Annotated in this window: 101 protein-coding genes, 1 pseudogene and 1 riboswitch (2 of these 103 running past the window's edge); of the genes and pseudogenes, 59 read left to right on the top strand and 43 right to left on the bottom strand. The window is 73.1% G+C overall.

What is annotated here, in order from left to right:
• Positions 1–1,101, bottom strand: the beginning of a protein-coding gene (locus ACVGV0_RS12575) for an ATP-dependent Clp protease ATP-binding subunit (RefSeq protein WP_459155853.1). Its footprint begins 1,284 nt before the window's first position; only the first 1,101 of its 2,385 coding nucleotides appear in the window; the start codon lies at positions 1,099–1,101; its stop codon lies off the left edge, out of view.
• An 880-nt stretch (positions 1,102–1,981) separates the two neighbouring features.
• On the opposite strand from ACVGV0_RS12575, the gene ACVGV0_RS12570 reads away from it, so the two are divergent.
• On the top strand, positions 1,982–2,953 hold the full coding sequence (locus ACVGV0_RS12570; protein WP_459155852.1) for a mechanosensitive ion channel family protein: 972 nt from the start codon (positions 1,982–1,984) through the stop codon (positions 2,951–2,953).
• A 216-nt stretch (positions 2,954–3,169) separates the two neighbouring features.
• Here the strand turns inward: ACVGV0_RS12570 and metE are convergent, their stop codons facing one another.
• Positions 3,170–5,461 (bottom strand): 5-methyltetrahydropteroyltriglutamate--homocysteine S-methyltransferase, encoded by a 2,292-nt coding sequence (gene metE, locus ACVGV0_RS12565; protein WP_459155851.1) that lies wholly within the window; start codon positions 5,459–5,461, stop codon positions 3,170–3,172.
• A gap of 152 nt (positions 5,462–5,613) precedes the next feature.
• A riboswitch (cobalamin riboswitch) is annotated at positions 5,614–5,863 on the bottom strand.
• Between the two features lie 330 nt (positions 5,864–6,193).
• Between metE and ACVGV0_RS12560 the strand changes: the two genes are divergently transcribed.
• On the top strand, positions 6,194–6,610 hold the full coding sequence (locus ACVGV0_RS12560; RefSeq protein WP_459155850.1) for a CBS domain-containing protein: 417 nt from the start codon (positions 6,194–6,196) through the stop codon (positions 6,608–6,610).
• An 86-nt stretch (positions 6,611–6,696) separates the two neighbouring features.
• Here ACVGV0_RS12560 and ACVGV0_RS12555 read toward each other — a convergent pair whose 3' ends face one another.
• Together ACVGV0_RS12555 and ACVGV0_RS12550 are read right to left on the bottom strand one after the other, a co-directional pair.
• Complete coding sequence (locus tag ACVGV0_RS12555; RefSeq protein WP_459155849.1) at positions 6,697–7,509, bottom strand: HAD-IIA family hydrolase; 813 nt, start codon at positions 7,507–7,509, stop codon at positions 6,697–6,699.
• A 43-nt stretch (positions 7,510–7,552) separates the two neighbouring features.
• Complete coding sequence (locus ACVGV0_RS12550) at positions 7,553–8,083, bottom strand: inorganic diphosphatase (protein ID WP_459155848.1); 531 nt, start codon at positions 8,081–8,083, stop codon at positions 7,553–7,555.
• Between the two features lie 251 nt (positions 8,084–8,334).
• Between ACVGV0_RS12550 and ACVGV0_RS12545 the strand changes: the two genes are divergently transcribed.
• Both ACVGV0_RS12545 and ACVGV0_RS12540 read left to right on the top strand, forming a co-directional pair.
• A complete protein-coding gene (locus ACVGV0_RS12545) occupies positions 8,335–9,153 on the top strand; it encodes an SAM-dependent methyltransferase (protein WP_459155847.1) in 819 nt (272 codons plus the stop codon).
• Between the two features lie 248 nt (positions 9,154–9,401).
• A complete protein-coding gene (locus tag ACVGV0_RS12540) occupies positions 9,402–10,232 on the top strand; it encodes an SAM-dependent methyltransferase (RefSeq protein WP_459155846.1) in 831 nt (276 codons plus the stop codon).
• Between the two features lie 13 nt (positions 10,233–10,245).
• Here ACVGV0_RS12540 and ACVGV0_RS12535 read toward each other — a convergent pair whose 3' ends face one another.
• Positions 10,246–10,680, bottom strand: a complete 435-nt coding sequence (locus tag ACVGV0_RS12535) for a universal stress protein (RefSeq protein WP_459155845.1) — start codon at positions 10,678–10,680, stop codon at positions 10,246–10,248.
• A 208-nt stretch (positions 10,681–10,888) separates the two neighbouring features.
• Here ACVGV0_RS12535 and ACVGV0_RS12530 point away from each other — a divergent pair, with 208 nt between their 5' ends.
• Positions 10,889–11,884, top strand: coding sequence for a PHP domain-containing protein (locus tag ACVGV0_RS12530; protein ID WP_459155844.1), 996 nt, complete (start codon positions 10,889–10,891; stop codon positions 11,882–11,884).
• 10 nt (positions 11,885–11,894) lie between these two features.
• On the opposite strand, the gene ACVGV0_RS12525 is transcribed toward ACVGV0_RS12530, so the two are convergent.
• The 5 genes from ACVGV0_RS12525 to ACVGV0_RS12505 form a co-directional block, all read right to left on the bottom strand.
• The gene (locus ACVGV0_RS12525) at positions 11,895–13,772 is read right to left on the bottom strand and encodes an ABC transporter ATP-binding protein (protein WP_459155843.1); all 1,878 of its coding nucleotides are present in this window, start codon (positions 13,770–13,772) and stop codon (positions 11,895–11,897) included.
• Positions 13,773–13,886: 114 nt separating this feature from the next.
• Positions 13,887–14,099, bottom strand: coding sequence for a hypothetical protein (locus ACVGV0_RS12520; RefSeq protein WP_459155842.1), 213 nt, complete (start codon positions 14,097–14,099; stop codon positions 13,887–13,889).
• A 108-nt stretch (positions 14,100–14,207) separates the two neighbouring features.
• Positions 14,208–14,888: a LutC/YkgG family protein gene (locus ACVGV0_RS12515; RefSeq protein WP_459155841.1), complete on the bottom strand. Its 681-nt coding sequence runs from the start codon at positions 14,886–14,888 to the stop codon at positions 14,208–14,210.
• Positions 14,885–16,315: a LutB/LldF family L-lactate oxidation iron-sulfur protein gene (locus ACVGV0_RS12510; RefSeq protein WP_459160002.1), complete on the bottom strand. Its 1,431-nt coding sequence runs from the start codon at positions 16,313–16,315 to the stop codon at positions 14,885–14,887. Before ACVGV0_RS12510 ends, ACVGV0_RS12515 begins: the two co-directional genes overlap by 4 nt.
• A gap of 17 nt (positions 16,316–16,332) precedes the next feature.
• Complete coding sequence (locus ACVGV0_RS12505) at positions 16,333–17,082, bottom strand: (Fe-S)-binding protein (RefSeq protein ID WP_459155840.1); 750 nt, start codon at positions 17,080–17,082, stop codon at positions 16,333–16,335.
• Between the two features lie 195 nt (positions 17,083–17,277).
• On the opposite strand from ACVGV0_RS12505, the gene ACVGV0_RS12500 reads away from it, so the two are divergent.
• A complete protein-coding gene (locus ACVGV0_RS12500) occupies positions 17,278–18,063 on the top strand; it encodes a FadR/GntR family transcriptional regulator (RefSeq protein WP_459155839.1) in 786 nt (261 codons plus the stop codon).
• Positions 18,064–18,082: 19 nt separating this feature from the next.
• Here the strand turns inward: ACVGV0_RS12500 and ACVGV0_RS12495 are convergent, their stop codons facing one another.
• The 9 genes from ACVGV0_RS12495 to ACVGV0_RS12455 are packed head-to-tail and all read right to left on the bottom strand — an operon-like array spanning position 18,083 to position 25,731.
• Entirely contained in the window at positions 18,083–18,922 is an 840-nt protein-coding gene (locus tag ACVGV0_RS12495) for an IclR family transcriptional regulator (RefSeq protein ID WP_459155838.1), read from the bottom strand.
• Between the two features lie 56 nt (positions 18,923–18,978).
• Positions 18,979–19,395, bottom strand: a complete 417-nt coding sequence (gene pcaC / locus ACVGV0_RS12490; protein WP_459155837.1) for a 4-carboxymuconolactone decarboxylase — start codon at positions 19,393–19,395, stop codon at positions 18,979–18,981.
• A 58-nt stretch (positions 19,396–19,453) separates the two neighbouring features.
• The gene (gene pcaD, locus ACVGV0_RS12485) at positions 19,454–20,215 is read right to left on the bottom strand and encodes a 3-oxoadipate enol-lactonase (protein ID WP_459155836.1); all 762 of its coding nucleotides are present in this window, start codon (positions 20,213–20,215) and stop codon (positions 19,454–19,456) included.
• Positions 20,212–21,546 carry a 3-carboxy-cis,cis-muconate cycloisomerase gene (pcaB, locus tag ACVGV0_RS12480; RefSeq protein ID WP_459155835.1) on the bottom strand — a complete coding sequence of 445 codons (1,335 nt, stop codon included), beginning with the start codon at positions 21,544–21,546 and terminating at the stop codon, positions 20,212–20,214. Before pcaB ends, pcaD begins: the two co-directional genes overlap by 4 nt.
• A gap of 43 nt (positions 21,547–21,589) precedes the next feature.
• Entirely contained in the window at positions 21,590–22,156 is a 567-nt protein-coding gene (gene pcaG, locus ACVGV0_RS12475) for a protocatechuate 3,4-dioxygenase subunit alpha (protein ID WP_459155834.1), read from the bottom strand.
• The gene (gene pcaH, locus ACVGV0_RS12470) at positions 22,156–22,905 is read right to left on the bottom strand and encodes a protocatechuate 3,4-dioxygenase subunit beta (RefSeq protein ID WP_459155833.1); all 750 of its coding nucleotides are present in this window, start codon (positions 22,903–22,905) and stop codon (positions 22,156–22,158) included. The genes pcaG and pcaH overlap by 1 nt, the downstream gene beginning before the upstream one ends.
• Positions 22,902–24,110 carry a thiolase family protein gene (locus tag ACVGV0_RS12465; protein ID WP_459155832.1) on the bottom strand — a complete coding sequence of 403 codons (1,209 nt, stop codon included), beginning with the start codon at positions 24,108–24,110 and terminating at the stop codon, positions 22,902–22,904. Before ACVGV0_RS12465 ends, pcaH begins: the two co-directional genes overlap by 4 nt.
• Positions 24,107–24,853 carry a CoA-transferase subunit beta gene (locus tag ACVGV0_RS12460; protein ID WP_459160001.1) on the bottom strand — a complete coding sequence of 249 codons (747 nt, stop codon included), beginning with the start codon at positions 24,851–24,853 and terminating at the stop codon, positions 24,107–24,109. Before ACVGV0_RS12460 ends, ACVGV0_RS12465 begins: the two co-directional genes overlap by 4 nt.
• 50 nt (positions 24,854–24,903) lie before the next feature.
• Positions 24,904–25,731 (bottom strand): CoA transferase subunit A, encoded by an 828-nt coding sequence (locus tag ACVGV0_RS12455; protein ID WP_459155831.1) that lies wholly within the window; start codon positions 25,729–25,731, stop codon positions 24,904–24,906.
• 332 nt (positions 25,732–26,063) lie between these two features.
• On the opposite strand from ACVGV0_RS12455, the gene ACVGV0_RS12450 reads away from it, so the two are divergent.
• The 8 genes from ACVGV0_RS12450 to ACVGV0_RS12415 all read left to right on the top strand — a co-directional run bounded on the left by ACVGV0_RS12450 (position 26,064) and on the right by ACVGV0_RS12415 (position 34,202).
• A complete protein-coding gene (locus ACVGV0_RS12450; RefSeq protein WP_459155830.1) occupies positions 26,064–26,864 on the top strand; it encodes a GntR family transcriptional regulator in 801 nt (266 codons plus the stop codon).
• 249 nt (positions 26,865–27,113) lie between these two features.
• Entirely contained in the window at positions 27,114–28,037 is a 924-nt protein-coding gene (locus ACVGV0_RS12445) for a sugar phosphate isomerase/epimerase family protein (RefSeq protein ID WP_459155829.1), read from the top strand.
• Between the two features lie 159 nt (positions 28,038–28,196).
• A complete protein-coding gene (locus ACVGV0_RS12440; RefSeq protein ID WP_459155828.1) occupies positions 28,197–29,228 on the top strand; it encodes a Gfo/Idh/MocA family protein in 1,032 nt (343 codons plus the stop codon).
• Positions 29,229–29,415: 187 nt separating this feature from the next.
• Positions 29,416–30,345: a U32 family peptidase gene (locus tag ACVGV0_RS12435; protein WP_459155827.1), complete on the top strand. Its 930-nt coding sequence runs from the start codon at positions 29,416–29,418 to the stop codon at positions 30,343–30,345.
• Positions 30,346–30,373: 28 nt separating this feature from the next.
• Entirely contained in the window at positions 30,374–31,387 is a 1,014-nt protein-coding gene (locus tag ACVGV0_RS12430; protein WP_459155826.1) for a zinc-dependent alcohol dehydrogenase, read from the top strand.
• A 20-nt stretch (positions 31,388–31,407) separates the two neighbouring features.
• The gene (locus ACVGV0_RS12425; protein ID WP_459155825.1) at positions 31,408–32,265 is read left to right on the top strand and encodes an SMP-30/gluconolactonase/LRE family protein; all 858 of its coding nucleotides are present in this window, start codon (positions 31,408–31,410) and stop codon (positions 32,263–32,265) included.
• Between the two features lie 97 nt (positions 32,266–32,362).
• Positions 32,363–33,775, top strand: a complete 1,413-nt coding sequence (gene xylB, locus ACVGV0_RS12420; RefSeq protein WP_459155824.1) for a xylulokinase — start codon at positions 32,363–32,365, stop codon at positions 33,773–33,775.
• Between the two features lie 76 nt (positions 33,776–33,851).
• Complete coding sequence (locus tag ACVGV0_RS12415) at positions 33,852–34,202, top strand: LapA family protein (RefSeq protein ID WP_459155823.1); 351 nt, start codon at positions 33,852–33,854, stop codon at positions 34,200–34,202.
• Between the two features lie 193 nt (positions 34,203–34,395).
• On the opposite strand, the gene ACVGV0_RS12410 is transcribed toward ACVGV0_RS12415, so the two are convergent.
• Together ACVGV0_RS12410 and ACVGV0_RS12405 are read right to left on the bottom strand one after the other, a co-directional pair.
• On the bottom strand, positions 34,396–35,316 hold the full coding sequence (locus tag ACVGV0_RS12410) for a ribonuclease Z (RefSeq protein ID WP_459155822.1): 921 nt from the start codon (positions 35,314–35,316) through the stop codon (positions 34,396–34,398).
• Between the two features lie 9 nt (positions 35,317–35,325).
• The gene (locus ACVGV0_RS12405) at positions 35,326–36,282 is read right to left on the bottom strand and encodes a sugar-binding transcriptional regulator (protein WP_459155821.1); all 957 of its coding nucleotides are present in this window, start codon (positions 36,280–36,282) and stop codon (positions 35,326–35,328) included.
• Positions 36,283–36,405: 123 nt separating this feature from the next.
• Between ACVGV0_RS12405 and ACVGV0_RS12400 the strand changes: the two genes are divergently transcribed.
• The 13 genes from ACVGV0_RS12400 (at position 36,406) to ACVGV0_RS12340 (ending at position 50,901) form a co-directional block, all read left to right on the top strand.
• A complete protein-coding gene (locus tag ACVGV0_RS12400) occupies positions 36,406–37,410 on the top strand; it encodes a zinc-dependent alcohol dehydrogenase family protein (RefSeq protein WP_459160000.1) in 1,005 nt (334 codons plus the stop codon).
• Positions 37,400–38,806, top strand: a complete 1,407-nt coding sequence (locus ACVGV0_RS12395; RefSeq protein ID WP_459155820.1) for an ABC transporter substrate-binding protein — start codon at positions 37,400–37,402, stop codon at positions 38,804–38,806. Before ACVGV0_RS12400 ends, ACVGV0_RS12395 begins: the two co-directional genes overlap by 11 nt.
• A gap of 89 nt (positions 38,807–38,895) precedes the next feature.
• Entirely contained in the window at positions 38,896–39,747 is an 852-nt protein-coding gene (locus tag ACVGV0_RS12390; RefSeq protein WP_459159999.1) for a carbohydrate ABC transporter permease, read from the top strand.
• A gap of 17 nt (positions 39,748–39,764) precedes the next feature.
• Positions 39,765–40,580 (top strand): carbohydrate ABC transporter permease, encoded by an 816-nt coding sequence (locus ACVGV0_RS12385; RefSeq protein WP_459155819.1) that lies wholly within the window; start codon positions 39,765–39,767, stop codon positions 40,578–40,580.
• A gap of 80 nt (positions 40,581–40,660) precedes the next feature.
• Positions 40,661–41,872 carry a dipeptidase gene (locus ACVGV0_RS12380; RefSeq protein WP_459155818.1) on the top strand — a complete coding sequence of 404 codons (1,212 nt, stop codon included), beginning with the start codon at positions 40,661–40,663 and terminating at the stop codon, positions 41,870–41,872.
• A gap of 189 nt (positions 41,873–42,061) precedes the next feature.
• Positions 42,062–42,970, top strand: coding sequence for a squalene synthase HpnC (hpnC, locus tag ACVGV0_RS12375; protein WP_459155817.1), 909 nt, complete (start codon positions 42,062–42,064; stop codon positions 42,968–42,970).
• Positions 42,967–43,896: a phytoene/squalene synthase family protein gene (locus tag ACVGV0_RS12370; RefSeq protein WP_459155816.1), complete on the top strand. Its 930-nt coding sequence runs from the start codon at positions 42,967–42,969 to the stop codon at positions 43,894–43,896. Before hpnC ends, ACVGV0_RS12370 begins: the two co-directional genes overlap by 4 nt.
• Positions 43,893–45,254: a hydroxysqualene dehydroxylase HpnE gene (gene hpnE, locus ACVGV0_RS12365; protein WP_459155815.1), complete on the top strand. Its 1,362-nt coding sequence runs from the start codon at positions 43,893–43,895 to the stop codon at positions 45,252–45,254. Before ACVGV0_RS12370 ends, hpnE begins: the two co-directional genes overlap by 4 nt.
• The gene (locus ACVGV0_RS12360) at positions 45,251–46,276 is read left to right on the top strand and encodes a polyprenyl synthetase family protein (RefSeq protein WP_459155814.1); all 1,026 of its coding nucleotides are present in this window, start codon (positions 45,251–45,253) and stop codon (positions 46,274–46,276) included. The genes hpnE and ACVGV0_RS12360 overlap by 4 nt, the downstream gene beginning before the upstream one ends.
• Before the next feature lie 8 nt (positions 46,277–46,284).
• Positions 46,285–48,192 carry a squalene--hopene cyclase gene (gene shc, locus ACVGV0_RS12355; protein ID WP_459159998.1) on the top strand — a complete coding sequence of 636 codons (1,908 nt, stop codon included), beginning with the start codon at positions 46,285–46,287 and terminating at the stop codon, positions 48,190–48,192.
• Between the two features lie 5 nt (positions 48,193–48,197).
• A complete protein-coding gene (locus tag ACVGV0_RS12350; protein WP_459155813.1) occupies positions 48,198–49,109 on the top strand; it encodes a phosphorylase family protein in 912 nt (303 codons plus the stop codon).
• The gene (gene hpnH / locus ACVGV0_RS12345; protein ID WP_459155812.1) at positions 49,109–50,110 is read left to right on the top strand and encodes an adenosyl-hopene transferase HpnH; all 1,002 of its coding nucleotides are present in this window, start codon (positions 49,109–49,111) and stop codon (positions 50,108–50,110) included. Before ACVGV0_RS12350 ends, hpnH begins: the two co-directional genes overlap by 1 nt.
• Positions 50,111–50,235: 125 nt before the next feature.
• Positions 50,236–50,901 carry a VC0807 family protein gene (locus ACVGV0_RS12340; protein WP_459155811.1) on the top strand — a complete coding sequence of 222 codons (666 nt, stop codon included), beginning with the start codon at positions 50,236–50,238 and terminating at the stop codon, positions 50,899–50,901.
• A 10-nt stretch (positions 50,902–50,911) separates the two neighbouring features.
• Here ACVGV0_RS12340 and ACVGV0_RS12335 read toward each other — a convergent pair whose 3' ends face one another.
• From ACVGV0_RS12335 to ACVGV0_RS12325, 3 genes are read right to left on the bottom strand one after another with little or no spacing between them, the layout of a single operon-like run.
• Positions 50,912–51,658: an SDR family NAD(P)-dependent oxidoreductase gene (locus tag ACVGV0_RS12335; RefSeq protein ID WP_459155810.1), complete on the bottom strand. Its 747-nt coding sequence runs from the start codon at positions 51,656–51,658 to the stop codon at positions 50,912–50,914.
• 47 nt (positions 51,659–51,705) lie between these two features.
• Complete coding sequence (locus ACVGV0_RS12330; RefSeq protein ID WP_459155809.1) at positions 51,706–52,623, bottom strand: DMT family transporter; 918 nt, start codon at positions 52,621–52,623, stop codon at positions 51,706–51,708.
• Positions 52,620–55,022 (bottom strand): MGDG synthase family glycosyltransferase, encoded by a 2,403-nt coding sequence (locus ACVGV0_RS12325; protein WP_459155808.1) that lies wholly within the window; start codon positions 55,020–55,022, stop codon positions 52,620–52,622. The genes ACVGV0_RS12330 and ACVGV0_RS12325 overlap by 4 nt, the downstream gene beginning before the upstream one ends.
• A gap of 164 nt (positions 55,023–55,186) precedes the next feature.
• On the opposite strand from ACVGV0_RS12325, the gene ACVGV0_RS12320 reads away from it, so the two are divergent.
• A complete protein-coding gene (locus ACVGV0_RS12320) occupies positions 55,187–56,248 on the top strand; it encodes an adenosine deaminase (RefSeq protein WP_459155807.1) in 1,062 nt (353 codons plus the stop codon).
• Between the two features lie 54 nt (positions 56,249–56,302).
• On the opposite strand, the gene ACVGV0_RS12315 is transcribed toward ACVGV0_RS12320, so the two are convergent.
• The 4 genes from ACVGV0_RS12315 to ACVGV0_RS12300 form a co-directional block, all read right to left on the bottom strand.
• Positions 56,303–57,520 carry an LCP family protein gene (locus ACVGV0_RS12315; RefSeq protein WP_459155806.1) on the bottom strand — a complete coding sequence of 406 codons (1,218 nt, stop codon included), beginning with the start codon at positions 57,518–57,520 and terminating at the stop codon, positions 56,303–56,305.
• 111 nt (positions 57,521–57,631) lie between these two features.
• Positions 57,632–58,198 carry a GNAT family N-acetyltransferase gene (locus ACVGV0_RS12310; RefSeq protein WP_459155805.1) on the bottom strand — a complete coding sequence of 189 codons (567 nt, stop codon included), beginning with the start codon at positions 58,196–58,198 and terminating at the stop codon, positions 57,632–57,634.
• A 154-nt stretch (positions 58,199–58,352) separates the two neighbouring features.
• Positions 58,353–59,666 carry a nickel pincer cofactor-dependent isomerase, group 22 gene (locus tag ACVGV0_RS12305; RefSeq protein ID WP_459155804.1) on the bottom strand — a complete coding sequence of 438 codons (1,314 nt, stop codon included), beginning with the start codon at positions 59,664–59,666 and terminating at the stop codon, positions 58,353–58,355.
• Positions 59,667–59,756: 90 nt separating this feature from the next.
• Positions 59,757–60,722, bottom strand: a complete 966-nt coding sequence (locus tag ACVGV0_RS12300) for a siderophore-interacting protein (protein ID WP_459155803.1) — start codon at positions 60,720–60,722, stop codon at positions 59,757–59,759.
• 67 nt (positions 60,723–60,789) lie between these two features.
• Here ACVGV0_RS12300 and ACVGV0_RS12295 point away from each other — a divergent pair, with 67 nt between their 5' ends.
• The 5 genes from ACVGV0_RS12295 (at position 60,790) to ACVGV0_RS12275 (ending at position 66,346) form a co-directional block, all read left to right on the top strand.
• Positions 60,790–61,785, top strand: a complete 996-nt coding sequence (locus tag ACVGV0_RS12295; protein ID WP_459155802.1) for an ABC transporter substrate-binding protein — start codon at positions 60,790–60,792, stop codon at positions 61,783–61,785.
• 151 nt (positions 61,786–61,936) lie between these two features.
• Positions 61,937–62,779, top strand: a complete 843-nt coding sequence (locus ACVGV0_RS12290; protein WP_459155801.1) for a nitrilase-related carbon-nitrogen hydrolase — start codon at positions 61,937–61,939, stop codon at positions 62,777–62,779.
• 67 nt (positions 62,780–62,846) lie between these two features.
• Positions 62,847–64,253 carry a dihydropyrimidinase gene (hydA, locus tag ACVGV0_RS12285; protein ID WP_459155800.1) on the top strand — a complete coding sequence of 469 codons (1,407 nt, stop codon included), beginning with the start codon at positions 62,847–62,849 and terminating at the stop codon, positions 64,251–64,253.
• A 109-nt stretch (positions 64,254–64,362) separates the two neighbouring features.
• Positions 64,363–65,373 carry a TIGR03842 family LLM class F420-dependent oxidoreductase gene (locus tag ACVGV0_RS12280; RefSeq protein ID WP_459155799.1) on the top strand — a complete coding sequence of 337 codons (1,011 nt, stop codon included), beginning with the start codon at positions 64,363–64,365 and terminating at the stop codon, positions 65,371–65,373.
• A gap of 400 nt (positions 65,374–65,773) precedes the next feature.
• Positions 65,774–66,346 carry a class I SAM-dependent methyltransferase gene (locus ACVGV0_RS12275; protein WP_459159997.1) on the top strand — a complete coding sequence of 191 codons (573 nt, stop codon included), beginning with the start codon at positions 65,774–65,776 and terminating at the stop codon, positions 66,344–66,346.
• Positions 66,347–66,434: 88 nt separating this feature from the next.
• On the opposite strand, the gene acnA is transcribed toward ACVGV0_RS12275, so the two are convergent.
• Positions 66,435–69,248, bottom strand: a complete 2,814-nt coding sequence (gene acnA, locus ACVGV0_RS12270; protein ID WP_459155798.1) for an aconitate hydratase AcnA — start codon at positions 69,246–69,248, stop codon at positions 66,435–66,437.
• A 323-nt stretch (positions 69,249–69,571) separates the two neighbouring features.
• Between acnA and ACVGV0_RS12265 the strand changes: the two genes are divergently transcribed.
• Together ACVGV0_RS12265 and ACVGV0_RS12260 are read left to right on the top strand one after the other, a co-directional pair.
• Entirely contained in the window at positions 69,572–70,282 is a 711-nt protein-coding gene (locus ACVGV0_RS12265) for a TetR/AcrR family transcriptional regulator (RefSeq protein ID WP_459155797.1), read from the top strand.
• Positions 70,283–70,378: 96 nt separating this feature from the next.
• Positions 70,379–72,877: a PEP/pyruvate-binding domain-containing protein gene (locus ACVGV0_RS12260; protein WP_459155796.1), complete on the top strand. Its 2,499-nt coding sequence runs from the start codon at positions 70,379–70,381 to the stop codon at positions 72,875–72,877.
• Positions 72,878–73,242: 365 nt separating this feature from the next.
• On the opposite strand, the gene ACVGV0_RS12255 is transcribed toward ACVGV0_RS12260, so the two are convergent.
• A complete protein-coding gene (locus ACVGV0_RS12255) occupies positions 73,243–77,691 on the bottom strand; it encodes a cation-translocating P-type ATPase (RefSeq protein ID WP_459155795.1) in 4,449 nt (1,482 codons plus the stop codon).
• A 131-nt stretch (positions 77,692–77,822) separates the two neighbouring features.
• The gene (locus ACVGV0_RS12250) at positions 77,823–78,338 is read right to left on the bottom strand and encodes a hypothetical protein (protein WP_459155794.1); all 516 of its coding nucleotides are present in this window, start codon (positions 78,336–78,338) and stop codon (positions 77,823–77,825) included.
• Positions 78,339–78,471: 133 nt separating this feature from the next.
• Here ACVGV0_RS12250 and ACVGV0_RS12245 point away from each other — a divergent pair, with 133 nt between their 5' ends.
• Entirely contained in the window at positions 78,472–79,278 is an 807-nt protein-coding gene (locus tag ACVGV0_RS12245; RefSeq protein ID WP_459155793.1) for an SIR2 family NAD-dependent protein deacylase, read from the top strand.
• Positions 79,279–79,328: 50 nt separating this feature from the next.
• On the opposite strand, the gene fmdA is transcribed toward ACVGV0_RS12245, so the two are convergent.
• Positions 79,329–80,579, bottom strand: coding sequence for a formamidase (gene fmdA, locus ACVGV0_RS12240; protein WP_459155792.1), 1,251 nt, complete (start codon positions 80,577–80,579; stop codon positions 79,329–79,331).
• A 183-nt stretch (positions 80,580–80,762) separates the two neighbouring features.
• Here fmdA and mobA point away from each other — a divergent pair, with 183 nt between their 5' ends.
• From mobA to ACVGV0_RS12200, 8 genes are all read left to right on the top strand, one after another.
• Positions 80,763–81,335: a molybdenum cofactor guanylyltransferase gene (mobA, locus tag ACVGV0_RS12235; RefSeq protein WP_459155791.1), complete on the top strand. Its 573-nt coding sequence runs from the start codon at positions 80,763–80,765 to the stop codon at positions 81,333–81,335.
• 212 nt (positions 81,336–81,547) lie between these two features.
• Positions 81,548–82,654: an AAA family ATPase gene (locus ACVGV0_RS12230; protein ID WP_459159996.1), complete on the top strand. Its 1,107-nt coding sequence runs from the start codon at positions 81,548–81,550 to the stop codon at positions 82,652–82,654.
• 21 nt (positions 82,655–82,675) lie between these two features.
• Positions 82,676–83,623 carry a DUF58 domain-containing protein gene (locus ACVGV0_RS12225; protein WP_459155790.1) on the top strand — a complete coding sequence of 316 codons (948 nt, stop codon included), beginning with the start codon at positions 82,676–82,678 and terminating at the stop codon, positions 83,621–83,623.
• Positions 83,620–84,600 (top strand): VWA domain-containing protein, encoded by a 981-nt coding sequence (locus ACVGV0_RS12220; protein ID WP_459155789.1) that lies wholly within the window; start codon positions 83,620–83,622, stop codon positions 84,598–84,600. The genes ACVGV0_RS12225 and ACVGV0_RS12220 overlap by 4 nt, the downstream gene beginning before the upstream one ends.
• Positions 84,601–84,725: 125 nt before the next feature.
• Positions 84,726–85,448, top strand: a complete 723-nt coding sequence (locus ACVGV0_RS12215) for an MgtC/SapB family protein (RefSeq protein WP_459155788.1) — start codon at positions 84,726–84,728, stop codon at positions 85,446–85,448.
• A 430-nt stretch (positions 85,449–85,878) separates the two neighbouring features.
• The gene (gene fabG, locus ACVGV0_RS12210) at positions 85,879–86,583 is read left to right on the top strand and encodes a 3-oxoacyl-ACP reductase FabG (RefSeq protein ID WP_459155787.1); all 705 of its coding nucleotides are present in this window, start codon (positions 85,879–85,881) and stop codon (positions 86,581–86,583) included.
• Positions 86,584–86,650: 67 nt separating this feature from the next.
• The gene (gene fabI, locus ACVGV0_RS12205) at positions 86,651–87,418 is read left to right on the top strand and encodes an enoyl-ACP reductase FabI (protein ID WP_459155786.1); all 768 of its coding nucleotides are present in this window, start codon (positions 86,651–86,653) and stop codon (positions 87,416–87,418) included.
• 118 nt (positions 87,419–87,536) lie between these two features.
• Positions 87,537–88,559 (top strand): ferrochelatase, encoded by a 1,023-nt coding sequence (locus ACVGV0_RS12200; protein ID WP_459155785.1) that lies wholly within the window; start codon positions 87,537–87,539, stop codon positions 88,557–88,559.
• A gap of 114 nt (positions 88,560–88,673) precedes the next feature.
• On the opposite strand, the gene ACVGV0_RS12195 is transcribed toward ACVGV0_RS12200, so the two are convergent.
• A complete protein-coding gene (locus ACVGV0_RS12195; RefSeq protein ID WP_459155784.1) occupies positions 88,674–89,846 on the bottom strand; it encodes a macrolide family glycosyltransferase in 1,173 nt (390 codons plus the stop codon).
• A 79-nt stretch (positions 89,847–89,925) separates the two neighbouring features.
• Positions 89,926–90,720, bottom strand: coding sequence for a hypothetical protein (locus tag ACVGV0_RS12190; RefSeq protein ID WP_459155783.1), 795 nt, complete (start codon positions 90,718–90,720; stop codon positions 89,926–89,928).
• Between the two features lie 84 nt (positions 90,721–90,804).
• On the opposite strand from ACVGV0_RS12190, the gene ACVGV0_RS12185 reads away from it, so the two are divergent.
• Together ACVGV0_RS12185 and ACVGV0_RS12180 are read left to right on the top strand one after the other, a co-directional pair.
• Positions 90,805–91,620 (top strand): DUF3097 domain-containing protein, encoded by an 816-nt coding sequence (locus tag ACVGV0_RS12185; protein WP_459155782.1) that lies wholly within the window; start codon positions 90,805–90,807, stop codon positions 91,618–91,620.
• A gap of 170 nt (positions 91,621–91,790) precedes the next feature.
• Positions 91,791–92,468, top strand: a complete 678-nt coding sequence (locus tag ACVGV0_RS12180) for a trimeric intracellular cation channel family protein (RefSeq protein ID WP_459155781.1) — start codon at positions 91,791–91,793, stop codon at positions 92,466–92,468.
• 212 nt (positions 92,469–92,680) lie between these two features.
• On the opposite strand, the pseudogene ACVGV0_RS12175 reads toward ACVGV0_RS12180, so the two are convergent.
• Positions 92,681–93,106 (bottom strand): annotated as a pseudogene (locus ACVGV0_RS12175) (peptidase dimerization domain-containing protein); the annotation flags it as partial.
• A 165-nt stretch (positions 93,107–93,271) separates the two neighbouring features.
• Between ACVGV0_RS12175 and ACVGV0_RS12170 the strand changes: the two are divergent.
• Positions 93,272–93,703 carry an NfeD family protein gene (locus tag ACVGV0_RS12170; RefSeq protein ID WP_459155780.1) on the top strand — a complete coding sequence of 144 codons (432 nt, stop codon included), beginning with the start codon at positions 93,272–93,274 and terminating at the stop codon, positions 93,701–93,703.
• Between the two features lie 10 nt (positions 93,704–93,713).
• Positions 93,714–94,961, top strand: a complete 1,248-nt coding sequence (locus ACVGV0_RS12165) for an SPFH domain-containing protein (protein ID WP_459155779.1) — start codon at positions 93,714–93,716, stop codon at positions 94,959–94,961.
• A 188-nt stretch (positions 94,962–95,149) separates the two neighbouring features.
• On the opposite strand, the gene ACVGV0_RS12160 is transcribed toward ACVGV0_RS12165, so the two are convergent.
• Positions 95,150–95,887 (bottom strand): GntR family transcriptional regulator, encoded by a 738-nt coding sequence (locus tag ACVGV0_RS12160; protein ID WP_459155778.1) that lies wholly within the window; start codon positions 95,885–95,887, stop codon positions 95,150–95,152.
• A 63-nt stretch (positions 95,888–95,950) separates the two neighbouring features.
• On the opposite strand from ACVGV0_RS12160, the gene ACVGV0_RS12155 reads away from it, so the two are divergent.
• Complete coding sequence (locus ACVGV0_RS12155) at positions 95,951–97,243, top strand: MFS transporter (RefSeq protein WP_459155777.1); 1,293 nt, start codon at positions 95,951–95,953, stop codon at positions 97,241–97,243.
• A 111-nt stretch (positions 97,244–97,354) separates the two neighbouring features.
• Here the strand turns inward: ACVGV0_RS12155 and ACVGV0_RS12150 are convergent, their stop codons facing one another.
• Positions 97,355–97,540, bottom strand: coding sequence for a hypothetical protein (locus ACVGV0_RS12150; RefSeq protein WP_459155776.1), 186 nt, complete (start codon positions 97,538–97,540; stop codon positions 97,355–97,357).
• Positions 97,541–98,171: 631 nt separating this feature from the next.
• On the opposite strand from ACVGV0_RS12150, the gene ACVGV0_RS12145 reads away from it, so the two are divergent.
• A complete protein-coding gene (locus ACVGV0_RS12145) occupies positions 98,172–98,891 on the top strand; it encodes a GntR family transcriptional regulator (protein ID WP_459159995.1) in 720 nt (239 codons plus the stop codon).
• A gap of 51 nt (positions 98,892–98,942) precedes the next feature.
• Here ACVGV0_RS12145 and ACVGV0_RS12140 read toward each other — a convergent pair whose 3' ends face one another.
• Positions 98,943–100,427: an NAD-dependent succinate-semialdehyde dehydrogenase gene (locus ACVGV0_RS12140; protein ID WP_459155775.1), complete on the bottom strand. Its 1,485-nt coding sequence runs from the start codon at positions 100,425–100,427 to the stop codon at positions 98,943–98,945.
• Positions 100,428–100,717: 290 nt separating this feature from the next.
• On the opposite strand from ACVGV0_RS12140, the gene ACVGV0_RS12135 reads away from it, so the two are divergent.
• On the top strand, positions 100,718–101,842 hold the full coding sequence (locus ACVGV0_RS12135; RefSeq protein WP_459155774.1) for an LCP family protein: 1,125 nt from the start codon (positions 100,718–100,720) through the stop codon (positions 101,840–101,842).
• A 54-nt stretch (positions 101,843–101,896) separates the two neighbouring features.
• On the opposite strand, the gene ACVGV0_RS12130 is transcribed toward ACVGV0_RS12135, so the two are convergent.
• Entirely contained in the window at positions 101,897–102,691 is a 795-nt protein-coding gene (locus tag ACVGV0_RS12130; protein WP_459155773.1) for a lysozyme, read from the bottom strand.
• Between the two features lie 199 nt (positions 102,692–102,890).
• Here ACVGV0_RS12130 and ACVGV0_RS12125 point away from each other — a divergent pair, with 199 nt between their 5' ends.
• The 6 genes from ACVGV0_RS12125 (at position 102,891) to ACVGV0_RS12100 (ending at position 109,929) form a co-directional block, all read left to right on the top strand.
• The gene (locus tag ACVGV0_RS12125; protein WP_459155772.1) at positions 102,891–104,678 is read left to right on the top strand and encodes an ABC-ATPase domain-containing protein; all 1,788 of its coding nucleotides are present in this window, start codon (positions 102,891–102,893) and stop codon (positions 104,676–104,678) included.
• Positions 104,679–104,758: 80 nt separating this feature from the next.
• Positions 104,759–105,421: a phosphoribosyltransferase gene (locus ACVGV0_RS12120; protein ID WP_459155771.1), complete on the top strand. Its 663-nt coding sequence runs from the start codon at positions 104,759–104,761 to the stop codon at positions 105,419–105,421.
• A 257-nt stretch (positions 105,422–105,678) separates the two neighbouring features.
• Positions 105,679–106,089 carry a hypothetical protein gene (locus tag ACVGV0_RS12115; protein ID WP_459155770.1) on the top strand — a complete coding sequence of 137 codons (411 nt, stop codon included), beginning with the start codon at positions 105,679–105,681 and terminating at the stop codon, positions 106,087–106,089.
• Positions 106,090–106,280: 191 nt separating this feature from the next.
• Complete coding sequence (locus ACVGV0_RS12110; RefSeq protein WP_459155769.1) at positions 106,281–108,638, top strand: ATP-dependent Clp protease ATP-binding subunit; 2,358 nt, start codon at positions 106,281–106,283, stop codon at positions 108,636–108,638.
• 181 nt (positions 108,639–108,819) lie between these two features.
• Entirely contained in the window at positions 108,820–109,284 is a 465-nt protein-coding gene (locus ACVGV0_RS12105) for an STAS domain-containing protein (RefSeq protein WP_459155768.1), read from the top strand.
• 129 nt (positions 109,285–109,413) lie between these two features.
• Entirely contained in the window at positions 109,414–109,929 is a 516-nt protein-coding gene (locus ACVGV0_RS12100; RefSeq protein ID WP_459155767.1) for a gamma carbonic anhydrase family protein, read from the top strand.
• Between the two features lie 77 nt (positions 109,930–110,006).
• Here the strand turns inward: ACVGV0_RS12100 and ACVGV0_RS12095 are convergent, their stop codons facing one another.
• The 3 genes from ACVGV0_RS12095 to ACVGV0_RS12085 all read right to left on the bottom strand — a co-directional run bounded on the left by ACVGV0_RS12095 (position 110,007) and on the right by ACVGV0_RS12085 (position 111,445).
• Positions 110,007–110,417 (bottom strand): PPOX class F420-dependent oxidoreductase, encoded by a 411-nt coding sequence (locus ACVGV0_RS12095; protein ID WP_459155766.1) that lies wholly within the window; start codon positions 110,415–110,417, stop codon positions 110,007–110,009.
• Positions 110,418–110,899: 482 nt separating this feature from the next.
• Complete coding sequence (locus tag ACVGV0_RS12090; protein WP_459155765.1) at positions 110,900–111,160, bottom strand: Prokaryotic metallothionein; 261 nt, start codon at positions 111,158–111,160, stop codon at positions 110,900–110,902.
• 12 nt (positions 111,161–111,172) lie between these two features.
• Positions 111,173–111,445, bottom strand: a complete 273-nt coding sequence (locus tag ACVGV0_RS12085) for a DUF3040 domain-containing protein (protein WP_459155764.1) — start codon at positions 111,443–111,445, stop codon at positions 111,173–111,175.
• A gap of 444 nt (positions 111,446–111,889) precedes the next feature.
• On the opposite strand from ACVGV0_RS12085, the gene ACVGV0_RS12080 reads away from it, so the two are divergent.
• Both ACVGV0_RS12080 and ACVGV0_RS12075 read left to right on the top strand, forming a co-directional pair.
• Positions 111,890–112,705 carry a YoaK family protein gene (locus tag ACVGV0_RS12080; RefSeq protein WP_459155763.1) on the top strand — a complete coding sequence of 272 codons (816 nt, stop codon included), beginning with the start codon at positions 111,890–111,892 and terminating at the stop codon, positions 112,703–112,705.
• Between the two features lie 81 nt (positions 112,706–112,786).
• Positions 112,787–113,332, top strand: coding sequence for an AAA family ATPase (locus ACVGV0_RS12075; protein WP_459155762.1), 546 nt, complete (start codon positions 112,787–112,789; stop codon positions 113,330–113,332).
• 43 nt (positions 113,333–113,375) lie between these two features.
• Here ACVGV0_RS12075 and ACVGV0_RS12070 read toward each other — a convergent pair whose 3' ends face one another.
• Positions 113,376–114,011, bottom strand: partial view of an alpha-hydroxy-acid oxidizing protein gene (locus ACVGV0_RS12070; protein ID WP_459155761.1) — the 3' portion only. Its footprint extends 522 nt past the window's final position; 636 of the gene's 1,158 nt are visible here — the last part of the coding sequence; its start codon lies off the right edge, out of view; it ends in the stop codon at positions 113,376–113,378.

Genomic DNA, 114,011 nt, shown 5'->3' with positions numbered 1-114,011 from the left:
GCGCAGCCCCTTGACGATCTCGACCGTGTCGGTGACCGAGGGCTCGGCGACCTGGATCGGCTGGAAGCGGCGCTCCAGGGCCGCGTCCTTCTCGATGTGCTTGCGGTACTCCTCGAGCGTGGTGGCGCCGATGACCTGCAGTTCACCGCGCGCGAGCACCGGCTTGAGGATGTTGGCCGCGTCGATCGCGCCCTCGGTGGCACCCGCGCCGACCATGGTGTGGATCTCGTCGATGAACAGGATGATGTCGCCGCGAGTGCGCACCTCCTTGATCACCTTCTTCAGGCGCTCCTCGAAGTCGCCGCGGTAGCGCGACCCGGCCACCAGCGAGCTCAGGTCGAGGGTGTAGAGGTGCTTGTTCCGCAGCGGTTCGGGAACGTCGTCCTTGGCGATCCGGTGGGCCAGGCCCTCCACGACGGCGGTCTTGCCGACGCCGGCCTCGCCGATGAGCACCGGGTTGTTCTTCGTGCGCCGCGAGAGCACCTGCATGATGCGCTCGATCTCGGTCTCCCGGCCGATGACCGGGTCGAGGCGGCCGTCCCGGGCCTGCTGGGTCATGTTCTGGCCGTACTGGTCCAGCGTCAGCGAGGCGGCGCGCTGGCCGCTCTCCCCGCCGGAGCCCACGCCCGCACCGGCCGCGGACTCCCCGGACTGCGACTCCGCGCCGTAGCCGGACACCAGCTGCAGCACCTGCTCGCGCACCCGGTTGAGGTCGGCGCCGAGCTTGACCAGCACCTGCGCGGCCACGCCCTCGCCCTCGCGGATCAGGCCGAGCAGGATGTGCTCGGTGCCGATGTAGTTGTGGCCGAGCTGCAACGCCTCCCGCAGCGACAGCTCGAGGACCTTCTTCGCCCGCGGGGTGAACGGGATGTGCCCGCTCGGTGCCTGCTGGCCCTGGCCGATGATCTCCTCGACCTGCTGGCGCACGCCCTCCTGCGCGATTCCCAGCGACTCCAGCGCCTTGGCGGCGACACCCTCACCCTCGTGGATCAAGCCCAGGAGGATGTGCTCGGTGCCGATGTAGTTGTGGTTGAGCGCCCGGGCCTCCTCCTGGGCCAGGACGACCACCCGCCTCGCGCGGTCGGTGAACCTTTCGAACATTCGCACTCCCTGACTGCTGCGCCGGCAGTCCGTATTGCTGGGGTCTTTCTCGGTCAACAACGGCGGCCGACCTGTCATTCCGGCCGACTCGCGGACGTAGCGGGTTGTTGGCGTTGCCGTCAGCCGATGGCCCACGGCGCTCCTGTCTTCGGCTGCGTACCCCCAGTATTGGCGTCAACACCGGCCGAAAAACACCGTCGCGCCCACTCGAATTCCCCGGGTTTCGTGTAGAGCGAACACAGGCGGCGGTTTTTCCCGCCGAATGTGGTGTGGCCTACACACCGCGGGCGGCTGCCGGCGCCTGCCGGTGCGCCGAGGACCCGGTGCGCCCAGGCCGCGCGCCGGCCGGGGACGACGTTCCGGATCGCCAACACCTCCTGTCCCGCTCGGGGTCGTCTCGGGCTCCAAGCATCTCAAGCTCCGGGGTCGTGGCGATCACCCGTGCGCCCCCGTGTCGGGTGCACCCCGGACGTGTCGAGCTGAACACGCTGCGAATGCAGAAGCCCGAATGGATTTCTCATCTCATCACTCGCACGAATGAAAATGCTCGGCGGGTGAGGGGTCCTCGTTCCCGCGGTGCGCGGCTGCCCGGGTGCTCCCCGCCGGATGCGCGCCCTCCGGCCGGCGCGCAACGCGTGGACCTCCGCTGCGCAGGGGCGACACTCCGGCGGGGATGCTGCGGCGAGGAGAGGTCTGCACTCTGACACAATACCCGAGCGGTGAGTTGCCCCCCTTCCAGCGGACACCGACGTCGTCCGCCTGGTCACTACCCGTGCAGAACTTCGCCGGATCGGTACCGCGGGACGGGCGCGGCGAGGCTTCCCGGCCGACCTGGGGGTGATCACGGATCCAATGTCTGTCATCGACACGGGAGCACACATTGTTCACGCCGAGTGCCCAACCGGATGAGCGCGCCGCGGCGCAAGCCGACGCGGTCACGAACTGGTTCAGCGACAACGCCGGCGCGCTGGTCAGCGGACTGATCAACATCGTCATCATCGTGGTGCTCGCGCTCGTGCTGCGCGCGGTCGCCGGCCGCGTGATCGACCAGGCCACCAAGCGGATGATCAGTTCGCAGGAGCGCCTGTCCGCGGCGAAGGCGAAGCTGAAGAACGGTCCGGTGGTGCAGAACGGGGGCGAGTCCTCCCGCGCGGAGCGGCAGCGCCAGCGGGCCGCCACGATGGCATCGGTGCTGCGCAGCGTCGCCTCGTTCCTCATCTTCGGCATCGCGTTCGTGACGATCCTCGGCCAGCTCGGCATCAGCATCGGACCGATCCTCGCCAGCGCCGGCGTGCTCGGCCTCGCGATCGGTTTCGGTGCGCAGAGCCTGGTGCAGGACTTCCTCGCCGGGATGTTCATGATGGTCGAGGACCAGTACGGCGTCGGCGACGTCATCGACGCCGGCGACGCCGTCGGCACCGTCGAAGCCGTCAGCCTGCGCGTGACCAAGATCCGCGACCTCAACGGCGGCCTCTGGTACGTGCGCAACGGCGAGATCCAGCGCGTGTGCAACATGAACCAGGACTGGGCCAACGCGGTCGTCGAGCTGCCGCTCGACTACTCCGTCGACACCGACTTCGCCAAGCAGGTCATCCAGGGCAGCATCGACACCTTCGCCGCCGACCCGGAAGTGCAGCCGAAGGTCCTGGAGCGCCCCGACATCAGCGGTGTCGTCGGCATCGGCAACGGAGCGGTGACCGTCCGCGTGCTCGTCAAGACCCAGCCGGGCCAGCAGTGGGAACTCGGCCGCCGGCTCCGCGCCCAGCTCAAGACCGACCTCGACCGCCACAACATCTCCATCGCGCAGCCGGTGCTGCCGGTCAGCGGTGCCGGTGCGGCCCAGCAGGGCTGACCCGTCCGAACACGCCCGTCCGAACACGCGCGGCGCCGCCCCGGCAGGACCGGGACGGCGCCGCGTTCGCGTGCGGCGGGCAGCACGGCTGCGGTCGGCCGCGGGCGGACGGCGAGCGGTGGGGGAGGCGCCCGCCCGCGACGCGCGGTCACCGCGACAGGACCGCCACCGCGGGGTCGACCGGAGCCGTCACCGCGGCAGGGCCGATAGGAGCCGTCACCGCGGCAGGGTCGAGCGGACCTTCGCCGCCGCGTCGGCCATGTTCCGCAGCGCGGCCTCGACCTCCTCGTAACCGCGGGTCTTCAGCCCGCAGTCCGGGTTGATCCAGAGGCGGTCGGCGGGAACGGCGCGCAGCGCCTCGTCGGCGAGCGCGGCGATCTCCGCGGTGTCCGGCACCCGCGGGGAGTGGATGTCGTACACGCCGGGACCGATGCCGCGGCCGTAGCCGACCGCGTTGAGATCGGTCAGCACCTCCATCCGCGACCGGGCCGCCTCGATGCTGGTGACGTCGGCGTCCAGGTCGACGATCGCGTTGATGACGTCGCCGAACTCCGAGTAGCACAGGTGCGTGTGGATCTGGGTGCCCGCGGCGACGCCCGACGTGGCCAGCCGGAAGGCGTGCACCGCCCAGTCCAGGTAGGCGGGCTGGTCGGCGGCCCGCAGCGGCAGCAGCTCGCGCAGGGCGGGTTCGTCGACCTGCACCACGCCGATGCCGGCCGCTTCGAGATCGGCGACCTCGTCGCGGATCGCCAGCGCCACCTGCCGTGCCGTGTCCGCCAGCGGCTGGTCGTCGCGGACGAACGACCAGGACAGCATCGTCACCGGCCCGGTGAGCATGCCCTTGACGGGCTTGTCCGTCTGCTGCTGGGCGAAGGTGCTCCACTCGACGGTGATCGGAGCCGGCCGCGAGACGTCGCCGAACAGGATCGGTGGACGCACGCAGCGGGACCCGTAGGACTGCACCCACCCGTGGCGGGTGCTGACGAAGCCCTCCATGTACTCGGAGAAGTACTGGACCATGTCGTTGCGCTCCGGCTCACCGTGCACCACGACGTCCAGCCCGAGCCGCTCCTGCAGCCGGATGACGCCGGTGATCTCGTCGCGCATCCGCTGCCGGTAGCTCTCCCGGTCGATGGTGCCCGCGGTCAGCGCGGCCCGCGCCTTGCGCACGTCACCGGTCTGCGGGAACGAACCGATCGTCGTGGTCGGCAGCGGCGGCAGCCGCAACGCCTCCTGCTGGGCCTGCCGACGCCGCGCGTACTCCTCCCGGCGGGCGTCACCGGGGCGCAGCGCGGCGACCCGGGCGCGCACGCGCTCGTCGTGCACCCGGGCGGCGTGCGCGCGGTCGTCCACGCGGGCCCGCGCAGCTGCCAGTTCCCCGGAGACGCTGTCGCGGCCCTCGTGCAGCGCCCGGTGCAGCGTGACGACCTCCTCGAGCTTCTGCTCGGCGAAGGCCAGCCACGAGCGCACCTGGGGGTCCAGCTCGGTCTCGGCTTCGACGTCGTAGGGCACGTGCAGCAGCGAGCACGAGGTCCCGACCGCCAGTTCGCCCGCGGATCCGCGCAGCCGCTCCGCGGTCGCCAGCGCCCGGTCGAGATCGGTGCGCCAGATGTTGCGCCCGTCGACCAGGCCCGCCACCACCGACTTGTCGCGCAAGCCGGTCAGTTTCGGAATCTCCTCCACTGTGGAGGGGCTGGAGACGAGATCGAGCGCGAGTCCCTCCACCGGGCTGTCGGCCAGGATCGGCAGCGCCTCGCCGAGATCGCCGAAGTACCCGGCCACGAGCAGTTTCGGTCGCTCTTGCAGCTGGCCGAGGCGGGCGTAGGCCGAGCGCAGGGCCTGCAGCTGCTCCGCGGTGCGATCCGCGGCGAAGGCGGGCTCGTCCAGCTGCACCCACGGCACGCCGGCCCGGTGCAGCTCGGCCAGCAGGTCGGCGTAGGCGCTGACGAGGTCATCCACTGTGTCCAGTGGAGCGAAGCCCTCCGGCGCGTCCTCGGCCGGCTTCGACAGCAGCAGGAACGTCACCGGCCCGACGAGCACCGGCCGGGTGCTCACGCCCTCGCCGACCGCCTCGCGGTACTGGTCCACCACGGTCGTGTCGGACAGCGCGAACCGCGTGTCCGGACCGATCTCCGGGACCAGGTAGTGGTAGTTCGTGTCGAACCACTTGGTCATCTCCAGCGGCGGCGTGGACTCCGCACCGCGCGCCATGGCGAAGTACGTGCCGAGCGGGTCCAGGCCCAGCTCGGTGTAGCGGCGCGGTACCGCGCCGAACGTCACCGCCGCATCGAGCACCTGGTCGTAGTACGAGAACGTGTTGCTCGGCACGGAGCGCAGCCCGGCATCGGCCAACGTGCGCCACGTGCCGGCGCGGATGTCCCGCGCGGTGCTGCGCAGGTCGGCCTCGCTGATGCGGGAGTTCCAGTACCGCTCCAGGGCACGTTTGAGTTCTCGGTTCGGACCGATCCGGGGGTAGCCCAGGACGGTCGATCCGATGGTGCTGGTCAACGCTTCTCCTCGGTTCGACGACACGGGGACGCCGAAGTCCGATGGGGGATGTGCCTGACCACCGGCACGTGCGGTGCGCGCAACTGCGGGCCGCACCGGTGCCGATCGCCCGCAGGGTCCTCCCTCGAGACCTCGGACACGCGCACGTCGCGGTGACGCGCGCACCGGTGGCAGGTCTTCGGACTCGCGGGCGTTCTCGGAGCTCGTCCGAGGTTCCTACGCGCCGTCGGCTTCCCAGGCGCTCGGCCCAGTGCCCACCCGACCCGTCGGTCGGGGACGGCGTTCGTTCCCGCACACCGCTGCGGGGCAGTCCCGGAATCGCACCGGGTTCCCTCTTGCCTCGTGCCGCCCTCCGCCGGGAAACCCGGCGCGGCCGCACGAACCACCAGCACGCATGAGACTACCCGCTCGGCGGCGTGTGACAAGACCGCCGCGGCCGCGCAGCGGTTCCCGGGCGGCGGGGGCGCCCCGGTTGCCGTGGAGTTCCGCGGCGGGACCGGCGCGGAGGAGATCCGCGCCACAGCGGTCGCACCCGCACCCGTGCGCGGGTGCTCGCCCCGCCGCGGTGACCACGGTGGACACCGCGGCGGCAATCGGCCGCGCCCCACCCGCGCGGGGCCGGGGAGAACGGGGGCGGGTGTGGCGCTCCGCCCGGCGGGGTAGGGGCAGGGCGTGCGGCGGCATCCCTCGGGCGGTGCCGCCGGGAGGCGGCGAAAGCTGAGAGGAGGAGCGATGACCACGGCTCGCGAGTTGATGACTCCGGGGACGCACTGCGTGCGCAGTGACCAACCGGTGCGCGAAGCGGCCCGGATGATGGCCGATCTCGGGGTGGGGTCGATGCCGATCTGCGGACCCGACGACAGGGTGAAGGGCGTGATCACCGATCGGGACGTGATCGTCAAGGTCGTCGGTCAGGGCCGCGATGCGAGCAGTTTCCCCGCCGGTGACCTCAACCAGGAGGAGGCGGTGACCATCGGCGCGGACGACTCGGCCGAGGAGGCGCTGGAGACGATGCGGCAGCACCGGGTGCGCCGGCTGCCGGTGATCGACGGCGACCGCCTCGTCGGGATGCTGGCGCTGGCCGACCTCGCGCGTTCGCTGCCGGAGCAGCGCAGCGGTGAGCTCATCGCGACGCTCACCGCGGAGTGACCCGGCAGCTCCGGAGCGCCCCGGTCGTCCCGGGGTTCCCGGCCGTCCCGGCGGCAGTCGCCCCGGGACGGGGTGCCCCGCCCCCGTCAACCGCCGAACGGATCGTGCACGTGGTCGACGATGTCGGCCACCGAGGTGATCGTCCTGTCCGGCTGGAAGGGGTACTGGCGCGCGGTGTCCTGGCCGGAGAGGCCGGAGAGCACGAGGATCGTGCGCATGCCCGCCTCCATGCCCGAGCGGATGTCGGTGTCCATGCGGTCGCCGAGCAGCAGGGTGCTGTCAGCGCTGACACCGAGCGTGCGCAGGGCGAAGCGCAGCATGAGCGGGTTGGGCTTGCCGACGTAGTACGGCGGCTGCTCGGTCACGCGTTCGATGAGCGCGGCGACCGCGCCCGTCGCGGGCAGCGAGCCCTCCCGGCCGCGCCCCAGCTCGTCCGGGTTCGTGGCGAGGAACCGCGCCCCGCTCTCGATGAGCCGGATGGCCTTGGTGATCGAGCTGAAGCTGTACGTGCGGGTCTCGCCGAGGATGACGTAGTCCGGGTCGTGCTCGGTGAGCACGTAGCCGGCCTCGGTCAGCGCCGAGGTCAGCCCCGGTTCGCCGACGACGTAGGCCGATCCGCCGGGCCGCTGCCGGGCGACGAAGGAGGCCGTGGCCAGCGCCGAGGTCCAGATGGCGTGCTCGGGGATGTCCAAACCGCAGGTCAGCAAGCGGGCGCGCAGGTCGCGCGGGGTGTAGGCCGAGTCGTTGGTGAACACCAGGTACGGCATCCCGTGCTGCTGCAGCGCGTCGAGGAACTCGCGCGCCCCGGGCGCGACGCGCTGCTCGTCGCGCATGAGCACGCCGTTGAGGTCCATCAGGTAGGTCCAGCGGGCGGTATCGGTCACCACTGCATGATCCATCGCATCCCGGAGCGGGGCGAACCCGGCCCCGCAGCGGGCGCGCTCAGTCGGCACCGACGCCGAACCGGGGTGCCGGCACCCCGGCGATGCGCTCGCCCCGCTCCGCGCGGTGCTGCGCGTCCACGATGACCGCTTCGGCGGCCACGCGTCCCTCCCAGCCGCGGGCCTCGCCGCTCTTGCGGGGTTCGATCGCCTTGTACACGTGGAAGAAGTGGCTCATCGCGCCCAGCTGGTACTGCGGGACGTCCTGCAGGTTCCGCACCGGCTCCATGCGCGGATCGTCCGCCGGGACGCAGAGGACCTTGGCGTCGGGGCCGCCCTCGTCGTGCATCCAGAACACCGCGATCGGGCGCACGCGGACCGCGCACCCCGGGAAGGTCGGGCTGTCGAGCAGGACCATCGCGTCGAGCGGATCCCCGTCCTCGGCCACGGTCCCCGGGAAGTAGCCGTAGTCGGCCGGGTACCGCGTCGCCGTGAACAGGGTCCTGTCCAGGCGGATGCGCCCGAGGGTGTGGTCCATTTCGTACTTGTTCCGCGATCCTTCGGGGATTTCCACGACCATGTCGAGATCCATGGCCTCCTCCGCGCTCCGGTCGTCGCTGCGATGCACCGCTGCCCCGCAGCGTGCCACGCGACCGGCGCGCGGCCGCGGTGCGCGCGACGCGTGTGGCGACCGTGGCCGGTGGTGCCGGAGCGGAGGCGGGGCGCGGTCCGGCAGGTGATCCACTGTAGACGGGAGGGGAGCGCTCGGTCCTGCATCGGTCCAGGGGAGCGGTGCGCGCGAGCGAGTTGCCGGGTGCGCGCGGGGCGGAGAATCCTCTCGGCATGACGAGCGAATCGACGCGGGGGTTGCCGGATCGACCGGACGTCGCCGGGATCGATCTCGATCGGCCGAACGCGGGGCGGATGTACGACTACTTCCTGGGTGGGGGTCATCATTTCGCGGTGGACCGCGTGGCGGCCGAGCACGTGCTCGCGGCAGCCCCCTCGGTGGCCGAGGTCGCCATCGCCAATCGCTCGTTCCTCAACCGCGCGGTGCAGCACTGCTTGCGGTGCGGTGTCGACCAGTTCCTCGACCTGGGGTCGGGGCTGCCGACGGTGGGCAGCACCCACCAGATCGCGCAGCACGCCTCGCCGCGGGCGCGCGTGGTCTACGTGGACAGCGATCCGGTCGCGGTGGCGCACGCGCGGAACCTGCTCGTGGGGCTGGAATCCGTCGACGTGCTGTACGCGGATCTGGGGCAGGTGCGGACCGTCCTGCAGGATCCGCGCGTGCGCGGCCTGCTCGACCTGTCGCGGCCGGTGGCCGTGCTGCTCGTGGCCGTGCTGCACTACCTGCCGCGCGCCGGGGAGGTCGTGGCCGCCTACCGGGATGCGCTGCCGTCGGGGAGCATGCTGGTGCTCGCGCACACCACGGCCGATCACCAGCGGGGGGCCTCGGCGGTGGCGCGGGCCGTGTTCGAGGCGACGACCGTGCGCATCACCCCGCGCAGTCTGGACCAGGTGCGCGATCTCTTCGCCGGCTACGACGTCACCGCCCCGGGGGTGGTGTGGACGCCGCGGTGGCAGCCCGACCGGATGCGGGTGGTCGACGACGCCTCGGAGTGGAGCGAGACCTGGTGCGGGGTGGGCGTGAAGCCCTGACTGCTTCCGGCCCCGCTCGGGGTTCGGCGGAGTTCCGGGCGCTCGGAACCGGTATGTCAATTGCATCGATTGTTTCAGTGTTGAACGAAATCAATCCTCCGAGCGGCACCCCCCGAACAGCCAGGAGGAGGTGATCGGAGCGCAGTGCGCGCTTCCGTGGCCGGCGGGGCTGGCCGGGCAGCGCTCAAGATCGTTACCGTGATCGAGCAGACCGCCCGTGCGTCATCTCGTGCCGGATGGAGGACGCGATGCAGCCCACCGGGAGAGAGCCGCTGATCGGCGACGAGAACACGCCGAACGCCGCGCGGCTGTACGACTACTACCTCGGCGGGGCGCACAACTTCGAGGCCGACCGCAGCAAGGCGCACGAGCTCATGGAGCTGTGGCCGAACGTGGTCCCGGTCGCCCGGTTCAACCGGGACTTCGTCCGCCGCGTCGTGCAGCACGCGTTACGCGCCGGGATCACCCAGTTCCTCGACCTCGGCTCCGGCGTGCCCACGGTCGGCAACGTGCACGAGATCGCGCGGGCGCAGGTTCCGCACGCCCGGGTCGTCTACGACGACCACGAGTCCGTCGCCTTCAACTACAGCACCCTGCTGCTCGACGAGCACGGGTACCCCCGCGACGAGGTCGCCGTGGTCGACCGGGACCTGCGCGATGCCGAGGCGGTGCTCAGCGACCCGCGCACGCTGCGCGCGCTCGACTTCGAGCAGCCGATCTGCGTGCTCATGGTCGCCGTGCTGCACTTCGTCTCCCCGGCCGACGACCCCGCCGGCATCATCGACCGCTACTCGGTCCGCCTGCCGCCCGGTTCGTGGTTGGCCCTCACCCACATCGCCAACGACGAGGCCCCCGACGAGCAGGCCCGCGCCGTCGACCGGTTCGCCGCGGCCTACCAGGACACGAGCAACCCGCTGTTCGTGCGCGACCGCGCCGAGATCCTCCCGTGGTTCGACGGTTTCACCGTTCTCGACCCCGGGGTGACGTTCATCCCCGACTGGCGCCCGGACACCGCCCTGGACGATCCCACCGAGGCGCGCCGCCTCGCCTGGTGCGGAGTCGGGCGCAAGGACGACTGAGCGCTCCGGCCGGTCATTCCGCGTTGCGGGGAGCCCGCACGACGACCACCGGGCAGCGGGCGTGGTGCGTGCAGTACTGCGTCACCGAGCCGAGCAGCGCCGCTGTGAACGCCCCGCGTCCGCGGTTGCCCAGCACGAGCAGTTCCCCTTCCGCGGCCTCGGACAGCAGCGCTTTCGCCGGGTGCCCGTTGACCACTTCGCGTTCGATCTCCACCGGCTGGCGCCCTCCGGTGACCTCCTCGATCACCTCGGCCAGCCCGCGCGCCGCGTCGGTGTTCAGGTTCTGCCGCGTCGGTGCCGCCTCCCAGCCGTAGATCGGCGGGCTGTCCCAGGCGGTCAGCGCGACCAACCGCGAGCGGGTCAAGCACGCCTGGTCGATGGCCCAGGACAGCGCCGCCTTCGACTCCGCGGAACCGTCCACACCGACTACGATCTTGCCCTCGGTCATCGTGCCTCCCCGCAACGCGGCCCTCGTCGCAGCACTGTGCCGCCTCCTCCCCGGGCGCGCAGAGCGGACCGCGCAGCGGGAGGCGGGAGCACCCGACGAGGACCGGGCTCGGGGACGGACGCCGGACTCGCGATCGGTGCTGGTGGCGGTCGGTGCGCGGGCACGAACCGGACGTGCGGACCTCGCCGGCATCGACTACCAAGGAACCGTGGAACCGGAACAGGCGCTGCGCGAGATCGCGTTCTGGCTCGAACGGGCACAGGCCCCCTCGTTCCGCGTGCGCGCGTTCCGGCGCGCCGCCGCGATCGCGGCCGAGCGCGGCGACGTGGCCGACCGCGCCCGGCAGGGGACGTTGACCCGCGTGGACGGGATCGGCACGACCACGGCCCAGGTGCTCGAGCAGGCGGTGCGCGGCGAGGTCCCCGAGTACCTGCAGCGGTTGCGGTCCGAGGTGGACGTTCCCGCCGAGGGGCGGGAGCTGCGGCAGGCGCTGCGCGGGGACTGCCACGCGCACTCCGACTGGTCGGACGGCGGCAGCCCGCTGGAGGAGATGGCCCGGCAGGCCCGCGGGCTCGGCCTGGAGTGGCTGGTGCTGACCGACCACTCGCCGAGCTTGGCCGTGGCCCGCGGCCTGTCCGCGGAGCGGCTGCGCGAGCAGCTGCGCGCGGTGGCCGAGCTCAACGAGCGCCTCGTCCCGTTCCGCGTGCTCACCGGAATCGAGGTGAACATCCACCCCGACGGCGGGCTGGACCAGGACGCCGACCTGCTCGCCGAGCTCGACGTGGTGGTGGCCAGCGTGCACGCGCAGCTGCGGATGCCGTGCCGCGAGATGACCGAGCGGATGTGCGCGGCGGTGGCGAACCCGGTGGTGAACGTGCTGGGGCACTGCACGGGTCGCCGCGTGGGGTCGAGCCCGCGGGAACCGTCCACCTTCGACGCGCACACCGTGTTCACCGCCTGCCGCGACCACGGGGTGGCCGTGGAGATCAACTCGCGCCCCGACCGCGTGGACCCGCCGGACGAACTGCTGCACCTGGCCCGCGACCTGGACTGCGAGTTCACCGTCGACTCCGACGCGCACGCCCCGGGGCAGCTCGACTGGCAGGCCTACGGGTGCGCCCGCGCCGAGCGGTCCGGGATCCCCGTCGAACGCGTCGTCAACGCGCGCACCGCCGAGGACGTCCTCTCCTGGGCCAAGCGGTAGCGGCGGGGACTCACCCGGCCGGCCGCTCGGCCTCGGCAGCGGCGAACTGCGTGCGGTACAGCTCGGCGTAGCGGCCGCCGCGGGCGAGCAGTTCGGTGTGCGTGCCGTGCTCGGCGATGCGGCCCTCGTCGAGCACGAGGATCCGGTCCGCCTCGCGGATGGTGGCCAGCCGGTGGGCGATGACCAGCGCGGTGCGCCCGCTCAGGGCGGTGCGCAGCGCCTGCTGCACCGCGGCTTCGGAGGCGGCGTCCAGGTGCGCTGTCGCCTCGTCGAGCACGACGATCGGCGGGGCCTTCAGCAGCAGCCGCGCGATGGCCAGCCGTTGCTTCTCCCCGCCGGAGAGGCGGTAGCCGCGGTCACCGACGACCGTGTCCAGTCCGTCCGGCAGGGCGGCCACGAGCTCGGCCAACCGCGCGGTGCGCAGCACCTCGTGCAGCTCGGCGTCGGTGGCAGCGGGACGTGCCAGCAGCAGGTTCGCCCGGATCGTGTCGTGGAACAGGTGCGCCTCCTGGGTGACCACGCCGATCGTGGCGTACAGCGAGGACAGCGGTACCTCGCGGACGTCCGCACCGCCGATGCGCACCACCCCCGAGGTCACGTCGTACAGCCGGCCGGCCAGGTGCGTCACCGTGGTCTTGCCCGCACCGGAGTGGCCCACCAGCGCGATGGTCTCACCGGGGCGGGCGTGGAAGCTGATCTCGTGCAGCACCGGGTGCTCCGGGGAGTCGTCCGGGCGGGCCACCGATTCCAGCGAGGCCAGTGAGACCTCGTGCGAGGCGGGGTAGCGGAAGGACACCCGGTCGAACCGCAGATCGGCCGCGCCCTCCGGCAGGGGAGCGGCGTCGGGCCGGTCGGCGATCATCGGTTCCAGGTCGAGCACCTCGAAGACCCGGTCGAAGCTGACCAGCGCGGTCATCACGTCGACGTGCACGTTGGACAGCGCGGTCAGCGGTCCGTACAGCCGGGTCAGCAGCGTCGCCAAGGCCACCAGCGTGCCCAGCTGGAACGCCCCCGCCAGCACGAGCCCCCCGCCGAGTCCGTAGGCCACGGCGGTGGCCAGCGCGGTCAGCAGCGTGAGCACGATGAACAGCACCCGCGAGTACATCGCCGAGACCACGCCGAGGTCGCGGACCCGGGCGGCCCGTTCCGCGAAGCGGGCCGACTCCTGCTCGTGATCGCCGTAGAGCTTCGTCAGCATCGCACCGCCGATGGTGAACCGCTCGGTCATCAGCGAGCTCATCTCGGCATCGACCTGCATCTGCTCGCGGGTGACGCGCTGCAGCCGGCGTCCGACCCACCGCACCGGGGGCAGGAACAGCGGCAGCAGCAACAGCGCGAGCAGCGTGATCTGCCACGACAGCGTGAACATCGTGGCCAGCACGAGCACCACGGTGACCACGTTGGACACCACGGCCGACAGCGTGCTGGTCAACGCCCGCTGCGCGCCGATCACGTCGTTGTTGAGCCGGCTGACCAGCGCGCCCGTCTGCGCCCGCAGGAAGAACGCGATCGGCATCCGCTGCACGTGGCCGAACACCTCGGCGCGCAGGTCGTAGATCAGGCCTTCGCCGAGCCGCGCGGAGAACCAGCGCTGCCCCAGCTGCAGGGCCGCTTCGAGCAGCGCCACGAGCGCGACGGCGACCGCCAGCCAGATCACCACGGCGAGGTCGCCGGGCACGATCCCGTTGTCGATGATCGCCTTGAACAGCAGCGGGTTGACCACGCCCACGATCGCGGAGAGCACCACCAGGACGAGGAACGGTGCGATCTCGCGCACGTACGGGCGCGCGTAGCCGGCGATGCGCCGCACCAGCCCGCTCGACAGCCGCTGCCGCGTCACCGATCGGTCGTTGGCGAACGACCGCATCGCCTCCCAGCTCGTGGACATCCGGTGCTCCTCACCTCATCTGCGGCGCGGTGCGCCGCTGCCGTCGACGAACATCCTCGAACGTGGAGTGCGCTCGAAGTCAACGGGAACGCAGGTGGTCGAGGAGCGGGCCCCTCAGGTCTCGGTGCCGACGTAGTGGAACTCCCAGGTCCCGTCCGGTCGGCAGGTGCGCCGCTCGTAGGCCAGGTGCGGTGCGAACGCGCGGGAGTCGCGCGCCGGTGCGGGCAGGGTGATGCGCGGGACGGGCTTGCCCGCGGAGTCGGTGGCCACGCTCACCTCACGTCCGTCCGCGGGGCCGCCGAGCAATCGGACAGCGGTCGTGTCCAACGCTGGTTCCTTTCGCCGGGTCGGGATGGCGCTCCTGGGACTCGGCGGGTCCCCGCCCCGTTCCACACCTCACTGGATCGGGTAACGGTGCGGTGTCCGCGGACTCCCTCAGGCGAACTCCGGCGCGATGAGCACGTGCAGGGTGCGGGGGCCGTGCACCCCCTCGACCCGGTTCAGCTCGATGTCGCTGGTCGCGGACGGACCGCTGATGAACGTCAGCGGCCCGCTCGGGTCGAGCCGCCGCATCGCCGCGGGCACGTCGTCGACGATCTGCTCGTGCCGCAGCACGCACACGTGCAGGTCGGGCACGAGCGTGGCCGCGCGGCGCCCCTGGCCGGGTCCGTGGTCGAGCACGATCGTGCCGGTGCTGGCGATGCCGACCGCGGCGGTGGTCACCACCGCGTCCACGGCGGTCAGCTCGGTCGCGCCGAGCGCACCGCCCCCGTCCGGCTCGGTCCCCAGCTGCTCGGCTGCGGCGCTGCGCCACGCCGCGGGAGCCCCGTCCGGCACGAGCGCGCGGCGCGCTCCGGACTCGGCGAGGATCCCGCTGATCGCACCGGGCAGGTCGGCGGGACCCACCTGCCGCACCACCGCCCTGTACTCGGCCACGTGCTCGTGGAACAGGGCCACGAGGTCCTCGGCCGGGCGCGCCTGGCGGTAGTCGCGGGGGATCTCCCCGGCGTCGACCCGCGCGGTGCCGCGCAGCGCGGAGCGGACGCGGCCGAGCACCTCCTCGCGGGCGCTGCCGTGCCCGTTCGTGGCGGAGTTGGTCGTGGCGGGGTCGGTCACGTCTGCTCGCCTCCTCGGGTCCGTTGCCACCAGGCGCGGAAGGACTCCGCGGGCGGGGCCGGGGCGTCGCGCGCGTCGGTCCAGCGGGCGAGAGGCCCGGGCAGGCGCCCGATCGTGCCGGACCGGCCCAGCACGTGCCGGCTCAGCGAGGCCAGCCGCTGCGCCGCTGCCAGCCGCCGGTGGTCGCCGAGCACCCAGCTCGCGGCGTGCATCGCCGCGTCCAGCGGGGCGTCCCGCGCGGTGTGCTCCTGCTCGACCACGCGGGTGCGCAGGTGCACCAGCATGTCGGGGATGTTGATGGCCACCGGGCACACGTCGTAGCAGGCCCCGCACAGCGAGGAGGCGTACGGCAGGGCCTTGTCCTGCTCCGTGCTCGTGCCCCGCAGCTGCGGGGTGAGCACCGCGCCGATCGGTCCCGGGTAGACCGAGTCGTAGGCGTGCCCGCCGGTGCGCTCGTACACCGGGCAGACGTTCAGGCAGGCCGAGCAGCGGATGCAGCGCAGCGCTTCGCGGCCGAGCTCGTCGGCGAGCGCGTTCGTGCGGCCGTTGTCCAGCAGCACCACGTGGAACTCGGACGGCCCGTCGCCGTCGGTGACGCCGGTCCACGTGGAGGTGTAGGGGTTCATCCGCTCGCCCGTGCTGGACCGCGGCAGCAGCTGCAGGAACACCTCCAGGTCCTGCCAGGTGGGCACGAGCTTCTCGATGCCGACGACGCTGATGAGCGTCTCCGGCATCGTCAGGCACATGCGGCCGTTGCCCTCGGACTCGACGACGACGAGCGAACCGCTGTCGGCGACGGCGAAGTTCGCACCGGAGATGGCGACCTCGGCCCGGAGGAACTTCTCCCGCAGGTGGTCCCGCGCGGCCGCGGCGAGCTGCTCCGGATCGTCGGTGAGGTCCGCGGGCGCGGGGGCGCCGACCTCGCCCATCTCGCGCAGGAAGATCTCCCGGATCTCCGCGCGGTTGCGGTGGATGGCGGGCACGAGGATGTGGCTCGGCGCGTCGTCGCCGAGCTGGACGATCAGCTCGGCGAGGTCCGTCTCCCACGCGTCGATGCCGGCCTGCGCGAGCGCCTCGTTGAGCTCGATCTCCTGCGTGGCCATGGACTTGACCTTGACCGCTTCGCGCTGGCCGGTGGCCTCGACCAGGCCGGTGATGATGCGGTTGGCCTCCGCGGCGTCGCGCGCCCAGTGGACCGTGCCGCCGGCCGCGGTCACCGCCGACTCGAAGCGCTGCAGGTAGTCGTCCAGGTGCGACAGGGTGTGCGCCTTGATGGCGGCGCCGGACTGCCGCAGCTGCTCCCAGTCGTCGAGTTCGCCGACGACCTCGTCGCGCTTGCGGCGGATCGTGGAGGTGGCCTCGCCGAGGTTGTGCCGCAGCTGGGCGTTGTCCAGCTCGCGGCGCGCCGCCTCGGGGAAGGCCGGCATGCCCAGGTACGCGCTGCTCAACGGCTGTCTCCCTCCGTGCTCGCGAGGACTTCCGCCAGGTGCAGCACCCGCACACCGGAGCGCTGCCGGTTCAGCAGCCCGCCGATGTGCATCAGGCACGAGGCGTCGCCGGCGCAGAGCACCTCGGCGCCGGTGTCCTGCACGTGCCGGGCCTTGTCGGTGCCCATCGCCACCGACACGTCCGGGTTCTTCAACGCGAACGTGCCGCCGAACCCGCAGCACTGGTCCCAGTCCGGCAGCTCCACCAGGTCCAGCGAGCGCACCGCGCGCAGCAGCCGGGCGGGCCGGTCGCCGACGCGCAGCAGCCGCAGCGAGTGGCACGTGGGGTGGTAGGTCACGCGGTGCGGGAAGTACGCGCCGACGTCGGTGACCCCGAGCACCGACACGAGGAACTCGGACAGCTCGTGCACGCGCGGGATCAGCTGCTCGACCTCCTGCGCCAGCGCCGGGTCGTCGGCGGCGACCATGGCGTGCTGGTGCCGCACCGAGGCCACGCACGACCCGGAGGGGGCGACGACGGCCTCGTAACCGGCGAAGGCGTCGACGAACGTGCGCACCGAGGAGCGCGCGCGGGCGCGGTAGCCGGTGTTGGTGTGCATCTGGCCGCAGCACGTCTGGGCCAGCGGGAACTCCACCCGGCAGCCGAGCCGCTCCAGCAGCCGCACCGTCGCCTTCGGCGCCTCCGGGAACATCGTGTCGCCCAGGCATGTCGCGAACAGGGCCACCCGCGGGGGTGTCCCGGCCATGCGCCCACCTCCTCACTGCCGCGCCCCGCCGGGCGGGGCCGCGCGCACGCAACGCCCGCGGCACGCCGCATCCTGCCCGCGGTGCACCGCACGCGCCTGTTTCCGCACATGCTTGCCGCTGCTGACCAGAGTTTGGTCAGACCACAGGCGCACCGTACTCTGAAGGCTGGACCGCGAAGAAGGGGAGGGGAGCCAGTGCCCGGAACGGACCCGGCGGCCGGGACGGACGCGGACGGCGCCGCGGGCGAGGCCGCGTGGCGACCGGTCACGCGCGCGGCCACCTACGAACTCGTCGTCGAGCGCATCGAGGAGCGCATCCTCGCCGGCGAACTGCGCGTCGGCGACCGCCTGCCGCCGGAACGCGAGCTCGCCGGCATGCTCGGCGTCAGCCGCGCGGCCGTGCGCGAGGCCTACCGGGCGCTGCAGGCCCAGGGCGTGCTGCGCATGGCCGTGGGCACCGGCCCCGACTCCGGCACGACCGTCGCCGCCCTGCCCCGGCACGCGCTGCAGCGGTTCCTGCGGCTGCACGTGGCCCTGGCGAACTTCCCCCCGGCCGACGTGGTCGAAGCGCGCGTGATGCTCGAACGGCACAGCGCCCGGCTCGCCGCCGAACACGCCACCGCGTCCCACGCGGACGCGCTCGAGCGGATCGCCGGCGCCATGGACGACCCCGCCGTCGGCCGCGACCGGTTCAACGAGCTCGACACCGAGTTCCACGTCGCGCTCGCCGAGGCCGGCGGCAACCGGCTCGTCGCCGAGATGACCAGCGCCGTCCGGGAATCGCTGCGGCAGCCGCTGCGCGCGGCGTTCCACCGCCTCGGCGACGACTGGGACCGCGTGCGCGTGCAGCTGTGCGCCGACCACCACGGCCTCGTCGACGCGGTGCGCGCCGATGACGGCGAGCTCGCCCAGCAGCGCGTCGAGTCCCACATCCGCTGGTTCTACCGGCAGCTGCCCACCAGCACCGACCTCGTGCGGTGACGCCCGCTCGGCGCGGCGGTCACGACGCGTCGGCACCGCCGGGCGGGGGAGCGTCCGGAGCGGACTGCGCGGCCTGGGCGCTCGGCGCGGCCCGCAGGTCCGCCTCGATCCGGCCCGCGGTCTCCAGCAGCGACGGCAGCAGCCGCTGCTGCGCGTCCTGCCGGCTGGTGCGGCTGGCGTGCGAGGAGATGTTCACCGCCGCCACGACCCGGCCCGCGCGATCGCGGATCGGTGCGGCCACCGAGCGCAGCCCCTGCTCCAGCTCCTGGTCGACCAGCGCCCAGCCCTGCTGCCGCACCTGCCGCAGCTCCTCGCGCAGCTGTTCGGCCGCGGTGATCGTATGCGAGCTCAGCCGGGTGAGCTCGACGCGGTCGAGGTAGGCCTCGAACTCGTGCTCCGGCAGGTGCGCCAGCAGCACCCGCCCCATCGACGTGGCGAACGCGGGGAAGCGGGTGCCGATGTTGATCGACACCGTCATGATCCGGGAGGTGGGCACGCGCGCCACGTAGACGATGTCGGTGTCGTCCAGCACCGACACCGAGGCCGACTCCTGCACGGCCGAGACCAGCCGCTCCAGGTGCGGCTGGGCGATCTCCGGCAGCGAGCGGCTGGACAGGTAGGCGAAGCCCAGCTCCAGCACGCGCGGGGTGAGCGCGAACGCGCGCCCGTCGGTCCAGACGTAGCCCAGCTGGACGAGCGTGTGCAGGAACCGCCGGGCGGCCGCGCGGGACAGCCCGGTCTCCCGGGCCACCTCCGCCAGCGTCATCTCCGGGTGGTTCTCGTCGAACGCCCGGATCACCAGGAGTCCGCGGGCCAGCGACTGCACGTAGCCGCCGCCGGGCTCGGTTTCGGGCTCCATCACGTCTCCTCGGCACGACTCGGGCGGGTGGACGGATCCGGGCGCGCGGCGGAGGCTCACCCGGTCTCGTCGAGAATGGTATTGGCTGTGCCGAAGGCGCTGTTGGCGCGGGGCACGCCCGCGTAGATCGCGACGTGCATGAGCACCTCGCGGATCTCCTCGGCCGTGACGCCGATGCGCCGCGCGGCGCGCACGTGCATGGCGAACTCGTCCTCGTTGCCCAGCCCCGCCAGCAGCGCGAGCGTGAGCATGCTGCGGGTGCGCTGCTCCACCGCGTCGGAGTGCCACACCTCGCCCCAGGCGTAGCGGGTGATGAAGTCCTGGAACGCGGCGGTGAACTCGGTCGTGCGCTCGATCGCGCGGTCCACGTGGGCGTCGCCGAGCACGGAGCGGCGCACCCGCATCCCGTCGGCGCGGCGCGCGGTGTCGCCGCGGTCGGCGGCCGAGTGGTCGGGGGAGTGTTCGTCGGACACGGGAATCCTTCCGGGGAGCTGTCCGGCCGGGAAGCTGCCCGGCCGGGGGACTGCGCGGTCAGGGCTGCGCGGAGAAGTGCTCCAGCAGCAGGCGGTTGACCGCCGCGGGCTGTTCCGCGTTGGCCAGGTGCGCGCCCGAGTCGATGACCTCGAGGCGGGATCCGCCGATCGCCGCGGCGATCTCCGCGGAGCGCGCCGGCGGGGTGGCCGGGTCCTCGGCGCCGGCGATCACCAGGGTCGGCGCGGTGATCGCGCCGAGGTGCTCGCGGATGTCCATCGTCGCGATCGCCTCGCAGCAGCCGGCGTAACCCTCGTCGTCGGCGCCGCGCAGCTGCTCGGCGAACCGTTCGCGCACCTGCGGGTCCGCGGCCGCGGCGGGAGTGAACCACTTGGGCAGCGAGGGCTCGACGAGCGCTTCGGTGGTCTTCTCGCGCACCAGCGCGGCCCGGTCGTGCCAGGACTGCGGAGGCATCTCCGCCGCGGTGCACAGCAGCGCCAACCGGTCGATGCGCTCCGGTGCGCTCTCGGCCAACCACATGCCCGTCATGCCGCCGAGCGAGACACCGGCGAAGTGGGCGCGGTGGACGCCGAGCTCGTCGAGCAGGGACAGCACGTCCCCGCCCAGGTCGGCCAGCGAGTAGGGGCCGGGAGTGCTCGCGGGGGTGCGTCCGTGGCCCCGCTGGTCGTAGCGGACCACGCGGAACCGCTCGGCCAGCGCCGGCACCTGCTCGTCCCACAGGCGCAGGTCCGTGCCGATCGAGTTGGACAGCACGACGACCGGGGCGTCCTCCGGCCCGGCGAGTTCGTAGTGGACAGTCACTGCTCCTCCAGATGCGCGTGCCGGTGCAGCGCGGTGTCGACGAATTCCGGGGCGTGGCCGAGGTGCCCGGCCGGATCGGTGGCCGCGTCGATGGCGGACTCGGACAGCACCGCCCGCACCCGCTCGTCGGCGCGCAGCTGCGCGGCCAGCGTGCCGCCGTGCTCGGCGGCACGCCGGGAGGCCTCGCCGACGAGCTCGTGGGCCTCGGTGCGGTCCAGGTGCTCGGACAGGGCCGCCGCGGCGGCCTCGGCCATGATCGCACCGCCGGTGGCCCCGAGGTTCGCGGCCATCCGCTGCGGGTGCACCCGCAGCTCGGCGAGCACGGCGCGGGTGTGCGCCGCGGCCGCCGCGGTCAGCCGCAGCAGCTGCGTCACCGGCTCCCACTCGGCCTGCCACGCGCCCGCGGCCCGCTCGTACTCCTGCGGCATCGCCCCGAGCACAGTGGACACGAGGTCGGGAACGCGCCGCGCGATCGCGCCGACGAGCACGGACCCGACCGGGTTCTGCTTGTGCGGCATCGCCGAGGAACCGCCGGAGCGCCCCTCGGTGAGCTCGCCGACCTCGGTCTGCGCGTGCAGCGAGACGTCGCGGGCGATCTTGCCGCACACCCCGGTGACCGTGCCCAGCGCGCCGGCGAGCTCGGCGATGCGGGTGCGATCGGTGTGCCAGGGCACGGCCGGAGCGGTGAGGCCGAGGCGCTCGGCGAGCCCGGCCACGACCGCCGGCCCCTGCCCGTCGAGCGAGGCCAGGGTGCCGGCGGCACCGCCGAGCTGCACCGCCAGCCGCTCCCGGCGCACCCGCCGCAGTGCCGCGGCGGCCTCCTCCAGGGAGGTCAGCCACGTGGCGCAGCGGGCGCCGAACGTGGTCGGCAGGGCTTGCTGCAGCAGGGACCGCCCGACCATCGGCGTGTCGCGGTGCCGCTCGGCCAGCTGCGCGCAGGCCGCCGCGGCCCCGCGCAGGTCCGCCAGGACGAGGTCGGTCGTGCGGGCGGCGACGAGCATCGCCGCCGTGTCGACCACGTCCTGGCTCGTCGCGCCCTTGTGCACGTGCCGGGCGGTCGAGGTGTCGACCTGCTCGGTCAGGTCGCGCACCAGCGCGATCACCGGGGTCGCCGAGGAGACCGCGCGTTCGGCGATCGACTCCGGGTCGAACGCGTCGACCCGGCAGCACCGGTCGATCTCGGCGGCGGCATCGGCGGGGACGAGACCGGCGTCGGCCTCCGCGCCCGCCAGGGCGCTCTCGAACTCCAGCATCGCCGCGAGCCACGCCCGCGCCCCGGTCTGCTCGGTGGCCCGCGGTGTGCTGAACATCGCTCCGAACAGGCTGTCCACAGCGGATTCCCCCGTCTCGTGCGGAACTCGGGTGCGGGTGGTGCTACACGCGGAAGAACACGGTCTCGTCACCGCCCTGCAGGCGCACGTCGAACCGGTAGTCCGCGCCGTCGGCCTCGGCGACGAGCGTGCGCCGCCGTTGCCGCGGAACCGCCGCGAGCACCGGGTCGGCGGCGTTGGCCCCCTCCTCGTCGGGGAAGTACACCCGGGTGACCAGGCGGGCGAGCATGCCGCGGGCGAGGACCGTCACCGCCAGGTGCGGCGCCTCGGTGCCCCCCTCCGGGGTGGGCAGCGGGCCCGGTTTGACCGTGCGCACCCAGAACCGCCCCTCGGGGTCGGTGGGGCAGCGGCCGAAGCCCTGCCAGTGCGAGGACTCGCCGCGCGGGTCGTTCTCGTGGTCGAAGCGCCCCAGGGGGTCGGCCTGCCACGTCTCCACCACGGCGTCGGGCACCGGGTCCCCGTTGCCGTCGAGGACGCGTCCGCGCAGCACGAACGCACCGGCCGTGCCCTCGGGGACCACCTCCGGCCCGTCGTCCCACAGGATCCCGCCGGGCAGCGCGTAGAACGGACCGACCGTCTGCGACGGTGTCGTCGCCGGCTGCGAGCGCATCAGTCGTCGTCCTCCTCGTCGTCCTCGAACGGTGTGGCCGCGGAACCGCGCAGGACGATGTCGAACTTGTAGCTCAGCGCCCACTCGGGAACGGTGGTGTCCAGGTCGAAGCGGGAGATCATCCGCTCGCGGGCCGCGGGGTCGCGCACCGAGTTGAAGATCGGGTCCTGGGAGAACAGCGGATCCCCCGGGAAGTACATCTGCGTGATCAACCGCTGCGTGAAGGCGCGGCCGAACAAGGAGAAGTGGATGTGCGCCGGCCGCCAGGCGTTGTCGTGGTTGCGCCACGGGTAGGCGCCCGGCTTGATCGTGACGAACCGGTAGTTGCCCTGCTCGTCGGTCATGCACCGGCCGGTTCCCGAGAAGTTCGGGTCCAGCGGGGCGGGGTGGCGGTCCCCGGCGTGCAGGTACCGCCCCGCCGCGTTGGCCTGCCAGATCTCGACCAGGGTGTTCGGGACGGGTTTGCCGTCCGAGTCCAGCACCCGGCCGCTGACGACGATGCGCTCGCCGAGCGGCTCGGCCTCGTGCTGCGCCGTCAGGTCGTGGTCGAGGTCCCCGACGCGGTCGTGCCCCAGCAGCGGCCCCGTCACCTCGGTGAGGTGCTGCGGCAGCACCTGCAGCGGCTGCTTCGGGTGCCGCAGCGCCGAGGAGCGGTACTCCGGTGTGTCCAGCGCCGGGTGCGAGTCCTCGTCGGAGGCGTAGGACGGCAGGATCAACCCCGCCGCGGAGCGGGTGTCGTCGACGGTCATGAGTCCTCCCTCGGATGGCCCGGTTGCTCCGCGTGCAGCACGACGGCGAGCCCCTGGCCGACACCGATGCAGATCGCGGCCAGCCCCCAGCCGCCGCCGGCACGGCGCAGCTGGTGGGCCAGGGTGCCCAGCACGCGCGCGCCGGAGGCGCCGAGCGGGTGGCCGATCGCGATGGCCCCGCCCTGCTGGTTGACGATCTCCGGGTCCAGCTTCGGCCAGTCGGCCAGGCACGCCAGCGACTGGGAGGCGAACGCCTCGTTGAGCTCCACGGCGGTCAGCTCGTCCCAGCCGATGCCGGCGCGCTCCAGCGCGGTCTCGGCCGCCCGCACCGGCCCGATGCCGAACACGTCGGGGTCGACCGCGGCGGCACCGCGGCTGACCACGCGGGCCAGCGGCCGGGTGCCGAGCTGCTCGGCGGCCCGCTGCCCGCCGAGCAGCAGCGCGGCGGCACCGTCGTTGAGCGGGGAGGAGTTGCCCGCGGTGATCGTGCCGTCGGCGCGGAAGACCGGTTTGAGCCCGCCGAGCTTCTCCGCCGTGCTGTCCGGCCGGACGCCCTCGTCGCGGGTGAGCTCGGTGCCCGGAACCGGTACGACCTCGTCGTCGAACAGGCCCTCGTCCCAGGCGCGGGCGGCCAGCTGGTGGCTGCGCGCGGCGAACTCGTCCTGCCGCTGGCGGCTGATGCCGTAGCGGTCGGCGAGCAGCTCGGCGCTGGAGCCGAGCGAGATCGTCCACTGCTCCGGCATGTCCGGGTTGACCATGCGCCAGCCGAGCGTGGTCGAATGCAAGGTCTCGTGCCCGCGGGGGTAGCCGGACTCCGGTTTGGGCAGCACCCACGGCGCGCGGCTCATCGATTCCACGCCGCCGGCGACGGCGAGCTCGGCGTCGCCGACCTGGACGGTGCGACTGGCGTTGATGGCCGCCTCCATGCCGGAGCCGCACAGGCGGTTGGTGGTCGCCCCGGGCACGCTCGTGGGCAGACCGGCCAGCAGGGCGGCCATGCGCGCGACGTTGCGGTTGTCCTCGCCGGCACCGTTGGCGTCGCCGAACTGGACGTCGTCGATCGCCGCCGGGTCCAGTCCGGGGCTGCGCTGCAGCAGCGCGCGCAGCACGTGCGCGCCCAGGTCGTCCGGGCGGACCCCGGCCAGGCCCTTGCCGTAGCGGCCGAAGGGGGTGCGCAGCGCGTCGAGTACGTAGACCTCGCTCACCGGGATCCTCCACTGCTCAACGTGGCTTTGAGTTCGCGCAGGACACCGAGCTCGGTGTCGGTGGGTTCGTCTTGCACGCCCAGCTCGTCGGCGACGCGGAGGTCCCAGCCGGCGGCTTCGCGGGCCTGCTCGGCGGTGGCTCCAGGGCTGAGCCGGGTCAGCACGAGCTCGGCGGTGTCCGGGTCCGGTTCGAGCACGCCGAGGTCGGTGATGACCTTCGCCGGTCCGCGGCCGCGCATGCCGAACCTCTCCCGATCGCCGGGGCCGGAGCCGTAGCCGACCGAGGTGCGGAAGTCGACCTGCTCGACGAAGGTGCGCGGGCTCATGCGCATGACGATGAGCACCTCCTGGCAGGACGCGGCGATCTCCGGGGCACCGCCGGCGCCGGGCAGGCGGACCTTCGGGTCGTCGTAGTCGCCGCCGATGACGGTGCTGTTGATGTTGCCGTAGCGGTCGACCTGCGCGCCGCCGAGGAAACCGGTGTTCACCCGGCCGGGCTGCAGCCAGTAGTTGAAGATCTCCGGCACGCTGACCACCGAGTCGGCCGTGTCGGCCAGCACGCCGTCGCCGATGGACAGCGGCAGCCGGTCCGGTTTGGTGCCGATCGTGCCGGACTCGTAGATGAGCACCAGGTCGGGCGCGTGGGTGCGCCGGGCGAGGTTGGCCGCGGTGCTGGGCAGGCCGATGCCGACGAAGCAGGCGGTGCCGTCGCGCAGGCTGCGCGACGCCGCGACGGTCATCATCTCGTCGGCGCTGAACCGCTCGGTGGTGGCGGTGCTGGATGCGGTGGCGGTCAACGCGGGCTCCCTTCCGCGCTCGCTGCGAAGATCTCCGTGTCGAGCCAGTGCTGGAACGCTTCCCGGTCCCGGCCGATCGGATCCCAGTGCTGGTAGTAGTCGTTGTCCCGCTCGTAGTACCCCTGAGCGTAGGAGGGGTGGGCACCGCCGGGGACCTCCGCCACGGCCGAGACGACCCACTTGGGCAGCACGAGCGCGTCCGGGCGCGGGGTGAGCTCGTCGACGACCTCCTCGACGGTGACCAGCGAGCGGGCCGAGGCGAGCACGGTCTCCTTCTGCACGCCGGTGATGCCCCACATCTGCACGTTGCCGTGCCGGTCGGCCTGCTGGGCGTGCACGATGCCGACGTCCGGGTTGATCGCCGGGACCGCGGCGAGCCGCTGCCCGGTGAACGGGCACTCCACGGTGCTGATGTTGGAGGTGTGCTCGGGCAGGTCGGTGCCGATGTAGCCGCGCAGCACCGCGAACGGCAGCCCCGAGGCCCCCGCCTGGTAGCGGTTGGCCATCCCGGCGTGGCTGTGCTCCTCGATCTCCAGCGGGCGGGGCCACTGCTGCTGCACCGCCTCGCGGAACCGGTGCAGCGAACCGACGCCCGGGTTGCCGCCCCAGGAGAACACGAGCTTGCGCGCGCAGCCGGCGCCGATCATCTGGTCGTAGACGATGTCCGGCGTCATGCGCGCCAGCGTCAGGTCCGTGCGGCGCTGCCGGATGATCTCGTGCCCGGCTGCGACGGGGATGAGGTGCGTGAACCCTTCCAACGCCACCGCGTCCCCGTCGTGGACGAGTTCGGCGACCGCCTCGTCGAGCCGCAGGATGCGTGCCATCCTGACCAACTCCTGTACGCATAGTGAACGTATGTGCTTTATGCGAACGATAGTGGGGTGCGTTTCTCCGGTCAAGACGTGGATGCGGAACCGCTCGCCTGCGGCGCGTCGAGCGCCTCATTCGAACGAGAGTTCGTGCATTTCGCGAGGAAACTCCCTTTCGCTGGTCAGGCGGCCGCTGAGTCGAGTCCGGCGAGGGCGGGACGAGACGCGGCGAGGGTGGAGCGCGAGGTGCGGGGGCGCGGCGGGAGCGGACGCGGGGTGTGCATGTCAGCTCATTACGTCGTCGAGACATTATGCGCAGCGCGTCGGATTCCTGTTACCGTACGTTCGTGAAGTCCTCCGCGCACAACTCCGAAGCCGTGCGGCCCGAGGGCGCGGCCGCCCCGTGGGACCCCGCGCGCGACATCGAGGTGGACAGCTCCAGCCCCGTGCCGCTGTACCACCAGGTCGCCAGCCAGATCGAGAGCGCGATCGACGCGGGAGCGCTCCCCGTCGGGGCGAAGCTGGACAACGAGGTGGACCTCGCCGCGCGACTGGGGCTATCCCGGCCGACCGTCCGGCAGGCGATCGGTTCGCTCGTGGACAAGGGGCTGGTCGTGCGCAAGCGCGGAGCGGGCACGCAGGTCGCCTTCAGCCGGGTGACGCGCTCGCTGCAGCTGAGCAGCCTGTTCGACGACCTCTCCGACATGGACGCCGAGCCGGAGACGCGCGTGATCGTCAACGAGCTCATCGGAGCGCCCTCGGAGATCGCCTCGGTGCTGGGGGCGGGCAGGCAGGACCAGGTGCTGCACCTGGAGCGGGTGCGCTACTCGCGCGGTGAGCCGATCGCGCGCATGGAGAACTACCTCCCGCGGGGGCTCATCCGGCCCGCCGATGCGGACCTCGAGCGCTACGGCCTCTACCAGCTGCTGCGCTCCGCGGGCGTGCGCATGCACGTGGCGCAGCAGAACATCGGCGCGCGGCTGGCCGGCGCCCAGGACGCCGAACTGCTCGACGAGCCCGAAGGCGCGCCGCTGCTGACGATGAAGCGCACCACCCACGACCAGACCGGGGCGGTGGTGGAGTTCGGTTCGCACGTCTACCGCGCCTCGCGGTACTCGTTCGACCTGACGTTGCGCGGCGACGGCTGAGGCGCGCATCCGCGAGCAGGGGCCCGGCGGTCGATTCACCGCCGGGCCCCTGCTCGTGCGGCCCCCGACCCCTAAAGGTAAATATGTAAAGACTAAGTATTGACAGTGGTGTGCCGCCGCGGCAACACTGACGGACGTTCGCCCGGAGAGCGAGGTCACAACGGCCGGCCTCTGGCGGGCCGGCCCGCCGCAGTGACGACCGCCCGCGTCCGTCCCCGAACCGGGGGATCTTCGAAAAGGAGTGCTGCCATGTCCAGCGACGCACCGCACCAGGACACCCGCCTGCGCGTCGGGTCCGCGCCCGACTCCTGGGGCGTGTGGATGCCGGAGGACGAGCGCCAGACCCCGTGGTGGCGCTTCCTCGACGAGGTCGCCGAGGCCGGGTACCACTGGATCGAGCTCGGTCCCCACGGCTACCTGCCCACCGATCCGCAGCGCCTGTCCGACGAGCTGGACAGCCGCGGCCTGGCGGTCTCGGCGGGCACGTGCTTCACCGCCACCCACCGCGGCGACGCCGTCTGGGCGGAGACGTGGGAGCACGTGCAGCAGGTCGCCGCGCTGACCACCGCGATGGGCGCGCGCAACCTCGTGGTCATTCCCGCGATGTGGCGCGACCAGGACACCGGCCAGCGGGTCGAGGACCGTCACCTCACCGACGAGCAGTGGAAGTCCCTCAGCGCCGGCATCGACCGGCTCGGCCGCGCGCTGCACGAGGAGTACGGCATCCACCTGCGGTTCCACCCGCACGCCGACACCCACGTCGACACGCAGGAGAACGTGGAGCGCTTCCTGGAGGCCACCGATCCCGAGCACGTCAGCCTGTGCCTGGACACCGGCCACATCTCCTACTGCGGCGGCGACAACCTCGCCCTGCTGCAGAAGTACCCCGAGCGCATGGGCTACCTGCACCTCAAGCAGGTGCGGCCGGAGCTGGCCCGCGAGGTCTGGAGCGCGGACACCTCCTTCGCCGAAGCGGTGCGCCAGGGCGTGATGTGCGAGCCGCCGGAGGGCGAACCCGATCTCGGCTCCGTCCTCGACGCGGCCGCGGGAGTCGACGCGGACATGTTCGCCATCGTGGAGCAGGACATGTTCCCCTGCCCGCCGGAGCAGCCGCTGCCGATCGCGCGGCGCACGCGCCAGTACCTGAGCCGCTGCGGCGCCGGCTTCCGCTGAGCCGGGCCCAGCGACGACCCCCGGCCCGCGGGATCGGACGCGCCGGTCCCGCGGGCGCCCCGAGGGGCCGGACGCACGGCCTCGTGCCGCGGGCCGGGGTCGAGGACGAGGCCCGGGCGCCGCGGCCGCCCGCACGAGCCTGAGAGGAAGAGGAGTTCCATGCGCATCGGACTGCTCGGCGCCGGCCGAATCGGACAGATGCACGGACACAACCTGCGCACCGCCTCCCGCGTCGACGAACTGCTCGTGGCCGATGCGGCGCCCGAGCGCGCCCGCGGCCTCGCCGCGGAGCTGGGAGCCAGCACCGCGGACACGCCGGAGGAGGTGTTCTCCGCCGGCGTCGACGGCGTCGTCATCGCCACGGCCACCGATGCGCACCCGGTGATGCTCGAGCTCGCGCTGCGGCACGGGGTCCCGGCGCTGTGCGAGAAACCGATCGCCGCCGACCTGGCCGCCACCCGCGCGCTGGTGGAGCGCATCGAACAGGCCGGGTTGGCGGTGCAGGTCGGCTTGCAGCGACGTTTCGACGCCGGTTACCGGGCGGTGCGCGAGCAGGTCCGCTCCGGCGAGCTCGGCTGGATCCACAGCGTGCGGGCGGTCACCGCCGACGAGCAACCACCGCCGCCGGAGTTCATCCCCGCTTCGGGCGGACTGCTGCGCGACTGCGGCATCCACGACTTCGACATGCTGCGGTGGATCACCGGATCCGAGGTGTCCACAGTGCACGCCCAGGGAGGGAACCGCGGCGCGGACTACATCGCCGAGGGCGGCGACGTCGACACCGCTGCCGTGGTGGCCGCTCTGGACAGCGGAACCCTGGCCACCGTCTCGGCGAGCCGGTACAACGGAGCCGGGCACGACGTGCGCATGGAGGTGTGCGGTTCGCGCGGGGCCGGATTCGTCGGCCACGACGAGCGAGCGCCGCTGCCGTCGGTCGAGCAGGGCGTCGCCTGGCCGTCCGGGCGGCCGTACCGCACGTTCGCCGAGCGCTTCGGCCCCGCCTACCGCGTCGAGCTCGAGGCGTTCACCGCGCTCGTGGCGGGGGAGGCCGTCAATCCGTGCGCGCCGCGCGAGGCGCTGGAGGCGCTCCGCGTCGCCGAGGCCGCGCAGCTGTCCCTGCAGCAGGGGCGTCCCGTGCACGTGGCGGAGGTGCGCGAGGAGCCCGAGCACGTGGCTGCGGCCTCCGGCTGAGCCCCGCCCCGCGCGTGCCCGCAGGCCCGCGGGCGCCGGATCGCACCCCGGCGCCCGCGGGCCTGAGCTGTTTCCGGGACCGCGCCACCGGATCCCGCAGCCGGGGAGCGCGGGCTCGCGTTGACCACACCTCGGGGACAGTCGTACGATTTCCAGGACGTTGTTCGAAATACCGAATGGAGCAAGGGTGCGTGCGACTCGCGAGTTCCTGCGGCAACGGGGGTATCCGGCCGCTGACAGCCCCGAGACCAGCGAGCAGCGCTTCCCGGACGGGGCGCAGTACCGCGTGGAGATCCCCAGCACCGAAGGTCCCGAGGTGCTCGCGGCCGTGCTCGACGAGGCCGACCGGCGCGAGGTCGCGGTCCACCGCATCTCCCAGGGCAGCGGGAGCATGCTGCTCACCGACGGCGAGCTCGACCGGATGAGCACCACCGCCGCCGCCCGGGGGGTCGAGCTCAGCCTGTTCGCACGTCCGCTGGCCGGCTGGGACACCGGCGGGCTCTGCGCCGCCGCCGGCGGCGGGCCGGTCGCGGCCCAGGCGCGCGGCACCGAGCAGCTGGTGCACGTGCTCGAGGACGTCCGGCGCAGCGCCGAGGCCGGTGTGCGCAGCGTGCTCATCACCGACCTCGGTGTGCTCCGCGTCGCCGCGGCCATGCGCGAAGCCGGCGATCTGCCCGCCGACATGCAGTTCAAGGTCAGCGTCCAGATGGGACTGGCCAACCCCGCGTCGGTGCGCCTGGTCGAGGACCTCGGCGCCGACACCTACAACGTGCCCACCGACCTGAGCGTCCCGCAGCTGGCCGCGCTGCGGGCGGCGACGAGCCTGCCGCTCGACGTCTACGTCGAATCCCCCGACGACCTCGGCGGTTTCGTGCGCCACTACGAGATCGCCGAGATCGTCCGCGTCGCCGCGCCCGTCCACGTCAAGTTCGGCCTGCGCAACGCGCCGAACATCTACCCCAGCGGCACGCACCTGGAAGGCACCGCCGTGGCGCTGTCCCGCGAACGCGTGCGCCGCGCCCGCATCGGGCTGGACCTGCTGCACCGCTACGCCCCGGACAGCACGCAATCGCCGCTGCCGGCCGGGGGAGCGGCCGTGCCCAGCACCGGGAAGTGACCCGCCCACCATCCACGGAGGACGCGGCATGGACGCGCGCGCCGTCGTCATCGACGAACCCGAGCACCTGCGCACCGCACCGGCCGAGCCCCGGCGACCGGAGGCGGGGGAAGCGCTCGTCCGCGTGGCGTGGTCGGGCATCTGCGGCTCGGACCTGGAGGTCTACCGCGGAACCCGGCCCGCCGAGCTCGTCCGGTACCCCGTCGTGCCCGGGCACGAGTGGTCGGGCACGGTGCAGGAGGTCGGAAGCGGCGTCGACCCCGACTGGGTCGGCAAGCCGGTCGTCGGGCAGGGGATCCGCAACTGCGGCACGTGCCCGGCATGCCGCAGGGGATCCGACAACCTCTGCGCCACCGACTACGACGAGACCGGCTTCACCCGCCCCGGAGCTTGGGCCGACCACCTCGTCCTGCCCGCCCGGCTGCTGCACGAGTTGCCCGCGCACGCGGACCTGCGCGCCGCCGCGGCCCTCGAACCGACCGCCTGCGCTGCGGCGGCGTGCCTGCGGCTGGCGACCGTCCCCGGCGAGCGGGCCGCCGTCGTGGGCGCGGGCAGCCTCGGGCTGCTGGCCACCCAGCTGCTCGCCGCGGCCGGGCCGCGCGAGCTCGTCGTCGTCGACCCCGACCGCGATCGAACCGCGCTGGCCGAGCACTGCGGTGCCGACCGCCTCGTCGGCACCGCCGAGGCCGAGCAGTGGCACGGTTGCTTCGACGCCGTCCTCGAGGCGGCCGGAGCCCCCGGGACGGCACGGCAGGCGATCCGCCTGGCCCGGCGCGGCGGTCGCGTCGCGCTGACCGGGCTCGCCGCCGCGGACCCGGACCCGCCCACCCCGGCCGAACTGGTCAGCGCCGAGCTCGCGGTGCACAGCGTGTTCGGCGCCTCGGCCGCAGCGTGGACGCACGCGGTGCGGGCCTTCACCGCCGGCGCGGTCGACCCGGGGCGGATCATCACCGCCGAATTCGGCATCGACGAAGCGGGACACGCGTTGCAGACCCTGGGGCAGCGCCGGAGCGATACGGTAAAGATGGTGCTGCACCCCTGAGCGACGTGAACGGAGGGCGCATGAGCCAGCGCGCCGAGCCCATCACCGAAGCCTGCGCCCACCACGGCGAAGGCCCCGTCTGGCACCCCGCGTGGCCGGGGCCGCGGTGGGTCGACATGCACGCCGGCGACGTGCTGACCCTGGACCGCACCACGGGCGAGGTCAGCCGCACCCACGTCGGTGAGGTCGCCGCGATGCTGCGGCCGCGCTCGGCCGGCGGGGTCGTGCTGGCGCTGGAGCGCGGCTTCGCCCTCGCCGACGACGACCTCGGCAACCTGTTCCCGTTCGAACCACTGTGGACCGATCACTCGGTGCGCATGAACGACGGGGGGTGCGCGCCCGACGGGAGCCTGTTCTGCGGATCGATGGCGGTGTCCGAGGCCCCGGAGGAGGGCTCGCTGTTCCGCCTCGACCCGCTGGGGGAGGTGACCATCGCCATCCCCGAGGTGACCGTGTCGAACGGGTTCGCCTTCAGCCCGGACGGCGGGACCGCCTACTACGTGGACACGCCCACCCAGTGCGTCGACGCGTTCGACTACGTCGACTACCAGCTGCAGCGGCGCCGCACCGTGGTGCGCATCGATCCCGCCGACGGCGCGCCGGACGGGCTGGCCGTGGACGCGCAGGGCGACATCTGGGTCGCGCTGTGGGGCGGGGGAGCGGTGCGCCACTACACGCCCGAGGGCAGGCTCGTCGCCACCTACGAGGTCCCCGCGCCGCGCGTGACGGCGTGCGCCTTCGGCGGTGCGGACTACGACGAGCTGTTCATCACCACGTCCCGAGTGGACACCGACCTGGAGCGGTACCCGCGGGCCGGGGCGCTGTTCCGGATCGCCGACGTCGGCCCGGGAGCACCGGTCCTGCCCTACGGCGGCTGACGTGCGCGGACCGGTGCCCACCGGTGCTCCGGTTGACCGCACGCGTGCGCACCGTGGCAGGATCTTGCCGGTTTCCCGGCTGGAAGGAAGATGCCACGTGCACGTGCTCGGTCTCGACTCCTCGACGCAGTCCACCAAGGCGGTGCTGGTCGACGCCGACAACGGCGCGATCACCGCGCAGGGGCAGGCGGCGCACCCCGAGGGGACCGAAGCGCCGCCGCAGGCCTGGTGGGACGCCGCGCAGGACGCGGTGCGCCGAGCGCTGGCCGAGGCGCCCGACCGCCCCGTGGCGGCCGTGTCCGTCGCCGGCCAGCAGCACGGCATGGTCGCCGTGGACGCGGCGGGGCGGCCGGTGCGCGACGCCCTGCTGTGGAACGACACGCGCTCGGCCGAGCAGGCGCGCGGTCTCACCGCCCGCTACGGGGCCGAGACCTGGGCCCGGCGCACCGGTCTGGTGCCGGTGCCCAGCTTCACCGTGACCAAGCTGGCGTGGCTGGCCGAGCAGGAACCGGACAACGCCGACCGCGTCGAGCAGGTGCTGCTCCCGCACGACTGGGTCACCTGGCAGTTCGCCGGGGCGCGCGCCGAGGCGTGCACCGATCGCGGAGACGCCTCCGGCACGGGCTACTTCGACCCGACCACCGGCACGTGGTTGCCCGACCTGCTCGCCGACGCGATGGGCGGGCGGCGGCCGCGGCTGCCGCGCGTGCTCGGGCCCGCCGAGCCCGGCGGGACCGCAGCTCTGTCCGGTGTGTCCGGTGCGCTGCTGGCCCCCGGAACCGGCGACAACATGGCCGGGGCGCTGGGGCTCGGCGCGCAGCCCGGGGATGTCGTCGTCTCCCTGGGCACCTCGGGCACCGCGTTCGCCGTCACCGACGGTCCGACCGCCGATCCGAGCGGCACGGTCGCCGGTTTCTGCGACGCCACGGGGCGCTACCTGCCGCTGGTGTGCACGCTCAACGCCGCGCGCGTGCTCAGCGCGACCGCGGAGGTGCTCGGTACCGACCTGGCAGGGCTGGACGAGCTCGCCCTCGAAGCCGCTCCGGGCGCCGGTGGGCTGACGCTGCTGCCGTACCTCGAGGGGGAGCGCACGCCGGACCTGCCGGAGGCGAGCGGCACGCTCGCCGGGCTGCGGCGCACGAACATGACGCCGCAGAACCTGGCCAGGGCCGCGGTCGAGGGGATGCTCTGCGGTCTGGCCGACGGGGTGGACGCGCTGCGCGGTACCGGAGTCGAGGTGCGCCGCGTGCTGCTCATCGGCGGTGCGGCCAAGTCGGCCGCGGTCGAGGCGGTCGCGGCCGACCTGTTCGGCGTCGGCGTGGAGATCCCGGACCCGGCCGAGTACGTCGCGCTCGGCGCGGCGAAGCAGGCGGCGTGGGTGGCCGGTGGCGGAAGCGGGCCCCCGGAGTGGCCGCTGCGCGGCCGGAGCGCGCAGCCGCGGGACCCGGACGCCGGGGCAGCGGTGCGGGCGGAGTACGCGCAGGCGCGGGCCGCGATCGCCGGGGTGTGACCCACCATCGCTCGTTCGGGTGAGAATCGGCCGTGCGCCGGATCGGGGCCGGCAGGGGGAACGCGAAGATGCCCCCATGAGCAAACGGGACGAGTCCGGGAACTCCGGTGAGACCGCCCCCGCTTCCGGGCAGCACCAGGCCGGGCGCACGCGCACCGGGGGGATCTGGGTGGCCGTCGTCGTCGCGGCGGTCGTGCTCGCCTTCCTGCTGGTGTTCATCCTGCAGAACTCCGAGGCGGTCACGGTCCGGTTCCTGTGGATGCAGGGCCAGCTGCCCACCGGGGTGGCGCTGCTGTTCGGCGCTCTGGCCGGCGCGCTGTTCGTGGCGCTGATCGGCACGGCCCGGATCCTGCAGCTGCGGCACGCCGCCCGGCGCCGCCGGCGCCGGGGTCGCCCGGGGCTCTTCCGCCGCGCTGCTCCTTCGTAGGGGCGACTCGTCGGCGCTGCGGCACGCACCGGCTTTCCGGGACTCCTCCAGAGAGCGCGATTTCCATGAAACCGGGAGCCGTCCCCGCACGTTTGCAGGGCGAACTGTCCCCCCGCGATCGTGGTAGCTCCGACTGCATCGATGAGGACCACCGAGGCGCCTGCTGCACCGGGGGAGCGGCGCCGCCGGGGAGTCAGGGGCGGCGCCGCGGTGGCAGGGGTACGCGGGCGAGGTCCTCGGCCACGTGCACCGGGCCGTCGAACACGGCCGCGGCCTCGGCGGCGAACCGCGCCGGGTCCTCGTAACGCTGGGAGAAGTGCGTCAGCACCAGCGCGCCCACGCGGCACTCGGCGGCGACGCGCGCGGCCTGCGCCGCGGTCAGGTGGCGGTACTCCTCGGCCAGGTGCGCGTCCTGGTCGAGGAACGTGGACTCGACCACGAGCAGGTCCACCCCCTCGGCGAGCGCGAACACCCCGTCGCACAGCCGAGTGTCCATGATGAACGCGGCCTTCTGCCCCGGGCGGTGCGCGCTGACCTCGGCCAGCTCGACCACCCCGCGGGGCAGCTGCAGCCTCCCCGCGCGCTGCAGCTGGCCCACCTGCGGGCCGCTGATGCCGTGCCGCGCCAGCTCCTCGGGCAGGATCCGCCGCCCGTCCGGTTCGACCAGGCGGTAGCCGAAGGTCTCGATCCGGTGGTCCAGCCGCCGCGCGTGCAACGTGCCGAACGGGCCCGAGGCGACCACCCCGTCCTGGCGGATCGGGTGCTGGTGCAGGTCCAGCCCGTCGGAGGACACCGACGCGCGCCGCAGGTGGTGGAAGTGCTCCTCCCCGCGGGCGGGGTAGTGCGCGTGCACCGGCCGGGCCACGCCGTCCAGGGACATCCGCTGCAGCACTCCGGGCACCCCCAGGCAGTGATCACCGTGGAAGTGCGTCAGGCAGAGGTGGTGGATCTCGTGCGCCCGGGCGCCGGCGAGGGTCATCTGCCGCTGGGTCCCCTCGCCCGGGTCGAACAGGAAGCCGGTGCCGTCCCACCGCAGCAGGTAGCCGTTGTGGTTGCGGTGCTTGGTCGGCACCTGGCTGGCGGTGCCGAGCACGACGAGTTCGCGCTGCGACATCACCCCAGGCTAGGACACCTCGGGCAGGAGCCGTTCCGCGGCGTCGGTGTCGATGATCAGGCTGGTGATGATGCCCGAGCGCAGGATCGCGGCGATGGCCGGGGCCTTCGCGGTGCCGTAGCCGAGGCCGACGACCTCGCCGATGCCGCGCAGCTGGTCGCCGCCGATGGCGAGGATGCGGTGGGCCAGCTCGGTGGCCACGGGTGCGCCGGTGCCGTCGAAGACGCGCCCGGCGATCTCGGCGACGGCGCCCGCGCGGGCGAGTCCGTCCCGTTCGGACTCACCGATCGTGTCGTACACCGTGGACTCCCCGTGCTGCCACGCGCCGATGCTCACCACGGCGGTGGTGATGCGGCGGAACTGCTCGAAGGTTTCGGCGATGCCCGGCTGGCTGCGCAGCACGTCGGTGGTGCGCCGGTCGGGCAGCACGAGCGGGCCGTAGATCGGGTAGGGCGGGCCGCCGCTGGAAGCGGCGACGTGGCGCACGGTTTCGACCGTGCGGTCGCGCATGTCCATGCCGGCGTGCACCCCGCACAGCTGCACCACGGGGCAGGGCGGCAGCTCGCCGACCGCGGCGGCCATCGCGTTGACCGTGCGGGCCCAGGCCAGTCCGAGGACGTCGTCGGCGGAGAGCAGGTCGCCGAGCAGGGCGGCGGCGAGCGCGCCGATGCGCTCGCGCAGCACGGGTCGCGCGTCCGGGGTGTGCGCGCGGTCGAGGACGAGCGCGCGGCGCAGCCCGTAGGTGCGCGCGATCGCGTCGCCGAGACCCGGGTCCACGGGCAGCGGCAGGTCGAACTCCACGCGCACGAGCCCGCGTTGCTGGGCCGCGGTGATCAGCCGCGCGACCTTGAAGCGGCTCAGCCCGAGGTCCGCGGCGATGTCGATCTTGGACTCGCCGAGCACGAAGTGGCGGTGCGCCGCGGTCGCGGCCAGCAGTGCGGTATCGGTGTCCCACTCATTGCTCATATGAGCATTCTACTCATCGATCTGCCGGAATGAGTTGACGAATTGACGGCGCACCCTCTTCAATTTCGGATCAAGCGTGAAGCAACGGGACGCGGAAGTGCTCATATGAGCGGAAGGGGAAGCATGCGCGCGGCGATCATCGACAAGCCCGGTCAACTCCGGGTCGGCACCGTCGCCGATCCGGAACCGCAGCCGGACGAGCTCGTGGTCCGGGTGGGGGCCTGCGGCATCTGCGGCACGGACGTGCACATCGCCGACGGCGAGTTCCCGCCCACGCCGTACCCCATCGTTCCCGGGCACGAGTTCGCCGGCGAAGTCGTCGCCGTCGGTGCGGCCGTGCGCGGGGAGTGGCGCACCGGCGACCGCGTCGCCGTCGACCCCTCCCGGTTCTGCGGCCGCTGCGCGCCGTGCCGGTCCGGTCGCGGCAACCTCTGCGCCGCGTGGGGCGCCACCGGCGACACGGTCGACGGTGCCTTCGCCGAGTACGTGGCCGTGCCCGCCGCGACCTGCCACCGCATGCCCGAGTCGATGACCTTCCAGCAGGGCGCCGCGGTCGAACCCGTCTCGTGCGCCGTGCACGGCGTCCGCCGCATCGGCGTCGAAGCGGGGGAGCGGTTCCTCGTCACCGGCGCGGGCACGATGGGGCTGATCATGCAGCAGCTGCTGCAGCGCTCCGGAGCCGCGGTCACCGTCGTCGACCGCAACGCCGAACGCCTCGGCCGGGCCCGCGAGCTCGGGGCGCGGACCGTCGCGAGCGACATCGCCGAGCTCGACGAGCGCTTCGAGGCCGCGATCGACTGCACCGGCGCGGCGCCCGCGATCGAAGGGGCCTTCGACGCCCTCGACCGCGGCGGGCGCCTGCTCGTGTTCGGCGTGGCCGCCGAACAGGCGCGCGTGCAGCTGTCGCCGTTCCGCATCTACAACGACGAACTCACCATCGTCGGCTCCATGGCCGTGCTGCACAGCTACGGCCGTGCGCTCGAACTCGTCGGCAGCGGTGCGGTGGACACCGACGCGCTGGTCACCGACACGCTCCCGCTCGAGCGCTTCGACGACGCGCTCGCCCGGATGCGCGCCGGTACCGGGCTGAAGATCCAGGTCACCCCGGGAGGAACCGATGCGCGGTAGCGGAGGGGACGGCAGCGCGAGAGGGCGCGGCAGCGGGAGGAGGCGCGGCGGGGCGAGCGCGCGCGGCCTCGTCGCGCTGCTGGCCGTCGGCGTGCTGCTGGTCAGCGGCTGCGCCGGCGCCGGGGAGCTGGGCACCGACCGGCGCACGCTCACGGTGGCCATCGTGTCCAACCCGCAGATGAAGGACGCGATCGCGCTGTCCGACCAGTTCGAGCGCGAGAACCCCGGCATCTCGCTGAAGTTCGTCGAACTGCCGGAGAACCAAGCGCGGGCGAAGATCACCGCCTCCACCGCCACCCAGGGCGGCGAGTTCGACATCGTGATGATCAGCAACTACGAGGCCGAGCAGTGGGCCGCCAACGGCTGGCTGCGCAACCTGCAGCCGCACATCCGCAGCAGCCCCGGCTACGACCCCGGTGACTTCATCCCCAGCATCCGCGAGTCCCTGTCCTACGAGGGATCGATGTACGCGGTCCCGTTCTACGGCGAGTCGTCCCTGCTCAGCTACCGCAAGGACCTCTTCCGCGAAGCGGGGCTGCGCATGCCGGAGAACCCCACCTGGGGGCAGGTCGCCCGGATGGCCGCGCAGCTCGACGACCCCGAACGCGGGATCGCCGGCATCTGCCTGCGCGGCAAACCGGGGTGGGGCGAGAACCTCGCGCCGTTCACCTCGATCGCCCACGCCTTCGGGGCGCGCTGGTTCGACGAGGACTGGAACGCGCGCCTGACCTCGTCGAACTTCCGCCGCGCGGCCCACTTCTACGTCGACCTGGTGCGCGCGCACGGCGAAGTCGGCGCCTCCAGCGCCGGGTTCTCCGAGTGCGGCAACCGCTACACCCAGGGCAACGCGGCCATGTGGTACGACGCCACCGCCATGGCCGGCACCAACGAGGACCCGGGCAGCAGCAACGTCGTCGGCAAGTCCGGCTACGTCACCGCGCCCGTGGCCGAGACGCCGCGCACCGGCTGGCTGTACACCTGGGCGCTGGCCATCCCGAAGTCCACCGAGAACCCCGGTGCGGCGTGGAAGCTCATGCGGTGGATGACCAACAAGGAGTTCGTGCGCGAGGTCGGCACCCGGCTCGGCTGGAACCGGGTGCCACCGGGCCACCGCGAGTCCACCTACGAGATCCCGGAGTACCGCCGCGCGGCCGCCGCCTACGCCGGGCCGACGCTGGAGGCGATCGAGAGGGCCGACCAGCGCACGGCGATCCGCGGGCCGGTGCCCTACGAGGGGCTGCAGTTCGTCGGCATCCCGGAGTTCCAGGACCTGGGCACACGGGTGAGCCAGCAGCTGTCGGCCGCCATCGCCGGGCGCAAGAGCGTCGACGAGGCGCTGCGGCAGTCCCAGCAGTACGCCGAGTCCGTGGCACGTTCCTACCGGGAGGAGCAGTGAGCGCAGTCACCGAGGAGTCCGCGCGCCCGGCAGCGCCCGCCGCGCTCCGCGAGGGCGGGCGCGGGCGCGCGGGACGGCGCGAGCGCTGGCTGCGGCGCCTGCCGCTGCTGCCGGCGTTGCTGTTCACCGTCGTGGTCACGCAGGTCCCGTTCCTGCTGACCGTGTACTACTCGCTGCAGTCCTGGAACCTCGTCCGCCCCGGGTCGCAGCAGTTCGTCGGGCTGCGCAACTACGCGGACGTGTTCGCCGACAGCCAGTTCCGCACCGCGGCGCTGAACACGGTCGCGCTGACCGTGGTCTGCGTGGTCGTGTCCCTGCTGCTCGGTCTGGGGCTGGCGCTGCTGCTCGACCGCGAGTTCCCCGGCCGCGGCGCGGTGCGCACCCTGCTGATCACGCCGTTCCTCGTCCTGCCGGCGGCCGGCGCGCTGCTGTGGAAGACGACGATGTTCGACCCCTCCTACGGGCTGCTGAACTTCGCGCTCGGCACCGAGGTGGACTGGCTCTCGACGTTCCCGCTGGCCTCGGTGATGACCCAGATCATCTGGCAGTGGACGCCGTTCATGATGCTGCTGCTGTTGGCCGGGCTGCAGGCCCAGTCCCGGGAAGTGCTCGAAGCGGCCCAGGTCGACGGCGCGGGGCGCTGGCGCACCTTCGTGTCGATCACGCTGCCGCAGCTGAGCCGCTACATCCAGCTCGCCGTGCTGCTGGGCGCGATCTACATCGTCAACAGCTTCGACGCCATCTACCTGATGACGCAGGGCGGTCCGGGCACGGCGAGCACGAACCTGCCGTACTACATCTACCAGCGAGCGTTCGAGGGGTTCGACGTCGGGCAGTCGGCGGCGATGGGCGTGGTCGTCGTGGTCGGCACGCTGATCGTGGCGACCTTCGCCCTGCGGCTGATGTTCCGCTCGTTCGGCGTCCACGGGAGCACGAGATGAGGGGGCACGGGGGCGAGATGAGAAGGCATGCGGGCCGTTGGGCGCTGACCGCGGCCACCTGGGCGATCGCCGTGGTGTTCGTCCTCCCGCTGCTGTGGATGGTGCTCACCGCGTTCAAGCGGGAGGTCGACGCCTACACCGACCCGCCGCGGCTGCTGTTCACCCCCACCTGGGAGCAGGTCCAGGGCGTGCTCGAACGAGGATTCCTGCCGTACCTGGGCAATTCCGCGTTCGTCACCGCCACCTCCACGCTGCTGGTGCTCGCGCTGGCCCTGCCGGCGGCGTACGCGCTGTCCATCGCGCCGATCCCGCGCAGCAGCGACGCGCTCGGCTTCTTCCTGTCCACGAAGATGCTGCCGATCGTCGCCGCGATCATCCCGCTGTACGTGGTCTCGCAGAACCTGGGGCTGCTCGACAACGTCTGGGTGCTGGTGCTGCTGTACGCGGCGATGAACCTGCCGCTGGCGGTGTGGATGCTGCGGTCGTTCCTGCTGGAGGTGCCGCGCGAACTGCTGGAGGCCGGACGGATCGACGGGGCCGGGTTGCCGACCCTGCTGGCGCGCGTGCTGCTGCCCGTGGTGGCGCCCGGCATCGCTGCCACGGCGCTGGTCTGCGTGATCTTCTCGTGGACCGAGTTCTTCTTCGCCGTCAACCTCGCCGCCGCGCGCGCCGGCACCGTCCCGGTGTACCTCGTCGGGTTCATCACCAGCGAGGGGCTGTACTGGGCGCAGCTGTCGGCGGCGGCGCTGCTGGCCTCGCTGCCGGTGGTGGTCGTGGGGTGGTTCGCGCAGAACCACCTCGTCCGCGGGCTGTCCATGGGTGCGGTGAAGTGATCCGCAGGACCTCCGGGAGGCGGTAACTTGGCAGCGGTGCACACGGCGCGGCGCGCCCGCGGAGACGACCGGAGGTGGGCATGACCGGTGCGGAGGAGTCCACGGCCGAACACCTGTTGCCCCGCGCCCGCGCGCTGCTGGCCGAGTACCCCGTCGTCGACGGGCACAACGACCTGGCCTGGGCGTTGCGCACGCAGGTCGGCTACGACCTCGGCCGGTGCGACGTCGGGGCGGACCAGACGGGCCGGCTGCACACCGACCTGCCGCGGCTGCGCGCCGGTGGCGTGGGCGCGCAGTTCTGGTCGGTGTACGTCTCCACCGACCTCGCCGGCGACCGCGCGGTCAGCGCCACCCTCGAGCAGATCGACTGCGTGCGCACCCTCCTGCGCCGCCACCCGGGGACGCTGGTGGCGGCGGACTCGGCCGCGGACGTGGAGCGCGCCCGGGCGCACGGGCGGATCGCCTCGCTGCTCGGGGCCGAGGGCGGGCACTGCATCGCCGGCTCGCTGGGCACGCTGCGCGTGTTCCGCGAGCTCGGCGTGCGCTACCTGACGCTGACGCACAACGAGAACGTGCCCTGGGCGGACTCGGCCACCGACACGCCGGCTGCCGGTGGCCTGACCCCGTTCGGCACCGCCGTGGTGCACGAGATGAACCGGCTCGGCATGCTCGTCGACCTCTCCCACGTCTCCGCCGACACCATGCGCGCGGCGCTGCGCGCGAGCCGGGCGCCGGTGCTGTTCTCCCACTCCTCGGCGCGCGGGGTGTGCGACCACCCGCGCAACGTCCCCGATGACGTGCTCGAGGCGATGCCGGACAACGGCGGGGTCGTCATGGTGACGTTCGTGCCCAAGTTCGTCTCCGCCGAGGTGGCCGCGTGGGACCGCGAGGTGGACGCCCACCTCGGATCGCTCGGCCTCGACCCGATGTCGCCGGAGGCCGCTGCGGTCGCGGAGCGGCGGCGCTTCGCCGAGAGGCGCCCGCCGCCGCAGGTCACCGTGTCCAGTGTGGCCGATCACCTCGAGCACGTGCGGGAGCGCGCCGGCATCGAGCACATCGGACTCGGCGGCGACTACGACGGGACCGGGGACATGCCGCGCGGGCTCGACGACGTCGCCGGCTACCCGCGACTGATCGCCGAACTGCTGCGGCGCGGCTGGTCCGAACCCGACATCGCGAAACTGACCTGGCACAACGCCGTTCGCGTGCTGCACGAGGCCGAAGAGGTGGCCGCGCGGCTGCAGGCGCACGAGCGGCCGGCGCCGCCCGTCCTCGGCGAGCGCGACGGCTGAACGCCCCCGCCGCTCGTCGCGACGGCCCGTTCCGCCTCCCCGGATCGTCCCGCTCCGCCGCCTCCCGCGGAGGCGCGTGTACCAGGTGTTCGAAGACCCCGACGCGCCGCGGCGCTTCGTCCTGCGTTGTGCCCGGCGGGATCTTAGGATGCCGACTACGCCTCCTGGCCGTCGGATAGGAGGAGGGCCATGGTCGTATCGCTGCCCGACCCCACAACTCCGAACGCGGAAGCCGAGCCCTCGAAAGAGCTACCGCGCTCGGGGGACTTCCCGCGCACAGCTGCCGTCGTGGGGCAGATGCGTTCGGAGAACTTCCCGGTCGCCTCGCGGATCCTGCCGCGCACGATGCAACGCCACCTGCACGCGCTCTACGGCTACTTCCGCCTCGTCGACTACGCCGGCGACGACGCTCCCGGGGACCGCGGCGCCCTGCTCGACCTGCTCGAGGTCGACCTCAAACGCGCCTACCAGGCAACCGCGCGGATCCCGGTGATGCGCACGCTGCAGCCGACCGTGCACGAGTGTGGCATCCCGTACGACACCCTGGTCAAGCTGATCGAGGCCAACCGGCAGGACCAGCACGTCCGCCGGTACGACACGTTCGCCGACCTCGTGGACTACTGCCGCCTGTCGGCCAACCCGGTCGGGGAGGCCGTGCTGCACGTGTTCGACCGCGCCGAGCCGGAGCTCATCCGCCTGTCCGACCGCATCTGCACCGCGCTGCAGATCCTCGAGCACTGCCAGGACCTCGCCGAGGACCTGCGGCAGGACCGCGTCTACCTCCCGGCGACCGACCTGAAGCGGTTCCACTGCGAGGAGCACGAACTCACCCGCGCCACCGCCTCGACCCGCCTGCGCGGGCTCGTGCGGTTCGAAGTCGACCGCGCCCACCGGGTGCTCGACGTCGGAGCAGCGCTGGTCAACCGGCTCTCGGGCATGGCGCGCATCGCCGTGGCCGGTTACGTCGCCGGCGGGCGGGCCACCGCGGCCGCCTTCGCCCGCGCCGGGTACGACCCGCTGGGCGGGGACGTGCGTCCGAGCAGGACGCGCACCTTCGCCGAGTGGGGGCGGCTGTACACGATGGGGGGCTCCCGGTGACTCCCACGGACCCGCTCCGCGCGGCCTACGACGAGTGCGAACGCATCACCAGGCAGCAGGCGCGCAACTTCTCCTACGGCATCCGCCTGCTGCCGGGGCCGAAACGCCGCGCGCTGTCCGCGGTCTACGCCTTCGCGCGCCGCATCGACGACATCGGTGACGGCGCCCTCTCCGTCGAGGAGAAGCTGCGACAGCTCAAGCAGACCCGCGCGCAGCTGCGCGAGCTGACCACCGGTGCCGACGATCCGGTGCTGGCCGCGCTGGCGGACACCGGCGAGCGGATGCCCGTGCCGCTGGAGGCCTTCCACGAACTCCTCGACGGCTGCGAAGCCGACGTGCGCGGCCGGCCGTACACCACCTACGACGAGCTGCTGGACTACTGCCGCAGCGTGGCGGGATCCATCGGGAGGCTGTCGCTGGGCGTGTTCGGCACCGACGACGTCGCCCGCGACGCGTCCCGCGCCGACGCCCTCGGCATCGCGCTGCAACTGACGAACATCCTCCGCGACGTGCGGGAGGACTGCGCCGCCGGGCGCGTGTACCTGCCGGACGAGGACCTCGCCGCTTTCGGCGTCGTCCTGCACCCGGCGGCCGCCGAGGACTCCGCCCCGCCGGGCGGCCCGCGGCCCGGCGGCGCCGCCGGGCGGGACGGAGCCCCGCTCAGCGGCGTGGAGAACGCCGGCTGGGACGCGCTGATGCGCTACGAGATCGCGCGCACCGAATCCTGGTACGACGAAGGGCTGCAGCTGCTGCCCGCGCTCGACCGCGGCAGCCGCGCCTGCTGCGCGGCCATGGCCGGCATCTACCACCACGTGCTGCGGCGCATCGCCGAGCGCCCGCGGACCGTGCTCACCCGGCGCACCACGCTGCCCACCTGGCGCAAGGCCGAAGTGGCCGCTCGCTCGCTGGTGGGGATGCGGCCATGAACCGCGCCAGCGTCCTCGTCGTCGGCGGCGGTCTCGCCGGCATCACCGCCGCGCTGCGCTGCGCCGACCGCGGTTTCGCGGTCCGCCTGGTGGAGGGGCGGTCCCTGCTCGGCGGTGCGACCTACTCGTTCTCGCGCGGCCCGCTGACCGTCGACACGGGACAGCACGTGCTGCTGCGCTGCTACGAGCACTACCGCGCCCTGCTGCGCCGGCTCGGCGTGGCCGACGGGGTGCGGGTGCAGCCACGGCTGCACGTGCCCGTGCTGTCGCCGCACCGCAGCCCCGTCGTGCTGCGCCGGTGGAACCTGCCCGCCCCGGCGCACCTCGCCCCGGCGCTGTGCGCCAACCGGTGGTTGAGCGCGGGCGAGCGCCTGCGCGCGGTGCGCACGGCGCTCGCCCTGCGCCGCCTCGACCCGGACGACCCGCGACTGGACGCCGCGAGTTTCGGCGACTGGCTGCGCGAGCAGGGGGAGTCGCAGCGCGTCACCGACGTGCTGTGGGGCATGCTCACCACCGCGGCGCTGAACGCCCGCCCGGACGACGCGTCGCTGGCGCTGGCAGCGCGCGTGTTCCGCACCGGCGTGCTGGACGACACCGCCAGCGCCGACATCGGCGTGCCCCGGCTGCCGCTGCGCGAGCTGCACGGCGACCCGGCCGCGCGCGCCCTGACCGCGGCGGGCGTCGCGGTGCACACGAACACCAAGGTGCGCGGGGTTTTCCGCAGCGGCGACGGCCTGCGCGCCACCACCCGCGACCGCGACCGGCACGCCCCGCTGACCGCCGACCACGTCGTGCTGGCCGTGCCGCACCAGCAGGCGGCCGCGCTCGTGGCCGACCTGCCGGTGCGCGGCGCGTCCCGGTGGTCGGCCCTGTCGGCCGCACCGATCATCAACGTCCACGTGCACTACGACCGCGCGGTGACCGGACATGAGCTGTGCTCGGTCGTGGATTCGCCGCTGCAGTGGATCTTCGACCGCACCGCTGCGTCTGCGGCGACGACCGGGCAGTACCTGGCGGTGTCGGTCTCGGCGGCGTGGGAGGACGCGCACCGGCGCACCGAGGAGATCCGCGCGCGGTACCTGTCCGCGCTGTCCGAGGTGTTCCCGCGCGCCGCCGCGGCCGGGGTGCGCGACTTCTTCGTCACCCGCGAACCGAACGCGACCTTCCACCAGACGCCGGGAACCGCCGCGCACCGGCCCGCCGCGCGCACCGCCGTGCCCGGGCTCGTGCTGGCCGGGGCGTGGACCGCGACCGGACTGCCGGACACGCTCGAAGGTGCGGTGCTCAGCGGGCTCCGCGCCGCCGAGGTGGTCGAAGCCGAGCAGGGATCCCGACACGGTGTGGAGGAGACGGCATGACTTCAGTGCTTCCCGCGGCCCTCACCACCGCGCGCGAATCGATCGAGCCGATGCTGCGCGCCCGCGTCGACCGGCTCGACCCGGAGATGCGCCGCGTGTGCACCTACCACTTCGGGTGGACCGATGTGGACGGAAGCGCCACCAATGAGGGCGGCAAGGCGTTGCGCCCCGCGCTCGTGCTGCTGTCCGCGCAGGCCGCCGCGGAAGCCGGTGGTGCGGAGGACGCCGCGGAACGGGCCGTTCCCGCGGCGGTCGCGGTGGAGCTGGTGCACAACTTCTCGCTGCTGCACGACGACGTCATGGACGCCGACACCTCCCGCCGGCACCGCCCCACGGCGTGGACCGTCTTCGGCCGCTCCGCCGCGCTGCTGGCCGGGGACGCGCTGCTGAACCTCTCCACCGAGGTGCTGCTGGAGTCCTCCTCGCAGCGGGCGGCCGACAGCGCGCGCACCCTCGCGGCGACCACGCGCACCCTCATCGCCGGGCAGTCGGCCGATCTCGACTTCGAGCGGCGCGCCGGCGTCACCCTCGACGAGTGCCTGCAGATGGCGCACGACAAGACCGCCGCCCTGCTCGGGTGCGCGGCCTCGATCGGCGCGCTGCACCAGGGGGCCGGTGAGGCGTTCGTCGCGCGACTGCGCGGTTTCGGGCGCGAGCTCGGCATGGCCTTCCAGCTCGTGGACGACCTGCTCGGCCTGTGGGGCGACCCCGAGGTCACGGGCAAACCGGTGCTGTCCGACCTGCGCGCGCGCAAGAAGACTCTGCCGGTGGTGCACGCGCTGTCCTCGGCAACGCGGTGCGGCCAGCGGCTCCGCGCGCTGTACGCCCAGGAGGACCCGCTGACCGAGGACCAGCTGCACGAGGCCGCGGAAATGGTGCAGCGGGCCGGATCCGAGGGCTGGGCCCGCGCCGAGTGCGACCGCAGGCTGACCGCCGCCCGCGCGTACCTGCCCCCCGTGCCTTCCGGGGCCGGCACGTCGTTGACCGAGCTCGCCGAATTCATCGTACGGAGGCAACGTTGACCGAACAGATGCAGCACGGCGCCGCCACCGCGAACGCGTCCGGAGTGGACGAAGCCGTGCACGCCGCCCGGCGGTACTTCCTGTCGTTGCAGCACCAGCAGGGGTGGTGGAAGGGCGAGCTCGAGACGAACGTGACCATGGACGTCGAGGACCTGCTGCTGCGCCAGTTCCTCGGCATCCGCACCAAGGCCGAGACCGAGCAGGCCGCCCGCTGGATTCGCGGGCAGCAGCGCTCCGACGGCACGTGGGCGAACTTCGCCGGCGGGCCCGCCGACCTGTCCACCACGGTCGAGGCCTACGTGGCGCTGAAGCTCGCCGGTGACGACACCGGTGCCGAGCACATGACCACCGCGCGCCGCTGGATCCTCGACCACGGCGGCGTCGAGCGCACCCGCGTGTTCACCCGCATCTGGCTGGCCCTGTTCGGCGAGTGGTCCTGGGACGACCTGCCGGCCATGCCGCCCGAGATGATCTTCCTGCCCCCGTGGTTCCCGCTGAACGTGTCCGACTGGGCCTGCTGGGCGCGGCAGACCGTCGTGCCGCTGACGATCGTGTGCACCCTGCGGCCGCAGCGCGAGCTCGGCGTCAGCACCGCCGAGCTGCGCACCGGCACTCCGGCGCCGCGCGCGAAACCCGGCCTGTCCTGGGAGTACGGGTTCGCAGCGTTGGACGGGGCGCTGAGCGCTTACGGGCGCCGGCCGGTGCGCGCGCTGCGCAGGCAGGCGATGCGGCGCGCGGCCGAGTGGATCGTGGCCAGGCAGGAGGCCGACGGCGGCTGGGGCGGCATCCAACCGCCGTGGGTGTACTCGCTGCTGGCGCTGCACCTGCTCGGATACCCGCTGAACCACCCGGTGATGAAGCACGGGCTGGACGGGTTCGAGCGGTTCCTCGTGCACGAGGACGGCCCGGAGGGGCCGGTGCGCCGCCTGGAGGCCTGCCAGTCCCCGGTGTGGGACACGGTGCTCGGCATGCAGGCGCTGCGCGACGCGGACGTGCCCGCCGACGACCCGTCCCTGCGGCGGGCGAGCAACTTCGTGCTCGCCGAGGAGATCGGGGTCAAGGGCGACTGGGCGGTGCGTCGTCCGCGGTTGTCCGCCGGTGGGGGGTGGGCGTTCGAGTTCGACAACGACCACTATCCCGACATCGACGACACCGCCGAGGTGCTCATGGCGCTCAACCGCGTCGAGCACACCAAGCCCGCCGCGGTGCGGGCGGCCATCGAGCGCGGTACCCGGTGGCTCGTCGGCATGCAGTCCCGCGACGGCGGGTGGGGCGCCTTCGACGCCGACAACACCCGCCAGCTGGTGCGCAAGCTCCCGTTCTGCGACTTCGGCGAGGTCATCGACCCGCCCTCGGCCGATGTGACCGCGCACGTGGTGGAGGCGCTGGCCACCCTCGGGCACGCCGACGGCCCGGTGCGCCGGGGAGTGTCGTGGCTGCTGCGCAACCAGGAAACGGACGGGTCGTGGTTCGGCAGGTGGGGCGCCAACCACGTCTACGGCACCGGTGCGGCGGTGCCGGGCCTGGTCGCCGCCGGGGTGCCGCGCGACCACACGGCGCTGCGCCGGGCCGTGCGCTGGCTCGAGGAGCACCAGAACGCCGACGGCGGGTGGGGCGAGGACCTGCGCTCCTACACCGACCCCGCCTGGATCGGCCGCGGCGACTCCACCGCCTCGCAGACGGCGTGGGCGCTGTTCGCGCTGCTGGCGGTCGGCCGGCACGACACGCCGGCGGCGCAGCGCGGGGCCGACTACCTGGTGCGCGCCCAGCGCCCCGACGGCGGTTGGGACGAGCCGCAGTTCACCGGTACCGGTTTCCCCGGTGACTTCTACATCAACTACCACCTGTACCGGGTGATCTTCCCGCTCGCCGCGCTCGGGCGGTTCCGGCGCGCCGCGGGCGCGGGGGAGGAGTGAGCGGAATGTCCGCTCCGCTGCTGGTGTGCGCACCGCTGCGGTGCGAGGCCGCCGCGGTCCGCGGCCGCCTGCCCGGACAGTCCGTGCGGCGCACCGGCTACGGCCACCGCGCGAGCGAGCGCGCTGCCGCGGAGGTGGGCACCGGTGCCCACCGCGCGGTGGCCGTGGTCGGGCTCGCCGGCGGGGTGGGGGACGAGGTCGCCGGGGGAGACGTGGTGGTGGCCAGCGACGTGCTCGACGACGGCGGAACGGGGGTGCCGTGCGCCTCGGCCCCGCTGCTGGCCGCGCACCTGCGCCGGGCGGGGTTCGTGGTGCACTGCGGACCGGTGGTCACCGCGCGGCGACTGGCCGGGCAGCACGACCGGGCCCGGTTCGCCGCGGCCGGTGCGTGCGCGGTCGACCTCGAGTCGGCGCCGCTGGTCCGCGCCGCCGGAGACCGCCCGCTGGCCGTGGTGCGGCTCGTCGTGGACACCGCCGAGCACCCGCTCGTGCGTCCGGGCACGCCCGCGCGGGCGTTGCGCGCGCTCGCCCGGCTGCGCGCCGCGGCGGCGCAGCTGCCGATGTGGTCCCGGGCCGCGGCTGCCCGGCGGGTGCTCGTCTGCGGCGGCGCGGCCGAGGCCGCGCGGGCCGGGGCCGATCTCGTGCTGTGGTTCGCCGAACCGGCCACAGCCCCGTCCGGCGCCCGCTGCGTCACCCGGATCGACGACGTCCGACTGGCGTGGCTGTGGCGAGCGCGCAGGATCGCAGTCGTGCCCTCCGGAGCGGCGGAGGCGGCGGCGCAGCTGCGCGCCCTCGTCCGCGCGCTCGGCGGGCTGGGGCGGGTGGTCTGCGCCTCGCCCGAGGACGCGGGTTCGTCAGCGACGTTCGCGCCGCCCGGGCACAACCGAACGATTCGCTCCGCGAAGGAGGTGCGCTGATGGGAATCCCGTTGCGCCAGGCGGTCCGCGTCGGTGCCCATCTGCTCAAGCAGAAGTTGGCACGCCGGGACAAGTTCGCGCTGACGCTGGAACTGGAGCCGCTGTTCGCCTGCAACCTGGCCTGCGCGGGCTGCGGCAAGATCCAGCACCCGGCGGACGTGCTCAAGCAGCGGATGCCGGTGGAGGAGGCCGTCGCCGCGGCGGAGGAGTGCGAAGCGCCCGTGGTCTCCATCGCCGGCGGCGAACCGCTCATGCACCCGCAGATCGGCGAGATGGTGCGCGAACTCGTCAAGCGCAAGAAGTTCGTGTACCTGTGCACCAACGCGCTGCTCCTCCCGCGCAAGATCGACGAGATCGAGCCCTCGCCGTACTTCTCGTGGGCGGTGCACATCGACGGGCTGCGGGAGGCGCACGACGCCTCGGTGTGCAAGGAGGGCGTGTTCGACCAGGCGGTCGAGAACGTCCGGGAGGCCAAGCGGCGCGGGTTCCAGGTGACGACGAACAGCACGTTCTTCACCACGGACACGCCGCAGTCGGTCATCGACGTGCTCGACTACCTCAACGACGACCTCGGCGTCGACAAGATGATGCTGTCACCGGCCTACGCCTACGAGAAGGCCCCGGACCAGGACCACTTCCTCGGCGTGACCGAGACCCGCGAACTGTTCCGGAAGGTCTTCGGCGACGAACGGCGCAGGAAGTGGCGGTTCAACCACTCACCGCTGTTCCTCGACTTCCTGGAGGGGAAGATCGACTTCTCCTGCACCGCCTGGGCGATCCCGTCGTACTCGCTCTACGGCTGGCAGAAACCGTGCTACTTGATGGCCGACGGGTACGCGTCCAGTTACGCCGAGTTGTTGGAGGACACCGATTGGGAGCAGTACGGCCGCGGAAGGGATGACCGCTGCGCCAATTGCATGGCACACTGTGGCTACGAACCGTCCGCGGTGCTGGCGACCATGGGTTCGCTCCGCGAAGGAATCCGCGCCATGCGGAGCTGAATGCGCCCACTGCGCCGGTTCCTTCCCCCGACGCGGTGGGATCGCCCCTGGTGAGTCCCCGACGGGCGGCGCGGCCGGACGGGTGATCCTCCCTGCCCGTGACCCCGAGCCGCCCGCGAGGTCCCATGCACACCCCCTGCCCCTCGGTCGTCCACCTGCACAGCGTGTCCCAGCACCTCTGGCACGCGACGAAGAACCTGGTGGAGACGGTCTTCGCGCCGTTGCTGCTGTTCTACGCGCTGTTCCACGCCAGCGGACTGACCGGGGGGTTGCTCGCCGCGTTCGGGTGGACGCTGGCGGCGCTCGGGGTGCGGATCGCCTTCCGCATCCGCATCCCGGTGGTGCTCTGGCTCATGGCCGGCATCCTCGCCGCGCGCACCGGGGTGGGACTGGCCACCGGCAGCACGTTCCTGTACTTCATCCAGCCGAGCGTGCAGAACTTCCTCATCGCCCTGGCACTGCTGGCCACCCTGCCGTTCGAGCGGACGTTCCTGGCCAAGCTCGCCGACGACTTCTGCATCCTGCCGCGGGAGCTCACCGGCAACGCCCGGGTGCAGCGGTTCTTCCGGCGGGTGTCGCTGCTGTGGGCGCTCGTGTTCGTCGCCAACGGCATCGGCGCGCTGTGGACCCTCGTGGGCACCACGGTCGACGGGTTCGTCCTGTTCAGCACCGCCGGTTCGACCGCGCTCGTCGTGCTCGGCGTCGCCGTGTCCCTGGTGTGGTTCCGCCGCGCGCTGCGCGGTGAAGGCATCCAGGTGCGCTTCGGCTCGCCGGCCGCCGCGGCCGCCTGACGGGCGCGGTTCACGAGCGCGCCCCGCGCGCCAGCCGCCCGAACGTGCCGGGCAGGGCGCCCTGCACCCGCGCGGCCAGCCCCAGCCACCGGGGCACGAACACCTCCGCGGCATCACGGCGCACCCCGCGCACGAGCGCGTCGGCCACGCGGTGCGGGTCGACCATCCGCGGCACCGACCGCGCGTAGGCCCGCCCGCGCGCGTCGAAGAACGGCGTGCGCACCGCCCCGGGAAGCACCGCTGTCACCCCCACACCGCGCGGGCGCGCGGTCTGCCGCAGGCTCGCGGCGAACGTGCGCACCCCCGCCTTCGTGGCCGCGTACACGTCCTCCTCGGCCACCCCGACCGCGGCGATGGAGGAGACGAACACCAGCTGCCCGCGCCCGCGCCGCAGCATGCCGGGCAGCGCCGCCCGCGCCAGCCGCAGCGGGGCCACCAGGTTCAGCGCCGCGAGCGCGTCGATCTCCGCAGGCGGCATGGCGGCCGTCTCGCCGGCCCAACCCCGCCCCGCGTTGAGCACCAGCACCTCGGCCTCGTCGCAGAGCGGTTCCACCTCCCGCAGGCCTTCCGCACCGGTGAGATCGGCCGTCGTGCACGTCGCGCCGACCTCACCGGCGACCGCCTCCAGCCGGTCGGGGTCCCGGCCGACCAGGTGCAACCGGCAGCCCCGGGCGGCCAGCGCCCGCGCGGTGGCCGCGCCGATGCCGGAGGAAGCACCGGTGACGAGCGCGCGCGTCCCGCGCAGCGTGGGCAGCACCGCTCACCTCCTCACCTCGGCGGGCGTTTCCGCCGCGAGCCGCGGGCTCACCCCCAGGTCGCCGTCGACCCCTGCCCGCGGTTCTCGTCCACCGCCCGCAACTGCTCCCCGCGGTGGGCCAGCACGACCACCCCGACGACGATCGCGAGGATCGCCACCACCTCGCCGGCGAGGATGCCGGTGGAGAAGTGCATGTGCTCGCCGAGCCACCGCACCCCGATCGCCGCCGACACCAGCGGATCCACCGTCGTGATCACCGCCAGCGCCGGTGAGATCACCCGGCTGCGCTGGAAGGTCTGCTGGCTGAGCAGGAACCCCACCGGCCCGATCACGCACACCACGTACAACATCGGGTGCAGGAACGGCTCGGCCAGCCCGGTGCTGCGCACCTGACCGGCCACGACCTTCATCAGCGCGGCCGTGACGCCGTAGAACACCCCCGTGGCCAGCGCCAGCGCCACCGCCCCCAGCTCGCCCCGCACCATCTGCGCGAACACCAGCGCCGCCACGACCACCGCGCCGAGCAGCAGCGCCAGCGGCAGCAGCGAATCGGCGGTCAGCGCGTGCCCGGCACCGCTCGGCCGGGACAGCAGCAGGAACGCGGCCAGCCCGCCGGAGCAGGCCAGCGCACCGACCACGAGCACCGCGTCGAGCCGCCGGTGGGCCATCCACGCGGCGAACGCGGCCCCGAACAGCACCGAGGTCACCAGCAGCGGCTGCACCAGCACCAGCGGACCGTAGGCCAGCGACACCACCTGCAGCGACAGCCCGACGATCACGGTGAGCACGCTGATCACCCAGATGGGTTTGCGGATGAGGTCGACCAGCAGCTTCGGGTTGAGCGTGCGCTCGGCGGGCACCTGCTTGGTCACCCGGTGCTGGACGGCGCTGGCCAGGCCGAAGCTCGCCGCGCCGAGCACGGCGGTCGGCACGGCCACGCTCAGCACCGCCTGCCCGCCGTTCAACCGGCGGTCCCCTCGCGCTCCGCGGAGGGTTCGGCCTGCTCGGCGAACGCCTCCCGCATCCCGGAGGCGAGCTCCCCGGCGGCGGGGGCCAGCGCCGGGTCGGTGGTGATGCCGAACCCGACTCGCTCGCTCCAGTTGAGCGCCCCGACGGCCACACCCACGCCCTCGGCCAGCGACAGCAGGGGGTACACGTCGGTGATGGGCGCTCCGTCGAGCGCCACCGGCCGCCGGCGCCCCGGCATGACCGACACGACGGCGTGGAAGAAGCGGCGCTGGTAGATGCGGCGCACCACCCACCGGTGCAGGACGTTCGGCAGCCGACCCAGCGCGGCCAGCACCACCCCGGAGGCCTCGGTCTCACCGCTCTCGGCGCGCCGGCGCAGCAGCTGGTCGACCACCCGGGCCCGACCCGCCGGAGTCCCCGGGCCCACGGGCAGGTCCAGCGCCACCGACACCGTGTGGTTGCCGGGTGTGTCCGCGGTGACCTCCGCGCGCCCGTTGCGCGCGGTGTGCGGCACCATCACGCGGAACGTCGCCCCCGCACCGCCCGCGCCCCGCGCGGCCAGCTGCCGGTGCAGCGCCTCGGCGACGAGGCCGAGCACGAGGGCCGTGGTGCTGACCCCGCGCTCGCGGGCGCGGGCGCGCACCTGCGCCGACGGCAGGTCGAACCAGGCGGCGGACCGCTGTCCGCCGCTGCACCCGGTGAACGGGCAGTCCCCGGCGGTACCGGAGCGGGCGAGGCTGGCCAGCCCCCGCGCCACCGCGGCCACGGACGACCGGCCGCGCCCGCCGCTGCGGGCGGGGCCGGCGGAGCCCGGCGGCCCCTCGGCCAGCAGCCGCACGAGCGCGCTGGTCACGGCCACTCCGTCGCCCAGGGCGTGGTGCAGCTTCGCCACCAGCAACGCCTCCCCGGTGTCGTGGCGCAGCAGCAGCCGCAGCCGCCACGGCGGCCGTTCGGCCGGCAGCGGGCAGCGGAGGAACTCCGAGATCGCCGCGGGCAACTGCCCGCCGTCGGCGACCACGCGGCTGTCCAGGTGCTCGGTCGGGTCCAGCGCCGTCACGTCGACCCACCGGGGCCGGAGCCACCGCCGGTGCTCCAGCCGTCGGCGCAACGTCGGCAGGTGGTGCGCGCACTGCGCGATGCGTTCGGCCACCAGCGCGTACCACGCCTCGACCGAGCGCGGTTCGCCGCCCAGCCGGAGGATCGCCGCGGCGCTCTGCTCGACCTGCTCGGTGCTCGCGTGCACGAAGAACGCGTCCTCCGGGCGCAGCGGCCGCGGTCCGGCGTGCCGGGGCAGCGCGGCCAGCGCGGCGACCTGCTCGGGGAAGTTCCCGGAGCGGTGCCGGGCCGCGCGTTCGGCGCAGGCGGCCAGTTCCGCGTCCCCGCCGGCCCACCGGTCGACCGTGGCGGTCAGCTGCCTCCGGTCGCGGCAGAGCACGGCCAGCCCGGCCGCGGCCATGAGCTCGGCGTTGGCCCGCCCGTGGCCCGCGATCGGTTCGAACATGAGCACCGGGCGGGAGCAGGCCAGCGCCTCCAGCGCGGTGGCTCCGCCGGCGTTGGTGAGCACGACGTCGGCCGCCGCGGTCAGGCTCGGCATGTCGTCGACCCAGCCGAGCGGTACCAGCCGCGGATCCGTCCGGGTGGACAGCTCGGCCCGCAACCGCTCGTTGCGCCCGCACACCACCACGACGCGGCCCACCCGCTCCGAACGCAGCACGGCGTCGACCGCGCGGGGCACGGAGCCGAACCCGAGCGCGCCGCAGGAGACGAGCACGGTGAACCCGTCCTCGTCGAAACCGAACGACCGGCGCGCCGCGGCCGGCTGCACCGGGTGGAACGCCGAGACCACCGGGGGTGCGCACGCGGCGCCGACGGCTTCCGGCTCGGCGCGGCGCAGCGCGGCCAGGCTCGCCTCGCTCATCACGTGGTGCATGTCCACGTGCGGGTACACCCAGAAGGGGTGCGGGGCGAAGTCGGAGACCACGGCCACCACGCCGGGGGTGCTCTCCCCGCGGCGCCGCAACCAGTTCATCCCCGCCGTGCCCAGCGGGTAGGTCGTCACGACCAGGTCCGGGGCGTGTTCGCGCAGCACGCGGCGCAGGCGGCGCCCGCACCAGGCGCCGACGAAGCGGCGGCAGCCGTTGGCGAACCAGCGGTAGCGCCACAGCGCCCAGTAGAAGAAGTCGTACAGCCAGGGCGTGGATTCGACGTTGGTGGCGTAGATCCAGTTGAACGCGCGGCGCACCCCCGGCCCCATGGTGTCGAGCGTGTCCACCCGGGAGACCGCGCAGTCCGGCCAGGCGTGCCGGGCGGCCTCCTCCACCGCGCGTGCCGTGGCGTTGTGCCCCTCACCGATCGTGGCGCTGAGCAGCAGGAGGCGGCGTGGTCGGCCAGTCACGACGGGTGTTCCTTTCGGGACGGCACTGTGGGCAAAGACTAACGTGATCTGCCGCCACCGGCCCGGTGAAACGCGGGCGGGGCCGCGCGCGGTGGTGAACTGGCTCTCGTCACCGCGGCGCGATCGCCCGGACTCGCCCGATCGACTGGTAGGTTGCTGCGTCCATGGAGTCCGGAACCGCGCCCAGCGCAGCCACGAACACCGGTCGGGACGACGAGCCGGCCGCGGTCGCCCGGCTGCCGAAAGCCGAGCTGCACGTCCACATCGAGGGCACGATGGAGCCCGAGCTCGTCTTCGACCTCGCGCGCCGCAACGGCGTCGAGCTGCCCTACGCCTCGGTGGCCGACCTGCGCGAGCGGTACCGCTTCCGGGACCTCGCGTCGTTCCTGGAGATCTACTACGCCAACATGGCCGTGCTGCGCACCGAGCAGGACTTCCACGACCTCGCGCGGTCCTATTTGGATGCTTGCGCCGCGAACGAGGTGCGGCACGCGGAGATCTTCTTCGACCCGCAGGCGCACCGGGCGCGCGGCGTGGACATGGCCACGATCGTGGACGGGTTGTCGGCCGCGGTCGAGTCCGCGCGGAGCAGCGGTGTCTCGGCCGAGCTGATCCTGTGCTTCCTGCGCGACCAGTCCGCCGCCTCCGCGGAGGAGACGCTGCGCGAGGCCGAACCGCACCTGGACCGCATCGTCGGCGTGGGGCTCGATTCCGCGGAAGCGGGTCATCCGCCGGAGAAGTTCACCGCGGTGTTCCGCCGCGCCCGCGAACTGGGACTGCGCCTGGTGGCGCACGCCGGCGAGGAGGGCCCCGCGGACTACGTGCGGCAGGCGCTCGACGTGCTCGGCGTGGAACGCGTCGACCACGGCATCCGCGCGCTCGAGGACCCGCAACTGGTCGAGGACCTGCGCCAGCGCGGTGTTCCGCTGACCGTGTGTCCACTGTCGAACGTGCGCCTCGGCGCGGTGGCGCAGCTGGCCCAGCACCCGCTGCCCCGGATGCTCGACGAGGGCCTGCTGGTGACCGTCAACTCCGACGACCCGGCCTACTTCGGCGGCGGGGTCGCGGACAACTGCACCGCGATCCAGCAGGAGCTCGGCATCACCGACGCGCAGCTGCACCGGCTGGCGGAGAACTCCTTCCACGCGGCCTTCCTCGACGAGCAGCGGCGCGCGGAGCTCCTCGGCGAGCTCGGCACCGCCGCCCGCCGGCTCGGGATCGGGTGACCGCGACGGCGCCGGCCGCTCGCGGTCCGCTCGGGCGGACGCGGCGCCGCTCGCTCAGTTCACGCAGGGCAGCTCGCTCGCGGTGACGCCGGGCCGGGCCGCGGAGCTCCCGGCGTCGTCAGCGCCGTCCGAGCGCGCCGCCCGCTCCGAGCGCGCACCGTCCAGCAGCACCGGTCCGGGCGCGCCCAGGCGCGGGGCCTCGCCCTCCTCCGGGGAGATGCCCTCGCGCACCGCGCGCCGCACCTGCTGCGGGTCGACCCGCACCGCGGTGCCGTCCGGGGTGCTGTAGGCAGCGTCGCGCACGGGGATCGTGGAGAACCGGATCTCCTCGCTGTTGAGGTTCTGCAGGCGGCGCGCGAACCGCATCAGGTCCCAGTCCTGGTCGAGCACGACGTAGCGCTTGACCGTGTCGATCACGGTGCGCAGCTGTTCCGGATCGGTCAACAGGCCCGTTGACAGCCCGGTGCGGGCGAGCCCGGCCAGGAACGCCTGCTGGCGCACCACGCGGTCGAGGTCCCCGCGCGGGAGGTCGTGGCGCTGGCGCACGAACGCCAGGGCCTCCGCGCCGTCGAGGCGCTGCCGCCCCGCCTCGAACCGCGCCCCCGACATGGGGTCGTGCACGGCTTCGTTCAGGCACACCGGAACGCCGCCCAGCGCCTCGGTGATCCTGGCGAACCCGAGCAGGTTCACCTCGGCGTAGTGGTCGACCGACACGCCGGTCAGCCCCTGGACCGTGTCCACGAGCAGCTGCCGCCCCGCGTGGGCCGTGCGCGTGTTCACCTCCTGCGGGGACGACCCGGGTTCGGCGGTGCGCAGTTCCTGCTCCTCGGCCGTCTTGCCGCGCACGTAGGCCGAGTTGATCTTGTGCTTGCCGTGCCCGGGAATCCGCACGTAGCTGTCCCGCGGGAAGGAGAACGCCACCGCCCCCGACCCGTCCTCGGGGATGTGCACGAGGATCAGCGTGTCGGTGAGCTCGTTGGCCGTGTCCGCGCCCGCGTGCAGCTCGGCGAGCATGTCCTCCGGCAGCGGGCGCCCCTGCGCATCGGTGCGGCTGTCCATGCCCACCAGCAGGATGTCGGTCGCCCCGTCGGCGGTGGCCCGGGTGGTGACATCGCTGGTGGTCACGCCCCCGGTCAACCGCCCGTACTGGGCCCAGCCGAACCCGGTGGCCAGCAGCACCACCGCGGAGACCGCGGCCGCGGCGGTGCGGGCGAACCGGCGCAGCCCGACCCGCCACCGCGAGCCGGGCGGTCGGGCAGTGTCCGTGGCCACGTGATCGCCCCCAGCGCTCGGAGCCGTCCACCGCGGCGAGCATGGCAGCCGCGCGCGGGCTCGGCAGGAGTCGGAGAACGCGTGGGGCACGCGTGGGTGTCCCCGACCGGGTCAGTCCTCGTCGCCGGTGCCGGAGCGCTGCTCGGGCAGGTCGCTGGCGCGGATGCGGTAGACCTGCAGCGTCGTGCCGTAGTACTTCGTCGTCTCCCCGACCCAGTCCATCCCGATGCGCCGCGCGGTGGCGATCGCGCGGGTGTTCTCCGGCAGGCTCAGCGCGAACACCTCGTCGATGTCGAAGGTGAACGCCCAGGCGAGCAGCGCGCGGGCGGCTTCGGTGGCGTAGCCGTGCCCCCACGACTCCGGCCGCAGCTTCCACACCAGTTCGACCTCGTGGTCGTGCGGCGGCAGCATCCGCAGCACGAGCCCGCCGACGACGGTGCCGTCGTCGCGGCGCTGCATCGCCCAACGGCCCGTCGGCGGGATGTGGTTGGGCTGCGCCTCGGTCCAGGCCTGCAGCATGGCGCGCGCCGCGGCGAGGTCGGCCACGCTGGGCGCCGGCGGGGTGAGCCACTCGGTGACCTCGGGCCGCTCGTAGAGCGCGAGCACGGCCTGGGCGTCGCTGTCGTCGGTCGTCCAGTCGCGGATGCTCAGGCGGTCGGTCTCCAGTGGAGGCCACATCGGCGGATGCCTCCTTCAACGCGGTCGCGGGACGCTGCTGGATCGCGGGCGGTCGCCGGAAAACCGGGGAACGTCCACTCTACGGCAGACGCGTCGGTGCAGGGCACCCCGCGAACACGAGGTCGTTCCCGGCCGCGCTGGCGCGGTGCGGCCGTCACGCCTCAGGACGGGGAGCGCCACCCGGGTGGGGGAGGGGTGGCAGGTGCCCCGAACGGTCGAACTCCCACGGGCGCGGTTCGCCGCGCGCGAGGAGGTCGGGGTGCGCGGTCACCTCCTCGGCCAGCCCCTCGGAGACCTCGATCCGCGGCAGCGCCAACGTGTTGCGGATGCGCGCGATCTTCGGCGCGCGGCCGGTGTCGCCGCAGCTGTGCAGCGCGGCGGTGATCGCGGTGCGGTCGTCCCGCAGCGCCATCGGGATCCGCGCCGGGGCGAGCACGCCCGAGGTCAGCGAGTTCGTGTAGAACGCGCCGAAGTCGATCTGGTCGACGCAGCGCTGCGTGGTCACATCCGCCATGCCCAGCCCGCACGCGTTGCCGCTGGTGTGCTCGGTCAGCCCCAGAACCGCGATCCGGGTGATCGGTGGTGCCGCGAACCCCGGGGAGGGAACGGGAACGCGCCCGGTGATGTTCGGATCCATGCCCGCCCCGCTGATGTCCTTGCCGATCTCGTCGACGACGAGCACGTCGATCTCCGACAGCAGCAGGCGCGGCAGCAGGCGCTTGGCCTCGGCGAGCAGTTCCGCCTCCCGCTCGAGCATGCCCGCGGCCTCGACGAGTTCCACCCGGGCCGGTTGCTCGTAGGCGTTCTCGACCAGCGCGATGCCGAACGACACCGGCAGCGCGTCGAGGACGGCGCGGGCGGTGCGGGGGACGAGCTCGTGGAACGCGCCGAAGCCGCGCCGGTGCAGCGTGCTCGCCCCGAGGTGCTTGCCGAACCCGATCGCGAGCATCTTGCCCAGTCCGCTCTCCACCTCGCCCTTGAAGTCGGTGTGCGGTTTGACGCGGTTGACGGGGACGATCCCGTCGGCCTCGGCGGCGTGCGCGTCGAAGTGCACCGGGGTGCCGTCGTCCAGCTCGGCCACCACGCGGGTGTCCATCGCGGCCACCACCGGTGCGCCGATCGCCTCCTCGGTGATGCCGTACTCGGCGAGCACGGCGCGCTGCCCCTCCGCGGTGGCCCCGCCGTGGCTGCCCATCGCAGGAACGACGAACGGTTTCGCCCCCTGCTCGGCCAGCGCTGCGACCACGGCGGCGACGACCCGGTCGATCTGCGCGATGCCCCGGCTGCCGCCGCCGACGGCGATGCGCTTGCCGGACAGGTCGTGCCGCGCGGCGTGCTCGCGCACCTGCCGGTGCACCCGCCCGTCGAGATCGGTGACCGCCTCGCCGGCGAACCGCTGCTCCACCGGCACCATGCGGGGCAGCTCCTCGGGAACTCCGGCCAGACGCACGTGGTCGACGTCGAACATGCGGCCCTCCTCCTCGCGCGGCCCCTCGGCGAGGAGATCGTGGCACGCGCCGCCGCCCCGCGGAAGTCCTCGGCGCGGCGGGTCCCCGCGTCAAAGCGAACGACCGGCGCGCCAGTAGCCCATGAACGCCACGGCTGACTTGGGCACGGCGCAGTCGCGCACGAGCATCCGGCGCAGGCGCTTGATCACACCGGCCTCGCCGGCGAGCCAGCCGTAGAACACGCCCTGCCCCCGCTCCGGGGCCTCCCAGAGCAGCGACCCGTCGACGTCGACCTCCGGGGGCTCGGCGGGCACCCCGCTCTCGCGGCAGCCGTGGGGGAGGAGCTCCTCCAGCGCCGCCGCCACCCCGCTCTCGAGCAGGGAGCCGTGCGGCGCCGCGGCGTGCTCGCGGCAGAACCACCGCAGCTCGACGCCGGGCGGTGCTGCCAGCGCGAGCCGGTCCTCGCCGTGCGGCACCTCCAGGCAGGCGATGCCGGTGGCCCCGGCGGGCAGCGACTCGAGGATCGCGGAGATCGCGGGCACGGCGGTCTCGTCGCCGGCGAGCAGGAACGGCCCGCCCTCGGTGCCGGGGGACCAGGCGCAGCCCCAGGCTTGCCCCCGTCCGGGCCGGTCCGGGCCGACCAGGCCGATGCGCTCGCCCGGCCGGGCCCGCGCCGCCCACGCGGCGGCCGGGCCGCTGCCGGCGCTCGCATCGCCGTGCAGCACGAAGTCCACGTCGACCTCGGTGCCGAGCTCGGTTCGCCGGTGGGCCCGCACGGTGTAGGTGCGCAGGACCGGTCGGGTCTCCTCGGGCATGGCCGACCACGTGCTGTACCAGTCCGCACCGGTGTCCATGTCCCGCACGTCGCGCCCCGCGCGCGGCAGGACCACCTTGATCCGCTGGTCGCAGCCGGCCGGGCCGAAGGTCTCCAGGTCCGGTCCGCGGAAGGTGATGCGCACGAATCCGGGGCTGAGGCGGTGCACGCGCGCGACGACGACCTCGAAGACCCGGTAGCTCGGTTTCTCCGTCGAGGGCGGAGTGCGATCCACCGGTGTCAACGTGGACGTCGTCGTCATGCAGGACCTCCCTCTCACCTGTTCAGCCGCCAAGTTAGCCTAACCTAACAGCATAGGGGAGGTTCATGTGCGTCGCATTACAGCAATCGGCGCGGCGCTGTCCGCGGCGGTGGCGCTGGGCGTCACCGCCTGCGGGAGCACCGCGCGGGAGGACCGCGGGCAGGGGTGGTCGTTCCGGGACGACCGGGGCGTCGTGGTCACCGCGGAGGACGAGCCCGAGCGCGTCGTGGCGCAGACGGCGGCAGCGGGTGCGTTGAAGGACTTCGGCGTGCCGGTGGTCGGCACGTTCGGGCCGCTCGTGCGCGACGACGGCAGCACCGAACCGGAAGCCGGCAGCATCGACCCCGACGAGGTCACCGATGTCACCGGCGCCGGCTACGGCGAGGTCAACACCGAACGGCTCGCCGCGCTCGACCCGGACGTCGTCGTCAGCGGCAAGTACCCGGGTTATCCCGGCCTGTGGCACCTCAACGAGGACCAGGAGCGCCAGATCAACCGCTTCGCGCCCACCATCGGCGTGCAGCAGGCCGGACTGCAGCTGCCCGAGGGCATCGCCAACTACGAGCGCACCGCGGAGGCGCTCGGCGCCGATGTGGAGGCCCCGCGGGTGCAACGGGACGAAGCCGCGTTCCACCGCGCCGCCGAACGGCTGCGCGGCATCGGCCAGCGCCTGCGGGAGCAGGGGCGGACGATCCTCGCCATCGGCGGCAACCGGGAGAACTTCTACGCCGTCAACCCGCCCGCGCACCCGGACCTGGCCTACTACGCCGAGCAGCTCGGCCTGCCGCTGCGGGTTCCGGACTCGCCGGACGGTCCCGACGGCTACTTCGAATCGATGTCGTGGGAGAACGCCGGGCGGTACCCCGCCGACATCCTCATGTGGGACACGCGGTCGGAGTCGCTCACCCCGGGGGAGATGCGGCGCAAGCCCGTGTTCGCCCAGCGGGAGGAGGTCCGGGCCGGCAGCCTCGTGGAGTGGGACGCGGTCGCACCGATGAGCTACGCCAGCTACGCGGGGATCATGAACGGGCTCGCCGACCAGCTCGAAGCGCAGCTGACCTGACCCGGACTGCTCCGATCGCCTGAATTCGGGCGTTCCCGCGGGGAAGATCGCGGCACGCGCGGGGCGGATCCGTGGCGCGCGGGCTCCGCGGCGGATACCTTCGAGGCGAATCCGCCGCGGAGCCCCGCTTTTCGCCGAGAGGGTGTTGCCGATGTCCCCGGTCGTCCGTGCCGCGCTCGTCCAAGCGAAGTGGACCGGCGATGCCGCCGCCGCGCTCGACCAGCACGAGCAGCACGCGCGGCGCGCCGCCGCCGGCGGGGCGCGCGTCATCGGCTTCCAGGAGATGTTCAACGCGCCGTACTTCTGCCAGGTGGAGGAACCCGAGCACTACCGGTGGGCCGAAGCCGTCCCCGACGGGCCGACCGTGCGCCGCATGTCGGCGCTGGCCGCGGAGCTCGGGCTGGTGATGGTGCTGCCCGTCTTCGAGGCCGACGGGCCCGGGTTCTTCTACAACACGGCCGCCGTGATCGACGCCGACGGCAGCTACCTCGGCAAGTACCGCAAGCACCACCTGCCGCAGCTGCCCGGGTTCTGGGAGAAGTACTACTTCCGCCCCGGCAACCTCGGCTGGCCCGTGTTCGACACCGCAGCGGGACGCATCGGCGTGTACATCTGCTACGACCGGCACTTCCCGGAGGGCTGGCGCGCCCTCGGCCTCGCCGGCGCGCACCTCGTCTACAACCCCTCGGCCACGAGCCGCGGGCTGTCCTCCCACCTGTGGGAGCTCGAGCAGCCGGCCGCCGCGGTCGCCAACGAGTACTTCGTCGCCGCGATCAACCGGGTCGGGGTGGAGGAGTACGGCGACAACGACTTCTACGGCTCGAGCTACTTCGCCGACCCGCACGGGCGGTTCGTCGGCGAAACCGCCAGCGGCACCGAGGAGGAGCTGCTCGTCCGCGACCTCGACTTCGGCCTCATCGACGAGGTGCGGCGGACCTGGGCGTTCTACCGGGACCGCCGGCCCGATGCCTACGGACCGCTGACGACCCCCTGAACCGGCACGCATCCCGCGGGCAACGGGCCCGTCCGGACCCGCGGGCGAGACGTCGAGGAGCGCACCGATGCCGCGGACACTCATCCGCTCCGGACTGGTCATCACGGCCGCCGAGGAGGTCGCCGCCGACGTCCTCGTCGAGGACGAGCGCGTCGTCGCCCTGGTCGCGCCGGACTCGGAACCGGCCGCCGCGTGGGCGGAGAGCGCCGACGAGGTGATCGACGCGACCGACCGCTACGTGATCCCCGGCGGGGTGGACGCGCACACGCACATGGAGATGCCGTTCGGCGGGACGCAGGCCTCCGACACGTTCGCAACGGGCACGCGCGCCGCGGCCTGCGGCGGGACCACGACGATCGTCGACTTCGCCATCCAACCGCGCGGCAGCAGCCCGCGCGCCGGCCTGGAGGCCTGGCACGCCAAGGCCGACGACGAGTGCGCGGTCGACTACGGGTTCCACATGATCCTGTCCGATGTGGACGACGCCGCGCTGCGCGAGATGGACGCGCTCGTCGCCGAGGGCGTGACGAGCTTCAAGCTGTTCATGGCCTACCCGGGCGTGTTCTACAGCGACGACGGGCAGGTCCTGCGCACCCTGCAGCGCGCCGCCGACAACGGGGCGCTGACCATGATGCACGCCGAGAACGGCATCGCCATCGACGTGCTCGCCCAGCAGGCGCTCGCCGACGGGCGCACCGACCCCAAGCACCACGGGCAGGTGCGGCACCCGCTGCTGGAGTCCGAGGCCACGCACCGCGCCATCCAGCTGTCCAGAGTGGCGGGCGCGCCGCTGTACGTCGTGCACGTCTCCGCGACCGAGGCGGTCGCGGAGATCAGCCGCGCGCACCGGGACGGCACACCGGTCTTCGCCGAGACCTGCCCGCAGTACCTGTTCCTGACCGTCGACGAGCTGGGCCGGCCCGACTTCGAGGGCGCCAAGTACGTCTGCTCCACGCCGCTGCGCCCGGAAGAGCACCAGCAGTCCCTGTGGCAGGCCCTGCGCAGCGACGACCTGTCGGTGGTCTCCACCGACCACTGCCCGTTCTGCTTCCGCGAGCAGAAGGAGCTCGGCCGCGGCGACTTCACCAGGATCCCCAACGGCATCCCCGGCGTGGAGAACCGGATCGACCTGCTGCACCACGCCGTGGTGCAGCAGCGGATCGGGCGGCGCCGCTGGGTCGAGCTGGCCAGCACGAGCCCCGCGCGGATGTTCGGGCTGTACCCGCGGAAGGGCACCATCGCCCCCGGCAGCGATGCCGACCTCGTGGTCTACGACCCCGCGGCCGAGCACACCCTGTCGGTGCGCGACCAGTGGATGAACGTCGACTACAACGCCTACGAGGGCACCACCGTCACCGGGGCCGTGGACGCGGTGCTCTCCCGCGGCGAGGTCGTCTACCGCCACGGCGACTACCGCGGGAAACCCGGCCGCGGGCGCTTCCTGCCGCGCTCGCTGTGCCAGTACCTCGGCTGAACCGCCGGACCAACCCGCCGCGGCAGCGGGCCGCGCGCAGCACCGACCGCCGAACCGGCCGGTGCACCGGGGCGGGGAGCGAGGAGCACGTCGCAGAGGGGAGTTTCTCGTGGATTTCGGGATCGTGCTGCAGACCGACCCGCCCGCCTGGAGGGTGGTCGACCGGATGCGCCGCGCCGAGCAGCAGGGCTTCAGCCACGGGTGGACGTTCGACTCGTGCGTCCTCTGGCAGGAACCGTTCGTCATCCACAGCCAGGTCCTGGCCGCCACCCGGGACCTGCGCGTGGGCACGATGGTGACCAATCCCGTCACCCGCGACTGGACCGTCACCGCCTCGACGTTCGCCACGCTCAACGAGATGTTCGGCCCCCGCGCGGTCTGCGGCATCGGCCGCGGCGACTCGGCCGTGCGCGTCACCGGCGGGCAGCCGACGACCCTGGGCTCGCTCGAGCACGCCATGCAGGTGATCAAGGACCTCGCCGAGGGGCGCGAGGTCGTGCTCAACGGCGCACCGACCCGGCTGCCGTGGGTGGCGGCGGGGGAGCTGCCGGTGTGGATGGGCGCCTACGGGCCGAAGGCCCTCGAGCTGGTCGGCCGCCGCGCCGACGGGCTGATCCTGCAGCTGGCCGACCCGTACCTGGTGGAGTGGATGGTGCGGCACGTCCGCAGCGCCGCCCAGGAGGCGGGTCGCGACCCGGACGCGGTGACGGTGTGCGTGGCGGCCCCGGCCTACGTCGGGGACGACCTCGCCCACGCGCGGGAGCAGTGCCGCTGGTTCGGCGGCATGGTCGGCAACCACGTGGCCGACCTGGTGGCGCGCTACGGCCAGGAGTCGCAGGCGGTGCCGCGCGAGCTCACCGACTACGTCCGCGACCGGCAGGGCTACGACTACGCCCACCACGGGCGGGCCGGCAACCGCAGCGCGGACTTCGTGCCCGACGACGTCGTCGACCGGTTCTGCCTGCTCGGACCGGCCGGGGCCCACCGGGACAAGATCGCCGAGCTGCGCGAGCTCGGCGTCGACCACGTGGCGATCTACGCCATGCACGACGCCGTCGACGACACCGCCCGCGCCTACGGCGAGGAGGTCATCCCGGAGGTGGGCTCCGCCTCCCGATGAGTCCCCGCGCGGCGCACCGGGGCGCACGCCCCCCCGGTGCGCACGCCCCGCGCACGCGGACGGCCGCCGCCTCGCGCCGCGGCAGCGCGGGCGCGCAGGTGGTGCCGCCCGGGAGGGGCACACCGCAGGGCCCTCGTCCTCTCTCCCGACGGGGGACCACCGGCACCGGGCGGCACCACCGCGGGCCACGGTGCCCGCGCCCCGCCCGGCCGCACAGAGGAAAAAGTCCCGGGTGCTCCCGGCGGCGCGGGCGGGTGCGCCCGGCGGCACCGCCCTCGGCCGGTTCCGCTGCGGGTAGGCTGGCGCCGACTGCCCCCGACGGAGGAAGTGCTTCGTGCCGACGCGCTCCGAACGCCCCCGCGCCGTGCTGGCCGAGTACGGCACCTTCGCGCGCCGCGCCCTGCGGGAACCGGGCCTGGTCGGCGCGGTCGCGCCCAGCTCGCCCGAGCTCGCCCGACACATGGCCGCCGTCGTGCCGCGCGCGCCGTTGCCCGGCGAGGACCGCGCACCGGTCGTGGTCGAGATCGGCCCCGGCACGGGTGCGCTGAGCTCGGCCGTCGCCGAACGCCTGCCCGACGGCGCGCGGCACGTCGCCGTCGAGGTCGACGCGGGCATGGTGCAGCACCTGCGCTCCCGGCGCCCCGAGCTGGAAGTGGTGCACGGGGACGCGGCCGAGCTGCGGTCCCTGCTGGCCGGCCTCGGCATCGGCACCGTCGACGCCGTCGTCAGCGGGCTGCCGTGGTCGATCTTCTCCGCGCAGCTGCAGCGCGCCGTCCTCGGCCAGGTCACCGAGGTGCTCGCGCCGGCGGGCGGGTTCACGACCTTCGGCTACGTGCACGCCCTGGGGCTGGCCCCCGCGCGGCGGTTCCGGTCGCAGCTCGACGGGTTCTTCGACGAGGTCGTCACCAGCCGCACCGTGTGGCGCAACCTGCCGCCGGCGCGCATCTACTTCTGCCGGCGCCCGCTGGCGTAGGCGGCCGCGGGCTCCCCGGCCCGGACATGAGAGGGCGCCCTCCCGGGTGGGGAGGGCGCCCCGAGGTTCCGAGGGAGAGATCGTCCCCTCAGGAACGGACCATGTTCCGCAGCACGTACTGCAGGATGCCGCCGTTGCGGTAGTAGTCGGCCTCACCGGGGGTGTCGATGCGGACGTCCGCGTCGAACTCGACGGTGCTGCCGTCCGCCTTGCGCGCCGTCACGTGGACGGTGCTCGGCGTGGAGCCGTCGTTCAGCTCGGTGATCCCGGCGATGTCGTAGGTCTCGGTGCCGTCCAGCCCCAGCGAGTGCGCGGACTCGCCGGCCGGGAACTGCAGCGGCGCCACGCCCATGCCGATGAGGTTGGAGCGGTGGATGCGCTCGAACGACTCGGCGATGACCGCCTGCACACCGAGCAGCTTGGTGCCCTTGGCCGCCCAGTCGCGCGAGGAGCCGGAGCCGTACTCCTTGCCCGCCAGCACCACCAGCGGCGTGCCCTGCGCCGCGTAGTTCTGCGCCGCGTCGTAGATCGTCGACTGCGGGCCGCCCTCCTGCGTGAAGTCGCGGGTGTAACCGCCCTGCACGTCCTCGAGCAGCAGGTTGCGCAGCCGGATGTTGGCGAACGTGCCGCGGATCATGACCTCGTGGTTGCCGCGGCGGGAGCCGTAGGAGTTGAAGTCCTTGCGCTCGATGCCGTTCTCGGTGAGGTACTTGCCCGCCGGCGAGTCCGGCTTGATGGCACCGGCCGGGGAGATGTGGTCGGTGGTGACCGAGTCGCCCAGCAGCGCCAGCACGCGCGCACCGCCGATGTCGCCGACCGGCTCCGGCTCCTGGCCCATGCCCTCGAAGTACGGGGGCTTGCGCACGTAGGTGGAGTCCGGGTCCCACTCGAAGGTCTCGCCCTCCGGGGTGGGCAGGGAGCGCCAGCGGTCGTCACCGGTGAACACGTCGGAGTAGTCGCGGGTGAACATCTCCTGCGTGATCGCCGAGTCCATGACCTCCTGGATCTCCTGCGGCGACGGCCAGATGTCGGCCAGGTGCACCGGGTTGCCCTCGGTGTCGGTGCCCAGCGGGTCGTTGGCGAAGTCGAAGTCCATGGTCCCGGCCAGCGCGTAGGCGATCACCAGCGGCGGCGAGGCCAGGTAGTTCATCTTCACGTCCGGGTTGATCCGGCCCTCGAAGTTGCGGTTGCCGGACAGCACCGAGGTGACCGCCAGGTCCTTGTCCTGCACGGCCTTGGAGATCTCCGGCGGCAGCGGGCCGGAGTTGCCGATGCAGGTGGTGCACCCGTAGCCGACGAGGTGGAAGCCCAGCTTCTCCAGGTACGGCCACAGCCCGGCGCGCTCGTAGTAGTTGGTGACCACCTGCGAACCGGGGGCCATCGAGGTCTTCACCCACGGCTTGCGGGTCAGGCCCTTGTCCACGGCGTTGCGGGCCAGCAGGGCGGCGCCGAGCATCACCGAGGGGTTGGAGGTGTTGGTGCAGGAGGTGATCGAGGCGATCACCACGGCACCGTGGTCGAGCTCGAAGTCGCCGAGCTCGTCCGACCGCACCGGCACCGGGTTGGAGGTGCGGCCCTTGGCGCCGTTGGCGGCGGAGGCGACGTCCGGCACCGCGTGCGTGCTCACGGAGGGGGCGTCGCTGGCGGGGAAGGACTCCTCACCGGCCTCGTCCAGGGCGGCCTCGTCGGTGGTGGTCGGCTTGACGTAGTCGGTCAGCGAGCCGCGGAACGAGGGCTTGGCCTCGGACAGCGCGATGCGGTCCTGCGGCCGCTTCGGACCGGCGATCGAGGGCACGACCTCGGACAGGTCGAGCTCGAGGTACTCGGAGTACACCGGCTCGTTGTCCGGGTCGTGCCACAGGCCCTGCTCCTTGGCGTAGGTCTCGACCAGCTGCACCTGCTCCTCGGAGCGGCCGGTGAGCTTGAGGTAGCGGATCGTTTCCTCGTCGATCGGGAAGATCGCGCAGGTGGAGCCGAACTCGGGGCTCATGTTGCCGATCGTGGCCCGGTTGGCCAGCGGCACCGAGGCCACACCGGACCCGTAGAACTCGACGAACTTGCCGACGGCGCCGTGCTTGCGGAGCATCTCGGTGATGGTCAGCACCACGTCGGTGGCGGTGGCCCCCGGCGGGATCTCGCCGGTGAGCTTGAAGCCGACGACGTTCGGGATGAGCATCGACACGGGCTGGCCGAGCATGGCCGCCTCGGCCTCGATGCCGCCGACGCCCCAGCCGAGCACGCCGAGGCCGTTGACCATCGTGGTGTGCGAGTCGGTGCCCACGCACGTGTCCGGGTAGGCCTGGCCGTTGCGCGCCATGATGCTGCGCGCCAGGTACTCGAGGTTGACCTGGTGGACGATGCCGGTACCGGGCGGGACGACCTTGAACTCGTCGAAGGCGTTCTGGCCCCAGCGCAGGAACTGGTAGCGCTCCTTGTTGCGGCCGTACTCGAACTCGACGTTGCGCTCGAACGCGTCCGGCTTGCCGAACACGTCGATGACCACCGAGTGGTCGATGACCAGTTCCGCCGGGGCGAGCGGGTTGACCTTGGACGCGTCGCCGCCGAGCTCGGCGACGGCTTCGCGCATGGTGGCCAGGTCGACCACGCACGGCACACCGGTGAAGTCCTGCATGATCACGCGGCCGGGCGTGAACTGGATCTCGGTGGAGGGGGCGGCCTTCGGGTCCCAGTTGGCCAGCGCGCGCACGTGCTCGGCGGTGATGTTCTCACCGTCCTCGGTGCGCAGGAGGTTCTCCAGGAGGATCTTCAGGCTGTAGGGAAGGCGCTGCGCGCCGTCGACCGCGTTGAGCCGGAACACCTCGTAGGAGTCGTTGCCGACCCGCATCGTGTCGCGGGCGCCGAAGCTGTTCTTGCTCACTGGTGCTGTCACGTTGAACTCCATCTCGCGACGGGAGCACGTTCGGGAACGATGCTGAGTCTCGCGCACGCGGGTCGGCGGCGCGCGAGGACCCGTCTGCCCGTGCCGGTTCTGTCTCGCCCGTAACAGTACGCGTGTCCTGTATTCGGCCTCAAGGCAGGGTCCGCGAAGCCGCGCGCCCCCTTCCGCCACCGGAAAAACCCGGAGAATTTCGGTCGACTGCGCCCTCGGCCGCCGTGCTGCGCAGTTGCTCGGGAACGTCTTGCCTGCCGGGCGGGGGACTCGTACTGTGACCGCATGACCAAAATTGTTCTTTTGGTCATGCGGTCAGGGATGGGGAGGCTCGGATGGCGGAACGGGTCACCGAACGGGCGGACCGCATCCTGGACGCAGCCGCGGAACTGCTGGCCAGGTGGGGTTATCGCAAGGTGACTGTCGACGAGGTCGCCCGCCGCGCCGGTGTGGGCAAGGGCACCGTGTACCTGCACTGGCGCAGTCGGGACGACCTGCTGTTCGCGGCGCTGCTCCGCGAGGGCGCAGCGACGTTCGACGAGCTGGTGCGGGGCATGCGCGCCGACCCGGCCGAGGTCGCGCTGCACCGCTACGTGCGCACCATCTTCCTGCACGCGATGCGCCGGCCACTGCTCGCCGCGATCTACACCCGCGATGCCGAGGTGCTGGGCCGGCTGGTCGCCACCGAGGGCTCCCGCGAGGTCGTGCACAGCAAGATCGCGCTGTCCACGGAGTACCTCGCCCTGCTCGCCGAGCACGGCCTGCTGCGCGCGGACCTGCCGGTGGAGCGGATCGCCTACGGCATCGGGTCCGCCGTGCTGGGCCACCTGAGCATCGAGCCCATGCTGCCACCGGAATTGGCCCTGCCCGTCGAGACGAAGGCCGACCTGCTCGCGGAGGTGATCCGCAGTTCCTTCGAACCGCCCGGCAATCCGACCGGGCACACGTTCGCCGAAGTGGCACCGAAGATCATCGGCATCGTCGCGCAACTGCGCGACACCTACCGCGAGCACGTCTACCGCGCGACGACGGACGGGGAGGCGTGACCGGCGTGGCCACGCCCACCACCTTCGACGGCCTGCCTCGGACCTCGACGACGAGTGCTCGCCGTTCCGGGGGAAGAGCGAAATGGGAGGCGACGAATGACGACCGCGGAGACCGGCGACGACGCCGTTGTCGATCTGCACGAGGTGCGCCGCGACATGGGCGGCCTCGTCGGGGGCAAGGCCGCGAACCTGGGAGAGATGGCCGCGGCGGGCGAGCGGGTGCCGCCCGGATTCTGCGTCACCACCGCCGCGTACGCCGCCGGGAAGATACCGGCAGAGGCCATCACCTCCGCGTACGAGCGGATGGGCGGTGGGCCGGTGGCCGTGCGCTCCAGCGCCACCGCGGAGGACCTGCCCGGCGCCAGCTTCGCGGGGCAGCAGGACACGTACCTGAACGTCGAGGGGATCGCGGATCTCGTCGATGCGGTCCGCCGTTGCTGGGACTCGCTCGACAACGAACGCGCGGTCGCCTACCGGAGTGCCAACGCCCTCGACCGCGCCGACGTGGGCATGGCCGTCGTCGTCCAGCGCATGGTCGACGCCGACACCGCCGGCGTCCTCTTCACCGCTGATCCGGTCACCGGTACGCGCACCCGCACCGTGGTGGACGCCGTCCGCGGGCTGGGCACCGCCGTCGTGGACGGCTCCGCGGATCCCGACCACTACGCCCTCGACGAGGGCGCCGAGCCGGACGACACCGCGGGCTGCCTCACCGCCGCGCAACTCACCGAGCTACGTGCCGCAGGGCACCGGCTCCGGGGCCTCTTCGACGCGCCCCAGGACGTCGAGTGGGCCCACGATGCCGACGGCCTCTGGCTCCTGCAATCCCGCCCCATCACCACGCTCTTCCCGCTGCCCCCGCAAAACCTGCCGAACCAGCCGCGCCTGTACCTGGAAGTGGGTCACTTGCAGGGCATGCTGCGGCCGTTCACCCCCATGGGCATGACGATGATGCAGCAGGTGTGGAGCCGCTGGTGCGGGGCGGTCGGAATCACCGTCGACCCGCACGACCCCGACAGCCTCATGGTCGACATCGGACGCCACCTCTACGTCGACATCAGCTCCTTCGTCCGCAGCAAGCCGATGCGCCGGAAACTCGCTGATGGGCTGGGGGTGTACGGTCCGCGCGTCCAGGAGGCCGTGACGCGGATGCTGCGCGACCCGCGCTTCGCACCACGCCCCGGCCTGCCGTTCTCCCTCCGCACCGCGCTCTCCCTCGCGGTCTCCCAGCTCCCCGGTGCCCTGGCCGGCATCGGGCTGTCCCTGGCCCGGCCCGCCGCGGGCCGGGCCAAGGCCCTTCGGGCCGCGGAGAGCCTGCGCCACCTGAAGGGGCCCGGAGACGGCGCGACGGCCCGCGAGCGGTTGGACTGGGTCACCGGCAGCGCCTTCGACGCCATGCTCAGCAAGGCGCTCGTGGAGGTGATCGGTCCGGTCTTCGCCGGAATCCTCACCGGCACCGCCCCGGAGTCCCTGCTCAGGGGCATCGCGTCGAAGCAGGAGACCGACATCGTGCTGGGGGGGATGCCGCACAACGTCACCACGGAGATGGACCTGGCCCTGTGGCGGATCGCCGAACGCGCCCGGCCGCACGGCACGCTGTTCACCGACACCTCCCCGGACGAGCTGACCGAGCGCTACCGGCGCGGGGAACTGCCCGACGTCGGCATCGACGCCTTCCTCGACGACTACGGGCACCGCACCGCCGCCGAAGTCGACATCGGCGTCCCGCGCTGGCGGGAGGACCCGACACCGGTGTTCGGGGCCGTCGCCAACTACCTGCGCCTCCAGGACCGCGAGCAGGCGCCGGACCGCCGGTTCGAACGAGCCGCCACAGCGGCGGAGGCCAAGCTCGCGGAGCTCAGCGCGCGAGCCGTGCGCGTCCGCCCGATCCGGGGCCGGATCGCGGCGTTCCTCATGCGCCGGTCGCGGTCGCTGACCGGGATGCGGGAGTACGCGAAGTTCACCTGGCTGATCCCCTACGCGGAGATGCGCCGCCAGCTCGTGCTCGCCGGGGAGGAGCTCGCCGCTGCTGGCGTGCTGGACGCTGCCGAGGACATCATGTTCCTCGAGCTGGACGAGGCTCGTGCGGCCGTCCGCGACCGCGCGGAACGCCGGGAGCTGGTGGCCGAGCGGCGCCGCGTCCACGACCGCGAAGTACGCCGCCGCAGCGTCCCGGGAGCGCTGCTGACCGACGGCACCGACGTCGAGGCGACCATACCCACCGCCGCGCCCGAGGACGGGTTCGGCGGCATGCCGGCCGCTCCGGGGCGAGCCGAAGGTCGGGCCCGGGTCGTCGTCGACCCGGTCGGAGCCCGCGTGGAACCAGGCGAGATCCTCGTCGCTCCCACCACCGACCCCGGCTGGACGCCGTTGTTCATGACGGCGGCCGGACTGGTCAGCGACACCGGCTCGCCGATCGCGCACGGCCCCACGGTCGCCCGCGAGTACGGAATTCCCGCGGTGATCTGCGTCCGCGACGCGACCACCGCTATCCGCACCGGTGATCTCCTGCGCGTCGACGGCGCAGCCGGAACCGTCGCATTCGTCCACGGTCCCGACGCCCAACTCGACACCCCGCGCGACGCCGGGGCCTGAACCCTCGCGCTGCGCGCCGGGGCGAGCGCGTCTCATCGGGGCGAGCCGTCAGGGAACGACACGCCTCCTGGTCGTAGCGACCGGAGAACCGGGTCCGCTCGGTCGTTCAGGCCGCGGCGCGGGTCGCCCGCGAGTAGGCGGTTTTGACCAAGTGGACGATGAGTCCTTCCAGCAGGGCCGTGGCGACACCGGCCAGTACCGTCGTCAGGAAGTTCGGCATGGTGAGCGCTTTCTTCTCCGCGGCTTCCTCGGGAGCGTTTCGCCCCGAGCATGGCGTTGCGAGGTGAGTGCGAGGTGTGTCCCGGGTTGTCAGCAGGTAACGGCCGCAGGAACATGTCCCAGGTCAGCGCCGTAGCCGGCATCGCTCAGCCCGCCGGCGCGGGCTCGATCGCCTCCGTCGCGAAGGTGGGCGTTTCGGACGAATCAGTCATGCCTCGGCGCCCGGCTGCATCACCGCGCTGGAACACCAGCACCGCGGCCGTGCTCAGCATCGCCGCTGCCAACGCGATCAACCACTGGTGCGGCAGCAGCGGGCTGCTGCCGAAGAACTGGCTCAGGCCGGGGATCTGCACGACGCCGTACAGCACCGCGAACGACACGGCTCCGGAAGCCAGCACGAGCGGCGTGCGCCCGCGCACCGCGAGGGTCTGCACGAGCTGGGCCGAGACCAGGGCGGCCAACCCGGTGGTCCGCGCCTGCCCCGGAAGCGACACCGGACGTGCCAGCGCACACGCCAACCCGGCAGCGCTCGCCGTCGCCGCGGCGCGCACGTACACGCTGCGGGTCAACGCCGTCCCGAGCGAAGCGTCCGGCCCCTCCGCCAACAGCTTCTCCGGCGTCGCCCGGGGCGGCGGGCGCACCGCGATCGCGATCGCCGGCAGGACGTCGGTCAGCATGTTGACCACCAGCAGCTGCCGCGCGTTGAGGGCGGCTCCACCGCCGAAGAACCCGGAGCCGACGGTGTAGCCGATCTCGCCCAGGTTGCCGCCGAGCAGTATCGACAGCGCATCGTGCACCGAGGCCCACATGCCGCGACCCTCCACGATGCCCTGCGTGATCGTCTCGATGCGGTCGTCGGAGACGACGAGATCGGCCGATTCGCGCGCTGCCGGGGTGGCGCGCGAGCCGAGCGCGATGCCGACGTGGGCGAGCGTGATCGCCGGCACGTCGTTGGCCCCGTCGCCGGTCATCGCCACGGTGCGGCCCGCGGCGCGCAGCAACCGCACGATGCGGGCCTTCTGCGTGGGGCTCACCCGGGCGAACACCGAGATCTTCGGCAGCTCCGCGGCGAGCTGTTCGTCGTCGAGCTCGTCGAGGGTTCCGCCGTGCAGCACCTCGCGGCTGCCGAGCATGCCGAGATCGGCGGCGATGGCCTCCGCGGTGCTGGGGTGGTCCCCGGTGATCATAACCACGTCCACCCCGGAGCGTTGCAGCCGGCCGACCGCATCGGCCGCCGTCGGTTGGACCGGATCGCTCAGACCGATCAGACCGAGCAGCGCCAGTCCATCCACATCGGAATCCGCGAGGTCGGAGTCCGCCTCGTCCGGAGTGGACTTCTCGGCCACCGCGAGCAGCCGGAACCCGCGCAGTGCCAAGCGTTTGACTTCATCCTCGATCTCGGCCCGGGCTTCCCCGTCGAACGGCCGGTCCCCGTCGGAGCGCCGCCACAGCACGCAACGGTCCAACACGACTTCGGGAGAACCCTTGACGTGCAACGAAACCCCTTCCGGGCCGCGGCTGCGCGTGGCGTGGAAGCTGCGGGACGGCTCGAAGGGCAAGTCGGCGAGCACGTCGTGGTAGTTCGGGTCGACACCCGCCCGCAGCGCGCCGTCCAGCACCGCGCGGTCGGTGGGGTGCGGCAACGGCTCGTCGTCAGCGGGCTGCGGGTTGGCGCGGGAGGCTGTTTCGATCACCCGCCGCTGAGCCGCATCGAGCGCATCCGGATCGGCGCTGCGCCGGCCGTCGGAGACCTGGCCGAGCTGCAGACGTCCCTGCGTGAGCGTGCCCGTTTTGTCGAAGCACAGCACATCCACCCGGCCCAGCGCCTCGATCGTCGCGGGGCTCCGCACGAGCACCCCGCGCTGCGACAACCGCCGCGCCGAGGCGAGTTCCGCCAGCGTCGCCACGAACGGCAGCCCCTCCGGCACGGCGGCCACGGCCAACCCGACCGCGCGCCCCACGGTCTGCCCGAGCGGGATGCCCCGCAGCAGGTCCACCAGGAACAGCACCCCGCCCGCCCCGACCGACACCGGCAGGATCTGCCGGGTCAGCTCGTCCAACCGCGCTTCCACCCCGCCCGAGGCGCTGCCGTCTCCGCTGCTGCCGCCGTTGCCGCTGGTGGTGCGTCCGAGCTCGGTGGCGGTGCCTGTCGCGACGACCACTGCCGCGGCCGTGCCGGTGGCGACCGTCGTGCCCTGGTACACCATGCTGGTGCGATCCCCGAGGGCGCTGGCGGTGGTGGGGCCCGGCGTTTTGACCACCAGATCGGATTCGCCAGTCAGGCTGGATTCGTCGACCTCCAGGAAATCGGCGGTCAGCACCCGGCAGTCGGCGGGCACACCGTCGCCGGAACGCAGTTCGACCACGTCGCCGCGGACGAGTTCGTCGGCGGAGACCGTCGTGACCTCGCCCGCTCGGCGCACGCGCACCGGTAGTCGCTCGGTGTCCAGCAGCTGCGCGAGCTCCCGGTCGGTGGCAGCCCGCTGCACCCCGTCGATCGCGGCACTGATGCCGAGCACTCCCACGATCAGCAGAGCGTCGACCACCGAGCCGAGCCCGGCCGAGACCACCGCCCCCGTGGCCAGCACGGGGGTCATCGGGTTGACCAGCCCTTCCAACGTCGTCGCCAACGCCCCGGAACCGTCCTTCCGGGATTCGGCCGGGCGGGCGCGCTGCAGACGCCGCACCGCTGCCTGATCGAGGCCGTCCACCGAACTGGACAGCATCCCCAGCACGGCCTTGCGCGGCAGCGCGTGCCACGGCGTGTGCTCCCGGGGAGCGGGCGGGGGCCGGTTGCCGGCCTGGAGCCCGGCGAGGGTGCCGGTGGTCAGCGCGAACAACGTGGCCGCCTGCACCGGCATCGCGGCACGCGCCGGCGCGCCGAACGACGGGCCGAGGGCGCTGAACAGGGTGCCGAGGCACGCTCCGCCAACTGACAGCGCGGCGGCCTGCCGACTGGCCGTGCGAGCCCGGGACACCGCCGACAGCAGCGTGTGGGCCTCCGCGCGGTTCGGGCACAGCACGTCGGCACCCCACGGCACCGCGCACTCGACGTCGGTGACGCCGAGCCCGACGTCGGCTGCGGCCAGTGCCGCGCACGCGCGGTGCGACACGACTCCCACCACCCGACCGTCCTGCTGCAACCGGTGCACCGACTCCGCCAGCCGGTCACCGCCGGGCACGACTTCACCGACCGGCAGCCGCTGGCCGAGCCCGCTGCCGGCGTCGGCGAGCACGACCGAACCGGTCTCGTCCGCGGCCTGCACGAGTGCCTCGGCGAGCGGGTCGAGCTCCCGCACGACCACGACGAGCCCGACGGGTTCGGCGTCGCGGTAGAGCAGGAGCAGCTCCGCACCGCGTTCCCGGTGGGCGCGCGCCGCGTCGCGGACGTCGGCCGGCAGCTCCCGGTCGTGCTCATGCGGGGCGACCGACCACCGTCCCTGCGCGCGCCGCTCCCGCGGCGCGTCCGGATCGACCAGCTTGCCGGCGTGCGCGAACAGCCGTCCCGGGTCGAAGCCGGTGTCCAGGGCGAGCACCTCGTCGACGGTGTGGCTGCCGGTCAGCAGCGCGGCCCCGTCGAGCACCACGGTGTCGACCCGGTCGAGACGTCGCATCGCTCGCGGTTCGAGCACGACCCCGCCGCGGGCGCACATCGACGAGGTGAGCTGGCTGACGAACGCCTCGCGGCCGCTCTTGGCCGGGCGCGGCGTCCCGGCGTGCAGCGTTGCCAACGCCCGCCGAGGGTCCCGGCTCGCCGTGAGCACGGTGCCGTAGCCGGCGAGCGCGCAGGTGCCGGAGACGTTCGCGACATGCTCCACGACCCCGTCGGGCACGGCCACCGGGCGAGGCCGGGTCGCCAGCGCTGGCGCCTCGTGCACACCGGGGACTCCTGCGCGGGCCTGTTCCCAGCGGCGCCACGCGCGGTGGCGGGCGGCCGTTTCCCGGGTGGCGGTGAACCGGCCGAGGATGTCGGTGAACGAGGACAGCGGATTCTGCGACAGTCCTTGGGCGACTGCGCCGCCGAGGCCGAGCGCGAACTCGGTGCGCGGGCGGCCGAGCGCACGTTCAGCGCGGGAACGCACCCACGGCACCGCATCGGTCAGCGACACCGCGGCGGCCACCAGCGGGGTCAGCGGACGTACCGGTAGCAGCGGTGCCGCCGCGGAATAGCCAAGCCCCAGCGCGCTCACGCCCAGTGCCCCGACTTCGCGCAGCAGCGCGTCGGCGTTGCCGGGGTGCGCGGCGGTTCCGGGGGCTTGCCCGCGCTCGGCCAAGCCGTGATCGGCTTCGACCCGCGCGACCACCTCGGCCAGGGCACGGCGGTCCGCGCCATTCGGTGCGTGCCGCGTCACCACGCGTCCGAGCACCGCGTTCACCTCGACCTCGCGCACGCCGTCGATGTCGGACAGGCGTGCGCGCAGGTCCTCACCGGCTTGCTCGGCACCGGGCTGGTGCAGACCGCGCACCTCGAGATGGGTCCGATCGGCGTCCTCGTGGCTGCGCCGGGTGACGGGTGCGCCGCCGAGCGCGCGCACGGCGTCGACGACGTCGCTGGCGACGTTCGCCACGCGCGACAGCAGCGTGTCCAACGACATGGATCCTTCCGCGTGCGGCGTTGGGCGAGGCGCGCGATCGACGCGACGAGATGCCCGGGTGGTTTCGACGCCCCGGAGCACGGGCGCGGCCGAAGCGCGCCGACCGCGCCGGTGGAGGATTCAGCGGTCTGTCAGGTCTGCTGGCCGCGGTCGCTGCTCACGACAGCCGTGCCGAGTCCGATGGCGAGCGCCACCGGCCATTCGATGAGGCTCAGCGCGGTGCCGGCGGCGAGGCCGCCGTAGAACAAGGCGTGTTTGGTCGACGGCAGCTGTGCACGGACCGTTTCGGCCGCGGACGTGACGTCCTGCCGACCGGGCAGGCGCATGTCGGGCCGATGGAACTCGGCGGTGACGAACGGCAGATGCACCGTCGCACCGTGCGCGGTGCTGTCGTCCGGCGCGTCGGCGACGGCGGTCGTCTGCGCTCCCGCGCTCCGGGTGGTGGAACCGGAGCGCTGTCCCTGCGTGCTCGCGCGGGAGCTGCCGCCACGGGACGTGGAACGTCCTCCGGAACTGCTTTCCTTGGCCATGAGGTCCTCCCGAACGGAGATTCCGTAACCGGAACGCTGTTCAAATGTAGGACGAATTCCTGGTGAACGGAAAGTTCGCTGGTCGCAGATGTCGCTATTTTCCCCGGATTCGGTCAATCGCGCAGCAGCGGCGGTGTGCGCCGCTGATCGTCAGCGGGTGGCCGTTGGGGAGCGGGCCCGTGGCATGGTGGCCGTGCGAGCGCACCGCGCCACAGGCGCGGTGCACCCCATCGATCCGCGGAGGGCTACCGTGCGCAGCGAACCGACCCCGGAGGGGGACGACCCGCAGTGGCAGCGGGCCCGCGAGGTGTTCGCCGGGGCGCGGCGCGTGACCGCGCTGACCGGAGCGGGCCTGTCCACCGCCTCCGGCATCCCCGACTTCCGCGGCCCCAACGGGGTGTGGACGAAGAACCCGGCGGCGCAGCGGCTCACCGACATCGACAGCTACGTCGCCGACCCGGAAGTGCGCAAGCAGGCGTGGCTCGCCCGCGCGGAGAACCCCGCGTGGCAGGCCGAACCGAACGCCGCGCACCGCGCGTTCGTCGACCTCGACCGCGCGGGGCGCCTGCAGGCGGTGCTGACGCAGAACATCGACGAGCTGCACCAGCGCGCCGGGCTCTCCCGCGACCGCGTGCTGGAGCTGCACGGCACCATGTTCCGCGTGACCTGCCTCGACTGCGGCGGCACCGGGCGCATGCGGGACGCGCTGCGCCGCGTCGAGGACGGCGAGGAGGACCCGGCCTGCCTCGACTGCGGCGGCATCCTCAAGTCCGCGACGATCTCCTTCGGCCAGGCGCTGGACCAGGAGGTCATCCGGCGCGCCGAGCAGGCCGCGGTCGACTGCGACGTGTTCCTCGCCGCGGGCACCTCGCTGACGGTGCACCCGGCGGCGGGGTTCGCGCAGCTTGCCTCCTACGCCGGGGCCGAGCTGGTCATCTGCAACGCCGAACCGACGCCGTACGACGACCTCGCCGCGGCAGTGCTGAGCGAACCGCTCGTCGAGGTCCTGCCGGCGCTGGCCGCGGCCGCCCCGACCCCCGGCTCCGGGGAGCGCTGAGCTGCGGTCCGGGTGCCTCGGACAGCTCAGCGCTCCCCGTGGCGGGCAGCTCAGCCGGCCACGGCGCACTGCCCGCGGTCGACCGGCACCGGCCCGTCACCGCCCGGCCGGATGTCGAAGTCGAAGATCTCCGTCGGCAGGTACAGCGAGCAGCAGGCGTTGGGGATGTCCACGATCCCGCTGACGCGGCCCTCGATCGGCGCGGCGCACAGGATCAGGTACGCCTGCTCGCCGGTGTAGCCGAACTGCTCGAGGTACTCGATCGCCTGCAGGCACGCCCGCCGGTAGGCGATCGTGGCGTCCATGTAGTGCTGATCCCCGGACTCGTCGACGGAGATGCCGACGAACGAGACGAACTCGCTGTACTGCGGCTGCTGCCGGCCCGGCTGGAAGATCGGTGTCGAGGCCCGGTACCGCTCCATCCCGCCCTTGACGAGGTCCACGCCGAGGTCGACGTAGCCGCCCATCTCCACCGCGCCGCAGAAGCTGATCTCCCCGTCGCCCTGGGCGAAGTGCAGATCCCCGATGGAGAACAGCGCGCCGGGCACGTAGACCGGGTAGTACACCCGCGAGCCGATGCCCAGGTTCTTGATGTCCACGTTGCCGCCGTGCTCGCGCGGCGGCACGGTCCGCGCGCCCTCCTGCGCGGCCCGGTCGCGCGCCGCGCCGGTGAGCGAGCCGAGCAGGGCGTGCGGTTCGTGCGGCGGCAGGGCCAGCGGCGGCACCCGGTCCGGGGCGGTGTCGATGAGCGCCCGCTCCCGCCGGTTCCACGTGGCCAGCAGCTCGTGCGACGGGGCGCAACCGGCCAGCCCCGGGTGCACGTTCGAGTCGATGCGCACTCCGGGCAGGTGCCGCGAGGTGGCGAAGCGGCCGTGGAAGTCCCACACCGCCTTGCCCGCGCGGGGGAAGTGCTCGGTGAGGAACCCGCCGCCGTTGGACCGGTCGAAGATGCCGGTGTAGCCCCAGCCCTGACCGGGCTCGGAGCCCGGGCCGCGGTCGATGGTGTGCGCCGGGCCGACGTCGAGGTAGTCGACCACGAGCAGGTCGCCCGGCTCGGCTCCGGTCACGGCGATCGGGCCGCTGAGCATGTGGTTGTGGTCGAGCACCACGTCGCGCACGTCGTCGGCCGAGTCGGTGTTGCGGATCTGGCCGTCGGTCCAGTCCTTGCACTCGATGCGGAACTCCTCGCCCGGGCGCACCTCCGCCACGGGCGGGATGTCCGGGTGCCAGCGGTTGTGCCCCGGCACCTCGTGCTCGTGCATCGAGGTGTCCTGGTCGACGTGGAAGACGGTCTTCGGCATGCTCGCTTCTCCTCGAGTTCGTCGTTGATCTGCCGAGAACTTCGGCGGCGGGGTTCTTCGTGGACCGGTCTTCGTGTTACCCCGCGGTGAGGGCCCGCGCACGACGGCGCCGCCGGCGGACCGGCGCGCCGATCATCGCTCCCGACCGGTCTCCGGCGGTGGTGAGCTGGGAACATGGCGGGCATGGACGGGCAGTCGGGGATGGCCGCGATCGTGCTGGCGGGTGGGCAGGCGCGCCGGTTCGGCGGTGCCGACAAGCTCGGGCAGTCCGTGTCCGGCCGGGCCCTGCTGGACCGCGTGCTCGCGGCCGCGGCCGAGGCGGAGCCGCGCGTGGTCGTCGGGCCGCCACGCGCGACCCGGCTGCCGGTGCGCTGGACCCGCGAGGAACCGCCCGGCGGGGGACCGGTGGCGGCGATCGGCGCGGGGCTGCGGCTCGTTCCCGGTTCGGCGGTGCTGGTCGCGGTGCTCGCCGGGGACCACGCGCACCTGCGTCCGCGCACTCTCGCGCGCCTGCGCGCGGCGGTGGAGCGGCGGCCGGACGCGGCCGGCGCGGTGCTGGCCGACCCGGACGGGCGGGCGCAGTGGTTGCTGGGGGTGTGGCGCGGCCGGCGGCTGCGCGCGGCCGTGCCGGAGGAGGGGGCCGGACGGTCGGTGCGGTCGGTGCTGGGGGAGCTGGATCCGCTGCTCGTGCCGGCCGCGGGCCGCGAGGCCTCCGACGTGGACACGCCGGAGGACCTGCGGCGGTCCCGGCGGTGAGGGCGGTGCTTCGGCGGAGCGGGGGCTGCTGCCGTTCCGCTGCTGCGGCGTGTCGGGGAGCGGATGGGCGCCCATGAGGTTAATTAGTTTTGTTGTTTCAGTGTTGAATGAAATCAAACCCCGCGTGAAAGGCCGCGGCAGCCGTGCCACGATCACAGCAGCGGTCACACGACCGAGGCCCGCTCATCGGACAGCAGGGAGGCGTGCGGAAGGTGACGCAGGAGGACACGGGAGGTCGTGACGACGCCGCCCACCGGGAAGGGGAGGCGCCCGCGCCGCCCGCCGCGGACGCGCGGGCGCTGGAACGCGCCGTCTTCGAGGTCAAGAGGGTGATCGTCGGCCAGGACCGGCTCGTCGAACGCGTGCTGGTGGGGCTGCTCGCGCAGGGGCACATCCTGCTGGAAGGCGTGCCGGGTGTGGCCAAGACCCTCGCGGTGGAGACCTTCGCCCGCGTGGTCGGCGGCTCGTTCGCCCGCTTGCAGTTCACCCCGGACCTCGTGCCCTCGGACATCCTCGGCACGCGGATCTACCGGCAGGGCAGCGAGCGCTTCGACGTGGAGCTCGGCCCGGTGGTGGCCAACTTCGTCCTCGCCGACGAGATCAACCGCGCACCCGCCAAGGTGCAGTCGGCGCTGCTGGAGGTCATGGCCGAGCACCACGTCTCCATCGGCGGCGAGAGCTTCTCCATGCCCACTCCGTTCCTCGTGCTGGCCACGCAGAACCCCATCGAGAACGAGGGCGTGTACCCGCTCCCGGAAGCCCAGCGCGACCGGTTCCTGTTCAAGCTCCCCGTGGAGTACCCGACCGCGGAGGAGGAGCGGGAGATCATCTACCGCATGGGCGTGCAGCCGCCGGAACCGGCGGCGCTGCTGACCCCGGAGGAGCTCGTCCGGCTGCAGCAGACCGCCTCCCGCGTGTTCGTCCACCACGCCCTCGTCGACTACGTCGTGCGGCTCGTCGCGGCCACGCGCACGCCGAACGAGCACGGCCTGTCCGACATCGCCGGCTGGGTCTCCTACGGCGCCTCGCCGCGGGCGAGCCTCGGCACCGTCGCCGCGGCGCGCGCCCTGGCGCTGGTGCGGGGGCGCGACTACGTGCTGCCGCAGGACGTCGTCGACGTCGTCGGGGACGTCTTCCGGCACCGGCTCGTGCTCTCCTACGATGCGCTGGCCGACGGCATCTCCCCGGAGCACGTCGTCAACCGGGTGCTGCAGACCGTGCCGCTGCCGCAGGTCGCCGCCCGGCCGCAGGCCCCGGCGGCGCAGCCCGGCCCACCGCCCGCAGCGGGGCAGGCGCCGTTCGTCGGCCCCGCCCAGTAGCACCGGACCGGAGGAGCGGTGGTGTCAACACCCAGCAGCGCAGCCCGCCCGTCCTGGGCGCCGCCCCCGCTGGACGAGAGCCGTCTGGCCGAGTCGCTGCGGCAGCTCGAGTGGACCGTGCGCGTCCGGCTCGACGGGTTGCTCCAGGGCAATCACCTCGGGATCCTCCCCGGCCCGGGCACCGAGCCGGGGGAGGCCCGCCCCTACGAACCCGGTGACGACGTCCGCCGCATGGACTGGGCGGTCACCGCGCGCACCGGCGAACCGCACATCCGGCAGAGCGTGGCCGACCGGGAGCTCGAGACGTGGACGGCCGTGGACCTGTCGGCCAGCCTCGACTTCGGCTCGGCGGCCTGCGACAAGCGGGAGCTCGCCGTGGCGGCGCTCGCGGCGGTCACGCACCTCACCGCCGGCGGGGGCAACCGCATCGGTGCGGTCGCCGACACCGGCACCGGCGAGGTGCGCGTGCCCGCCCGCTCCGGCACGCAGTACGCGCGGGCCCTGCTCAAGCGCGTCGCCGCGCTGCCGCGCGCACCGGAAGGCACCCGCGGGGACCTGAACGCGCTCGTCGAGTCCCTGCGCAGGCCGCCGCGGCGCCGCGGGCTGATCGCGCTCGTCTCCGACTTCCTCGGGCCGACCGACTGGCAGCGGGCGCTGCGCGCCCTCGGGCAGCGGCACTCGCTGCTGGCGGTCGAGGTGCTGGACCCGCGGGACGTGGAACTGCCCGATGCGGGCACGGTCGTGCTGTCCGACCCGGAGACCGGCAAGCAGCGCGAAGTGGAGACCACGCCGGTGCTGCGCCGCGAGTACGCGGCCGCCGCGGCGGCGCACCGCGACGAGGTGGCCGCGGCGCTGCGGCGAGCGGGCTGCGCGCACCTGACCCTGCGCACCGACTCCGACTGGATCGCCGATCTCGTGCGGTTCGTCGTGGCGCGCAAGCGCGGATGGTCCGGAGGGGGAGCGGGTTGAGTCTGTCCGGCTTCGCCACTCCGTGGTGGTTCCTGCTGCTGCTCGTGGTGGCCGCGCTCGTCGCCGGCTACGTGTGGGCGCAGCGGCGCCGCCGCGCCGACAGCCTGCGGTTCGCCAACTTCGCCGCGCTCGAGCGCGCCGGTTCGGGGCGGCGCGCGTGGCTGAAGCACGTGCCGCCCGCGCTGGTGGGGGTGGCGCTGATCCTGCTGACGGTGGCGCTGGCCGGACCGACCGCGGAGCAGCGCATCCCGCGGAACCGGGCCACCGTGATGCTGGCGGTGGACGTGTCGCTGTCGATGAAGTCCGAGGACGTGGCGCCGAACCGGCTGCAGGCGGCGAAGCAGGCGGCCAAGGAGTTCGCCGAGGAACTCACCCCGGGGGTGAACCTCGGGCTGGTGTCCTTCGCCGGTACCGCCACGGTGATGACCATGCCGACCACCGACCGCGCGGCGGTGAAGCAGGCGATCGACTCGCTGCAGCTGTCCGAGGCCACGGCCACCGGCGACGGGATCAACGCGTCCATGTCGGCGATCGAGTCCTTCGGCAAGATGGTCAGCGGTCCCGCCGGGCCGCCGCCCGCGCGCATCGTGCTCATGGCCGATGGCGGGCAGACGATCCCCCGCGATCTCAACGCCCCGCGCGGGGCGTACTCCAAGGCCCGCGAGGCGAAGGAGAAGGGCGTGCCGATCTCGTCGATCTCGTTCGGCACGCACCACGGCAGCGTCGAGATCGAGGGCCAGCGCGAGTGGGTCGAGGTCGACGACGCCGCCATGGCCGAGATCGCCCGGCTGTCCGGGGGTGAGTTCCACAAGGCCGCCAGCGCGCAGGAGCTGCGGCAGGTCTACGAGACGCTGGGCGAGCAGATCGGCTACGAGACGAAGCACACCGATGCCAGCAGACCGTGGCTGGTGCTCGGCACGCTGGCGCTGATCGTCTCGGCTGGGGCCGCGCTCCGGCTCGGCCGCCGCGTGCCGTAGGGGCGCGGGCGCGTTCGGAGCGCCGGGCTCGCTGGTGCGGGCCGCGGGGTGCGGTCGCGGCGCGTGCCCGGTGGGGCGGTGGCTGCGAGTGTCGCGGTGGTCCTCGCTGCGTTACGTTCGCCCGCATGCGCGATCCCGTCGTGTCCGGTTTCGACGAGCTGCCGCTGCTCGTCGAGTTGGGCACGGCCCTGCTGTTCTCCAGCCTCATCGGTGTCGAGCGGGAAGTGCGCGCCAAGAGCGCCGGCCTGCGCACGCACACGCTCGTCGGTGTCGGGGCGGCGCTGTTCGTGCTCGTGTCCAAGTACGCCTTCGGCGACCTGCTCGCGTTCGAGCGCGTGTCGTTCGACCCCTCGCGCGTGGCGGCCCAGATCGTCTCCGGGATCGGCTTCATCGGCGGTGGGCTGATCTTCGTGCGGCGCGACGCGGTGCGGGGGCTGACCACGGCCGCGACCGTGTGGGTCGTGGCCGCGGTGGGAATGGCCTGCGGCGGTGGGCTCGTCGTGCTGGCGGCGGCGACCACGGGGGTGCACTACCTCGTGGTCATGGGGTTCCCGTCGCTGCTGCGGCTGTTCCGGCGCTCGCTGCGCGAGCCCCAGGTGCTGCGCGTCGGTTATCTCGACGGCCACGGGGTGCTGCGCAGCGTGCTGACGTTGTGCACGAGTCGCGGGTGGACCATCACCGACGTGCAGGTCGAGCGCGAGGACACCGAGGAGGGCGAGCAGCGCACCGCCGTGGTGGCGGTGCGGGTGCGGGGCAAGTGGCCGGTGCGCTCGCTCGTCGACGAGGTGGCGGTGCTGCCCGGCGTGCTGCACGCCGCCGCGGGGGAGTCGGTCGAGTCCGGGTTCTGACGCGGCGCGGGGTAGCACCCGACTCACCACAGGTGTGGTGACCAGTGCGCCGCGCCTGCGCGCCGGGCGGAGCTCCCGGTGCGCAGGCGCGCCTCCAACTCCGGTATCGCTGCAGCGCACGCTGCTCTGCTCGACCCCGCGCGGTCGTCCCGCGTGCCACCACACCTGTTGTGGTCGAGGCGGCGCCGGATCCACCACAGATGTGGTGGCGCGGCGGGCTGGGAGCCCCAGTCGGCCGCGCCCAGCGCCGGACCCCGGCGTCGGATCCCAGTGCCGCACCGCGGTGCGGCCCCGGGACGCGATGTGGGGACACCACGATCGCGCGGGCGGATTTCTGTGCGGAGGCGACCACGGTCCACTGCGGACGGGTCGATAGTGTTCCCGCGGGCTTCGAAGCCCGGCAGTGATGACAGCGCGAAGGGAGAGCGACGTGGCACGGTCCGTCTTGGTGACCGGTGGGAATCGCGGGATCGGATTGGCCATCGCGCGGGCGTTCCAGGCCGCGGGGGACCAGGTCGCGGTGACCCACCGCGGCTCGGGGGCCCCCGAGGGCCTGTTCGGGGTGCAGTGCGATGTCGGCGACCCCGACCAGGTGACCGCCGCCTTCGACGAGGTCGAGGCCCACCAGGGGCGGGTCGAGGTGCTCGTGGCCAACGCCGGCATCACCGACGACGGGTTGCTGCTGCGCATGGGTGAGGACCAGTTCAACAGCGTGCTCGACACCAACCTCGGCGGTGCCTACCGGGTGGCCAAGCGCGCGGCGAGCAGCATGCTGCGCAACCGCAGCGGGCGCATGATCTTCATCTCCTCCGTGGTCGGGCTCTCCGGCGGGGCGGGCCAGGTCAACTACGCCGCGAGCAAGGCCGGGCTCGTCGGCGTCGCCCGCTCGGTCGCGCGCGAGCTGGGGTCGCGCTCGATCACGGCGAACGTCGTGGCGCCCGGGTTCGTCTCCACCGACATGACCGACGCGCTGTCCGAGGAGCGCAAGCAGCAGATCCTGGGGGAGATCCCGCTCGGCCGGTTCGCCGATGCCGAGGAGGTCGCCGGCACCGTGCGGTGGCTGGCCTCCGCGGAGGCCAGCTACATCACCGGCGCGGTCATCCCGGTCGACGGCGGACTGGGCATGGGCCACTGAGGTCGGGCGACCGAGAGCACCGGAAGGCGGGCGCTGACGCCCGCGGCACGACAGCGGAAGGACAGACGTGAGCGGACTGCTCGAAGGCAAGCGCATCCTGATCACCGGGGTGATCACCGAGACATCGATCGCCTTCCACACCGCGAAGGTCGCCCAGGAGCAGGGCGCCGACGTGGTGCTCACCGGGTTCGGGCGGATGCGGCTGGTGGAACGCATCGCCGGCCGGCTCCCGAAGCCCGCACCCGTGGTGGAACTGGACGTCACCGACAACGAGCACCTCGACACGCTCGCCGACCGGCTCGGCGAGCACTGGGACTCCGTCGACGGCGTGCTGCACTCGATCGCGTTCGCGCCGCAGTCCTGCCTGGGCGGGGACTTCCTCACCGCGCCGTGGGAGGACGTCTCCCAGGCGCTGCAGGTCTCGGCGTACTCGCTGAAGTCGCTGACCACGGCGGTCATGCCGATGCTCAACGAGGGCGGGTCGATCGTCGGCATGGACTTCGACGCGCGCGTGGCCTGGCCCGCCTACGACTGGATGGGCGTGTCCAAGGCCGCGTTGGAGGCCACCTCGCGGTACCTGGCCCGCGAGATGGGGTCGCGGCAGGTGCGGGTCAACCTCGTCTCGGCCGGCCCGGTGCGCACCATGGCCGCCAAGTCCATCCCCGGCTTCAGCGAGCTCGAGGAGAACTGGGGCGACCGCGCCCCGCTCGGCTGGGACGTCGACGACCCCACACCGGTGGCCCGCACCGTGTGCGCCGCGCTGTCGGACTGGCTGCCGAAGACCACCGGTTCGATGATCATGGCCGACGGCGGGGTGCACGCCCTGGGCAGCTGAACCGCCGCCGCACCCGCCTCCGCGGCGGTGCGCTGGAGCGCACCGCCGCGGCGTGGTCGGGATCATCCGCCCTGCACCCCTCGCACGCGGTGAGGGGCGCGCCGGGCATCATGGTGGCGTGAGCTTCGACGCGCTGCTGTTCCTGTCGTTCGGCGGGCCGGAGGGCCCGGAGGATGTCCGCCCGTTCCTGGAGAACGTCACCCGCGGACGGGGCGTGCCGCCGGAGCGGTTGGACGAGGTGGCGGAGCACTACCACCACTTCGGCGGCGTCTCGCCGATCAACCGGCTCAACCGCGACCTCGTCGAGCGGCTCCGCGCGGAGTTCGACGAGCAGGGCCGCGAGCTGCCGATCTACTTCGGCAACCGCAACTGGCACCCGATGGTCGAGGACGCGGTCGCGCGGATGGCCGACGACGGCATCGGCAGCGCGCTGGTGTTCGCCACCTCCGCCTGGGGCGGCTACTCGGGATGCCGCCAGTACCACGAGGACATCGCCCGGGCGCGCGCCGCTGTCGGCGACCGGGCGCCCGAGCTGGTGAAACTGCGCCAGTTCTACGACCACCCGCTGTTCGTGGAGGCCAACGCCGACGCCGTGCGCCGCGCCTGCGCGCAGCTGGGCAGCGGCCGGCGCGCGGACGCGCGGCTGGTGTTCACCGCGCACTCCATCCCGATCGCGGCCGACGAGAAGACCGGCCCGGACGGCCAACCGCACTGGTACTCGCGGCAGGTCGCCGAGTCCGCGCGCCTGGTGGCCGAGGCAGCCGGCGTCACCGACTACGACGTGGTCTGGCAGTCCCGGTCGGGCCCGGCGCACGTGCCGTGGCTGGAACCGGACGTCTGCGAGCACCTCGAGCAGCTGCACCAGCAGGGCGTGGCCGCCGTGGTCACCAGCCCCGTCGGGTTCGTCTCCGACCACCTCGAAGTGGTCTGGGACCTGGACAACGAGGCCGCGGAGAAGGCCGCAGAACTCGGCATGGACCACGTCCGCGCCGACACGGCCGGCACCGACAGCCGCTTCCCGCAGATGATCGCCGAGCTCGTCGCCGAGCAGGTCGACGCCGCCCCGGTGCGGAAGCTGTCCACACTGCTCGCCGCCGGATCCACCCGCAACGGCGAGCCCTGCTCGCCCGAGTGCTGCTGACACCACCGTTCCGCAACCCCCGACGGGTCGGCTGGTGCTGGGTGGGCAACCGGCACACCTGATGGGTCCCGCCCCCGGTCGCGGCGCCCCCGCTGGTTGCGGGGGCGGGCGCCCTCAGCCGATGTGCTCTTCGATCAGGTCCGCACCCCGACCGGTCCCGCCGGCTTCGTGGATGGCCCGCTGCATCCGGGCCAGGTTGGCCCGCACATGCGGATCGGAGGAAACCCGTGCGACCGCGGCGCGCAGCTCCTCCGGTGAGGCCGTGTCCGCCTCGAGCCGTTCGCCCAGCCCGAGCTCCTGCACCCGGTCGGCGTTGGCGTCCTGCTCGGGCATCTGCGGCACGGTCACCAGCGGAACCCCGCGCTGCAGCGCCTCCATCACCGAGTTCATCCCCGCGTGCGAGAGGAACGCCGAGGCGCGGTGCAGCACGGCCAGCTGGGGAAATCGCGAGCGGACCTCGACCTGCGGCGGGAGCGGTCCCAGGGCCTCCGCGGGCACGTCGCCGAGGCTCATCGCCACCTGCCAGGAAGTGCCGCCGAACGCCTCCAGGCAGGTGCGGTAGAACTCCGGGCGCTCGGTGAAGATCGTTCCCAGCGCGACGTAGAGCACCGGTGCTCCGGGCGTCGGCGGTTCCCACGACTCGGCGCGCTCCCGCGCTCCCGCCAGCGGCCCGAGGAAGTGGAACCGCTCGTCGAAGCTGTCCCCGGCCGGCTGGAACTGCCGGGGGACGCACACCAGGTTCAGCGCTTCCGGAACGTCCGCGGTACCGGAGACGTCGAGCTGCGCACCGTGCTCGGCGGAGAAGGCGGCGCAGTCCGCGGCCAGCGCGGCCACGGTCGGGTCGTCGTCGCCGAGCCCGGCCGTGATCCGCTCGTCGAGGGAGAACCGCTCGTTCGACGCGAGGTTCGGCACCAGCCGCACCACCGGCACGGCGAGCTTCTCGGCGACGAGCCGGGCCGGCCAGTTCGCGGTGTCGTAGCAGATCCCGTCCGGGCGGTGCGCGCCGCAGTGGTCGAGCAGCACCGGGTAGGCCGCGCGCATCGCGGCGAAGAGGTGCCGCAGCCACAGGCCCACCACTTCCGGACCCGCTTCGGGTGGTGGGACGAACGGTTCCAGCGGCGGCAGGGGGACCCAGTGCGCGCCGGAGTCCGCGACGGTCTCGGCGTGCGTGCTCTCGGTCGCGTAGTCGACGCGGTGCCCGAGGCGGACGAGTTCCTCCACCAGCGGCAGCGTCGGGTTCACGTGCCCGTGGCCGGCCAGTGCGACGAACAGCAGGTGCTTGCCCACGCCGCTGATCGTACCGGGCCCCGCCCCGGTGATCGTGCGGAGCGCGGCTGCCGCACGCCCCGCCCGCCGGGCGGCGGGATCAGGTCTGCGAGGTGCGCTGGGCGAGGGCGCGCACCATCGCCGCCACGGCCGCGCAGCGCGCTTCCCGCACCCGTTCGGACAGCGGCCGCAGCGCTTCGGCCCGCGCGTGCCTCGCGGAGGAGGACAGGGCCCCGCCCGGGGTGTCCTCGCCGGCCGCGCGCAGGATCGCCGCCAGCTCGGCGGCGCGCTGCAGCACGCGCAGCGGACGGGCCGGCACCCCCTCCGGCCACGACGGCTCGGGCCGCTCGTCGACCTCGCGCGCGATCTCCTCGCGCACTCCGGGGCGGTGCCGGGCCACGTCGAGTTCGGAGAGCGCGGAGGCGGCCTCGCGCATCGCCGCGGTCATCCCGTGCTCGGCCTCGCCCAGCGGCAGGTCGGCCGGCGGCGGCAGGTCGCCGACGCGGTGCACGGTCCAGCGCAGGATGCCTTCGGCGATCGGGTGCGGCACGAGCCCGAGAGCGCTGTCCCGCAGCACCACGCCTTCCCGGGCCCGCATCGCCGCGCGGGAGAACGCGCTGACGCCGTCGAGGCCGCGCGCATCGCCCGGCACCGGCAGGACGAGGTCGGCTCGGCCGCCGCCGGCGCGGCGCAGCGCGGCCAGCAGCAACGCAGGACCCGCCGGTGTCTCCTCCGGCCCGGGCAGGTCGAGCTCACCGGCCAGCTCGTCGTCACCGGCGCGGACCTCCTGCAGCTCGCCCCACGCGGCGAGCGCGTCCAACAGGTCGTCGGCCGCGGCCGCGCCGTGCAGCCACGCCGAGGTCCACACCACCATCGTCGCGCTCGGACATGCCACGGGCATCGAGGATACCTCGCGCGCACGCGCGGGAGCGGGTGTGGCGGGAGGACGGCAGCGGTGCCGGCGCGCTACGGTCCGATCATGCGTTCGGTCGACTACGACGAGGATGTGCTGGACCCCGGTCGGCGGCGCCGCCCGGTTCCCGAGATGCCCGCGGAGCGCGGGCTGGTGGTGGAAACCGCCAAGGACGGTTTCTGCGGTGCGGTCGTCAGCGCGGACAACGACGCGGTCGAGCTGGCCGACCGGCACGGCGCCCGCCGGGTGTTCCGGATGCGCCCGGCCGCGTTCCTGCACGAGGGGCGGCCGGTGACGCTCGTGCCGCCGCGGCCCGCGGAGCCGGAGCGCGCGGCGCGCTCGGCCTCCGGTTCGGTGCGCGTGGAGGGGCTGCGGGCCCGGCAGGCGCGGGCGAGTCGGATCTGGGTGGAAGGCGTGCACGACGCCGAGCTGCTCGAGCGGGTCTGGGGGCACGACCTGCGGGTGGAGGGGATCGTGGTGGAACCGCTGCACGGTCTGGACCACGTGGCCGAGGCGGTCACCGACTTCGCGCCCGGGCCGGCGCGGCGCCTCGGGGTGCTCGTGGACCACCTGGTGGAGGGCAGCAAGGAGTCCCGGCTGGTCGAGCGGATCGGCAGTCCGCACGTGACCGTCACCGGCCACCCGTTCGTGGACGTGTGGGCCGCGGTGCGTCCCGAAGCGGTGGGCATCACCGCCTGGCCCGAGGTGCCGCGGGGGTTGGAGTGGAAGCAGGGCGTGTGCGACGCGCTCGGGTGGGGCGGCGTCGAGGACGGCTGGCGCCGCGTGCTCGCCTCCGTCTCCTCCCACCGCGACCTGGCCACCCCGCTCATCTCCGCGGTGGAGCAGCTCGTCGACTTCGTCGCCGATCCCGGTGAGGCCTGAACCGGGGAGTTCGCCGCGGGCGGTGCGCAGGCGGTCTGCGCGCACGGCTGCCGAGGCGCCTCCGCTGGGTCTCCGCCGTCCGCTGGGTCTCCGCCGGCGGGAGGTGGTGCGCGGGTGCGGCGCCGTGCCGCGGGGGAGTGGCGGTGCCGCTCCCGTGGTAGGCACGTGGGGTGTCCACCGAGCCGCCGCTGCTGCTTGCGCTTGATCTGACCGGCACCTTCGCCTTCGGGCTGAACGGGGCGTTGACAGCGGTGCGCGCAGCGCGGCTGGACGTGGTCGGCGTGGTCGCCCTCGGGATGATCACGGCGTTGGGCGGCGGGGTCATCCGCGACGTGCTCATCGGTGCGATCCCGCCGGCCACGTTCCGCGACTGGTACTACTTCGCGCTCGCCGCGGGGGGAGGGCTGCTCGCGTTCGCCCTCAGCAAGTGGCTGGTTCGGCTGGAAGGGCCGATCACGGTGCTCGACGCGGTCGGGTTGAGCGCGTTCGCGGTGATCGGGGCGAGCAAGGCGCTGGACTTCGGCCTCGAAGTCGGCCCCGCGCTGCTGCTGGGGGTGGTCACCGGCGTGGGTGGGGGCACGATCCGGGACACCCTCGTGCGGCGGATTCCGACGGTGCTGCGCAGCGACCTGTACGCGATCCCCGCTCTGGTGGGGGCTGCGATCACCGTCGTCACCGTGGAGACCGGCGTCTACGGCCTGCCGGCCGCGCTGGGTGCCGTGGTGGCCTGCTTCACCATCCGGATGCTCGGGGTCCACTTCGGTCTCAACGCGCCGCGTCCGCCGCGCACCGGCCGCGGTTCGGGTGATTCCCGCCCTCCGGAGCCGGGGTCGGCGCAGCAGCGGTGAGCGCACCGGCGGCGCGCGTCAGCGGGCGAGCCACGCCAGGGCGGCGACGACCAGCGCCTGGGTGCCGGTGTCCAGGGTGGGCTGGGGCACCGGGCGAATCCCGGCGCGTGGTTGACGGGGATGTCCTGGCTGATGCGGTCGGCGGCCTCGGCCCGGTGGTAGATCTCGGGGTCGATGCCGCCGAGGCCCCAGTAGGTGTGCGGCACGCCCAGGGCCGAGGGGATCTCGCTGAAGTCCTCGCTGGCGGTCTGCGTGTCCATCGGCTGCGCCTGCTCGCCGAAGACTTCGGCGAAGGCCTGCGCCACCCGGTCGGTTGCCGCGGGGTCGTTGCTGGTCACGGGGAAGCGGTCGAACAGCTCGAAGTCCGGTGGCCGCGGGCAGCCCGCGGCCTGGCACTCGGCGGTGACGATGCGGCGCACCGCCTCCAGCAGGTGGTTCCTGGTCCGCTCGTCGTAGGTCCGGGTGTTGAGCTGCAGCACAGCCGTGTCGGGGATGACGTTGCTCTTCGTGCCCGCCTGGATGCTGCCGACCGTGAGCACCGCGGTCTCCCCGGGCGGGGTCTCGCGGGAGACCACCGCCTGCAACCGGAGCACGATCGCCGCGGCCAGCACGGACGACACCGACGGTGCGGTGGTCATGGCGCCCCTCCTGAACGCGGCGATGGTTGCACCCCCGGCGTACCCGACCCTGGGGAGGCCTGCAGCGCGGTGGTGCAGCTGTTCCGGGCCTCGTCGCACGTCACGTCTTGATCACAGCGGTGCCTTGGGGACCAGGTGCGTGGTGGTGTCTGCCACCATGAGGGCATGGGTGCCGCGCTGCTGTGGCTGATCGCCGGGGTGCTCCTGATCGGAGCGGAGGTGCTCTCCGGCGAGTTCGTCCTGGTGATGCTGGGGGTGGCCGCGCTGGGGGCGGCCGGTGCGGCGGCGCTCGGAGCGCCGCTGATCGTCGACGCCGTGGTCTTCGCCGGGTTGTCGGTCGGCCTGCTGCTGGCCGCCCGCCCCGCGTTGAAGCGCCGGTTCCAGGTCTCCCGGGAGCTGCCGACCAATGTCGACGCGCTCGTCGGCCGGCGCGCCCTGGTGCGCACGCGGGTGGACGCGCACGGTGGGCAGGTCAGCATCAACGGTGACGTGTGGTCGGCGCGGGCCCTCGACGAAACCCAGGTGTACGAGGCGGGGCAGACCGTGACGGTGATGGAGATCTCCGGCGCGACCGCCGTGGTGTGGGACGGACCTTAAGGAGGCTGGCATGGGCCCGACCGGGGTCATTGTCGCCGCGGTCATCGCGTTGCTGGTGATCGTGGTGGTGGTCAAATCGGTGCTCGTGGTGCCGCAGGCGAAGGCCGCGGTGATCGAGCGGTTGGGGCGGTTCAAGGGCGTGGCGCGACCGGGGCTGAACTTCCTCGTTCCGTTCCTGGACAAGGTGCGGGCGCGCATCGACCTGCGCGAGCAGGTGGTGTCGTTCCCGCCGCAGTCGGTGATCACCCAGGACAACCTGACGGTGTCGATCGACACGGTGGTGTACTTCCAGGTCACCGAGCCGAAGTCGGCGGTCTACGAGATCGACAACTACATCGTCGGCGTGGAGCAGCTGACCACGACGACGCTGCGCAACGTCGTCGGCGGGATGAGCCTGGAGCAGACGCTCACCTCCCGGGACCAGATCAACTCGACGCTGCGGGGCGTGCTCGACACGGAGACCGGCCGGTGGGGCATCCGGGTCGCGCGCGTGGAGCTCAAGGCGATCGACCCGCCGCCGTCGGTGCAGGACTCGATGGAGAAGCAGATGCGCGCCGACCGGGAGAAGCGCGCGATGATCCTCAACGCCGAGGGCGAGCGCGAGTCGGCGATCAAGACCGCCGAGGGGCAGAAGCAGTCGCAGATCCTCTCCGCCGAGGGGTCCAAGCAGGCGGCGATCCTCAACGCCGAGGCGGAGCGGCAGTCCAGCATCCTGCGCGGTCAGGGCGAGCGGGCGAACCAGTACCTGCAGGCGCAGGGGCAGGCCAAGGCGATCGAGAAGGTCTTCGCCGCGGTCAAGCAGGGCAAGCCGACGCCGGAGTTGCTGGCCTACCAGTACCTGCAGACGCTGCCGCAGATGGCGCAGGGCGATGCCAACAAGGTGTGGGTCGTGCCGAGCGACTTCAACAAGGCGCTGGAGGGCTTCGCCAAGCAGTTCGGCGAGCAGGGCGTCGACGGCGTGTTCCGGTACGAGCCTCCGGAGGAGGAGGCGCCGAGCATGGCTCCCGAAGAGGAGGAGGAGTCGGTCCAGCCGTGGTTCGACGTCTCCACCAATCCGCAGGTGGCCGAGGCGGTGGCCGCGGCGGAAGCGGTGGCGCGCAAGGAGGTGCCCAAGCCGAACGAGCCGAGCAGCGGTGGGGGTGGTTCCCCGGCCGGTGCTGCGGGCGGGCCGGGCGCGTTGACCGCGCCGCCGTCGGGCACCGAGGCGGCGAATCCGCCTGCCACGCAGCAGCCGGAGCAGCAGGGGGAGCAGAGCTGATCCTGGGCTGAGCCGCCCGTCCAGCTGGTCCGCGGGGCCGTCACCGATCCGTCGGTGGCGGCCCCGCTGTCATGCGGTGGCCCGGAAGTGCAGTGCATTTCTATTTACTGCTTAGATGTTTTCAGTGTTCACCGAAATTAATCACCTCAACCACGCTGCAGCCACACAGCACGGACGGAGGGAGCTGATCAAGTGCCGGTGCCCGACGGTTCGGCTTCCGGGGGTTCGAGGTAGGCGCCGCCGGTGATGCCGAGGGCCCGGAGCGTGCCGAGGAGGTGTTCGCGCAGGACGCTCTTGGCGCGGTCGGGGTCGTTGTCGCGCACGGCGGTGGCGAGCGCGGTGTGCTGGCGGGTCAACCGGGCGCGGTCGGTGTGCGTCCGGGCCGTGGCGGTGATGCGCATCTGCTTGTCGCGCAGGGTGGTGTAGAGCTCGGTGACGACGGGGTTGCCGGCCGCTGCGACGAGGTGGGCGTGGAAGTCGCGGTCGGTGCTGTGCAGCGCGGCGTCGCTGGGGTCTTCGGCGGTGCAGGCCGGGTGCGCGGCGAGTTCGGCGCCGACGGTGGTCATGGTCTCGGTGCCTTCGGCGGCGAGCTTGTCGATGGCGAAGGTTTCCAGCGACAGGCGCGCCTCGAGCACCGAGCGCGCCTCGGCGGGGGAGACGGGCACGACGAAGGCGCCGCGCTTGGGGTACAGGCGCAGGAATCCTTCGGTCTGCAGGCGCAGGAACGCCTCCCGCACGGGGGTGCGGGACATGGTCAGGGCGTTGGCGATCTCGCCTTCGGACAGCAGGTGGCCGTCGGGCAGGCTGCCGTCCAGCAGTCCCGCTTTGACGTGCTGGTAGGCGCGGTCGGCTGCCGGCACGTCGCTGTTCGGCGCGGTCCCGTTGCCCGCTTCCGCGCTGTTCGTTTCCGATGTTGCGCTCGACACGGTGCCATCGTACTGCCCCGCTTCTTGTATCTATGATGGATACAAGTCTTGGGGAGGTCAGTCGTGTCAGCACCCGCGAGCAGCGTGGACAGGAGTGCGCGTCCGGCGTCGCGTTTCGCCCTCGACGGGGCGGGCGCCTGGATCGTCTGGGGCATCGGGGCCGTGTGCTACATGGTGGCGCTGTTCCACCGCGCCAGCCTCGGCGTGGCCGCGCCGCAGGCCCTGGAGCGCTTCTCGGCGGGCCCGGCGCTGCTGTCGGTGTTCTCCGCGCTGCAGCTGGGCGTGTACCTGGCGCTGCAGATCCCCGCAGGTGTGCTGGCCGACCGCCTCGGGCCGCGGCGGGTGATCTCCGCCGGGATGCTGTGCCTGGCCGTCGGCTCGGCCGTGTTCGGCCTCGGCGCATCGGCCGCGGGCGGCATCGTCGGCCGCATGCTCATCGGCTTCGGTGACGCGTTCATGTTCACCAACGTGCTGCGGCTGGCGGCGCACTGGTTCACACCGCGCCGCTTCGGGAAGATCGCGGCGCTGACCGGTCTGGCCGGCGGTCTGGGCCAGGTGGTGGCGACGTTGCCGCTGAGCCTGGCGCTGGACACCGCCGGATGGGTGGCCACGTTCCTCATCGCGGCGGTGGCCACGGCCGCCCTGGCCGCGGTGGCTGCGGCGTTCCTCCGCAACCGGCCGCCGGAGAGCGCTCCCGAGGTGTCGCGCGCGGGGAGCGGCCCGGCGGAGCGCGTGGTGGATTCGCTGGGCGCGGTCGTGCGGCAGCGCGGCACGCGGTACTCGTTCTGGGTGCACTTCGTGCTCATGGCGCAGTTCGTGGCGATCACGACGCTGTGGGGCGGGCCGTGGCTGACCGAGGCGCAGGGGCGCGGCCCGGCGGAAGTGGGCTCGCTGCTGCTGCTGTGCGTGGCCGGTTTCCTGGTGGGCACGTGGTTCAGTGGTCAGTTCGTCGCCGGGCGGCACCGGCGGCGCGAGGGGTTCACCCTGGGCATGTCGCTGCTCGTGGTGCTGTGCTGGTCCGTGCTCGTGCTCTGGCCGGGGGTGCTGCCGTCCGCGGTGCTGCTCGTGGTGCTGCTGGCGATCGGTTTCGCCGGCGGGGCGGCGATGCTGGCCTTCGACGGCGCGCGTGCGGCCAACACCGCCGAGCGCTCGGGCACGGCCTCGGGCGTGGTGAACATGGGCGGGTTCACCGCCGCGGTGCTCGTGCAGTTGCTGGTGGGGCTGGTGCTGCAGCTGGTGTCGGAGGTGCCGGCTGCGGCGGCGTACCGGTGGGCGTTCGCGCCGGTGCTGGTGCTGCTGGTCGCGGGGGCGGTGGCGCAGGTCGCGTCCTCGTCGTTGCGGCGGCGCCGGGTGTGAGCGCTGCCGGGCAGGTCGTGCGGGGTGCGCCGGTTGGAACCGCTGATCGCCTCGGTGGCCGCGGAGTGCGCGGTCGGCGGTGTGCTCGCTCCCCGCGGCATCGGGGCCGGGTCAGGCCGGTCCGTCGTGGCGGTGTTCGTGGGCGGTGAGGGTGTCGATGCCGGTGGCGATCTCGCGGTAGGTGTAGGGCTCGCGGTCCGGCGGGTGGACGGTGTCGATGAGGTGGCGGAGCAGGGTGGCGAACGGTGGCAGCGGGTGTTGCTGCGGCCGGGGCTGTTCGGTGGTCGTGGGGGTCACCGCTCGCGTGTTGTCAACACCTGACGCGTCAGGTGTAGCACATGTGTCTGTTTGTTGACGGTCCGCCCGGTGTTTGTTTGCATGAGTCCGCACGCGGCGGGCGCTCGGTGCGTTCGTCCGTGCGGTGGTGACGCCCTTCCTCTGGGGGTAGGGGCGTCGTCTCCGCGCCGAGGTGCGGCGCGGAGGTCGCGGGCGTGGCGCAGCGGTTCGGACCGCCTGCGGGGCCGTCCGCTTGGGCGGAGTTGCCGTCGGTGCCGCTGCTCGGGTGTTCCCGCGGTGCTTGCCTGGGGCTCGCCGCCGCGGAGGCCGGTGGATGCGGGCCTCGGGAGTTCCTTGTCGTGCTCAGCTGCTCTTCCCTGCTGTTCTGGTCGTGCACGCAACGTTGCCCGGGTCGGTGGGCCCCGGGGTGGTGTGCGGTGTGCCAGGGTTGTGCGTGGTCGTCGCGGGCGTCGGTGCCGTGGCCTGTCGTGGAGATCGCCGCACCGACCGGTGAGGTAGCATTGTCGACAATTGACCGACGCCGGTGGAGGGGAGAGGCGGCGGCGTGTTCGTGACCGCCCGCGTTGGTGCGCTGCGGAGCGCGCCCGGCGCGGGCGAGCAGTGGGTGGCCACCGCCTGATGCGAGGAGATGATGTGCGTGTTCGACAGTGGTCGGTGGGGCGCTGAGGATCCTGCGCCGGGCGAGTTAGAGCCGGTCCAGCGGCGGTCCACGGCGGCGATCGTGGCCGAGCAGTTGCGCTCGGCCATCATGTACGGATCGTTGGCGCCGGGCAGCCAGCTGGGCGAGGCCGAGCTGGCGCAGCGGCTGGGTGTCAGCCGCGGCCCGCTGCGGGAGGCGATGCAGCGGTTGGTCGCCGAGGGGCTGCTGCACAGCGAGCCGCATCGCGGGTTGTTCGTGATGACGCTGGACGCCGAGGACGTGCGCGACATCTACCTGGGCCGGTTCGCGGTGGAGCGGGCGGCCTGCGAGCAGATCGTGCGCACGCGGCGCGAGACGGCGGTGGCGGAGTTGAGCGAGGTGCACGCCCGGATGGTCTCCGCGGCCGAGCAGGCCGATCCGGTGGCCATCTCGGACGCGGACCAGGAGTTCCACGAGGCGTTGGTGCGGGCCTCGGGCAGTGCGCGGCTGCAGCGGATGGCGGCCACGCTGCTGGTGGAGAAGCGGATGTGCCTGACCGCGCTGCAGGACAAGTACCAGGCCGACGAGCACGCTCTGGTGGACGAGCACCAGGGGTTGATCGACGCGATCGAAGGGGGCGACGAGGGGCTGGTGCTCTCGCGGCTGCGGGCGCACATGCGGGACGCGTTGCGCCGGTTGAACGCCTCGTGGGCCGACGAGAGCGAGCTGTAGCTCGCCGGTGGCGCCGGCGGCGGAGGGCCGCGGCCGGCGCCACCGGCGCGGTCACATCCCGCCGATGTTGACGTACTTCGTCTCGAGGTACTCGTCGATGCCGAGCTCGCCGCCTTCGCGGCCGAGGCCGGAGTGCTTGATCCCGCCGAAGGGGGCGGCCGCGTTAGACACGACGCCCTGGTTGAGGCCGACCATGCCGGATTCGAGGTGTTCGGACACGCGCAGCCCGCGGGTGAGGTCGGTGGTGTAGAGGTAGCTGACCAGGCCGAACTCGGTGCCGTTGGCCAGCTGCAGCGCCTGGTCCTCGTCGGTGAAGGTGGTGATCGGGGCGACGGGGCCGAAGATCTCCTCGTGGTGCATCCGCGCGGCGGCGGGCACGTCGGTGAGCACGGTGGGGCTGTAGAAGTAGCCGGTGTCGCCGGTGGTGCTGCCGCCGGTGCGCACGCGGGCGCCGCGGGCGAGGGCGTCGCCGACCAGTTCGGTGACCTTGTCGCGCTGGTCGGCGTCGATGAGCGGGCCGACCTCGACCGCGTCGGAGACGCCGCGGCCGAGTCGCAGCCGGCTCATGCGGTCGGCCATGCGGTCGGCGAAGTCCTCGGCGACGGCGGCGTGCACGTAGAACCGGTTGGCCGCGGTGCAGGCTTCGCCGATGTTGCGCATTTTCGCCTGCATCGCTCCGTCGACGGCGGCGTCGAGGTCGGCGTCGTCGAAGACGAGGAACGGGGCGTTGCCGCCGAGTTCCATGCTCGTGTTGAGCACCTGCTCGGCGGACTGGCGCAGCAGGGTGCGGCCGACCTCGGTGGATCCGGTGAAGGAGACCTTGCGGGTGCGCTGGTCGGACAGCAGCGGTTCGACGAGCCGTCCGGCGTGGTGGGTGGGCACGAGGTTGAGCACGCCGTCGGGCAGGCCGGCCTCGCCGAGGATCTCGGCCAGCGCGAGCATGGACAGCGGGGTCTGGTGGGCCGGTTTGACCACCATGGTGCAGCCGGCCGCCACGGCCGGACCGATCTTGCGGGTGCCCATCGCGGCGGGAAAGTTCCACGGGGTGACCAGCACGCACGGGCCGACCGGCTGCCGGTGGGTGAGGATGCGGCCGCTGCCACTGGGCGCCACCGCGTAGTCGCCGGAAATGCGCACGGCCTCCTCGGCGAACCAGCGGAAGAACTCCGCGGCGTAGGTGATCTCCCCGCGCGATTCGGCCAGCGGCTTGCCCATCTCCAACGTCATCAACAGCGCGAGGTCCTCACGACGCTGCGTCATCAGCTCGAACGCGCGACGCAGGATCTCACCCCGTTCGCGGGGGGAGTGGTGCGCCCAGGCGACTTGCGCCTCGGCCGCGGCGGCCAACGCCGCCACCCCGTCAGCAGGGGAGGCATCAGCGACGGAACAGAGCTCCGCCCCTGTGGCGGGGTCCTCGACGCCGAAGGTCGCGCTGTTCTCGGCCGCGCGCCACGAACCGCCGATGAGCAGCTGTTTCGGCGCGGTGTCGAGCACGGTCGCTTCCCGCGGGTGCTCGTGCGCGGTGACCTGGGACATGCTGGTCCTCCTGTCGCAGCGTGCGGTGGGCGTGGTCCTCGGTGCGTGCCTGCCGCCCGAGGGACGCGGGTCGATCGTAGGGCGGCTGCGCGGGGTCCTTCGACCGCGCGCGCCGACCGGGTGAGTCGGTGTGACGTGTCCCCCGTCCCAGTGTGTCGTGGTGCCCTGCGGTGATGGTGATGATCTGGGGTGGTGCGGCGGTGGATGGCGTCGCTGGTGGCGGTGTCTGGGATGCTTCTGCGCGATGGACTGCCCGCGGGCACGGAACCGACAAGCCGGGTGTGGTGCACATGAGTGACTGGTCGGCGACACCGCCGTCGAGGGGCCGCGGGCCGCGCGGCGGGGGCAAGTACGACTACTACTCCGGGCGTCAGCAGCGGCGTCCGCAGCCGCCGCCGTCGCAGGGGCAGCGGCGTCCGTCCGCACCGCCGCCGCAGCAGCGGCAGCCGCGTGGGGAGCGCAAGCGGCGGTGGCCGCGGCGGCTGGGGGTCGTGGTGCTGGTGCTGCTGCTGGCGCTGGGCGGACTGTTGTTCTACGTGGACAGCCGGTTGCAGCGCACCGAGGCGTTGGACTTCTCCGGGGGTGCTGCCGACAGCGCGGGCACGAACTGGCTGCTGGTCGGTTCGGACAGCCGCGCGGGGTTGGACGAGTCGCGGCGCGAGGAGTTGTCGGCCGGTGACGCCGGGGGGCGCCGCACGGACACGATGATGCTGCTGCACGTGCCGGCGGGCGGGGGGCAGCCGGCGTTGATCAGCCTGCCGCGGGATTCGTACGTGCCCATCCCGGGGCACGGGTGGGGGAAGTTGAACTCGTCGTTCTCCTACGGCGGGCCGCAGCTGCTGTCGCAGACGGTGGAGAAGTCGACCGGGGTGCACATCGATCGGTACGCCGAGATCGGGTTCGGCGGCTTCGCCGATCTGGTCGACGCGGTCGGCGGGGTGAACGTGCACCTGGACGAGCCGTTGAACGACGAGAAGGCGAACGTGCACCTGCCGGCCGGGAAGGCGCATCTGGACGGGCCGACGGCGTTGGGCTTCGTCCGCGCCCGCTACGGCCTGGAAGGCGGGGACCTGGAGCGGGCCGAGAACCAGCGCAAACTGCTGGGGGCGTTGGTGGACAAGGCCACGAGTCCGACGGTGCTGCTCAACCCGTACCGCGCGTGGCGGTTGGCTTCGGACGGACCGCGGACGTTCTTGGTGGACAACGGCGCGCACGTGTGGCACCTGATGTTCTTGGCCCGCTCGATGGGCCGGATCAGCGGTGGCGAGGGGGTGACCACGAGCGTGCCGTTCGGCGAGTTCGAAACCACCCCGGACGGGCAGTCGGTGGTGCGTTGGGACAGCGAGAACGCCGCGCGGATGTTCGAGGCCGTGGCCAACGACGAGCCGATCCCGCGGGATCTGCTGGGGCAGTGAGCGCGCCGGTGGGCCACCGCGGGCGGCTCGGGTGGCCCACCGGGTGCGGGCGGGTCAACCCCGGGCGAGGGCGGTGAGCTGGGCGGGGCTGCCGTTGAACACGTCCTGCCCGCCGGGGAAGGCGCCGCGGGTGCCGTGCTGCCACACGGTGTGGTTGGTCCATCCGGCGGGCAGCTCGCCCACCTCCGGGCCGTAGCGGGCGATCCACAGGGGGCTGTTGCCGGCGAATCCCGGGTTGGCGCCGGTGCACTTGTTCCACCACGCGGCGTTGGTGTAGATCATCGGGTGCCGGCCGGTGCGCGCGTTGTAGGTGTTGCTGAAGTCCTGCAACCACTGGGACATCTCGTGCGGGGCGAGTCCGTAGCAGTCCGCGCCGTAGGGGTTGTTCTCGATGTCGAGCACCCCGGGCAGGGTGCGCCCGTCGGGGGTCCACGTGCCGCCGTGGTCGGCGAAGTAGTTCGCCTGGGCCGCGCCGGAGGAGCGGTCGGGCAGGGCGAAGTGGTAGGCGCCGGTGAGCAGTCCGACCGCGCGGGCCCCGTTCCACTGGGCGGTGTAGGAGCCGCTGCGGAAGCCGGTGCCCTCGGTGGCCTTGACGAAGGCGAACCGTGCTCCGTCGGCCTTGACCTGGTTCCAGTTGATCTGCGGCTGGTGTCCGGAGACGTCGAGGCCGGCCACGGTTCCGGCGCGCTGTTCGGCCGGGCCGGGGGGTGCGGTGGGTTCGGCCTGGGCGGGGGTGGTGGCCAGGGCGGCGAGTGCGGCCAGCGCCAGCGCGGGCAGCAGGCGGGTGCTGGGGCGGGGGCGTCGGGGTTGTCGGGCCGGCTCGGGAGAGGGGGCGGTCGACGGTGTCACGAGCGTTGCCTCCATGCGGTCGGACCTGTTGGTGCCGGCTGTGCGGGGCGCGTCCGCAGCAGTCCGGCCGTTGCGTGATCGGAGAATAACCACGTGTGATGATCTGTGCCCGTTGTCGCCGGGCGTGGCGCGCGGGACGTGTGGTGATGTGTCTCTCCCGATTGGAGTTTCGCGCTTGCGTCCGGTACGTCTCGGGGATATGGCACAGGGATATGACGGGGGCGCCCGGTCGGGGCGCCCCGGAAACGGGCGCGGCCGCGGTGGAGATCGGCGCCGCGAGGATGCGCGCGGTGGTCCGAAATCCTCCGGCGGTCCGCGCAACGAGCGCACCGACCAGGGGCTGCGGCGGGAGCTGAAGTCGATGCACGGCTCCAGCTACGGCCGCTACAAGTCGTTGATGGGGCAGTGGGCCTTCGACGGGTTCACGTTGGACGTGCAGAAGGTGCAGCCCGACCCGTACGCGCCGGCCAGCCGGTGCGAGGTGCGGGTGGATCCGGCCACGGCGGGTTTTCCCGAGGAGTTGTGGGCCACGCCGGTGCGGGCGCGGGCGTTGGCGAACTTCCTGGTGCGCGGGGCGCACCGGCGGTTGAAGGACAGTCGCCTGCGCGTGGACGCGGGGTATCAGCAGGTGCTGGATCGCAGTGCTTGCCAGATCGTCGAGGGCACGGTGGTGCTGCGGTTGGGCATCGACATGCCGGGCCGGGGTCGCACCATCGACGGGCGTGCTGCCGAGCGGGCGTTGTGCGATGACGTGCCGGCGATGGTGGAGCACGCGCTGCGGTGGGACACCGCTGATCAGGACGCGGCGCGCGCGTTCGTGGAGTCGGTGGAGGACACCGACGCGTTGCGGCAGCAGCTGCCGGAACGGGGGCTGGTGGCGTTCGTCGCCGACGGGGCGGTGCTGCCGCGGCGGTCCGGGGTGGACGACCGGCCGTTGACGGGTGCGGTGCCGTTCTCCTCGCCGGAGTCGATGCGCGTGTCGGTGACCCTGCCGAACCGGGGTGTGGTGTCGGGCATGGGGGTGCCCGAGGGGATCACGCTCATCGTCGGTGGCGGGTTCCACGGCAAGTCGACGCTGCTGCGGGCGCTGGAGTTCGGCGTGTACGACCACGTGCCCGGGGACGGGCGCGAGCTGGTGGTCTGCCGCGACGAGACGGTCAAGGTCCGCGCTGAGGACGGTCGGCGGGTGCACCGGGTGGACGTCTCGCCGTTCGTGGACCACTTGCCGACGGGGGCGGACACGAGTGACTTCTCCACCGACAACGCCTCCGGGTCGACGTCGCAGGCGGCGACGATCGTGGAGTCGGTCGAGGCGGGGGCGCGGCTGCTGCTGGTCGATGAGGACACCGCGGCGACGAACCTGATGATCCGCGATGCGCGGATGCAGACGCTGGTGGCCAAGGACTCGGAGCCGCTGACGCCGTTCGTGGACGTCATCCGCCCGCTGTACGAGCAGCGGGGCGTGTCGACGATGCTGGTCATGGGCGGTTCGGGTGACTACATGGACGTGGCCGACCAGGTGGTGATGATGGATGCCTACCAGGCGTTCGACGTCACCGACCGGGCGCGTGAGCTGGCGGCCAGTCCCACCGGGCGGGCCTCGGAGGCCGAGGAGTTCCCCGCGGTGCGCGACCGGGTGGTGGATCCGAAGTCGATCGCCACCGACCGGCCGAAGGTGCGTTCGCGCGGTGTGGACGCGTTGACGTTGTCCGATTCGACGATCGAGTTGCGCGCGGTGGAGCAGCTGGTCGACCCGAGTCAGGTCACGGGCATCGGGTTGGCGCTGGTGACGTTGGCGCGGCGCGGTGTCGTCGACGGGCGCCGCACGGTGGCCGAGGTGCTGCAGGCCTACCGCGAGCAGGTGCAGCAGCGGGGCATCGCCGCGGTCGACGAGCAGTACGTGGGGGATTTCGCCGTGCCGCGCCGGTTCGAGCTGGCCGCGGCGTTGAACCGGTTGCGTGCGCTGCGGGTGTCCGGTTTCCGCTGAGTCCGGTGAGGTTTGCCGCTGCGGCCGCTGCGGGCATCTCGCGGGGGAACGAGGCAGCAGCGTGGTGAACGGAGACGTCGATGACGCGGTGGTCGACGGCCCGCCACGGGGTGCAGGGCTATGCCGATCGGCGGCACGCGGGTGGCGTGCTGGCCGAACGCGTGCAGCACCTGGGGCTGTCGGACCCGTTGGTGCTGGGGCTGGTGCGGGGTGGTGTTCCCGTGGCGGCCGAGGTGGCGCGTGCCCTGGGGGCGCCGTTGCGGGTGTGCGTGTCCCGCAAGGTCGGTGCCCCCGGTCAGCCGGAGTTGGCGCTGGGGGCGGTGACCGCGCACGGTCCGGCGACCTACGACGAGCGCATGGTCGCGGCGTTCGACGTGGGCGAGCAGTGGTGGCAGCAGGCGTGCGAGCGGGAGCAGGCCGAGGCCGCGCGGCGGGAGCGCGTGTTCGGGCAGGATCCGGCCGAGCGGTGGTCCGGGCACGAGGTGGTGCTCGTCGACGACGGGTTGGCCACCGGTGCCACGGCGCGGGCGGCGGTGCGCATGGTGCGGCAGGCCGATCCGGCGCGGGTGGTGCTGGCCGTGCCGGTGGGGTCGCCGGAGGCGGTGCGGCAGCTGCAGCGGGAGGCCGATGAGGTGGTGTGCGTGCTGCAGCCGACGTCGTTCACCGCGGTGGGCCAGTGGTACCAGTCGTTTCCGGCGACCTCGGACGAGGAGATCCACCGGCTTCTGGCCGCGCCGCGGTGACGGGCCGCAGGCGGGCCCGCTGCGGTGTGCGGTGACGGGCGTGGGGGCTCTCGTCCGGGAACGCGCGGTTCGGGTTGCTTTGTCGCATGCGCCCGGCCCGTGCGCGGTGCGGTGCGTTTTCCCCGTCACCTGCCTGGGCGACTCCTGGTCCGCGAGCGCTACTGTCGACCGCACCGCGGCACCGGTGCGGTGTGTTCCCGCCCGGTGTGGTGCGGTTCGGTCGCAGTGGAGACGAGGATCGGGTAAACGGGGCAGTGATGACGAACGCTGATGCATCCGCGGAGGGACCGCAGGGACGGTCGTCCTCGGCGCGGCGGTCGAGCAGCCGCCGCAGCGCCGAGGAGGCCGCTGCGGCGGAGAAGGGCTATTCGGCCGAGGTGTCGCAGCAGGTCGCCGAGGCGGTGACGGCGTTGGCGCGGCGGTTGACCGACCCGTCGGTGGCGCATTCGGTCGAGGAGATCGAGCAGGTCGTGCGGGGGTTCTCCACGACGGTGGAGGGCATGGCCGAGGGGGTGGACGGGTTGACCGAGTGGCTGCGCGCGGCCGGGCACGCGGGGGCGTTGTCCGGGCACGCCTCGGTGGTGTCCGAGCGGATGGTGCACCTCGGGCGGGAGTTGACGCGGCTGGCCGAGGCGGTGCAGCGGGCCCAGCGCGGCGAGTCCGCCTGAGCACCCGCCGCGCCGGCCGGGTGCGGGGTGCGTTTCCCGCGGCACCGGCGGGGTGGTTCCGGGCCGCGTGGGCGCCCGCGGTCCGCAGTGGACAGCGCGGGGATTGGTAGGCTGCTGCTCGTGCGGGGTGGCGTGTCCGGCGCGCCGGTGGCGCGCGGGTGCGGTGCGCGTGGTGCGGATCGGAGGTGCGCGTGGATCGCGGCGGTGTCGGCGAGTCCTCGGCCGCGTTCGACTCGGCGGTGCGTCGCTGGTGGGACAGCGCCGCCGCCGAGGTCGGTGCGGCGGATGCCGACTGGTCGGCGCTGTTGGACGCGCCGGCGCGGCGGGTGCTCACCGTCGCGTTGCGCTCCGCGGTCGAGATCGCCGCGCCGCAGTTGGACACCGCGCACCTGTTGTGGGCGGCCACGCAGGAGGAGGAGACCGCGGCGCTCCTGTCCGAGTCCGGTGTGGACGTTGCCGATCTGGCCGCGGCGACCCGCCGTGCCGTCGACGAGGCCGCGCAGCGCGGTGAGCAGGTGCCCGCGTTGGCGCCGTCGGCGCGGCGCGCGCTGGCCGGAGCGCATCAGCAGGCCCGCCGGGAGGGGGCGTCCGTGGTGGGGCCGCGGCACCTGCTGCTCGGGTTGGCCACCGATGCCGACTCGGCCGCGGGGCGCGCGTTGGCGCGGGCCGCGGGTTCGGGCGAGGCCGGTGGGGTGCTGTCGCCGACGCCGCGGTTGGACGAGTTCGGTTGGGACGTGACCGCGCAGGCGCGGGCCGGTGGGTTGGATCCGGTGGTCGGTCGGGACGAGGAGATCGAGCAGGCGGTGGAGATCCTCGGTCGGCGGGGCAAGAACAACCCGCTGTTCCTCGGGGACCCGGGGGTGGGCAAGACCGCCGTGGTGGAGGGGTTGGCGCAGCGCGTGGTGGCTGGTGCGGTGCCGCCGTCGTTGGCGCGCACGCGCATCGTCGCGGTGGACATGGCCGGCATGGTCGCCGGGGCGCGGTACCGCGGGGAGTTCGAGCAGCGGTTCCGGGATCTGCTGGAGGAGCTGCGGCAGCACCGCGACCGGGTGATGGTGTTCGTCGACGAGGTGCACAGCATCGTCGGCGCGGGTGCGGGCGAGGGCTCGTTGGACGCGGGCACGATGCTCAAACCGGCCTTGGCGCGGGGTGAGGTGCGCCTGCTGGGGGCGACGACGGTGGAGGAGTACCGCCGGCACATCGCGCGGGACGCGGCGTTGGAGCGGCGGTTCGCCCCGATCATGGTCGAGGAACCGTCCACGCAGGATGCCGTGTCGGTGCTGGAGGGGCTGCGGGAGCGGTTCCAGCAGCACCACCAGGTGCAGGTGGACGCGGCGGCGCTGTCGGCGGCGGTGCAGTTGTCGCAGCGGTACCTGCCGGAGCGGTTCCTGCCGGACAAGGCGGTGGACGTGTTGGACCAGACGTGTTCGCGGGTGCGGCTGCGCCGCGGCGGGTTCGCCGCGGACGTGCCGTTCGTGCCGACGGTGGGGTCCGACGACGTCGGTGAGGTGGTCGCCCGCCGCTGCGGGGTGCCGGTGGGCGAGGTGGAGCCGGACGATCCGCGGGCGCTGCTGGACCTGGAGCAGCGGTTGCAGCGCCGCGTGCTCGGTCAGGACCGGGCGGTGCGCGTGGTGTCCGAGGCGGTGCGCCGGGCGCGGGCCGGGCTGGGGGATCCGGACCGGCCGATCGGCGGGTTCGTGTTCCTCGGCCCCACCGGGGTGGGCAAGACCGAGCTGGCGCGTGCGCTGGCCGAGGCCCTGTTCGGCGACACGCAGCAGTTGATCCGGTTGGACATGAGCGAGTACCAGGAGAAGCACGCGGTCTCGCGGCTGGTGGGGGCGCCGCCGGGTTACGTGGGGCACGGGGAGGCCGGTGAGCTCACCGATCGGGTGCGGCGGCAGCGGCACGCGGTGGTGCTGCTCGACGAGGTGGAGAAGGCCCACCCGGACGTGTTCCACATGCTGCTGCAGGTGCTGGACGCGGGCCGGTTGACCGACGCGCAGGGCCGCACGGTCGACTTCCGCGACGCGGTGATCATCATGACCTCCAACCTCGGTGCGGACGCCGTGGCGGCCTCGGCGCGCGGCGACGACGGCCACGGCGGTGAGGACGCCGCGGTGGACGCGGCGGTGTGGCAGCAGCTGCGGGCGTTCTTCCGGCCGGAGTTCCTCAACCGCGTGGACGACGTGGTGACCTTCCGCCCGCTGGGGTTGCAGGCGCTGCTGCGCATCACCGAGTCGCTGCTGCAGCGCACCGCGGAGCGGCTGCAGGACCGCGGGGTGGAGTTCGCCGCCGAGGACGAGGCCGTGACGTGGCTGGTGCGGCGCGGGTGGCACCCGGAGTTCGGGGCGCGGCCGCTGCGGCGGGTGTTGCAGCAGGAGGTGGACAACCGGTTGGCCGGGCTGGTGCTGTCCGGGGAGGTCGCCGCCGGGCACCGGGTCACGCTGCGGGCTGACGGTGAGGAGTTGACCTGCGTGGTCTCGCGGGCGTGGGAGCCGGTCGCGGCGGGGCGGCACGCGGCCGGTGGTGCGGCCTCCGCGGGGGAGTGACCCGCGGCGCGGCCACCGCACCCCACCTCGGTTCACACGACCGGATTAGGTTTTGTCGCGCGTGTCGCGGTGCTCCTACGGTAGGAAGTGCGGCTGCAGCGCGGGGCCCGTTCTCCGCTGCCGGAGTACGCCGCCGGGGGACACCCGCGGCCGAGGCACGTGGCAACCGGGAGGGACTTCTGTGATCGCGGCACGATCCGGGATGCGCGGCGACCCGCCGTGGCTGGACGAGCACGCCCTCGTCGCCCCCCGCGCCCCCAGCGAACCCATGACCCGCACCGACCGGTTGCGGTTGCACGTCGAATGGCCCCACACCGGGCTGGTGGTCGTGCGCATCGCCGGTGAAGTCGACCTCGCCGCGCTGCCCCGCACCCTGGAAATGCTGCGGCAGCGGCTCAGCGCCGCCCACCTGCACACCGTCGTCATCGACCTCACCGGGGTGTCCTACTGCACCAGCGCCGCCGCGGAACTGCTCGTGCGGGTGCAGCAACGCGCCGACCGGCGCAACGTGGTCTGCTACGTCGTGCCCGGTCGCGGTCCGGTGGCGCGGCTGCTGCAGCTGGTCGAGCTGACCGACCGGTTCGCCTGCCGCGAGTCGACCGCGGACGTGTTCACCGAACTGCACCTCGACGCGCCCCAGGCCTGACCCCTCACCGCCCACCCCGGTGGGTGATCGAGGTCACCGCCGCGGGGACGGGCGTGGCTGGCAGGATGCGCGCAGACGATCACCCGCCGGCGCCGCCGGTGGGGCTGCGGCGAGGGAACAGGAGGACGTGTGCAGGCGCCAGTGATCGAACCCGTCGACGACCACCACCCGCAGGTCCCGCAGCAGGCGTTCGTCGCCGCAGGGGCGCACCTGCTGGGGCGCGTGCGGCTCGGCGAGGACGCCAGCGTGTGGTACACGGCGGTGCTGCGCGGCGACCAGGAGCACATCACCGTCGGAGCGCGCACCAACGTCCAGGACGGCTGCGTGCTGCACGCCGACCCGGGGCTGCCGGCCGCGCTCGGCGCGGACGTGACCGTGGGGCACCGGGCCGTGGTGCACGGCTGCACCGTCGAGGACGGGTGTTTGATCGGCATGGGCGCGGTGCTGCTCAACGGCTGCCACATCGGCGCCGGTTCGCTGGTGGCGGCGGGCACCGTCGTGCTCGAGGGCACCGAGGTGCCGCCCGGTTCGCTCGTGGTGGGCTCGCCGGGCAAGGTGCGCCGCGAGCTGTCCGAGCAGGAGCGCGCCGTGCTGGCCGCCTCGGCCGAGCAGTACGTGGCGCTGGCGGCCAAGCACCGCAGCTAACCCGCCGCGGTAGGAGTTCGGCGGCGCGGCGTCGGCGGTGTCGGGCTGGGGATGCCGGGGGGCGGGCGAGGTTCGCCTCAGCCCGGTGCGGCGCTGAAGTCGCTGAGTTCGTAGTGCAGAGTGCGCGTGCGCATGATGCGGTGTCCCACCGGGACGACGACGCCGTGCAGCAGGCGGTACTTGCGTGTGAGGAGCTTGGCGGCCTGTCGTGCTTCGTCGCCGTCCAGCAGCCGCGCACGGGCGGCGACCATGGCGCCCGTGGGGGTGCCGCGGAACGTCGACGGGCAGAACCGCACCTCGCTGAAGTTGCGCAGGCGCTTGCTCTTGCCGGCCTTGTCGTAGGTGCGGATGTAGGCGTGGTCGCCGCGCACGACGATGCTGACCGGTGTGTCCACCCAGCTGCCGTCGCGCTTTCTGGTTTTGAGCAGAATCGTGCCCTGCCGCACGAACGGCCTCAGCAGGTCGGGCACTGACGAGTGTTCGCTCATGGCCACCACTTTCCCGGGGTCGGGGCGTGCGGCGCAGCCGGTGTCGGCCGAGCGCGGGCCGTCGATATGCAGAAAGCCGCCGTGCCCGCTCCTCGCGGGCACGGCGGCGGAAGTCGTGGAGGCGGCGGCGTTACCGCCGCCGCGCGGGCCGCTGCTCGCCGTTGCGCATGACCGCTTGACCCCGCTGGATCTCCCGGGCCATGTCACCGAGCCACCGAACCACACCAGCCATCGACAACCTCCTTGTAGATCGATACTGAAACGGCTCGACAGCGCTCCGGCCCGCTGTCAAGGACCGGCTGATCAACGGTGATGCTGGGCGGGCGGAAAATGCTGTCTCACTCTGCTCATCGCATCCGGCTTCCCAGGTGTTTCACCGGATTGATAACGACGCGATAACAACCTCGGGGGTGTTCGTCACATCGCCTCCCGTTAGCATACACGCCGCACCGGGGCAAGCAGGGGCGGGTCGGCGCACCGGCTCACCCCGGGTGGGCCCCGACCGCGTCGCGGGTCTGGGTGCCCTGATCCAGCCCGGAGTTCCGGGCGCAGTGCGCGCAGCAGAAGAAGTGCCCGTCCACCTCCACGCCGTGCCCCAGCACGCGGCAGGCGCAGTGCTCGCACCGCGGTGCCAGCTGGTGCGCCGCGCACTCGAACGAGTCGAAGGTGTGCTCGAACCCGCCGGCGGTGCGCACCTCGAAGCTCAGCCAGTAGTCGTTTCCGCAGACCTCGCACACAGCCATGCCGACCCCTTCCTACTCGGCGGCACCGCCGCCGAGGCGCCAGTGCCGCACCATCAACAACACAGCACCGAGCATGGCCGCCGTCACGAACCCCGAGGCCTCGCCCAGCAACACGCACAGCACCGCCGCTGCCAGCGACACGATCGCCCACGCGGTGGGGGCCGACGGGCGTTGCCACGGCCACCACCACCGGCGTCGCTGCATGCGCCGCGCGAACTCCGGATCCTCGCCGGTGAGCTGTTGCTCGATCTGTTCGAGACACTGACGTTCGTGCCGTGACAACATGGCAGTTCCTCCACGGCCACCCGGCAATCCCTCACCGTACGGACGCCGCCGCGGGGGTGCACCGCGGCGGCACCGCATCACCTGCGGAATACCCGCCCGGTGGACGGGGCACACCTCACCGATCTCACTCGCCGTTCCCGGATCGGGTGAAATGCGCGGGGGTGCCGCGGAGCGGACCGCGCTTTCGGCCACCGCCGCGCCCGCGGCGTGGCCACGCGGTGTTCCCGCGTTGATCGCACCGCCGTTCCCTGCGGTTTCGATTCTTCGTTCCGTCGGGTGGTGCTGCCGCAGTTGCGTTGATCGCCGTGCCGCGCGGCCGTAGTCTGCGACTGTCTCGATCACGAAGGGCGAACCGCGGACGCGGACCCGTCCGCGCGTTCCCGGTGCTCCCCAATGGCGTCGAGCACGGTCCCCGCGTTGTTCCTGCGAAGGATGTTGGGCACGGTGCGCACTGCGTCGACGCGAACGGAAGATGGCGGCACGCGGCGGAAGTCCGCACCTCCCCCGGAGGTGCGGGCCGAGCGGGAATCCGCCGGCCGGCAGGGACTGCCCCCCGCGTTGATGGGGCTGACGGTGATCAGCGGTATCATCGACGCGGTCAGCTACCTCGGGCTCGGCCGGCTGTTCCTGGGGAAGATGACCGGGAACGTGGTGGTGCTGGGGCTGTCGACCGCCCAGGTGCCCGGCTTCTCCCTCTGCTTCGGCGCACTCGCCCTGACCGGTTTCCTGCTCGGCGCGGCCGGCGGCGGGAGGTTGCACACCGCGCTGGGGCACGAGCGCTTCCGATGGGTGAGCACCGCGCTCGTCGTGGAAGCGGCCGCGCTGACCGGCGCGGCCGCGGTCGCCGCCGTGAGCAGCGCCTCCTCCCCGCACCTCTCCCCGTCCACGGCGGCGGTGCTGGTGGCGCTGCTGGCGCTGGCGATGGGCTTTCGCAACGCCACGGTGCGCAAGCTCGGCGTGGCGGACATGACCACGACGCTGATCACGCTCACCCTGGCGGACCTGGCCGCCGACTCGTTCCTGGCCGGCAAGCGCAATCCGCGGCTGGGCCGCCGCGTCGGCGTGGTGCTGTCGATCTTCGGCGGCGCTGCCCTCGGCGGCGCGCTGGTGTTCCACCACGGCCTCGTGCTGCCGCTGGTGATCTCGGCGTCCCTGGCCGGCGGGCTGGCCGCCGCCTATCCCGTCGTGGTCACCCGCCGCGCCCGCAACCGGTGGCGGTCCCGCCGCGGCGCGGAGCAGCCCACGCACGACCCGCTGTGACCGCCGAGCCCGTGGCGCGGCGCACGGACCGGCGGCGCCGCGCCACGGGCTCGGCGAGGACCCAGCGAGGAGAGGAGGAGCATGTCCGAGCGTTTCGTCGTCATCACCGGCGGGCCGGGAAGCGGCAAGACCAGCCTGGTCGAACGGCTGCAGACCTGGGGCCACGCCCGCTCGCACGAAGCCGGCCGCGCGGTCATCGCCGAACAGCAGGACCTGGGCGGTCCCGCGCTGCCGTGGCGGGATGCGGTGCTGTTCGCCGAGCACATGCTGTGCTGGGAACTGCGCTCCTACCGGCTGGCCGAGCAGCAGCCCGGGCGGGTGTTCTTCGACCGCGGCGTGGTCGACATCGCCGGGTTCCTGCGGCTGCGCGGGAGCGCCGTGCCCGCCCACATCACCGCCGCGGCCGCACAGCTGCGCTACCACCGGCAGGTGTTCCTCGCACCGTTCTGGCCGCAGATCTACGCGCGCGACGCGCAGCGCACCCAGTCGGCCGAGGAAGCCGCGGCGACCGAACACGCCCTGCACGCGGCCTACACCGAGCACGGCTACACGGTGCGGAGGCTGCCGCAGGCCCCCGTCGACGACCGCGCCCGGTTCGTGCTCGCCCACCTGGACGAGCACGGTTGACCCGGTGGTGCCCCCTTTCGGGACGGGGCCGCGCCGCGACGGGTCAGTCGACGCGGCGCAGTCCGGCCTGCCGCAGCGCCTGCAGGTCGGGGTAGCCGTCGATGGCCAGCAGCAGGTCCGCCTCGGCCAGCACCGACCGCAGCAGGTGCGCCACCGCGTCGGCCCCGCCGACGGCGAGGGCGTAGGCGTAGGGGCGGCCGAGGCCGACCGCGGAGGCGCCCAGGGCCAGCGCCTTGACCGCGTCGGTGCCGCTGCGCACGCCCGAGTCGAACAGCACGGGCAGGTCTCCGGCGGCGTCGACGACGTCCGGCAGCAGCTGCAGCGCGGGAACGCCGCCGTTGGCCTGCCGCCCGCCGTGGTTGGAGCAGTAGATGCCGTCCACCCCGTGGTCGCGGGCGCGGCGCACGTCCTCGGGGTGCTGCAGCCCCTTGAGCACGATGGGCAGGTTCGTGCTGCGGCGCAGCAGGTCCACATCGGCCCAGCCGAGGGACTTGCCGAACACCGACGCCCACGCCTGCACCACCGCGCGCGGATCCTCGACGTCGCCGCACAGGCGGGCGAACGCGGGATCGCTGGTGTAGTTGCTCAGGCAGTAGCCGCGCAGCTGGGGGAAGTTCGCCCGGTTGAGGTCCCGCGGGCGCCACCCGGGCACCCACGTGTCCACAGTGACCACCAGCGC

Source organism: Salinifilum ghardaiensis, assembly GCF_054491345.1.
The sequence above is the reverse complement of the archived record's forward strand: the minus strand, read 5'-3'. Positions and strand labels throughout refer to the sequence as shown.

Bases quoted from the DNA above. Each gene is read 5' to 3' on its own strand.
- ACVGV0_RS12560 (WP_459155850.1), top strand. From the start codon at position 6,194: ATGACCACGGCTCGCGAGTTGATGACTCCGGGGACGCACTGCGTGCGC.
- ACVGV0_RS12555 (WP_459155849.1), bottom strand. From the start codon at position 7,509: ATGGATCATGCAGTGGTGACCGATACCGCCCGCTGGACCTACCTGATG.
- ACVGV0_RS12550 (WP_459155848.1), bottom strand. From the start codon at position 8,083: ATGGATCTCGACATGGTCGTGGAAATCCCCGAAGGATCGCGGAACAAG.
- ACVGV0_RS12545 (WP_459155847.1), top strand. From the start codon at position 8,335: ATGACGAGCGAATCGACGCGGGGGTTGCCGGATCGACCGGACGTCGCC.
- ACVGV0_RS12540 (WP_459155846.1), top strand. From the start codon at position 9,402: ATGCAGCCCACCGGGAGAGAGCCGCTGATCGGCGACGAGAACACGCCG.
- ACVGV0_RS12535 (WP_459155845.1), bottom strand. From the start codon at position 10,680: ATGACCGAGGGCAAGATCGTAGTCGGTGTGGACGGTTCCGCGGAGTCG.
- ACVGV0_RS12525 (WP_459155843.1), bottom strand. From the start codon at position 13,772: ATGTCCACGAGCTGGGAGGCGATGCGGTCGTTCGCCAACGACCGATCG.
- ACVGV0_RS12510 (WP_459160002.1), bottom strand. From the start codon at position 16,315: ATGCCGGCCTTCCCCGAGGCGGCGCGCCGCGAGCTGGACAACGCCCAG.
- ACVGV0_RS12505 (WP_459155840.1), bottom strand. From the start codon at position 17,082: ATGGCCGGGACACCCCCGCGGGTGGCCCTGTTCGCGACATGCCTGGGC.
- ACVGV0_RS12495 (WP_459155838.1), bottom strand. From the start codon at position 18,922: ATGGAGCCCGAAACCGAGCCCGGCGGCGGCTACGTGCAGTCGCTGGCC.
- pcaG (WP_459155834.1), bottom strand. From the start codon at position 22,156: ATGCGCTCGCAGCCGGCGACGACACCGTCGCAGACGGTCGGTCCGTTC.
- pcaH (WP_459155833.1), bottom strand. From the start codon at position 22,905: ATGACCGTCGACGACACCCGCTCCGCGGCGGGGTTGATCCTGCCGTCC.
- ACVGV0_RS12460 (WP_459160001.1), bottom strand. From the start codon at position 24,853: ATGATGACCGTCGCGGCGTCGCGCAGCCTGCGCGACGGCACCGCCTGC.
- ACVGV0_RS12455 (WP_459155831.1), bottom strand. From the start codon at position 25,731: ATGGCACGCATCCTGCGGCTCGACGAGGCGGTCGCCGAACTCGTCCAC.
- ACVGV0_RS12445 (WP_459155829.1), top strand. From the start codon at position 27,114: ATGTCCAGCGACGCACCGCACCAGGACACCCGCCTGCGCGTCGGGTCC.
- ACVGV0_RS12440 (WP_459155828.1), top strand. From the start codon at position 28,197: ATGCGCATCGGACTGCTCGGCGCCGGCCGAATCGGACAGATGCACGGA.
- ACVGV0_RS12430 (WP_459155826.1), top strand. From the start codon at position 30,374: ATGGACGCGCGCGCCGTCGTCATCGACGAACCCGAGCACCTGCGCACC.
- ACVGV0_RS12425 (WP_459155825.1), top strand. From the start codon at position 31,408: ATGAGCCAGCGCGCCGAGCCCATCACCGAAGCCTGCGCCCACCACGGC.
- ACVGV0_RS12415 (WP_459155823.1), top strand. From the start codon at position 33,852: ATGAGCAAACGGGACGAGTCCGGGAACTCCGGTGAGACCGCCCCCGCT.
- ACVGV0_RS12410 (WP_459155822.1), bottom strand. From the start codon at position 35,316: ATGTCGCAGCGCGAACTCGTCGTGCTCGGCACCGCCAGCCAGGTGCCG.
- ACVGV0_RS12405 (WP_459155821.1), bottom strand. From the start codon at position 36,282: ATGAGCAATGAGTGGGACACCGATACCGCACTGCTGGCCGCGACCGCG.
- ACVGV0_RS12400 (WP_459160000.1), top strand. From the start codon at position 36,406: ATGCGCGCGGCGATCATCGACAAGCCCGGTCAACTCCGGGTCGGCACC.
- ACVGV0_RS12395 (WP_459155820.1), top strand. From the start codon at position 37,400: ATGCGCGGTAGCGGAGGGGACGGCAGCGCGAGAGGGCGCGGCAGCGGG.
- ACVGV0_RS12385 (WP_459155819.1), top strand. From the start codon at position 39,765: ATGAGAAGGCATGCGGGCCGTTGGGCGCTGACCGCGGCCACCTGGGCG.
- ACVGV0_RS12380 (WP_459155818.1), top strand. From the start codon at position 40,661: ATGACCGGTGCGGAGGAGTCCACGGCCGAACACCTGTTGCCCCGCGCC.
- hpnC (WP_459155817.1), top strand. From the start codon at position 42,062: ATGGTCGTATCGCTGCCCGACCCCACAACTCCGAACGCGGAAGCCGAG.
- hpnE (WP_459155815.1), top strand. From the start codon at position 43,893: ATGAACCGCGCCAGCGTCCTCGTCGTCGGCGGCGGTCTCGCCGGCATC.
- ACVGV0_RS12360 (WP_459155814.1), top strand. From the start codon at position 45,251: ATGACTTCAGTGCTTCCCGCGGCCCTCACCACCGCGCGCGAATCGATC.
- shc (WP_459159998.1), top strand. From the start codon at position 46,285: ATGCAGCACGGCGCCGCCACCGCGAACGCGTCCGGAGTGGACGAAGCC.
- ACVGV0_RS12350 (WP_459155813.1), top strand. From the start codon at position 48,198: ATGTCCGCTCCGCTGCTGGTGTGCGCACCGCTGCGGTGCGAGGCCGCC.
- hpnH (WP_459155812.1), top strand. From the start codon at position 49,109: ATGGGAATCCCGTTGCGCCAGGCGGTCCGCGTCGGTGCCCATCTGCTC.
- ACVGV0_RS12340 (WP_459155811.1), top strand. From the start codon at position 50,236: ATGCACACCCCCTGCCCCTCGGTCGTCCACCTGCACAGCGTGTCCCAG.
- ACVGV0_RS12320 (WP_459155807.1), top strand. From the start codon at position 55,187: ATGGAGTCCGGAACCGCGCCCAGCGCAGCCACGAACACCGGTCGGGAC.
- ACVGV0_RS12310 (WP_459155805.1), bottom strand. From the start codon at position 58,198: ATGTGGCCTCCACTGGAGACCGACCGCCTGAGCATCCGCGACTGGACG.
- ACVGV0_RS12305 (WP_459155804.1), bottom strand. From the start codon at position 59,666: ATGTTCGACGTCGACCACGTGCGTCTGGCCGGAGTTCCCGAGGAGCTG.
- ACVGV0_RS12300 (WP_459155803.1), bottom strand. From the start codon at position 60,722: ATGACGACGACGTCCACGTTGACACCGGTGGATCGCACTCCGCCCTCG.
- ACVGV0_RS12290 (WP_459155801.1), top strand. From the start codon at position 61,937: ATGTCCCCGGTCGTCCGTGCCGCGCTCGTCCAAGCGAAGTGGACCGGC.
- hydA (WP_459155800.1), top strand. From the start codon at position 62,847: ATGCCGCGGACACTCATCCGCTCCGGACTGGTCATCACGGCCGCCGAG.
- acnA (WP_459155798.1), bottom strand. From the start codon at position 69,248: ATGGAGTTCAACGTGACAGCACCAGTGAGCAAGAACAGCTTCGGCGCC.
- ACVGV0_RS12265 (WP_459155797.1), top strand. From the start codon at position 69,572: ATGGCGGAACGGGTCACCGAACGGGCGGACCGCATCCTGGACGCAGCC.
- ACVGV0_RS12260 (WP_459155796.1), top strand. From the start codon at position 70,379: ATGACGACCGCGGAGACCGGCGACGACGCCGTTGTCGATCTGCACGAG.
- ACVGV0_RS12255 (WP_459155795.1), bottom strand. From the start codon at position 77,691: ATGTCGTTGGACACGCTGCTGTCGCGCGTGGCGAACGTCGCCAGCGAC.
- fmdA (WP_459155792.1), bottom strand. From the start codon at position 80,579: ATGCCGAAGACCGTCTTCCACGTCGACCAGGACACCTCGATGCACGAG.
- mobA (WP_459155791.1), top strand. From the start codon at position 80,763: ATGGACGGGCAGTCGGGGATGGCCGCGATCGTGCTGGCGGGTGGGCAG.
- ACVGV0_RS12215 (WP_459155788.1), top strand. From the start codon at position 84,726: ATGCGCGATCCCGTCGTGTCCGGTTTCGACGAGCTGCCGCTGCTCGTC.
- ACVGV0_RS12185 (WP_459155782.1), top strand. From the start codon at position 90,805: ATGCGTTCGGTCGACTACGACGAGGATGTGCTGGACCCCGGTCGGCGG.
- ACVGV0_RS12170 (WP_459155780.1), top strand. From the start codon at position 93,272: ATGGGTGCCGCGCTGCTGTGGCTGATCGCCGGGGTGCTCCTGATCGGA.
- ACVGV0_RS12165 (WP_459155779.1), top strand. From the start codon at position 93,714: ATGGGCCCGACCGGGGTCATTGTCGCCGCGGTCATCGCGTTGCTGGTG.
- ACVGV0_RS12145 (WP_459159995.1), top strand. From the start codon at position 98,172: ATGTGCGTGTTCGACAGTGGTCGGTGGGGCGCTGAGGATCCTGCGCCG.
- ACVGV0_RS12140 (WP_459155775.1), bottom strand. From the start codon at position 100,427: ATGTCCCAGGTCACCGCGCACGAGCACCCGCGGGAAGCGACCGTGCTC.
- ACVGV0_RS12135 (WP_459155774.1), top strand. From the start codon at position 100,718: ATGAGTGACTGGTCGGCGACACCGCCGTCGAGGGGCCGCGGGCCGCGC.
- ACVGV0_RS12125 (WP_459155772.1), top strand. From the start codon at position 102,891: ATGGCACAGGGATATGACGGGGGCGCCCGGTCGGGGCGCCCCGGAAAC.
- ACVGV0_RS12120 (WP_459155771.1), top strand. From the start codon at position 104,759: ATGACGCGGTGGTCGACGGCCCGCCACGGGGTGCAGGGCTATGCCGAT.
- ACVGV0_RS12115 (WP_459155770.1), top strand. From the start codon at position 105,679: ATGACGAACGCTGATGCATCCGCGGAGGGACCGCAGGGACGGTCGTCC.
- ACVGV0_RS12095 (WP_459155766.1), bottom strand. From the start codon at position 110,417: ATGAGCGAACACTCGTCAGTGCCCGACCTGCTGAGGCCGTTCGTGCGG.
- ACVGV0_RS12090 (WP_459155765.1), bottom strand. From the start codon at position 111,160: ATGGCTGTGTGCGAGGTCTGCGGAAACGACTACTGGCTGAGCTTCGAG.
- ACVGV0_RS12085 (WP_459155764.1), bottom strand. From the start codon at position 111,445: ATGTTGTCACGGCACGAACGTCAGTGTCTCGAACAGATCGAGCAACAG.
- ACVGV0_RS12075 (WP_459155762.1), top strand. From the start codon at position 112,787: ATGTCCGAGCGTTTCGTCGTCATCACCGGCGGGCCGGGAAGCGGCAAG.